107 protein-coding genes and 3 pseudogenes (2 of these 110 cut by a window edge) are annotated in these 114,838 nt (G+C 55.1%); 43 read left to right on the plus strand and 67 right to left on the minus strand.

Annotated features, from left to right (window positions below):
* The 3 genes from KB890_RS14775 to KB890_RS14785 form a co-directional block, all read right to left on the minus strand.
* A protein-coding gene (locus KB890_RS14775) for a PTS transporter subunit EIIC (protein WP_002922953.1) crosses the window boundary here: on the minus strand, positions 1-1,239 show its 5' portion. Its footprint begins 321 nt before the window's first position; only the first 1,239 of its 1,560 coding nucleotides appear in the window; its start codon is at positions 1,237-1,239; the stop codon falls past the left edge of the window.
* A 245-nt stretch (positions 1,240-1,484) separates the two neighbouring features.
* Positions 1,485-3,200, minus strand: a complete 1,716-nt coding sequence (locus tag KB890_RS14780) for an AsmA family protein (protein ID WP_004181545.1) — start codon at positions 3,198-3,200, stop codon at positions 1,485-1,487.
* Positions 3,201-3,340: 140 nt separating this feature from the next.
* A complete protein-coding gene (locus KB890_RS14785; protein WP_002922950.1) occupies positions 3,341-4,732 on the minus strand; it encodes a nucleobase:cation symporter-2 family protein in 1,392 nt (463 codons plus the stop codon).
* Positions 4,733-5,016: 284 nt separating this feature from the next.
* On the opposite strand from KB890_RS14785, the gene gltS reads away from it, so the two are divergent.
* The gene (gltS, locus tag KB890_RS14790) at positions 5,017-6,219 is read left to right on the plus strand and encodes a sodium/glutamate symporter (protein ID WP_004173891.1); all 1,203 of its coding nucleotides are present in this window, start codon (positions 5,017-5,019) and stop codon (positions 6,217-6,219) included.
* A gap of 114 nt (positions 6,220-6,333) precedes the next feature.
* On the opposite strand, the gene glpK is transcribed toward gltS, so the two are convergent.
* Positions 6,334-7,845, minus strand: a complete 1,512-nt coding sequence (gene glpK, locus KB890_RS14795; protein WP_002922944.1) for a glycerol kinase GlpK — start codon at positions 7,843-7,845, stop codon at positions 6,334-6,336.
* Positions 7,846-7,866: 21 nt separating this feature from the next.
* Positions 7,867-8,718, minus strand: coding sequence for an MIP/aquaporin family protein (locus tag KB890_RS14800; RefSeq protein ID WP_002922941.1), 852 nt, complete (start codon positions 8,716-8,718; stop codon positions 7,867-7,869).
* 442 nt (positions 8,719-9,160) lie between these two features.
* Here KB890_RS14800 and zapB point away from each other — a divergent pair, with 442 nt between their 5' ends.
* From zapB to KB890_RS14820, 4 genes are all read left to right on the plus strand, one after another.
* Complete coding sequence (gene zapB / locus KB890_RS14805; protein WP_004150222.1) at positions 9,161-9,406, plus strand: septal ring assembly protein ZapB; 246 nt, start codon at positions 9,161-9,163, stop codon at positions 9,404-9,406.
* A gap of 151 nt (positions 9,407-9,557) precedes the next feature.
* Positions 9,558-10,547 carry a sulfate ABC transporter substrate-binding protein gene (locus KB890_RS14810; protein WP_020324191.1) on the plus strand — a complete coding sequence of 330 codons (990 nt, stop codon included), beginning with the start codon at positions 9,558-9,560 and terminating at the stop codon, positions 10,545-10,547.
* A 162-nt stretch (positions 10,548-10,709) separates the two neighbouring features.
* A complete protein-coding gene (locus KB890_RS14815) occupies positions 10,710-11,480 on the plus strand; it encodes a CDP-diacylglycerol diphosphatase (protein WP_020324206.1) in 771 nt (256 codons plus the stop codon).
* Positions 11,481-11,544: 64 nt separating this feature from the next.
* Positions 11,545-12,849: an SLC13 family permease gene (locus tag KB890_RS14820; protein ID WP_004181541.1), complete on the plus strand. Its 1,305-nt coding sequence runs from the start codon at positions 11,545-11,547 to the stop codon at positions 12,847-12,849.
* Between the two features lie 92 nt (positions 12,850-12,941).
* Here the strand turns inward: KB890_RS14820 and tpiA are convergent, their stop codons facing one another.
* Together tpiA and KB890_RS14830 are read right to left on the minus strand one after the other, a co-directional pair.
* Positions 12,942-13,709: a triose-phosphate isomerase gene (gene tpiA, locus KB890_RS14825; RefSeq protein WP_002922909.1), complete on the minus strand. Its 768-nt coding sequence runs from the start codon at positions 13,707-13,709 to the stop codon at positions 12,942-12,944.
* A gap of 109 nt (positions 13,710-13,818) precedes the next feature.
* The gene (locus KB890_RS14830; protein ID WP_002922908.1) at positions 13,819-14,421 is read right to left on the minus strand and encodes a YiiQ family protein; all 603 of its coding nucleotides are present in this window, start codon (positions 14,419-14,421) and stop codon (positions 13,819-13,821) included.
* A gap of 112 nt (positions 14,422-14,533) precedes the next feature.
* Between KB890_RS14830 and KB890_RS14835 the strand changes: the two genes are divergently transcribed.
* Positions 14,534-14,962, plus strand: a complete 429-nt coding sequence (locus KB890_RS14835) for a DUF805 domain-containing protein (RefSeq protein ID WP_002922907.1) — start codon at positions 14,534-14,536, stop codon at positions 14,960-14,962.
* On the opposite strand, the gene fpr is transcribed toward KB890_RS14835, so the two are convergent.
* The 7 genes from fpr to gmk all read right to left on the minus strand — a co-directional run bounded on the left by fpr (position 14,963) and on the right by gmk (position 22,792).
* Positions 14,963-15,709, minus strand: a complete 747-nt coding sequence (gene fpr / locus KB890_RS14840; RefSeq protein ID WP_004173895.1) for a ferredoxin--NADP(+) reductase — start codon at positions 15,707-15,709, stop codon at positions 14,963-14,965.
* Between the two features lie 150 nt (positions 15,710-15,859).
* Positions 15,860-16,870, minus strand: a complete 1,011-nt coding sequence (glpX, locus tag KB890_RS14845) for a class II fructose-bisphosphatase (protein WP_004181540.1) — start codon at positions 16,868-16,870, stop codon at positions 15,860-15,862.
* Positions 16,871-16,918: 48 nt separating this feature from the next.
* Positions 16,919-19,000 carry an ATP-dependent DNA helicase RecG gene (gene recG / locus KB890_RS14850; RefSeq protein ID WP_004181539.1) on the minus strand — a complete coding sequence of 694 codons (2,082 nt, stop codon included), beginning with the start codon at positions 18,998-19,000 and terminating at the stop codon, positions 16,919-16,921.
* A gap of 5 nt (positions 19,001-19,005) precedes the next feature.
* A complete protein-coding gene (gene trmH, locus KB890_RS14855; RefSeq protein ID WP_004181538.1) occupies positions 19,006-19,695 on the minus strand; it encodes a tRNA (guanosine(18)-2'-O)-methyltransferase TrmH in 690 nt (229 codons plus the stop codon).
* A gap of 4 nt (positions 19,696-19,699) precedes the next feature.
* Entirely contained in the window at positions 19,700-21,820 is a 2,121-nt protein-coding gene (gene spoT / locus KB890_RS14860; protein WP_004150214.1) for a bifunctional GTP diphosphokinase/guanosine-3',5'-bis pyrophosphate 3'-pyrophosphohydrolase, read from the minus strand.
* 18 nt (positions 21,821-21,838) lie between these two features.
* The gene (gene rpoZ / locus KB890_RS14865; protein WP_000135058.1) at positions 21,839-22,114 is read right to left on the minus strand and encodes a DNA-directed RNA polymerase subunit omega; all 276 of its coding nucleotides are present in this window, start codon (positions 22,112-22,114) and stop codon (positions 21,839-21,841) included.
* A gap of 54 nt (positions 22,115-22,168) precedes the next feature.
* The gene (gene gmk, locus KB890_RS14870; RefSeq protein WP_002922664.1) at positions 22,169-22,792 is read right to left on the minus strand and encodes a guanylate kinase; all 624 of its coding nucleotides are present in this window, start codon (positions 22,790-22,792) and stop codon (positions 22,169-22,171) included.
* A gap of 258 nt (positions 22,793-23,050) precedes the next feature.
* On the opposite strand from gmk, the gene ligB reads away from it, so the two are divergent.
* On the plus strand, positions 23,051-24,727 hold the full coding sequence (ligB, locus tag KB890_RS14875) for an NAD-dependent DNA ligase LigB (protein ID WP_004181537.1): 1,677 nt from the start codon (positions 23,051-23,053) through the stop codon (positions 24,725-24,727).
* A 5-nt stretch (positions 24,728-24,732) separates the two neighbouring features.
* Here the strand turns inward: ligB and KB890_RS14880 are convergent, their stop codons facing one another.
* Positions 24,733-25,350 (minus strand): trimeric intracellular cation channel family protein, encoded by a 618-nt coding sequence (locus tag KB890_RS14880; RefSeq protein ID WP_002922654.1) that lies wholly within the window; start codon positions 25,348-25,350, stop codon positions 24,733-24,735.
* A 275-nt stretch (positions 25,351-25,625) separates the two neighbouring features.
* Here KB890_RS14880 and KB890_RS14885 point away from each other — a divergent pair, with 275 nt between their 5' ends.
* Positions 25,626-26,876, plus strand: coding sequence for a chloride channel protein (locus KB890_RS14885; protein ID WP_004151501.1), 1,251 nt, complete (start codon positions 25,626-25,628; stop codon positions 26,874-26,876).
* Positions 26,877-26,931: 55 nt separating this feature from the next.
* On the opposite strand, the gene KB890_RS14890 is transcribed toward KB890_RS14885, so the two are convergent.
* The 13 genes from KB890_RS14890 to KB890_RS14950 all read right to left on the minus strand — a co-directional run bounded on the left by KB890_RS14890 (position 26,932) and on the right by KB890_RS14950 (position 42,063).
* Positions 26,932-27,990 (minus strand): bifunctional transcriptional activator/DNA repair enzyme AdaA, encoded by a 1,059-nt coding sequence (locus tag KB890_RS14890; protein ID WP_004151500.1) that lies wholly within the window; start codon positions 27,988-27,990, stop codon positions 26,932-26,934.
* A gap of 2 nt (positions 27,991-27,992) precedes the next feature.
* Positions 27,993-28,739 (minus strand): isocitrate lyase/PEP mutase family protein, encoded by a 747-nt coding sequence (locus tag KB890_RS14895; RefSeq protein WP_094965557.1) that lies wholly within the window; start codon positions 28,737-28,739, stop codon positions 27,993-27,995.
* Between the two features lie 549 nt (positions 28,740-29,288).
* The gene (locus tag KB890_RS14900; protein ID WP_046127256.1) at positions 29,289-29,990 is read right to left on the minus strand and encodes a hypothetical protein; all 702 of its coding nucleotides are present in this window, start codon (positions 29,988-29,990) and stop codon (positions 29,289-29,291) included.
* Complete coding sequence (locus KB890_RS14905; protein ID WP_046127255.1) at positions 29,991-31,181, minus strand: nucleotidyltransferase domain-containing protein; 1,191 nt, start codon at positions 31,179-31,181, stop codon at positions 29,991-29,993. It lies immediately after the preceding gene.
* Positions 31,174-32,328: an SAVED domain-containing protein gene (locus KB890_RS14910; RefSeq protein ID WP_046127254.1), complete on the minus strand. Its 1,155-nt coding sequence runs from the start codon at positions 32,326-32,328 to the stop codon at positions 31,174-31,176. The genes KB890_RS14905 and KB890_RS14910 overlap by 8 nt, the downstream gene beginning before the upstream one ends.
* A 9-nt stretch (positions 32,329-32,337) precedes the next feature.
* Entirely contained in the window at positions 32,338-32,706 is a 369-nt protein-coding gene (locus KB890_RS14915) for a metal-dependent hydrolase (RefSeq protein ID WP_046127253.1), read from the minus strand.
* A 303-nt stretch (positions 32,707-33,009) separates the two neighbouring features.
* Positions 33,010-33,561, minus strand: coding sequence for a MarR family transcriptional regulator (locus KB890_RS14920; protein ID WP_046127252.1), 552 nt, complete (start codon positions 33,559-33,561; stop codon positions 33,010-33,012).
* A gap of 22 nt (positions 33,562-33,583) precedes the next feature.
* The gene (locus tag KB890_RS14925) at positions 33,584-34,669 is read right to left on the minus strand and encodes an ATP-binding protein (RefSeq protein WP_046127251.1); all 1,086 of its coding nucleotides are present in this window, start codon (positions 34,667-34,669) and stop codon (positions 33,584-33,586) included.
* Between the two features lie 84 nt (positions 34,670-34,753).
* Positions 34,754-37,855: an HsdR family type I site-specific deoxyribonuclease gene (locus tag KB890_RS14930; protein ID WP_063073827.1), complete on the minus strand. Its 3,102-nt coding sequence runs from the start codon at positions 37,853-37,855 to the stop codon at positions 34,754-34,756.
* Positions 37,848-39,005: an ATP-binding protein gene (locus KB890_RS14935; protein WP_063073828.1), complete on the minus strand. Its 1,158-nt coding sequence runs from the start codon at positions 39,003-39,005 to the stop codon at positions 37,848-37,850. The genes KB890_RS14930 and KB890_RS14935 overlap by 8 nt, the downstream gene beginning before the upstream one ends.
* Before the next feature lies 1 nt (position 39,006).
* Complete coding sequence (locus KB890_RS14940; protein WP_046127248.1) at positions 39,007-40,233, minus strand: restriction endonuclease subunit S; 1,227 nt, start codon at positions 40,231-40,233, stop codon at positions 39,007-39,009.
* A complete protein-coding gene (locus KB890_RS14945; protein ID WP_046127247.1) occupies positions 40,230-41,789 on the minus strand; it encodes a type I restriction-modification system subunit M in 1,560 nt (519 codons plus the stop codon). The genes KB890_RS14940 and KB890_RS14945 overlap by 4 nt, the downstream gene beginning before the upstream one ends.
* A gap of 70 nt (positions 41,790-41,859) precedes the next feature.
* A complete protein-coding gene (locus tag KB890_RS14950) occupies positions 41,860-42,063 on the minus strand; it encodes a helix-turn-helix domain-containing protein (protein WP_046127246.1) in 204 nt (67 codons plus the stop codon).
* A gap of 1,104 nt (positions 42,064-43,167) precedes the next feature.
* On the opposite strand from KB890_RS14950, the gene KB890_RS14955 reads away from it, so the two are divergent.
* The gene (locus tag KB890_RS14955; RefSeq protein WP_046127244.1) at positions 43,168-43,515 is read left to right on the plus strand and encodes a hypothetical protein; all 348 of its coding nucleotides are present in this window, start codon (positions 43,168-43,170) and stop codon (positions 43,513-43,515) included.
* Here KB890_RS14955 and KB890_RS14960 read toward each other — a convergent pair.
* A complete protein-coding gene (locus tag KB890_RS14960) occupies positions 43,512-43,661 on the minus strand; it encodes a hypothetical protein (RefSeq protein ID WP_162892195.1) in 150 nt (49 codons plus the stop codon). The two genes, KB890_RS14955 and KB890_RS14960, sit on opposite strands and share 4 nt — an antisense overlap.
* 296 nt (positions 43,662-43,957) lie before the next feature.
* Between KB890_RS14960 and KB890_RS14965 the strand changes: the two genes are divergently transcribed.
* From KB890_RS14965 to KB890_RS14975, 3 genes are read left to right on the plus strand one after another with little or no spacing between them, the layout of a single operon-like run.
* Positions 43,958-44,149, plus strand: a complete 192-nt coding sequence (locus KB890_RS14965) for a helix-turn-helix transcriptional regulator (RefSeq protein ID WP_046127243.1) — start codon at positions 43,958-43,960, stop codon at positions 44,147-44,149.
* Positions 44,150-44,165: 16 nt separating this feature from the next.
* Positions 44,166-45,827: a DUF927 domain-containing protein gene (locus KB890_RS14970; protein WP_046127242.1), complete on the plus strand. Its 1,662-nt coding sequence runs from the start codon at positions 44,166-44,168 to the stop codon at positions 45,825-45,827.
* Between the two features lie 47 nt (positions 45,828-45,874).
* Positions 45,875-46,120, plus strand: a complete 246-nt coding sequence (locus KB890_RS14975; RefSeq protein WP_046127241.1) for a helix-turn-helix transcriptional regulator — start codon at positions 45,875-45,877, stop codon at positions 46,118-46,120.
* A gap of 40 nt (positions 46,121-46,160) precedes the next feature.
* On the opposite strand, the gene KB890_RS14980 is transcribed toward KB890_RS14975, so the two are convergent.
* The 4 genes from KB890_RS14980 to KB890_RS14995 all read right to left on the minus strand — a co-directional run bounded on the left by KB890_RS14980 (position 46,161) and on the right by KB890_RS14995 (position 50,301).
* On the minus strand, positions 46,161-47,075 hold the full coding sequence (locus KB890_RS14980) for a nucleotidyl transferase AbiEii/AbiGii toxin family protein (protein ID WP_046127240.1): 915 nt from the start codon (positions 47,073-47,075) through the stop codon (positions 46,161-46,163).
* Between the two features lie 4 nt (positions 47,076-47,079).
* Positions 47,080-47,853: a type IV toxin-antitoxin system AbiEi family antitoxin gene (locus KB890_RS14985; RefSeq protein ID WP_046127239.1), complete on the minus strand. Its 774-nt coding sequence runs from the start codon at positions 47,851-47,853 to the stop codon at positions 47,080-47,082.
* A gap of 115 nt (positions 47,854-47,968) precedes the next feature.
* Positions 47,969-49,252 carry a tyrosine-type recombinase/integrase gene (locus tag KB890_RS14990; protein ID WP_046127238.1) on the minus strand — a complete coding sequence of 428 codons (1,284 nt, stop codon included), beginning with the start codon at positions 49,250-49,252 and terminating at the stop codon, positions 47,969-47,971.
* 185 nt (positions 49,253-49,437) lie between these two features.
* A complete protein-coding gene (locus tag KB890_RS14995; protein ID WP_002922636.1) occupies positions 49,438-50,301 on the minus strand; it encodes a YicC/YloC family endoribonuclease in 864 nt (287 codons plus the stop codon).
* 499 nt (positions 50,302-50,800) lie between these two features.
* Between KB890_RS14995 and KB890_RS15000 the strand changes: the two genes are divergently transcribed.
* Positions 50,801-52,501: a lysophospholipid acyltransferase family protein gene (locus KB890_RS15000; RefSeq protein WP_004181535.1), complete on the plus strand. Its 1,701-nt coding sequence runs from the start codon at positions 50,801-50,803 to the stop codon at positions 52,499-52,501.
* A 37-nt stretch (positions 52,502-52,538) separates the two neighbouring features.
* Here KB890_RS15000 and KB890_RS15005 read toward each other — a convergent pair whose 3' ends face one another.
* Positions 52,539-52,670, minus strand: a complete 132-nt coding sequence (locus KB890_RS15005; RefSeq protein WP_015959141.1) for a hypothetical protein — start codon at positions 52,668-52,670, stop codon at positions 52,539-52,541.
* Here KB890_RS15005 and KB890_RS15010 point away from each other — a divergent pair.
* The 5 genes from KB890_RS15010 (at position 52,630) to pyrE (ending at position 57,158) form a co-directional block, all read left to right on the plus strand.
* Positions 52,630-53,556 carry an HlyD family secretion protein gene (locus KB890_RS15010; RefSeq protein WP_269468163.1) on the plus strand — a complete coding sequence of 309 codons (927 nt, stop codon included), beginning with the start codon at positions 52,630-52,632 and terminating at the stop codon, positions 53,554-53,556. The genes KB890_RS15005 and KB890_RS15010 overlap by 41 nt on opposite strands.
* Entirely contained in the window at positions 53,549-54,466 is a 918-nt protein-coding gene (locus tag KB890_RS15015; protein WP_004181533.1) for an ABC transporter ATP-binding protein, read from the plus strand. The genes KB890_RS15010 and KB890_RS15015 overlap by 8 nt, the downstream gene beginning before the upstream one ends.
* A complete protein-coding gene (locus tag KB890_RS15020) occupies positions 54,453-55,592 on the plus strand; it encodes an ABC transporter permease (protein WP_002922603.1) in 1,140 nt (379 codons plus the stop codon). Before KB890_RS15015 ends, KB890_RS15020 begins: the two co-directional genes overlap by 14 nt.
* 96 nt (positions 55,593-55,688) lie before the next feature.
* A complete protein-coding gene (gene rph / locus KB890_RS15025; RefSeq protein ID WP_002922602.1) occupies positions 55,689-56,405 on the plus strand; it encodes a ribonuclease PH in 717 nt (238 codons plus the stop codon).
* Positions 56,406-56,516: 111 nt separating this feature from the next.
* Entirely contained in the window at positions 56,517-57,158 is a 642-nt protein-coding gene (pyrE, locus tag KB890_RS15030) for an orotate phosphoribosyltransferase (RefSeq protein ID WP_004173904.1), read from the plus strand.
* A gap of 35 nt (positions 57,159-57,193) precedes the next feature.
* Here the strand turns inward: pyrE and KB890_RS15035 are convergent, their stop codons facing one another.
* The 4 genes from KB890_RS15035 to coaBC form a co-directional block, all read right to left on the minus strand.
* Positions 57,194-58,210 (minus strand): SMP-30/gluconolactonase/LRE family protein, encoded by a 1,017-nt coding sequence (locus tag KB890_RS15035; RefSeq protein WP_004181531.1) that lies wholly within the window; start codon positions 58,208-58,210, stop codon positions 57,194-57,196.
* Between the two features lie 175 nt (positions 58,211-58,385).
* Entirely contained in the window at positions 58,386-58,982 is a 597-nt protein-coding gene (gene slmA / locus KB890_RS15040) for a nucleoid occlusion factor SlmA (protein WP_002922598.1), read from the minus strand.
* A gap of 124 nt (positions 58,983-59,106) precedes the next feature.
* Positions 59,107-59,565 carry a dUTP diphosphatase gene (gene dut / locus KB890_RS15045; RefSeq protein WP_004145270.1) on the minus strand — a complete coding sequence of 153 codons (459 nt, stop codon included), beginning with the start codon at positions 59,563-59,565 and terminating at the stop codon, positions 59,107-59,109.
* Positions 59,543-60,757, minus strand: a complete 1,215-nt coding sequence (gene coaBC / locus KB890_RS15050) for a bifunctional phosphopantothenoylcysteine decarboxylase/phosphopantothenate--cysteine ligase CoaBC (protein WP_004188117.1) — start codon at positions 60,755-60,757, stop codon at positions 59,543-59,545. The genes dut and coaBC overlap by 23 nt, the downstream gene beginning before the upstream one ends.
* A gap of 172 nt (positions 60,758-60,929) precedes the next feature.
* On the opposite strand from coaBC, the gene radC reads away from it, so the two are divergent.
* From radC to mutM, 4 genes are all read left to right on the plus strand, one after another.
* Positions 60,930-61,595, plus strand: coding sequence for a RadC family protein (radC, locus tag KB890_RS15055; protein WP_002922589.1), 666 nt, complete (start codon positions 60,930-60,932; stop codon positions 61,593-61,595).
* 216 nt (positions 61,596-61,811) lie between these two features.
* Entirely contained in the window at positions 61,812-62,048 is a 237-nt protein-coding gene (rpmB, locus tag KB890_RS15060) for a 50S ribosomal protein L28 (protein WP_000091955.1), read from the plus strand.
* A gap of 20 nt (positions 62,049-62,068) precedes the next feature.
* The gene (gene rpmG, locus KB890_RS15065; protein WP_002922510.1) at positions 62,069-62,236 is read left to right on the plus strand and encodes a 50S ribosomal protein L33; all 168 of its coding nucleotides are present in this window, start codon (positions 62,069-62,071) and stop codon (positions 62,234-62,236) included.
* A 135-nt stretch (positions 62,237-62,371) separates the two neighbouring features.
* Positions 62,372-63,181, plus strand: coding sequence for a bifunctional DNA-formamidopyrimidine glycosylase/DNA-(apurinic or apyrimidinic site) lyase (gene mutM, locus KB890_RS15070; protein ID WP_020324213.1), 810 nt, complete (start codon positions 62,372-62,374; stop codon positions 63,179-63,181).
* 188 nt (positions 63,182-63,369) lie between these two features.
* On the opposite strand, the gene coaD is transcribed toward mutM, so the two are convergent.
* The 7 genes from coaD to rfaQ form a co-directional block, all read right to left on the minus strand.
* The gene (coaD, locus tag KB890_RS15075) at positions 63,370-63,849 is read right to left on the minus strand and encodes a pantetheine-phosphate adenylyltransferase (protein WP_002922501.1); all 480 of its coding nucleotides are present in this window, start codon (positions 63,847-63,849) and stop codon (positions 63,370-63,372) included.
* Complete coding sequence (locus tag KB890_RS15080) at positions 63,846-64,622, minus strand: glycosyltransferase family 2 protein (protein ID WP_004181529.1); 777 nt, start codon at positions 64,620-64,622, stop codon at positions 63,846-63,848. The genes coaD and KB890_RS15080 overlap by 4 nt, the downstream gene beginning before the upstream one ends.
* The gene (waaA, locus tag KB890_RS15085; RefSeq protein WP_004145263.1) at positions 64,622-65,896 is read right to left on the minus strand and encodes a lipid IV(A) 3-deoxy-D-manno-octulosonic acid transferase; all 1,275 of its coding nucleotides are present in this window, start codon (positions 65,894-65,896) and stop codon (positions 64,622-64,624) included. Before waaA ends, KB890_RS15080 begins: the two co-directional genes overlap by 1 nt.
* Before the next feature lie 91 nt (positions 65,897-65,987).
* The gene (locus KB890_RS15090; protein WP_004173909.1) at positions 65,988-66,977 is read right to left on the minus strand and encodes a glycosyltransferase; all 990 of its coding nucleotides are present in this window, start codon (positions 66,975-66,977) and stop codon (positions 65,988-65,990) included.
* Between the two features lie 29 nt (positions 66,978-67,006).
* The gene (locus KB890_RS15095) at positions 67,007-68,101 is read right to left on the minus strand and encodes a glycosyltransferase (RefSeq protein WP_004145262.1); all 1,095 of its coding nucleotides are present in this window, start codon (positions 68,099-68,101) and stop codon (positions 67,007-67,009) included.
* Between the two features lie 2 nt (positions 68,102-68,103).
* Complete coding sequence (locus KB890_RS15100; protein WP_020324204.1) at positions 68,104-69,231, minus strand: glycosyltransferase family 4 protein; 1,128 nt, start codon at positions 69,229-69,231, stop codon at positions 68,104-68,106.
* Complete coding sequence (gene rfaQ, locus KB890_RS15105) at positions 69,228-70,304, minus strand: putative lipopolysaccharide heptosyltransferase III (protein ID WP_020324201.1); 1,077 nt, start codon at positions 70,302-70,304, stop codon at positions 69,228-69,230. Before rfaQ ends, KB890_RS15100 begins: the two co-directional genes overlap by 4 nt.
* 111 nt (positions 70,305-70,415) lie before the next feature.
* Between rfaQ and KB890_RS15110 the strand changes: the two genes are divergently transcribed.
* A complete protein-coding gene (locus KB890_RS15110; protein WP_002922494.1) occupies positions 70,416-71,378 on the plus strand; it encodes a polysaccharide deacetylase family protein in 963 nt (320 codons plus the stop codon).
* Between the two features lie 18 nt (positions 71,379-71,396).
* Complete coding sequence (locus tag KB890_RS15115) at positions 71,397-72,476, plus strand: glycosyltransferase family 9 protein (protein WP_002922472.1); 1,080 nt, start codon at positions 71,397-71,399, stop codon at positions 72,474-72,476.
* A 43-nt stretch (positions 72,477-72,519) separates the two neighbouring features.
* Here KB890_RS15115 and KB890_RS15120 read toward each other — a convergent pair whose 3' ends face one another.
* Genes KB890_RS15120 through rfaD form a run of 5 tightly spaced genes read right to left on the minus strand, consistent with a single transcriptional unit; the run spans position 72,520 to position 77,550 of the window.
* Positions 72,520-73,689: an O-antigen ligase family protein gene (locus KB890_RS15120; protein WP_004164973.1), complete on the minus strand. Its 1,170-nt coding sequence runs from the start codon at positions 73,687-73,689 to the stop codon at positions 72,520-72,522.
* Complete coding sequence (locus KB890_RS15125; RefSeq protein WP_002922468.1) at positions 73,667-74,575, minus strand: sugar glycosyltransferase; 909 nt, start codon at positions 74,573-74,575, stop codon at positions 73,667-73,669. The genes KB890_RS15120 and KB890_RS15125 overlap by 23 nt, the downstream gene beginning before the upstream one ends.
* Complete coding sequence (rfaC, locus tag KB890_RS15130; RefSeq protein WP_004152048.1) at positions 74,575-75,546, minus strand: lipopolysaccharide heptosyltransferase RfaC; 972 nt, start codon at positions 75,544-75,546, stop codon at positions 74,575-74,577. Before rfaC ends, KB890_RS15125 begins: the two co-directional genes overlap by 1 nt.
* 3 nt (positions 75,547-75,549) lie before the next feature.
* On the minus strand, positions 75,550-76,608 hold the full coding sequence (gene rfaF, locus KB890_RS15135) for an ADP-heptose--LPS heptosyltransferase RfaF (RefSeq protein ID WP_004145251.1): 1,059 nt from the start codon (positions 76,606-76,608) through the stop codon (positions 75,550-75,552).
* Between the two features lie 9 nt (positions 76,609-76,617).
* Positions 76,618-77,550, minus strand: a complete 933-nt coding sequence (gene rfaD, locus KB890_RS15140; RefSeq protein WP_002922463.1) for an ADP-glyceromanno-heptose 6-epimerase — start codon at positions 77,548-77,550, stop codon at positions 76,618-76,620.
* Between the two features lie 213 nt (positions 77,551-77,763).
* Here rfaD and kbl point away from each other — a divergent pair, with 213 nt between their 5' ends.
* The 3 genes from kbl (at position 77,764) to KB890_RS15155 (ending at position 80,952) form a co-directional block, all read left to right on the plus strand.
* Entirely contained in the window at positions 77,764-78,957 is a 1,194-nt protein-coding gene (kbl, locus tag KB890_RS15145) for a glycine C-acetyltransferase (RefSeq protein WP_002922462.1), read from the plus strand.
* Positions 78,958-78,969: 12 nt separating this feature from the next.
* Positions 78,970-79,995, plus strand: a complete 1,026-nt coding sequence (gene tdh, locus KB890_RS15150; protein ID WP_002922461.1) for an L-threonine 3-dehydrogenase — start codon at positions 78,970-78,972, stop codon at positions 79,993-79,995.
* Positions 79,996-80,163: 168 nt separating this feature from the next.
* Positions 80,164-80,952 (plus strand): glycosyltransferase family 2 protein, encoded by a 789-nt coding sequence (locus KB890_RS15155; protein ID WP_020324196.1) that lies wholly within the window; start codon positions 80,164-80,166, stop codon positions 80,950-80,952.
* 5 nt (positions 80,953-80,957) lie between these two features.
* Here the strand turns inward: KB890_RS15155 and KB890_RS15160 are convergent, their stop codons facing one another.
* The 3 genes from KB890_RS15160 to gpmM are packed head-to-tail and all read right to left on the minus strand — an operon-like array spanning position 80,958 to position 84,734.
* Positions 80,958-81,905 carry a divergent polysaccharide deacetylase family protein gene (locus KB890_RS15160; protein WP_002922459.1) on the minus strand — a complete coding sequence of 316 codons (948 nt, stop codon included), beginning with the start codon at positions 81,903-81,905 and terminating at the stop codon, positions 80,958-80,960.
* Between the two features lie 3 nt (positions 81,906-81,908).
* Positions 81,909-83,180 carry a murein hydrolase activator EnvC gene (envC, locus tag KB890_RS15165; protein ID WP_002922458.1) on the minus strand — a complete coding sequence of 424 codons (1,272 nt, stop codon included), beginning with the start codon at positions 83,178-83,180 and terminating at the stop codon, positions 81,909-81,911.
* A 9-nt stretch (positions 83,181-83,189) separates the two neighbouring features.
* Complete coding sequence (gpmM, locus tag KB890_RS15170; RefSeq protein ID WP_004152046.1) at positions 83,190-84,734, minus strand: 2,3-bisphosphoglycerate-independent phosphoglycerate mutase; 1,545 nt, start codon at positions 84,732-84,734, stop codon at positions 83,190-83,192.
* A gap of 245 nt (positions 84,735-84,979) precedes the next feature.
* On the opposite strand from gpmM, the gene KB890_RS15175 reads away from it, so the two are divergent.
* From KB890_RS15175 to cysE, 5 genes are all read left to right on the plus strand, one after another.
* Positions 84,980-85,411: a rhodanese-like domain-containing protein gene (locus KB890_RS15175; protein ID WP_002922436.1), complete on the plus strand. Its 432-nt coding sequence runs from the start codon at positions 84,980-84,982 to the stop codon at positions 85,409-85,411.
* Between the two features lie 104 nt (positions 85,412-85,515).
* Positions 85,516-85,767 (plus strand): glutaredoxin 3, encoded by a 252-nt coding sequence (gene grxC, locus KB890_RS15180; RefSeq protein ID WP_002922429.1) that lies wholly within the window; start codon positions 85,516-85,518, stop codon positions 85,765-85,767.
* A 60-nt stretch (positions 85,768-85,827) separates the two neighbouring features.
* The gene (gene secB, locus KB890_RS15185) at positions 85,828-86,295 is read left to right on the plus strand and encodes a protein-export chaperone SecB (protein ID WP_002922428.1); all 468 of its coding nucleotides are present in this window, start codon (positions 85,828-85,830) and stop codon (positions 86,293-86,295) included.
* Positions 86,295-87,314: an NAD(P)H-dependent glycerol-3-phosphate dehydrogenase gene (gene gpsA, locus KB890_RS15190; protein WP_002922427.1), complete on the plus strand. Its 1,020-nt coding sequence runs from the start codon at positions 86,295-86,297 to the stop codon at positions 87,312-87,314. The genes secB and gpsA overlap by 1 nt, the downstream gene beginning before the upstream one ends.
* A 73-nt stretch (positions 87,315-87,387) precedes the next feature.
* Positions 87,388-88,209 (plus strand): serine O-acetyltransferase, encoded by an 822-nt coding sequence (gene cysE, locus KB890_RS15195; protein WP_002922426.1) that lies wholly within the window; start codon positions 87,388-87,390, stop codon positions 88,207-88,209.
* Between the two features lie 81 nt (positions 88,210-88,290).
* Here cysE and trmL read toward each other — a convergent pair whose 3' ends face one another.
* The 5 genes from trmL to KB890_RS15220 all read right to left on the minus strand — a co-directional run bounded on the left by trmL (position 88,291) and on the right by KB890_RS15220 (position 93,113).
* A complete protein-coding gene (gene trmL, locus KB890_RS15200; RefSeq protein ID WP_004181521.1) occupies positions 88,291-88,764 on the minus strand; it encodes a tRNA (uridine(34)/cytosine(34)/5-carboxymethylaminomethyluridine(34)-2'-O)-methyltransferase TrmL in 474 nt (157 codons plus the stop codon).
* 91 nt (positions 88,765-88,855) lie between these two features.
* Complete coding sequence (gene lldD, locus KB890_RS15205; protein WP_002922420.1) at positions 88,856-90,040, minus strand: FMN-dependent L-lactate dehydrogenase LldD; 1,185 nt, start codon at positions 90,038-90,040, stop codon at positions 88,856-88,858.
* On the minus strand, positions 90,040-90,813 hold the full coding sequence (lldR, locus tag KB890_RS15210; protein ID WP_002922415.1) for a transcriptional regulator LldR: 774 nt from the start codon (positions 90,811-90,813) through the stop codon (positions 90,040-90,042). Before lldR ends, lldD begins: the two co-directional genes overlap by 1 nt.
* The gene (gene lldP / locus KB890_RS15215) at positions 90,810-92,465 is read right to left on the minus strand and encodes an L-lactate permease (RefSeq protein WP_004181520.1); all 1,656 of its coding nucleotides are present in this window, start codon (positions 92,463-92,465) and stop codon (positions 90,810-90,812) included. Before lldP ends, lldR begins: the two co-directional genes overlap by 4 nt.
* Positions 92,466-92,750: 285 nt before the next feature.
* Entirely contained in the window at positions 92,751-93,113 is a 363-nt protein-coding gene (locus tag KB890_RS15220; protein ID WP_002922410.1) for a YibL family ribosome-associated protein, read from the minus strand.
* Between the two features lie 272 nt (positions 93,114-93,385).
* On the opposite strand from KB890_RS15220, the gene KB890_RS15225 reads away from it, so the two are divergent.
* Entirely contained in the window at positions 93,386-93,610 is a 225-nt protein-coding gene (locus KB890_RS15225) for a hypothetical protein (protein ID WP_002922402.1), read from the plus strand.
* Here KB890_RS15225 and mtlR read toward each other — a convergent pair.
* The 3 genes from mtlR to mtlA all read right to left on the minus strand — a co-directional run bounded on the left by mtlR (position 93,599) and on the right by mtlA (position 97,351).
* Entirely contained in the window at positions 93,599-94,195 is a 597-nt protein-coding gene (gene mtlR / locus KB890_RS15230) for a mannitol operon repressor MtlR (protein ID WP_002922401.1), read from the minus strand. The genes KB890_RS15225 and mtlR overlap by 12 nt on opposite strands.
* The gene (mtlD, locus tag KB890_RS15235; RefSeq protein ID WP_004181519.1) at positions 94,195-95,343 is read right to left on the minus strand and encodes a mannitol-1-phosphate 5-dehydrogenase; all 1,149 of its coding nucleotides are present in this window, start codon (positions 95,341-95,343) and stop codon (positions 94,195-94,197) included. The genes mtlR and mtlD overlap by 1 nt, the downstream gene beginning before the upstream one ends.
* Positions 95,344-95,443: 100 nt before the next feature.
* Positions 95,444-97,351 (minus strand): PTS mannitol transporter subunit IICBA, encoded by a 1,908-nt coding sequence (gene mtlA / locus KB890_RS15240; protein WP_022631263.1) that lies wholly within the window; start codon positions 97,349-97,351, stop codon positions 95,444-95,446.
* Positions 97,352-97,875: 524 nt separating this feature from the next.
* Between mtlA and KB890_RS27585 the strand changes: the two are divergent.
* The 7 genes and pseudogenes from KB890_RS27585 to KB890_RS15270 all read left to right on the plus strand — a co-directional run.
* Positions 97,876-98,093 (plus strand): annotated as a pseudogene (locus tag KB890_RS27585) (biotin/lipoyl-binding protein); the annotation flags it as partial.
* Positions 98,081-98,212, plus strand: a pseudogene (locus KB890_RS27590) (hypothetical protein); the annotation flags it as partial. The pseudogenes KB890_RS27585 and KB890_RS27590, both read left to right, overlap by 13 nt.
* Before the next feature lie 106 nt (positions 98,213-98,318).
* Complete coding sequence (locus tag KB890_RS15250; RefSeq protein WP_004145238.1) at positions 98,319-98,927, plus strand: glutathione S-transferase; 609 nt, start codon at positions 98,319-98,321, stop codon at positions 98,925-98,927.
* Positions 98,928-99,032: 105 nt separating this feature from the next.
* Positions 99,033-100,421: an L-seryl-tRNA(Sec) selenium transferase gene (gene selA, locus KB890_RS15255; protein ID WP_004181518.1), complete on the plus strand. Its 1,389-nt coding sequence runs from the start codon at positions 99,033-99,035 to the stop codon at positions 100,419-100,421.
* Positions 100,418-102,259, plus strand: coding sequence for a selenocysteine-specific translation elongation factor (gene selB, locus KB890_RS15260; RefSeq protein ID WP_004173923.1), 1,842 nt, complete (start codon positions 100,418-100,420; stop codon positions 102,257-102,259). Before selA ends, selB begins: the two co-directional genes overlap by 4 nt.
* 42 nt (positions 102,260-102,301) lie before the next feature.
* A pseudogene (locus KB890_RS15265) lies at positions 102,302-102,394 on the plus strand (IclR family transcriptional regulator); the annotation flags it as partial.
* A 109-nt stretch (positions 102,395-102,503) separates the two neighbouring features.
* Entirely contained in the window at positions 102,504-102,989 is a 486-nt protein-coding gene (locus tag KB890_RS15270) for a 4Fe-4S dicluster domain-containing protein (protein WP_004181517.1), read from the plus strand.
* Between the two features lie 42 nt (positions 102,990-103,031).
* Here KB890_RS15270 and avtA read toward each other — a convergent pair whose 3' ends face one another.
* Positions 103,032-104,288, minus strand: coding sequence for a valine--pyruvate transaminase (avtA, locus tag KB890_RS15275; protein WP_002922359.1), 1,257 nt, complete (start codon positions 104,286-104,288; stop codon positions 103,032-103,034).
* A gap of 170 nt (positions 104,289-104,458) precedes the next feature.
* A complete protein-coding gene (locus tag KB890_RS15280) occupies positions 104,459-106,492 on the minus strand; it encodes an alpha-amylase (RefSeq protein ID WP_004173926.1) in 2,034 nt (677 codons plus the stop codon).
* 314 nt (positions 106,493-106,806) lie between these two features.
* Here KB890_RS15280 and KB890_RS15285 point away from each other — a divergent pair, with 314 nt between their 5' ends.
* On the plus strand, positions 106,807-107,625 hold the full coding sequence (locus KB890_RS15285) for a protein bax (RefSeq protein WP_004188166.1): 819 nt from the start codon (positions 106,807-106,809) through the stop codon (positions 107,623-107,625).
* A gap of 38 nt (positions 107,626-107,663) precedes the next feature.
* On the opposite strand, the gene xylR is transcribed toward KB890_RS15285, so the two are convergent.
* From xylR to xylF, 4 genes are all read right to left on the minus strand, one after another.
* Positions 107,664-108,842: a D-xylose utilization transcriptional activator XylR gene (gene xylR / locus KB890_RS15290; RefSeq protein WP_004145231.1), complete on the minus strand. Its 1,179-nt coding sequence runs from the start codon at positions 108,840-108,842 to the stop codon at positions 107,664-107,666.
* Between the two features lie 232 nt (positions 108,843-109,074).
* Positions 109,075-110,256 carry a xylose ABC transporter permease XylH gene (gene xylH, locus KB890_RS15295; RefSeq protein WP_002922349.1) on the minus strand — a complete coding sequence of 394 codons (1,182 nt, stop codon included), beginning with the start codon at positions 110,254-110,256 and terminating at the stop codon, positions 109,075-109,077.
* Positions 110,234-111,775 carry a xylose ABC transporter ATP-binding protein gene (locus KB890_RS15300; RefSeq protein ID WP_002922346.1) on the minus strand — a complete coding sequence of 514 codons (1,542 nt, stop codon included), beginning with the start codon at positions 111,773-111,775 and terminating at the stop codon, positions 110,234-110,236. Before KB890_RS15300 ends, xylH begins: the two co-directional genes overlap by 23 nt.
* 64 nt (positions 111,776-111,839) lie before the next feature.
* Positions 111,840-112,835, minus strand: a complete 996-nt coding sequence (xylF, locus tag KB890_RS15305; RefSeq protein WP_004152040.1) for a D-xylose ABC transporter substrate-binding protein — start codon at positions 112,833-112,835, stop codon at positions 111,840-111,842.
* A 494-nt stretch (positions 112,836-113,329) separates the two neighbouring features.
* On the opposite strand from xylF, the gene xylA reads away from it, so the two are divergent.
* Positions 113,330-114,652, plus strand: a complete 1,323-nt coding sequence (xylA, locus tag KB890_RS15310; RefSeq protein WP_002922139.1) for a xylose isomerase — start codon at positions 113,330-113,332, stop codon at positions 114,650-114,652.
* 92 nt (positions 114,653-114,744) lie between these two features.
* Positions 114,745-114,838: the 5' end (the start) of a xylulokinase gene (xylB, locus tag KB890_RS15315; protein ID WP_004150156.1), read on the plus strand. The gene runs 1,361 nt beyond the window's last position; only the first 94 of its 1,455 coding nucleotides appear in the window; the start codon lies at positions 114,745-114,747; its stop codon lies off the right edge, out of view.

Genomic DNA, 114,838 nt, shown 5'->3' on the forward strand with positions numbered 1-114,838 from the left:
GTTCAGCTTCACCACCAGGGTGCGGAAAATCACGTAGTAGACGGCGAACTGGCCGATACCGATAAGGACATAGCCCGGCCAGCGCGTTAAGGAGACCGGCAGCGGCAGGTTATAGATCAGAAACTCGATCAGGCCCGATGCTCCCCAGGGACGTACGGTGAAGATGTCGCAAATGGCCTGCGAGGCGGCGGTTAACGTCGCGTGGATCACCCACAGCAGCGGCGAGACAAATAAGAAGGTGAACTCAATCGGTTCGGTGATGCCGGTCAGCATCGAGGTGATAATCGCCGGCAGCAGAATCGCCTTCGCCATCGCTTTCTTCTCCGGTTTCGCGGTGTGGTAGAACGCCAGCGAGGCGCCCGCCAGGCCAAAGATAGTGGTCATCCCTTGCTGCGAAAAACGTAATGCGTCGTTCATGACCGGCGTCAGGTCGGGATGGCGCATATAGGCGAGGAATATGGCCTGGGTGCCGGAGACCACCTGACCATCCACGTTCAGCGTGCCGCCAATCTGGGTGAGCTGGAAGGGGGACCAGACGAAATGGTGCAGGCCGGTGGGGATAAGGAATTTTTCAAAGAAACCATAGACGAAGACCCCGGCGACCCCGGCATTTTTCATAAAACCGGTGAGGGCGGAGATGCCGTGGGTCATAAAGGGCCAAATCCAGGTAAAGGCGATGGCGTAGAAGATAACCACCGGCGTCATCGCCACCAGCGTCAGCTTGGCGCCGCCGTACATCGACAGCGCGCCAGGCAGCTCAATGGCAGAGACTTTATTGTGCACCCACGCAATCGTGCAGCCGAGAATAATGCCCAGGAAAACGCCCATATCCACCACCACAAAGCCCAGCAGCTGGGTTTGCCCGGTGCCATAATATTCACCGTTAATTTTTTCGGCGAGTCCATGGGTGTGTTCCAGCCAGGAGTGGTTGGCGCCAAGAAACATAATAAAGCACATCACTGAAACCAGTGCGACTTCGGTTTTTTTATCCTTTGCCAGGCCATAGCTGATGCCGACGCAAAATAATAAGCCGAGGTTGCCAAATAAAGGCCAAAAGGTGTCGCCGAGCATTTGCCCAAGCTGATGTAAGAAACTGGTTTCAGCAATTAATGTCGGATTAGTTAATACTGAACTGAGGGCCAGAATTAAGCCAATGACCGGCAAGAACAATACGGCGCCGATCATGGCCCGGGAGAATTTTTGCATATTCTCCAGAATACGCTGACGTATTTCAGGCATGATTGATCCTTTTATATTTTTGTAGGTACAGGGAGCGGTTTTTTATCGACTTCCAGTGATTTGGTTATAGCAACTCTGATATTTGAAAGGAACCTGTTGCGCTAAATAGGTACAGATAGCCGCGTATTGCGCACAGGTTTCAGGACTCGCACCCCAACTCTCTCCCTGAAAGGGAGAGAGTAGTCAGAGTGGAGTTTTGCCGGGAAGCAATCCCTCTCCCCATAGAGGAGAGGGAATGGGCATCGCTATGGGGTGACGGGAGCGGGCGCTGGCGCGGCGGGGGCGGGGCTGACCTCGCCGTTGCGCATGATTTGCGCCACCTGCTGTTTCTCCATATTCACGGCGCTGAGCTGCCCGTTGATCGTCGGTTTGAGCGGGGCATCGGCCTGCACGCTGCCGCTGGCGGTCAGCTGGAGATTGCCATCCCCGCTTATAGGTAGCGACGGCCAGCCCCAGGCCTGCAGAATATTCAGCGGCACGCCGCGGCCGCTGAAGCTCAGATTGACCTGGCGCTGCGGCAGCTGGGATACCGCGGCGGTGGCCTGCAAAATGCCGCGCTCGGTGAAGGCGCTAAGCTCAGTGATATTGACCGTCGAGGCTGTGGCGTTCAGTTTGAGTGATGGGCGGCGCACGTCGATCCGGTTGAAAGTCGCCGCCGCGGCGTTCAGCGTCGCGCTGCCGTTCCATACTCCCCAGCTGCCGTTTTTCACCAGCTGTAGCTCGCCGCCATAGCCATCGAGGGCGGTAATTTGCCACGGGAAAGCAGGGTCCACATCGATGATCAGATTGCGGCTGGCGCTGAATTTTTTCAGCGTCAGGCTTTGCAGCCAGGTTGGCAGCGGCGTCATCCACAGCTGTTTCCAGTTCGCCGGCAGCGTGTACTCCAGTCCGGCGAAAGCGGTATCGTCGAGCACCAGGGCGTTCCCGGCGCGCAGCCAGTTGCCGGAGGTGCGCACCATGCCGCCCTCCCAGCGCGAGGAGAACTGGCGCAGCGCAATGCCCTGGGGAGAGAATTCGGCATTGAGGATCGGGTCGAAAAGATGCAGCGAACCGTAGATAAATTCGCTGGCGTTCATCGACAGCGTGCCGTCCTCGCTCTGCCAGCCGCCGTGGCTAAGGGTCAGGTTGCGCAGGCTCAGGTCGAGGTCGGTTACCGCCCAGTCCGGTCCCTGCAGGCGGGCGTCGGTGATGTCCAGGCGGCCAATCTGCAGAGAGGGGACCGTGGTTAACGGCGCGAAAAACTCGGCCAGCGAGGCGGGGCTCTGCAGTCGAATCTCGTTGAGCTGGAGGTTATCCACCCGCCAGCTGCCATCGGCGCTGCGTTTGGCATTGCCGGTTAAGGTGCCGCGGGCGACATCGGCGCCGAGGGTGGAGAGGGTGACCTCGCCCTGATCAATCTTACCCTGAATCAGAACGTTGCTGGCTTCGACGCCATTGAGCGTCATCGAGCCCGCGCTCATCTGGATCTGCGCCGTTTTCCCCAGCACATTGCCCGCCTCCGGCGTCCATGGGCTGACGCCGCCGGTGACGCGCTGCGCGCTGAGCGCCCAGCCGGTTTCCGGGCTGTTGAAAGCCATATTGCGCAACATCAGCCGGTCGGCAGCGAACGGCAGGTCTGCAGAGTGGGGTGACAGATTCAGAGTGCCGTCGTTAAGGACTATCTCATCCGCATGCAGCGGATCGCTAAACTGGCGGGTGCTGAAGCCAATGTCGACCGTTTTTGCCACCAAAGTGGCAGGCTTGCCTTCCCGACCAAAGGTGACGTTTCGCAACTGCACATGAAGGGGGGAGGAGAAATCGTGCTCCATCTCATCGAAGGAGACCTGCCAGCCGGTGCCATTGCTGAGCCAGGCGCTGGCCTGGCGGGCGCCCCAGTGGGTTTGCAGCAGGAACCACGCGCCAATAATGACGAGCAGCAGAGCGACTAGCAGCCAGAGAATCAGCTTTCCAAGAAATTTCATGGTCTTCCATTCTGTGAGATGCACATCACCGTGTTATGCCCGATTTAGGCGCACTTCTCAAGGCAGGCGTGGTTTATTTCCGTGATGGGGCAGGTGGTTGGAGGACGTCCCGGCCGATGCGCGACCGGGAACGCATGAGATCACGCCTTTTCTGGCGGGAAAATTAAATTCAGAACAATCGCCGTGATACCGCCGGCGGCAATCCCGGAGGAAAGCAGGTTTTTCAGCCAGTCCGGGGCGAACTGCAGGATCAGCGGCTGCTGCGACACGCCGAGGCCTACCGCCAGCGACAGAGCGATAATCAGGATCGCCCGACGGTTCAGCGGTTCACGGGAGACGATGCGCACGCCGGACGCAGCGATGGTGCCGAACATCACCAGCGTGGCGCCGCCGAGCACCGGCTCAGGGATATGCTGCACGAAGCCGCTCACCGCCGGGAACAGGCCGAGGACGATCAGCATCAGGGCGACCACAAAGCCGACGTAGCGGCTGGCGACCCCGGTCAGCTGGATCACGCCGTTGTTCTGGCCGAAGCAGGAGTTCGGGAAGGTGTTGAAGACCGCGGAAACGAAGGAGTTCAGGCCGTTAGCCAGCACGCCGCCTTTCAGGCGCTTCATATACAGCGGACCCGAGACCGGCTGTTCGGAGACGTCGGAGGTGGCGGTGATATCGCCGATGGTTTCCAGGGAGGTGATCATAAACACCAGCATCAGGGGCAGCAGCAGACTCCAGTCGATGCCGAGGCCATAATAGAGCGGCGTCGGGACGGTGATGAGGCTGCTGTTGGTCGGGGCGGTGTTGGCTGGCAGCATATCGAGGAACCACGCCGCCAGATAACCGGCAGCCATGGCAATCACTAGCGAGGCGATGCGCAGGTACGGGTTGCGCTGGCGGTTGAGGATAATAATCAGCGCCAGCACGATACCCGCCAGCAGCAGATTTTTCGGCGCACCAAAGGTGTGGTCAGCCATCGCCGCGTAGCCGCCGCCGATGGAGGTCAGTCCGACCTGAATCAGCGACAGGCCGATAATCATCACCACCACGCCGGAAACCAGCGGGGTAATGATACGGCGCGCCAGGTGCAGGATCCGGGAGAGGACCATTTCGGTGCAGCTGGCCAGCATCAGGGTGCCGAAGAGGGCGGCCATCATGGTGGGGACGTCGGCGCCGCCGGTTTTCAAGGCGGTACCGCCCATGATCAGCGGGGCGACAAAGTTGAAGCTGGTGCCCTGGATGGAGAGCAGTCCGGAGCCGACCGGGCCCCAGGCTTTGATCTGAATAATAGAGGCGACGCCGGAGGCGAACAGCGACATGCTGATGATATGTTGGGTATCTTGCGCCGGGAGACCGAGAGCCTGGCAGATTAACAGCGCCGGGGTGATCACCGCGACAAACATCGCCAGCAGGTGCTGGAAGGCGGCGAACAGGGTTTGCGGTAGCGGCGGGCGATCTTCGAGGCGGTAGATTAATTCGCTGGCTGGTTTATGCGCAACCGGTTGCGCATTTTCTGACTCTGCGGTGTTAACGGACATCACAAGCAATCCCAAGGTGGCAAAGCGGGAATTTTATCGGACTGTAGACCAAAAGCAAACGTTTGCCAGCGTTTGCTCATAAAAATTTATACCGTGAATATGCGCAACGAGATAATTAACATTTTGTATGCTAAATCGCATCATTCAGGATACAAAATATCTTTTCCTGTCAATTTTTCCGCCGTTCTGCGTAAAATCCCCCTCTGACTCCTCATGATGAGAAGCTAAAGACACCAGGAATATCGTCGCGTGTGAATGGATCATGCGCCCATAAGGAGCTTTTTATGTTTCATCTCGATACCTTATCGACGCTCGTTGCCGCAACGCTCGTGCTGTTACTCGGCAGAAAACTCGTACAAACCGTTCCCTTCCTTAAGAAATACACTATTCCTGAACCCGTTGCCGGCGGTCTGCTGGTGGCGCTGGCGCTGCTGGCGCTGAAAAAAAGCATGGATATCGAAATTGATTTCGATATGAGTCTGAAAGATCCGCTGATGCTGGCGTTCTTCGCCACCATCGGTCTTAACGCCAACCTCGCCAGCCTGCGGGCCGGCGGCAAGGTGCTGGGCACTTTCCTGATCGTGGTGGTTGGCCTGCTGCTGCTGCAGAACGCCCTCGGTATCGGCATGGCGACGCTGCTGGGGCTGGATCCGCTAATGGGTCTGCTGGCCGGGTCGATTACCTTATCCGGCGGCCACGGCACCGGGGCGGCGTGGAGTAAGCTGTTCGTTGAGCGCTACGGTTTTGCCAACGCCACCGAGGTGGCGATGGCCTGCGCGACTTTCGGCCTGGTGCTGGGCGGCCTGATCGGCGGCCCGGTGGCGCGTTATCTGGTGAAGCACTCTTCCTCACCGGACGGGACACCGGACGATCAGGTGGCGCCAACCGCCTTTGAAAAGCCGGACGTGGGGCGGGTGATCACCTCGCTGGTGCTGATCGAAAGTATCGCCCTGATCGCCATCTGTCTGACGCTGGGCAAGGTGGTTGCGCAACTGCTGGCGGGGAGCGTCTTCGAGCTGCCGACCTTCGTCTGCGTGCTGTTTATCGGCGTGATCCTCAGCAACAGCCTGGCGCTGGCGGGGTTGTATCGGGTGTTCGATCGCGCGGTATCGGTGTTGGGCAACGTCAGCCTGTCGCTGTTCCTCGCCATGGCGCTGATGAGCCTCAAGCTGTGGGAGTTGGCCTCGCTGGCGCTGCCGATGATTATTATCCTGGCGGTGCAGGCGCTGGCGATGGCGCTGTATGCGGTGTTCGTCACCTATCGGATGATGGGCAAAAACTACGATGCCGCGGTGCTGGCAGCCGGGCATTGCGGGTTTGGCCTGGGGGCAACGCCGACGGCGATCGCCAATATGCAGGCGATTACCGACCGTTTCGGGCCATCGCATATGGCCTTCCTGGTAGTGCCGATGGTGGGGGCGTTCTTTATCGATATCGTCAACGCGCTGGTGATTAAGCTGTACCTGCTGCTGCCGATATTTGGCTGATAAAAAACCCGGAGGCGGTGCTGCGCACCTGTCCGGGCTACAAGATCGTGCTGTTTGGGGTTTTGTAGCCCGGCTAAGGCGTTTACGCCGCAAGCCGGGAATAACTTCACAATCTTACGCTTCGTCGTGCTCTTCCCACGCTAACGCGCGTTTCACCGCTTTCTTCCAGCCGCTGTAACGATAGTTACGCTCAGTAGTTTCAATCCCCGGGCGGAATTCGCGCTCAATCACCGCTTTCTCCTGCAGTTCATCCAGATTCTGCCAGAAACCGACCGCCAGACCGGCCAGATAGGCCGCGCCCAGCGCCGTCACTTCGCGTACTTCCGGACGCTCGACACGGGTGCCGAGGATATCGGACTGGAACTGCATCAGGAAGTTGTTAGCCACCGCGCCGCCGTCTACGCGCAGGGCGTGCAGACGAATGCCAGAGTCAGCCTGCATAGCCTCCAGCACGTCGCGGGTCTGAAAGGCGATGGACTCCAGCGTCGCACGGATAATGTGGTTGGAGTTCACGCCGCGGGTGAGGCCGAAAATCGCGCCGCGGGCATACGGGTCCCAGTACGGTGCGCCAAGACCGGTGAACGCGGGTACCACGTATACGCCGTTGGTATCCTTCACTTTGGTGGCGAAGTACTCGGAGTCGAAGGCATCGCTGATGAGCTTCATCTCGTCGCGCAGCCACTGAATAGACGCGCCGGCCATAAACACCGCCCCTTCCAGAGCGTAGTTCACCTCGCCGCGCGGGCCGCAGGCGATGGTGGTCAGCAGACCGTGGGTGGAGGTGACCGCTTTTTCGCCGGTATTCATCAGCATAAAGCAGCCGGTGCCGTAGGTGTTTTTCGCCATCCCTTCTTTGACGCACAGCTGGCCGAACAGGGCCGCCTGCTGGTCACCGGCGATCCCGGCGATAGGAATACGGGTCCCGCCTTTACCACCGATGTTGGTCTGGCCGTACACTTCGGAAGACTTGCGCACTTCCGGCAGCATGGCGCGCGGAATGTCCAGCGCGTCGAGCATCTTGTCGTCCCAGTCGAGGTCGTGGATGTTGAACAGCATGGTACGCGAGGCGTTGGTGTAGTCGGTGACGTGCACGCGGCCCTGGGTCATCTTCCAGATAAGCCAGGTGTCAACGGTGCCGAACAGCAGCTCGCCGCGCTTCGCACGCTCACGGGAACCTTCGACATGGTCGAGGATCCATTTCACCTTGGTGCCGGAGAAGTACGGGTCCACCACCAGGCCTGTGGCCTTACGGATATACTCTTCCATCCCGTCACGCTTGAGCTGCTCGCAGATCTCCGCGGTACGGCGGCACTGCCAGACGATAGCGTTGTAGATGGGTTTACCGGTCTCTCGCTCCCACACCACCACGGTCTCACGCTGATTGGTGATGCCGATGGCCGCGATCTGATCGGAGTTGATATCCGCTTTGGCCAGCGCTTCGACCAGCGTCGAGCTTTGGGAAGCCCAGATTTCCATCGGGTCGTGTTCGACCCAGCCTGGCTTAGGATAAATTTGTTCAAATTCTCGCTGGGAGACGCTGACGATATTGGCATCATGATCCATCACAACGGCCCGGGAGCTGGTAGTGCCCTGGTCAAGCGCAACGATATATTTTTTGTCGGTCATAGTCGGTGTCCCGTAGTCAGATTACAGCGAAGCTTTATGTTGAGCGGTGGAAGAGGAGGGGCTCTGTTGCTCTTCCTCCACGCAGGTGTCGCAAGGCAGGTGACGGCCAATCAGCTTACGATAGCTGAATGCGCCCAGCGCCGCGCCGACCACCGGTGCGCACAGCGGCACCAGGAAATAAGGAATATCTTTGCCGCCGGTGAAGGCGACGTCACCCCACCCCGCCAGCCAGGCGAAGGCTTTCGGGCCGATGTCACGCGCCGGGTTCATGGCGAAGCCGGTCAGCGGTCCCATGGAGGCGCCAATCACCGCAATCAGCAGGCCAATCAGCAGAGGGGCCAGCGGGCCGCGCGGTATGCCGTTGCCATCGTCGGTCAGCGCCAGGATGACGCCCATCAGGATAGCGGTAATCACCATCTCTACCGCGAAGGCCTGCACAAAATTGATGTGCGGGTTCGGGTAAGTGGAGAAAATGCCGGCCAGATCGAGGCTTTCCACGCTGCCGCGAATCATATGGTGGGTGGTTTCATAATCGAGGAAAAGATTGTAGTAAAGCCCGTAAACTAATGCCGCAGCGCAAAAGGCGCCAGCGAATTGCGAAATAATAAAAGGAACCACTTTGCGGCCTTCGAAGCAGGCGAACAGCCACAGCGCGATAGTCACCGCTGGGTTAAGGTGCGCACCGGAGACCCCGGCGGTCAGGTAGATCGCCATGGCGACGCCCAGACCCCAGATGATGCTGATTTCCCATTGTCCGAAGCTGGCTCCCGCGACCTTGAGCGCAGCCACGCACCCAACGCCGAAAAAGATCAACAACCCGGTACCGAGGAACTCTGCGATGCACTGGCCTTTTAAGGTTGATGTTTGGCTCATAATCGAATCCTGAAGCGTGGTGATGATTATTGTATGTAGGGTGGTCACAGACGACCATATTGCCATGTAGGCATAGTGTTAATTTATCGTTAACGAGCAAAAACGAGAAATATCGAACTTCAAATGTGTGTGCCTCGTCAAGAAAATGAGCGTTTTCGCGCCATTTGCGCGCATCGAGAGCGCTGCCGGAGCGTTTCACCACGCATTTTGTTAACCATAAAATTAACATTGACCCATGAACTACGAGCGAACTGCGCTGAAAGCACCAGGTAAAGACTGAAAAGTGTTGCAAACCGCAATCTACGCGGCTTGCCGCTGGACAGGGGCGGCGGGGATTCATACAATCGACGATAACACCGCTATGTGCGCTAATTTTCGTTAAGGCGGGACCGCGTATACGAAACACGAGTTTCTATCAACGCCTTGCAAGTTCAGGAGAGGTATGACGATGTCATTAGAAGTGTTTGAGAAATTAGAATCTAAGGTTCAGCAGGCGATTGATACCATCACTCTGTTGCAGATGGAAATCGAAGAGCTGAAAGAAAAGAACAACACCCTGGTGCAGGAAGTTCAGAGCGCGCAGCATGGTCGTGAAGAGCTGGAGCGCGAAAACAGCCAGCTGAAAGAGCAGCAGCAGGGCTGGCAGGAACGTCTGCAGGCGCTGCTGGGTCGCATGGAAGAAGTCTAATCGCTTCGCGCCCTCTCCCGCCCGGGAGGGGGTCATCCTTACTCGCGTCTTTATATCCGCAAGTTATAGCCAATCTTTTTTTATTCTTTAATCATTGAATCGCTTTCTGGCACGCTTAACCCATCACAACACACATAAAGAGAGCGGTGCGATGAATAAGTGGGGCGTAGGGTTAACTCTGTTGCTGGCATCCGCCAGCGTTCTGGCAAAAGACATTCAGCTATTAAACGTATCTTATGATCCAACGCGCGAGCTGTACGAACAGTACAACAAAGCGTTTAGCGCACACTGGAAGCAGGAGACCGGCGACAACGTGGTGATCCGCCAGTCGCATGGTGGCTCTGGCAAACAGGCGACCTCGGTGATTAACGGTATTGAAGCGGATGTGATCACGCTGGCGCTGGCCTACGATGTCGACGCTATTGCCGAACGCGGCCGCATCGATAAAAACTGGCTGAAACGCCTGCCGGATAACTCCGCGCCGTATACCTCCACCATCGTGTTCCTCGTCCGCAAGGGCAATCCGAAACAGATCCATGACTGGAACGATCTGATCAAACCGGGCGTGTCGGTCATTACCCCGAACCCGAAAAGCTCCGGCGGCGCCCGCTGGAACTACCTGGCGGCCTGGGGCTATGCTCTGCATCAGAATCACGGCGACCAGGCGAAAGCCCAGGAATTCGTCAAGGCGCTGTATAAAAACGTGGAAGTGCTGGACTCCGGCGCGCGCGGTTCGACCAATACCTTCGTAGAACGCGGTATCGGCGACGTACTGATCGCCTGGGAAAACGAAGCGCTGCTGGCGACCAACGAACTGGGCAAAGACAAGTTTGAAATCGTGACCCCGAGTGAGTCGATTCTGGCTGAGCCGACCGTCTCGGTGGTCGACAAAGTGGTGGATAAGAAAGGCACGCGTCAGGTGGCGGAAGCGTACCTGAAGTATCTCTACTCGCCGGAAGGCCAGGAGATTGCGGCGAAGAACTTCTACCGCCCGCGCGATCCGAATGTGGCGAAGAAATATGCTAACGAATTCCCGAAACTGAAGCTGTTTACCATCGATCAGGAGTTCGGCGGCTGGACGAAAGCGCAGAAAGAGCACTTCTCCAACGGCGGCACCTTCGACCAGATTAGCCAGCGTTAATTCTCTTGTCCCTGCTTGCGCTACGCTTAGCAGGGCTATAGTTTTGCGCGGTGCGTAGCCCGGGTAAGGCGTCAGCCGCCACCCGGGACAACGCCCCGTCCACCATCTGTTTTCATTTAGTCATCAAATTACGCTACTCTTCCGCTTCAGGCTTAACAGGGAATGAAAATGAGAAGAGTAAGATACTTTTTGCTGGCGCTGCTGGTGGCGATCCTCGCGGCGCTGGCGGGCGGCTACTACTGGCTGCACTCTGGCAACCCGGACGCATTACGCAAGATTGTCCTGCAGCAGTGCGTACCCCATCAGCAACAGCAGCAAAACCCGTCGCCGTGCGCGGAAGTGAACCTCAAGGGCGGCTATGTGCTGTTTAAAGACCGTAACGGCCCGCTGCAATATTTGCTGATGCCGACCTACCGCATCAACGGCACCGAAAGCCCGCTGCTGCTGGATCCGTTGACGCCGAACTTTTTCTGGCAGGCCTGGCAGGGGCGTGAAATCATGAGCCAGCGCCACGGCGCGCCGGTTCCTGATAACGCGGTATCGCTGGCGATCAACTCGCGCAGTGGACGTACGCAAAACCATTTCCATATTCATATCTCCTGCCTGCGCCCCGATGTGCGCGCGCAGTTAGATAAGGATGCCGCAGCGATCAGCAGCCGCTGGCTGCCGCTACCGGGCGGGCTTCAGGGCCACGAATACCTGGCGCGCCGGGTGACGGAGGCGGAGCTGGCCCAGCGTAGCCCGTTCCTGATGCTGGCGGAAGAGGTGCCGGAGGCGCGCCAGCATATGGGACGCTTCGCGCTGGCAATGGCGCAACAGAGCGACGGCTCGCTGGTGCTGCTGGCGACGGAGCGTAACCTGCTGACCCTGAACCGGGCTTCAGCGGAAGAAATTCAGGATCATCGCTGCGCCATCCTTAACGCAAACCACTAGTTCTGGCGTTTACCTGTCTTACCTGTCGTCGTATTCTTGCTGAAAAAAACGACAGGAGACAGGCATGTCGCTCTGGCTTACCCACCCGCTGTTCCTTCCTTCATTGATTGTCGGCGTCACCATCGTGCTCTGGGCGACGTCGCTGCTGCCGGAATTTATCACCGCGCTGCTGTTCTTCGCAGCGGCGATGATGGCGAAAATCGCTCCGCCGGAGGTGATCTTCGGCGGCTTTGCCTCTTCGGCGTTCTGGCTGGTGTTCAGCGGCTTTGTGCTCGGCATCGCCATCCGTAAAACCGGACTGGCGGACCGGGCGGCGCAGGCGCTGTCGGCCAGGCTCACCGACTCCTGGCCGCGGATGGTCGCCAGCGTGGTACTCCTGAGCTACGCCCTGGCGTTCGTGATGCCCTCCAACATGGGGCGCATCGCGCTGCTGATGCCGATCGTGGCGGCGATGGCCCGCCGCGCGGGCATTGCCGACGGTAGCCGCGGCTGGTTCGGCCTGGCGCTGGCGGTGGGGTTCGGCACCTTTCAGCTGTCGGCGACGATTTTGCCCGCCAACGTGCCGAATCTGGTGATGAGTGGCGCGGCGGAAGGCTCGTACGGTATGCATCTGAATTATGTTCCCTATTTACTGCTGCATACGCCGGTGCTTGGCTGGCTGAAAGGGGCGGTGCTGGTGGCGCTGATTTGCTGGCTGTTTCCCGGCAAGCCGCATCCACCGCGCGACCTGGCGCCGCTGCCGCCGATGAGCCGCGACGAGAAACGTCTGGCGTGGCTGCTGGCGGTGGTCCTCTCGCTATGGGTGACCGAGAGCTGGCACGGCGTCGGCCCGGCGTGGACCGGCCTGGCGGCGGCTGTGATCACGCTGCTGCCGCGGGTGGGCTTTATCAACGGCGAGGAGTTTGCCAGCGGGGTGAATATGCGCACCTGCATTTACGTCGCCGGGATTCTGGGGCTGGCGATCGCCGTCACCCAAACCGGGATTGGCGGCGCAGTGGGCAATGCGCTGCTGCAGGTGATGCCCCTGGATAAAGACAATCCTTTCACCAGCTTTCTCGCCCTGACCGGGATAACCAGCGCGCTGAACTTTATTATGACCGCCAACGGCGTGCCGGCGCTGTATACCACCTTTGCCCAGAGCTTTGCCGACGCCACCGGCTTCCCGCTGCTAAGCGTGATTATGATTCAGGTGCTGGGCTATTCCACGCCGCTGCTGCCCTATCAGGCGTCGCCGATCGTGGTGGCGATGGGGTTAGGCAAGGTCCCGGCGAGGGCGGGGATGCAACTGTGTCTGGCGCTGGCGGCGGTGAGTTATCTGATTTTACTGCCGCTGGACTACGCCTGGTATCAGCTGTTGGGGAAACTGTAACGGCAAAAGAAAGCCCGGCTTGCGCTGTGCTAAGCCGGGCTCCCACGTTTTGTCAGTCAACCCGGTCGCGTGTCGCCACCGGGAAAAGCGAATTACGCTTTTTTCGCTGCTTCTGCTGCTTTAACGATCACCGCGAAAGCGTCAGCTTTCAGGGAGGCGCCGCCAACCAGCGCGCCGTCGATGTCCGGCTGGGTGAACAGCTCTGCGGCGTTGCCAGCGTTAACGGAACCGCCGTACTGGATGATCACTTGCTCAGCGATTTTGGCGTCAGCTTTAGCAATGTGGTCACGGATGAATTTGTGCACCGCCTGCGCCTGAGCCGGGGTCGCTGATTTGCCGGTACCGATAGCCCATACTGGTTCGTAAGCGATAACCACGCCTTCGAAAGCGGCAGCGCCCTGGGTTTTCAGCACGGCGTCGATCTGACGTGCGCAAACTTCTTCCGTTTTGCCCGCTTCGTTTTCGGCTTCGGTTTCACCGATGCACAGAACCGGGGTCAGACCCTGCTCTTTCAGCACCGCGAATTTCTTCGCGATCAGCTCGTCGGATTCTTTGTGGTAGGTACGACGCTCGGAGTGGCCGATGATGATGTACTGCGCGCCGATATCTTTCAGCATTTCGGCGGAGGTTTCACCGGTGAATGCGCCGGACAGGTTCACGTCAACGTTCTGCGCGCCCAGGTGAATGTGGCTGCCTTCTGCCGCGCGCTTAGCCAGGTCCAGATACATTTCCGGCGGGGCGATGGCAACTGCACAGCCGCTTACGCCAGCCAGCTCGGTACGCAGGTTCGCAACCAGTTCGTTTACCATGTGGCGGCTGCCGTTCAGTTTCCAGTTACCCATCACTAAAGGATGTCGCATTTTAATTCTCCACGCTACTTAAGCGAATTAAGGAATATAGCCGCCCCAGAGGGCAGCATGGTCTGTGAAACAGTATAGAGACTCGTCACTGGAAAGGCTTTGCTTTTTGTCATTTATTGTTACCTTCCAGCGTTTCAGATAGCGCCAGCTTAATCGGTTCAATGGCGAAGGTCAGGCCCTTTTCCCCATGATCTGCCACCACATAGCGCACGGCGCCTTCGGTATCGGCGAAGTAGCGCTTGCCCTTGCCGGCGGCCAGCAGTTTCTGCAGTTTTTGCTGGCTTTGCGCCTGGCTAAAAGTCGGCACGAAGGCGCGGATCATGGCGCTCATATACTCCAGCGCTTTGGTCCTGGCCGCCTTTTGCTCCGGCCCCTGGATCGGCAGCCAGGTGATCTGCATGGATTTGATCTTCAGCGTGCCGCGCTCCAGCGCGGTGGAGGCATAGAGATTTTCGTTAATTTTGCTGGCGGCGCGGGTCAGGTTAGCCCGATCGCGACTGGTGGCGATGGAACGGAATTCGTTCAGAGGCAGCTTTGGGTTATCGGCGTTGAATTTCTCGCGGAACTGACTGATCGACTGGTCAAAGCTCGGCGCGCCGGCGAGCAGGTAGGGCGCTGCCGCGGTCGTCGATTCGCTCTCTGCGGACAACGCGTGCGGGCCGACGGCAAGGCCCATCAGCCCACTTAACCACAAAATTGTCCACTTCTTCATGCCCGTCGTTCCTTTTTTTGCCTGCTGACGATTAAATCGGGAAGCGCGGCGCTTGTCAAAAAGTCACGACGCCAGGGTAAACTACGCAGACGATGATGATAAGGAAAAACGCATGACCCTACAGCAGTGGTTATTCTCAATTAAAGGGCGCATTGGCCGCCGCGATTTCTGGATCTGGATTGCCATCTGGCTGGTGACCATGAGCGCCCTGTTTACCCTGGCAGGCAGCAATCTGCTCAACCTGCAGACGGCGGCGTTTATTATCGTCTGCCTGCTGTGGCCGACGGCGGCGGTGGTGGTCAAGCGGCTGCACGATCGCGGCAAATCCGGGCTGTGGGCGCTGCTGATGGTTCTGGCGTGGATGCTGCTGGCGGGGAACTGGGCGATGTTGCCGCAGGTCTGGCAGTGGGGCGTCGGGCGCTTTGTGCCGACGCTGATTATCGTCATGATGTTGATCGACCTGGGGGCGTTTGTCGGCACCCAGGGCGAGAATAAGTTCGGCAAGGAGACCCAGGACGTGCGCTGGAAAGCGGACGCCTGATTACCAGTAGTGCTCCGCCGTCATATGGCCCGGCCGGCGACGCAGATGTTTGGTCATCTGCCGGGTCTCTTTTAACAGCTGTTGGGTATCGCGCACCATTTGCGGGTTGCCGCACAGCATCACATGGCTGGTGTCGGTGGTCATCGGCAGGCCGACGGCCTCTTCCAGCGCGCCGGTTTCAATCAGAAACGGCACCCGGCCGGTCAGCGAGCCTTCCACGGTTTCGCGGCTGACCACCGTCTGAATACGGAGTTTGCCGGCATAGCGCTGCTCCAGTTCGCGCATTAGCGGCAGATAGCTCAGGTCCGCGGCGTAGCGGACGGCGTGGACCAGCACCAGGTTGTTAAAGCGCTCAAGGTCCTTGCCTTCCTGCAAAATTGACAGGTACGGCCCCAGCGCAGTGCCGGTCGCCAGCATCCACAGGGTATCGCAATCCGGTACCTCCTCGAGGACGAAGAAACCTGCCGCTTCACTCACCACCAGGACTTCATCGCCCGGCTTCAGCGCCGCCAGACGCGGGCTCAGCTTGCCTTCCGGGACGGTGACCAAATAGAACTCGAGGTCGGGATTGCCGGGGGCGTTGACGTAGGAGTAGGCGCGCTGCACGCGTTCGCCGTCGATTTCCAGCCCGAGCTTGGTAAATTGCCCGGCGGTAAACGGATGAACAGGCGCCCGCACGTATAAACTGAACAAGGCGTCCGTCCAGTACTCCACTTTTGTCACTTTGCCGCTAACCCAGTCCGCCATCGTCTTCTCCTGTTGCCAAGCGATGCCTTATCTTCGGTCCAGACGAGCCAGATTTCCACCCCGAAGGCGCAAGAAAGCTCTATTGATCAAATATAAACGAAGAACAGGGCAACCGCCTGCGGACGGTTGCCTGGGAGAGAAAAAACGGTATTACAGGATGTGCTGCTGGATGTCCGGATCTTTACGGTCGAGGTAATGAATCGACTGAATACGACGGATAGTGCGCGACTTGCCGCGGATCAGCAGCGTCTCGGTGGTGGCCATGTTGCCCTTGCGGGTGATGCCGTCCAGCAGATCGCCTTTGGTGATCCCGGTGGCGGAGAAGACGACGTTATCGCTGCGCGCCATTTCATCCAGACGCAGCACTTTGCCCGCTTCAATGCCCATGGTTTTGCAGCGCGCCAGCTCATTTTCACCGATGCGGCGGTTCTCTTCGTTATCGCCCTTCACGTGGTGGCGAGCCAGCAGGCGCCCCTGCATATCCCCGTCGAGGGCGCGGATCACCGCGGCGGAAACCACCCCTTCCGGTGCGCCGCCGATGCCGTACAGTACGTCGACTTCGCTATCCGGCATGCAGGTGAGAATAGAGGCCGCGACGTCGCCATCGGGAATAGCGAACACGCGCACGCCCAGCTGCTGCAGCTGGGCAATGACCGCGTCGTGGCGCGGTTTCGCCAGCACGGTGACGGTCAGCTCGCCCAGCGGCTTGTTCAGGGCGCGGGCGATATTGTGCAGGTTCTCTTCCAGCGGCAGATTAAGGTCGATAGCGCCTTTAGCGCCCGGGCCGACGATCAGCTTTTCCATATACATATCCGGCGCGTTGAGGAAGCTGCCCTTATCGCCGACCGCCATCACCGCCAGGGCGTTGGCCTGGCCCATCGCCGTCATGCGGGTGCCTTCGATGGGATCGACGGCGATATCTACCGCATCGCCCTTGCCGGTACCCACTTTTTCGCCGATATAGAGCATCGGCGCTTCATCGATTTCGCCCTCGCCGATGACGATGGTGCCGTCGATATTGACGAGGTTAAGCATAATGCGCATGGCGTTAACCGCTGCGCCGTCGGCGGTATTCTTATCGCCGCGGCCCAGCCATTTATAGCCCGCCAGCGCGGCGGCTTCGGTGACACGCGAAAATTCGATGGCCAGTTCTCGTTTCATAATCCACTCGTTGTGTAGAAAAGTTGCCCGCAGCGCGGCAAAAGCGCGCTACGCGTTGGAATAGCGTTCGGTTTCCGGCATCCAGCGCTCGATAAGCGCCTGGGCCTGCAGCGGATAGCGTTCATGAATGTGGCGAGCAATGCGCTGGACATCGGGGATCATCGCCTGATCGCGCAGTAAGTCCGCCACTTTAAATTCGGCGTTGCCGGTCTGGCGGGTGCCGAGCAGCTCGCCGGGACCGCGAATTTCGAGGTCTTTCTGGGCAATGACGAAACCATCGTTGCTGTCGCGCAGGACCTGCAGACGTTTCTGCGCCGTTTTGGAGAGCGGCGATTTATAGAGTAGCACGCAGTGGGAAGCGACTGCGCCGCGCCCGACGCGCCCTCTGAGCTGATGCAGCTGCGCCAGACCCAGACGTTCCGGGTTTTCGATAATCATCAGGCTTGAGTTAGGCACGTCGACGCCGACTTCAATCACCGTGGTGGCTACCAGCAGATGCATCTCACCCTGCTTGAAGGCCTGCATCACGGCCTGCTTCTCCGCCGGTTTCATCCGCCCGTGGACGAGGCCGATATTGAGCTCCGGCAGCGCCTGTTTGAGCTCTTCCCAGGTGGCTTCCGCCGCCTGGGCTTCCAGCAGATCGGACTCTTCAATCAGCGTACAGACCCAATAGGCCTGGCGACCTTCATGGGTACAGGCGTTGCGCACGCGGTCGATAATATCGCTGCGCCGGGTGTCGGGGATGGCGACGGTGGTCACCGGAGTTCGGCCTGGCGGCAGCTCGTCGATAATCGAGGTGTCCAGATCGGCGTAGGCGGTCATCGCCAGGGTGCGGGGGATCGGCGTGGCGGTCATGATCAGCTGATGCGGGTGGAATCCCTGCTGCTGACCTTTCTCCCACAGCGCCAGCCGCTGATGCACGCCGAAGCGGTGCTGTTCGTCGATAATCACCAACGCCAGGCCGTTAAACTGCACCTGCTCCTGGAAGATGGCGTGAGTGCCGACAATCATCTGCACTTCGCCGCTGGCGATAGCCTCCTGCTGCGCCTGACGGGCTTTGCCTTTCTGTTTGCCCGCCAGCCAGCCGACTTCTATGCCCAGCGGTTCGAACCAGTTGCGGAAGTTATTGGCATGCTGCTCGGCAAGCAGTTCGGTGGGCGCCATCAGCGCCACCTGTTTGCCGTGGACGATAGCGCGCAAGGCGGCCAGGGCAGCGACCAGCGTTTTACCGGAGCCAACGTCGCCCTGCACCAGGCGCATCATCGGCACGTCCAGCGCCATATCGTGTTCAATCTCGGCGGTAACCCGCGCCTGCGCGCCGGTGGGCTTAAAGGGCAGGGAGGCCAGCAGTTGGTTTTTCAGGGTATCGTTGGCGCCGAGCGGCAGGGCGTGATAGCGCTGGGCGCCTGCCCGTAGCGCCAGCATGCTGAGGTTATGCGCCAGCAGCTCTTCCAGAATCAGACGCTGCTGCGCCGGGTGCTTGCCGCTTTCCAGCTCGCTAAGTTGCAAGGAGGGAGGCGGGCGGTGCAGCGTACGCAGCGCCTCCGGCAGGCTCATCATCCCCTGCGCCAGCTCCGGCGGCAGGAGTTCGCTAATCGCGCAGGTTTCCAGGAGCTCAAGCGCCTGATCGGTGAGCTTGCGCAGGGTCGCCTGCTTGATGCCTTCGGTGGTCGGATAGACTGGGGTTAACGTTTCCTGCAGCTCCGGAGTACTCATATCGCCCTGGACGCGATATTCCGGGTGGATCATCTCGGCGCCGTACTTCCCGCGTTTGGCTTCACCGTAGGCCAGTACCCGACGACCGGTCGCGAGGCTGTTTTTCATCGCCGCGTTGAAGTTGAAAAAGCGCATGGTGAGGATGCCGGTGCCGTCGCTGATCTGGCAGGTCATCATCCGCCGGCCGCCGAAGGTGATATTGCTGTTGAGCACTTCACCTTCCACGGTGGCATAAACTCCGGGAAGTAGCTCGGCTATCGGGTAAAGATGGGTGCGATCTTCGTAGCGTAAAGGCAGGTGCAGCAGCAGATCCTGTACCGTATGCAGGCCAATCTTCGCCAGTTTGCTGCTCTGCGCAGCGCCCACACCGGTGAGTGAACTGAGCGGAACGGCATCTAACAGGCGGCCTGACATTGGGTTTACCTCGCAGCCTGCATGGTAGCCCACCACGCGGCATCGGCTTCCACTTCGCCCTGCTCGTTAACGTGGGGGTAAGGCAGACCTTTTTGTCTGGCGACGCGGGCCAGCACCGGATAGCCGCCTTCGAACAGCAGGCGCTGCTGCTCTTGCGGCGGCAGCATGCTGTTGGCGCGTTGGTACATCCCGGCATTCTGCCGCTGGCGCTGCGCCTCGTAGAGGATCAGCGCCGAGGCGACGGAGACGTTCAGCGACTGCACCATGCCGATCATCGGGATAATGATGTCCTGATCGGCCAGCGCCAGCGCTTCCTGGGTGATGCCGGTTTTTTCCTGACCCATCAGGATGCAGGTTGGACGCGTATAGTCGATTTCACGAAAATCGATGGCTTTGTCGGAAAGGTGAGTGGCAAGAATTTGCATGCCCTGGCCTTTCAGGTGGCCGACGGCATCTGCGATAGTGCGGTGGGTTTTAACCTGCACCCAGCTGTTGCTGCCCGCGGCGGCGGAGGCCATGGTACGCATCCGGCTGCTCGGCCAGACGGCATGCACTTCGTGTACGCCAACGGCATCTGCGGTCCGGATGACCGCAGAGACGTTATGAGGCTTATGGACCTGCTCCATGCAGACCGTCAGGTCAGGCTGACGCCTGGCGAGCATCTCGCAGATACGCTCGTAGCGCTTTGAGTTCATAAAGCTAGTTTCGGTTACGGGTGACTTTAATCACGTCCGGCATGACGCGGATTTTGCGCATGATATTCGCCAGATGCACGCGGTCGCGCGCGGTCAGGCGGATAAAGGCGCTGTATACGCGGCCATCTTTCTCTTCCGTATTCAGGCTCTGGATATTGGAAGACGCGGTGTTGATCGCCGCCGTCAGGTTAGCCAGCGCGCCCTGGTGGTTAAACATGTCCACCTTGATTTCGGTGATGAACTCCTGAGCGGTCTCTTTATCCCACTCAACCGCCATAAATTTCTCCGGCTCTTTCTGATAGCCGCGAATGTTACGACAGGATTCATGGTGGATAACCAGCCCTTTACCCGGGCTGACGTGGGCGATAATCGGGTCACCTGGAATTGGACGACAGCACTTGGCGAAGGTGATCAACACGCCATCGGCGCCTTTGATTGGCAGATGACCGTGGTTCGACGCGTTAGCCGGTACCGGCGCCGCAGCGGCTTCGCCCTGTTGCAGGTTTTTTGCCACCACGACGCTCATGGCGTTGCCCAGACCGATTTCCGCCAGCAGATCGTCAAGCGAGGCCAGCTTCATGCGATCGAGTTCGCGCTGGATATTCTCCGGTGGGATCTCGGCGAGTTTGCGGCTTCCGCCCAGCGCGTGATTGAGCAGACGACGGCCAAGGCTGACCGAATCGTCGCGCTTAAGGTTTTTCAGCAGCTGACGGATTTTGGCGCGCGCTTTCGAGCTGACGACAAAGTTCAGCCAGGCGGCGTTCGGGCGAGCGCCCGGCGCGGTGATAATTTCGACAGTCTGACCGCTGGAGAGTGGCTGCGACAGCGGATAGGGCTGACGGTCGACGCGCGCGCCGACGCAGGCATGACCGATATCGGTATGCACCGCGTAGGCGAAGTCCACCGGCGTGGCGCCAGCAGGCAGTTCGACAATGCGCCCTTCCGGGGTGAAAACGTAAATCTCATCGGGGAACAGATCGGATTTTACGCTCTCGATAAATTCAAACGAGCTACCGGCGCTCTGCTGCAGCTCCAGCAGGCTTTGCATCCAGCGCTGAGCGCGGATCTGCGCGGTGGTGCTGCTTTCGCCGCCGTGCTCTTTATAAGCCCAGTGCGCCGCTACCCCCATCTCCGCCATCTGGTCCATGTCTTCGGTACGAATTTGTACCTCGACCGGGACGCCGTGGGGGCCGATCATCGAGGTGTGCAAAGACTGATAGCCGTTAGCTTTCGGAATGGCGATATAGTCTTTAAAACGACCCGGACGCGGTTTGTAGAGGCTGTGCATCTGGCCGAGCACGCGATAGCAGATATCGGCATCATGGACGATAACGCGGAAGGCGTAGATATCCATGATCGAGTGAAAACGTTGCTCTTTGAGCACCATTTTACAGTAGATGGAGTATAGATGCTTCTCGCGACCGCTGACGCGGCAGGGGATCCCCGCTTCCTGCAAACGCCCTTCGATTTCGGAGAGGATCTTTTGAATCATCTCCTTACGGTTGCCGCGCGCCGCTTTGACCACCTCTTTAATGACGCGGTAGCGATTAGGGTACAGTGCTTCAAAGCCCAGCTCTTCGAGCTCGGTTTTGATGTGATGGATACCTAAACGGTGCGCCAGCGGGCTGTAAATTTCCAGCGTTTCGCGGGCGATGCGGCGGCGTTTATCCGGGCGCAGCGAGCCCAGAGTACGCATGTTGTGGGTGCGGTCGGCAAGCTTGATGAGGATGACGCGAATGTCCTGCACCATCGCCATGATCATTTTGCGAAAGTTTTCGGCCTGCGCCTCTTTCTTATCGCGGAACTTGAGCTTATCAAGTTTCGACACCCCCTCTACCAGCTCGGCGACGCTTTTACCAAAAAGCTGTTCCATGTCCTGATAGGTGGCGGGGGTATCTTCAATCACATCATGCAGCAGCGCGGCCATCAGCGTTTCATAGTCGAGCTTCATCTCGGCCAGAATGCAGGCTACCGCGACCGGGTGCGTGATATAGGGTTCACCGCTTGAACGTGTCTGACCCTCGTGAGCGTCACGTGCAACGAGATACGCCTGCCGCAGACGCTTAATCTGGTCTTCCGGCAGGTAGTTTTGAATCAGCTGATTCAGGCTTTCAAACAGATACAAGGGCGACCCGCTGTGTGATTAACGACGACCTTCAGCAATCGCGGTAACGGCTTGTAATTCAGCGGCTTCCTGCTCTTGCTGTTCCTGGCGCTCACGTACGTCGAGGATCTGGTTGTTGATCAGACCTTCTTCGATTTCGCGCAGTGCGATAACGGTGGTTTTATCGTTTTCTTCCGGTACCAGCGGATCCTTTCCGCCAACCTGCATCTGACGAGCGCGACGCGCGGCGACCAGTACCAGGTCAAAACGGTTACCAATTTTCTCTACAGCGTCCTGAACAGTTACGCGTGCCATACTTAAAATGCTCCACAGGTGAAGAAATGACTGGGCATGATACTGAATGTGGGTTCAGTCTGCCAATAGTTTGGTGATTAAAGCGCCATGTCGCTGCTTTTGGCGGCTCATGCGCAGACGTTCAGCGCGGATGATATTTTTCAGGTCGCTCAGGGCGGTGTCAAAATCATCGTTCACAATCAGGTAATCATATTCCGCGTAATGGCTCATTTCCGCAACGGCCTGGGCCATCCGTTTCGCGATCACCTCTTCGCTGTCCTGGCCGCGGCCGCGCAGGCGACGGTCCAGTTCATCTTTTGACGGCGGCAGAATAAAAATACTGCGCGCGCCGGGCATGCTTTTACGGATCTGCTGCGCGCCTTGCCAGTCGATATCGAGGAAGACATCGACGCCGGTCGCCAGCACCTGCTCGATCGCTTTACGCGACGTGCCGTAATAGTTGCCAAAGACCTCTGCATGTTCCAGAAACGCGTTTTCGCCAATCATCGAGCGGAATTCGTCGTGATTCACGAAGAAATAGTGTTCGCCGTGCACTTCACCCGGACGCGGCGCCCGCGTGGTATGGGAGACCGATACCTGGGTGTCATACAACGGTTGGGTTTTTAATAAAGCCTGAATCAGGCTGGATTTACCCGCGCCGCTAGGGGCGGAAACAATATAAAGCGTGCCTTGAGCCATGAGTGTCTTTTGTATGTGGTTATCGAAAGAGGTCCTACATACGAGCCTATTATACACGTCGCCGCGGCGTGACGCAGTCATTGTCACACTTTTTGCCGCTGTTTCTTTCATTTTGCCTGCCGTTTTCCTGAATTCGCCAGCCGTTGCTGCAATGAGGCGTAAATCCTGGAAGGCGCTTCGCAAGGCGAAAAAGCTTCCGTCGCGGCTCGCGGCATTCTGCAGCAGACTCTCCGCCAGGTGATGGAGGAGGGGACTGCAATGCGTAAAGGAGGGTGGTGGCTGGCGTTAGGGATGTTCTCTGCCAGCGCGCTGGCGACGTGTCCGGACTGGCCGCCGGCCAGAGGAAGGCAGGAGACATCACGCCTTCATCAGCAAATTGTCGCCTGGAAAGAGGCTTACTGGCGGCAGGGCGCCAGCGGAGTGAGCGATGACGTTTACGACCAGCTCACCCTGCGCCTGGCGCAGTGGCGACAATGCTTTCCGGGCGCGACGCCTGAGGATGACGATCTGCCTCCGCCCACCGGCGATGCGCGTCATCCGGTGGCCCATACCGGCGTGCGCAAGCTGGCGGATGAGGACAGCGTTGCCCGCTGGATGAAAAATAAATCCGACCTGTGGATACAGCCTAAAGTGGACGGCGTGGCGGTGACTCTCGTTTATCGCCAGGGGCGTCTGGTTCAGGCCATTAGCCGCGGCGATGGTCTACGCGGTGAGGCATGGACCGCCCGAGCCCGGCAGATCCCGGCGCTGGCGAAAGTGATGACCGGTGAACTGGCCGACAGCGTACTGCAGGGGGAACTCTTTCTGCGCCGGGACGGCCATGTCCAGCAGCACGCCGGGGGGATGAATGCGCGGGCGAAAGTCGCCGGGTTGATGATGCGAGCCGACGCGGCGGCGGCGCTCAGCCAACTGGACGTCTTTATCTGGGCCTGGCCAGACGGTCCGTCCGATATGCGCCGTCGTCAGCAGCTGCTGGCGCAGGCGGGGTTTAAGTACAGCGGACAATATACCCATCCGGTGTCGCGCATCGAGCAGGTGGCGCAGTGGCGCCAGCGCTGGTATCGCTCGCCGCTGCCCTTCGTCAGCGACGGTGTGATTGTGCGCGAAGGACGCGAGCCGCCGGGGCGAGTCTGGTCGCCCGGAAAGGGCGAGTGGCTGGCAGCCTGGAAATATCCTCCGGCATCGCGGGTGATGCAGGTACGGGCGATCCGTTTCAGTACCGGCCGCAGCGGCAGACTCAACGTGGTGGCCGAGCTTGAGCCCCAGCGGCTGGATGATAAACGCGTGCAGCGGGTTAACGTTGGCTCTGTGTCCCGCTGGCAGATGCTGGATATTGGGGTTGGCGATCAGCTGCAGATCAGTCTGGCAGGGCAGGGTATTCCTCGGGTCGACGCCGTCGTCTGGCGGACGGCCGAGCGCCATAAACCGACGCCGCCGCCGGCGAAATTTAATGCGCTAACCTGCTATTTCGCCACCCCTGAGTGCAGCGAACAGTTTCTTTCCAGGCTGATCTGGTTGTCATCAAAGTCCGCCCTGAATGTCGATGGCGTGGGGGAAAATTTATGGCGCGTCATTCAGCAGCAAAACCCGATGACGCATATCTTTTCCTGGCTGGCGCTTACCGTTGAGCAGCTGCAGGCGGTGCCAGGGATTTCCGCCGCCCGCGGGCAGCACCTCTGGCATCAGTTTGATCTCGTTCGCAAACGACCTTTTATCCGCTGGGTGCTGGCGATGGGGATCCCGGTGCCGCAGGGGGCGCTGGCGCAGCTCGAAAGCGAGAACTGGCATTTGCTGGCGGCAAAAAGTGAAGCGCAATGGCGCACGCTGCCGGGCGTGGGGGAGATCAGAGCCCGCCAGCTGGTGGCTTTCCTGCACCATCCGGACGTGGTGGCGCTGGCGCAATGGCTTAGCGGGCAGCGCATCCCCGGATTTTAAGGCGGTTAGTGGGCGTCATGGGTGTAGTGGAAGACCGGTAGCCCCAGTTTCCAGCGTAGCGCCAGCATGCGGGCGGTAAAGCCGAACAGCAGTGTAGCCAGCACCACCACATCGTGGCTGCTGACGTAATGTTGCAGAGCAATATAGAGTACGGCTGCGGCAAAGGAGATCCCGGCATACAGCTCTTTCTGGAAGACCAGCGGAATGCGTTTGCAGAACATATCGCGCAGTACGCCGCCGAAGACACCGGTGATCACGGCGGCAATAGAGGCGATAACCGGGCCTTCGCCCATGTCCAGGGCGATCTGCGCGCCGATGATGGAAAACACGATCAGCCCCAGCGCGTCCAGCACCAGAAACAGCCGACGAAGGTGCGGCATCACCGGAGCGGCAATGGTCGTGAGGACAGCGGCGACGGCGACAATGATGACATATTCGGGATGCTTCACCCAACCAAGAGGATAGTGCCCCAGCAGGATATCGCGAACGGAACCCCCGCCCAGCGCGGTCGCAGTGGCGATAATGATGACGCCAAACGTATCCATCCGCCGGCGCCCGGCAGCCAGTGCGCCGGTCATGGCTTCCGCGGTGATACCGATTAAATACAGAACATGAAGCAGCATAGATCCCCCCAGGTAATGGCGGGCAGGTTAACGATTTGTGCGCAGGATCACGATTGAGATTTTCTAAAGCGAATCATTTACGCCAGGAAAAATTAATGGAAATAGTATCTGTGATGGCTTGATTTAAAGGTTTATTGATTTTTTAGGGATTTTTATTGATTAGAAAAAGTAATGCTAAGTGAAGCGATGGGTATCACTATCGAAAACACTATGATTACGCAATGTTTAAGTCTCGCCCTTTATTCTTTTATTTTTCCTTTTCAAGGCCTGAGAAAATGAGCGTCGCCGCCGGGAATAAAAATCATCTGATCCGCCTGATAGCCGTGGTATTAACCGGGATTCTGGCCGGTCTGTCCGGCATGGTTTTGGCACTGATTTTACACGCGATTCAGCACCTGGCTTTTGGTTACAGTTATGGGCAGATCGTCGGTTCGGTGTCATTTTTACAGGGCGTCACGGAGTCGTCCTGGCCACGCCGCATCGTGGCAATCGTGGCCGGCGGCGCCGTCGCCGGATTTGGCTGGTGGCTGCTTGGTCGCTATGGGCAGAGGCGGGTTTCCATTGCGGCGGCGGTGGCCAACCCCTGCGTACCCATGCCCGCGGGCACCACGACGATCCACGCGCTGCTGCAGATCGTCACCGTAGCGCTGGGCTCCCCGCTTGGCCGCGAAGTGGCGCCCCGGGAAATGGGCGCGCTGGGGGCGGGGATGGTGGCGCGTAAGCTGCGCCTGCTGGAAGATGAAACCCGCACGCTGATTGCCTGTGGGGCGGGCGCGGGTCTGGCGGCGGTCTATAACGTCCCGCTGGCCGGGGCGTTGTTCAGCCTTGAGGTCATGCTGCTGTCGTTTAGCTGGGAAAAAACGCTGGCGGCGATGATGACCTCGGCGATTGCCGCCTGGACGGCCACCCTGGGGTTAGGGGATGAATCGCAATACCATTTTGTTTCCAGCGCACTTCCGCACACCTTTCTCTGGTGGGCGATTCTGGCGGGCCCGATTCTTGGCACCGGCGCCTGGCTCTTTCGCAAAGCGACCAGCGCGGCGCGTTCACGCGCGCGAAGTAACTGGCAGATGCCGGTGTTCTGTCTGCTGGGGTTTTCTCTTCTTGCCATCCTGAGTCTTTATTTCCCCGAGCTTCCGGGCAATGGCAAGGGTCCAATGCAGCTGGCGCTCAGCGACGGGCTGCCTCTCTCCATGGTCGCTGTCCTGTTAGTATTGAAGATGGTGGTGATTCTGGCGGTGCTGCGCGGCGGCGCGGAGGGTGGATTGTTAACCCCAGGGCTGGCGGTGGGCGGATTGGTCAGCCTGCTGCTCTGCGCGCTCTGGCAGCTCGGCTTCCCTGGCGGTGATAAAAGCAGCTTCGCTGTGGTGGGGGCGGCCGCGTTTCTCGCCGCCTCCATGCAGATGCCGTTGACCGCAGTGGCGCTGGTGATGGAGTTCACCCACATGGATCACAGCTATCTGGCTCCGGCGCTGCTGTGCGCGGCAGGGGCGTTTTTAACCTGCCGGGTGCTGGATAAAAAATAGGCTTACCGAGCCGCGGTGAAAGTCAGGGAGGGGCCCGTTGATCCTGAAAGTAAAATCAGCCGCGTTTTTCCCTGATGGTTGCCTCATGGTTAATAAGCCATATTTTTCGTGCAATGCCGCCGCCGTAACCGGTCATCGAACCATCTTTGCCGATAATTCGATGGCACGGGATGATAATCGCGACGCGGTTAGCGCCGTTTGCAGCAGCCACCGCGCGCGTGGCCGTTGGTTTACCTATCTCCATCGCAATCGATTGATAATGCGTCGTCTCACCGAAGCTAACGTGCTGTAAACGGCGCCAGACCGCTCGCTGGAATTCGCTGCCTGGGGTATCAAGCGCCACCTCGAACGATTGACGCTGTCCGGCGAAATACTCCGTTATTTCCTGTTGCGCCTGCCTGGTGTGGGCATTTTCACCTGCGATGATGCTGGCGTTGAACCGCCGCTGCAGGTCGCTGAATTCTGACTCCAGCGCTCGTCTGTCGACAAACTCCAGCAGACAAATTCCCCGTTGCGTTGCACAAACAAACATTGGCCCTAACGGGGTGGTAAAACGATGAATTAAAACAACCTGGCGTTGCGCGCTGGGTGCGAAACCGGTCAATTTTTTGCAGGTATAGCCGAAGCCGCTTAAGGACTCGTAACCGCTATCGAAAGCGACATCGGTAGTTGAGCGGCCTGCTTTTAATTCCTGAAGCGCCATATTCAAACGCTGCATCCGTTGAAAAGCCTGAAAGGTGATCCCGTGGTTTTGCAGGAACCAGCGGCGAACGCGTTCCGGGCTAATATCGTGCTGACGTAGCTCGCTATCGCTGAGGCGGACCTTTGGAGCTTCTCGCAGCAGGCGGAGCGCTTGTTCAACAAAGGCGGGGGCCGTCCGGGCATTCTCCGTCGGGCGACAGACTTTGCATGGCCGGAAGCCGGCATCCAGCGCGGATTTAAAGTCATTATAAAATTCGACGTTTTCCCGCCGGGGTTTTCGCGCCCGACAGACCGAGATACAAAATACGCCGGTGGTTTTCACGCCGACGAAAAAAACGCCGGTGAATTCCACCGCGCGTTCAAGCAGCGCCTGATACCAGATATCGCACTGCATGCTGTCGGTAATTTTCATGGTCAAAAAACACCTGAGAAAGAGTGTTGGGTTTGCGCCTGACATAATAAGTCTTTCAGTCTGGCCTGCGTCGCAGCATAAATAAAATTGCCCATCGAAATTCGTTTTACGCCCAGTGTCGATAAGGTGCTGAAGTCAGCCAGCTCAGGCATACACATTACGTTTAAGGGTAAAGGCACGTGGTGAACGATGGCGGTAATATCCTCCGCGCGGGTGACGCAAGGCACAAAAAAACCGCATGCGCCGTGTTTGGCGTAGAGTTGACCGCGATAGAGCGTTTGAACCAGCGCATCTTGTACGTTGAGAAGAAAGGTATCGGTGCGGACATTAACAAACAGACCGGGACAGGCGCGGGTGATTTCCTGCAGTTTGACGGCAAAGCGCTCCGCATCGTCAAGACGACGCGTACTATCCACCACATGACTATCCTCGAGATTTATTCCACTCACGCCGAGATGCGCCAGACGCCGGATATTGTCAATGATGTGGCTGGTTGTCGCGCCGTAGCCCGCCTCTAAATCGACGCTTAACGGCAGTTCGCTAACGGTTTTGATGCGTGAGACGACATAAAACAGCTCGTCAAAACTCATCTCTTCGCCATCTTCATACCCTAACATTGCGGCGATAGCAGCGCTGGAGGATCCCAGCGCCTGATAACCAGCCTGCTGAGCAGCCTGAGCGCTGCTGGCATCCCAGACATTGGCAAGCAACAAAGGTTGGTTTTGCTGGTGAAGCGCATTAAAGTCCATTCTTTTCTCTCGCGGTAGTGTTTTCCTGACTGTGCCGCGTTGTGCTTATTTGCCACAACCGAAAACTGGACGACTATTTTTTATAAGTAGATTCTTATCATTCGCCCGTGAGAGAGATAAATAAAAAGGCCATGATTTATCATGGCCCTGGATACCGAAATACATTAACAAACGAGAAAGCGTTACTCGATATTCTGGATCTGCTTGTAAACTAAAATTTTATTTTTAAATAAAAACAAATAGTTATGAATGTTGCTGGTCTTTTTATTATATTCACTACCCAATTTACTACCCACGAAGACTATCTCATTACTAGGTAGTTATAAGAAAGTACTAGCCATAATAACAAACTGGGAGAAGTGGGAAACTGGGAATTTTATAGCTAGTTTTACTTTTTGTTAGGTAACGTCGATAGTAGTACGTGGAACATTTGGAATCTTAGATATGATACTTTACAGCTCCAACCTTTTAAAGCCAGTCTAAATAATAGGCAGTGGGCTTCCCAAGTATTTGTATCGTAGCCAAGAAATAATATCGGTTGTTAGGATGCTATTTGTTTTTTGAACTTAATTTACGCGACTTTTTCCTAGGTTTTTCAATTGGAGTGAAAGATTCTAACAAATGGAAGCGAAACCATCGGCGACGCTCAACTTGACGAAACTCATTCAAGACAAACCGATAGTCACACGAGCCAAGACGATCACCACAACCACATGGACAAGGTAATTTATTTGCCTCACGCTTGCGCAAACCTAACGCTTTCAGTGCCCGTAGAACTGATGCTTTACCATTGATATTGAACAACTGAGAATAATCATCAATCAGGCCTTTCTCACCATGGTCCAGTTCGCCATAAGGAAAGTTGCCAAATTCAACCCTATGGGACACCGAATAAAGAAACCTGACAACAATCTTTTCGAAAAAGGTTGTCAATGACGAGTCGGTTTTCAAAATTGACTTAATTTTCAGGTCTGAGCCAAGACAAAATGATCCATCAGAGTAAGTATGGAAGTCCTGATTACGAGGAAAGTAACCAGCGGTATCAAACACCACTGGTAAAGCCCTAGGATAATCACTTGGGCATACAATCCTTAGAGAAAATGTTCGCTCTATAAACCGACTTCCAGCTAGCTGTGCTTTTAACAGATACTCTCCCTGCAACTCAACCTTATCTGCATGGACATCTACTAATCTAATGTTCGGATAGGCCGAGAGAAAAGCCTCTAGGCCTACAGCCTTCCAGTGCTTCATCTATTGCTTAAACCATGGCTTTGGATCAGATGATTGAATTGCGAAAGTTGGTTTTGCTGTCACCGCAGGAATCCCCAAGAGACGTGCTACCGAACTTGAATCAAGCTTCAGATCCAAACCATTTTGCGCCGCATTTACTATTCGTTGCGTATCATCACTTGAGCAAAGAGCACTAAAATCAGCTCTAGCTTGATACAGCCATTTATAAAAGTTTTCTTGTAATCGGTATTGAGCAGATTTTTCGTCATACCACTTGTCTGCAAAATCTTCGGCTGGGTTAACTGGGTTCGGAATCATTGGCGCTTGTGCAGAAATATGGTCATCCATCTCGGAGAGCACCGTATTCAACGCTGAAGCCAAATCACTTTCACCTTTATATGATTTAGCTGCCAATGTAGTGATGATTACCGATATTGGCTTACTATCCTCATTGTTTTTGAACATAGTGTCACGATGACGCTTCAATAATTGGATCACCTGTTGTAAGGGTGTCTTCCATTGATAATATGGCAGACTATCTATACTGGCTTTAAATCGCATTTCACGTTCGTTTATTACTAACCGTGCCGTCTTCATGCGCGTTTCAAACCATCGAGCATATCCTTCAGGATTGCTGATACGCCAATTTTCATCCACAACTGCATAAGTGGAATCTGTGTTGTCGGTAATCGAAACTGCAAGCTGAGACACGTTTTGAGCCAAGTTTTCATCAAACTTAGAGTTTTCGACCATCCGCTTTTTCAACAGTCCTCTTCCTGTATCACTCTCTGGCACACACGGAACTATGTCCATGTGAAAGCTAAGCCCATCGGCATACTCTAAGCGCCAACAACGTTTCTTCTCGGCTAGCTCTTCCTTAATGCCTCTGGCGTTTCGATAAAGCTCTAATTCATGACCGATTAGGTGCTTTAGTTGCTTTTGAGTGATAGACGTTTTATCCAGGCCACGCCGAAGATTGCACCCCATGTCTAGGTCATACTGTTCTTCTGAATCGGGCCTAATCGCCGTACCTAGACGAAAGGAACCTTGAGAAAAAACGTGGGGATCAAAATTCACACATGTTGACTCTGGGCGATGTAACCAATCACCTAGATCCTTATAGCGTTTTTCAGCCTTTTCATAAGCACTGTCAGGTAGCTCAATTTTTTCGAGAATTGTGTTTAGAACATCGTTACTTTTGCTATTACTCATATAGATCTCCCCGGAGCTCGATTGCCATTACAAATTGTTGTGTTTTTATGTCGTGGTCATAAATAAGCCATGGCATATCAGCCTTAGGCATTCTGGCCCGTCCTAATTCGACGGCACACGATACTGGCATCACAGGAAAAATTTGCAGTGGCGTCGCATCCCCGTGTGTATTTTTGATTTCAACAATCAGCTTTCTTATGCACTTTCTGAACAAGGAGAGCTGCTGCTTTGACTGCATGAAATCATTATGAGGCTGCTTGATAGTCACTTCCCAAATCGATGTATCTGGCCCTATAACCCCAGTAATTCGCTCATGCGACACATGGTCACTCAAAGAAAGTAGCAGGGCTGGCTTTCCCTCCATATTTTGAGGTCTGTTGATGATGTACTCAAAATCATCTGAACAGTCTTGCCAAAACCAGCCTTTAGGCTCTCGATGCAGCTGATAAGTCTCGACGTCAATTTTGTCGGTGAGCAAAGCGCCAAGTTTTATTAACAATGGTTGAGGAGCTAACGCGAACAATGAAAAATGCTTACAAGAGTCCTCTTCGATGATTGATGAAATTTTACTTTGAAAACGTTTCGTTAGGTGTTGCGACTCTGCTTGCCAATATTGTTCAGAGTGATCTTTCAGCTCTGATACCATGGATAGTGTCACTGGCTTTTCAGTTGCCGGATACCAATTCGGAAACATTGCCTCAACACAACTGTGATAATTTATCGGTGATCTTTCAGTTCCAATATTGGCACCATATAAAACAACATTTGATTTGCGATCAGGAGCAATGCCCGTGAGGATTTCTATACGTTGCTCATGCTGCATTTTCCAACTAATCAAGAGGTCGGCTGGATACCTATCTTCGCTGCCTTTTTGGTCAATTTTTTTGTGACAGTCGTAGCACAGCAACATAAGGTTGCTGACGTCATTCAAACTGGTTGGCTTGGTTTTAAAGAGTCCCCAACCACGAGGCCCATTCTCAGAAAATGCGTAAATATGTGCATTTTGAGAGACATTGACCGATTCCTGGGTCACCGCTGATTTGTATAACAATTTATTGCACCCGCTAAACTGACAACGAGCAGCTGCGCGAGCCCAAAGCTCCCGCTCAACAGGACGCTTAATGTGCCTCGTGACTTCAACGACCATTCAAATCTCCTATAGTTTGCCAATTAAAGGAAGTGAGCGCGGTGTTGTCGCATCACAAAGCAAATGGCTGACATAAGCACATCCGGCAATTAGTCCCAGCCCGCGAAGACACTGATCAATTGCCTCTTCCGGTTGCCACTCATACAAATGTTTAAGACCAACACCTAGTGCAGTTAACACAAATAAACTGTGGCAAAACTGGCGATGATGAGGGTTACCCAAAGAGGGTTCCAAAATATCTGGAAGCTTGCCAAATAGAGAGCCAACCGTAATGGCAGTTACAGGATGGTGACTGACAGCTTGTTTTTTGTTGTCCGCCAGGGCAACGGTTAAACCAACCGCAGCCCCGACGACCAAATGGGTTTTACCATTAGCCAAACTACTTCTCCTTCCTGACACCTTTAAAAGGTGTTTTGTCGGATGTCTTTACATCCATGAATCGACCAGTATCAGCATCTCGCTTTACCCAATGTCCGCTTGGCGTCTGAGTCTGAGATCTACCTTTAACGGCACCGTTTCTGTGTCCGTCACCTGATGGGGGATTTGTAGCCATAAAGCCTCCTATTCTGCTTAACTTAATCACATTTATCAGATATTAATAAAAAAGATCCAAAGGATCTGATCAAATAATAACCTTCAATTCTGATTAACGCAAGCAGATTAACCAGAAAATCAAAAAAACTACAAAATTGATCGGTAGACAAATTCCAGTCCACCTGACTCTGCCACTTCTTTTTGACCTAACACAAGACCTGTAGCATGAAGCTTCTTCAATCGACCACTGGCATTCTGTGCTGAAATGTCAAAGTGCTTAGATACATGTGACGAAGTCACTGTCTTTTTTGCAATAACAAAATCGAGAAGCTCTTTAACAGTCGCACTAAGTTTCACACCGAGCACTTCGTAACCGCTATCGCTCTTGACTAGAAGAGGTTGATCCTTGGCTGTAGCGCCATAAGACCAATTGTCCAGAAGGTCACGACTCGGTACATTAGAAAGGTAAAAACCTTTTTCTCCTTTCAATGCTTTAGCCAACGAGATTACACTTTCACGAGGAAATGAAGCATCAGTGAATCGAATCCCTTCCAAGCTGATAGCAAAAATATCGCATGATGGATGGCCATCAACGATCTTTTTAATCTTCACATAGGCTTCGCTACCTTCGTCGTTACCAAAGGCATGATCAGACCCTACGACTTCTGAAAGAAGAATTTTATGAGTTAACTGTTTCATCTGCTTAAGTTGACACTATTAATCAGAAACTGTCAACATAGAAGTCAAAACAAATATGGGTTCCTGTGATAGGGACTAACCCTCGTTCTTCATAAACATTGATGAGTTGTCCCTTTGAGTATTCCAAAGCCAATGAGAAAGTTAACTGCCTAATAAATATGATAACTTTCTCTTTGCTAGCGTGCTCTCGGCTACTCTTAAACCCGAGTCCCCGACCTTTACCAAAGCGACTAACCTCACCAGATGTAAATGCTTTTTGAACGAGCGCAATATCATTCTCAACAGTTTCCGCAGAAAACTGTGCGTACAATTTCGGATGTTCGCTTTGTAACGTTGTTCTCAAGGTAGTGGCAATACCTAAGCCAGAGTCCGATATGACAGTTTGAATATGCTTTGGTTTATTATACGGTCGATATACTTGCAGACCTGCTAGTCCGGGTATTTTGGATTCACTGTGATCAGTTACGTTGCCTACGAGCTCTGAAAAAACAGTCTTAGCCGCTAAGAAATAGCTAGTTGAAGAATGCTCAACAAACCTGTCGCCCAAACGAATTACAAGCTCTTTGTTTTGGGTTGGCTGTGCAATTTCCCCTAGTTCGACCAAGGTATCGCTATTATCCCGATAAGTTTTAGCTGCTGACAAAACGGGTCTATCAGGAAGGCAAGTAACACTTTGACTAAGATAGTCAAAGAAGCCATTTCTGCTGAAGAAGCTGTGTGTGTTAGGACATGCTGTAGTATCTATCAGCACATCCTTCCCATTAGCGATAAGCTGATTTGCGAGCGCGAGGAAACGTGCTAAGGCTATAAGCAAAAACTTGCATTCAGCGCCAAATCTGAATGTTACCTTGCTTATATCTTTATGATACACAAGTTTACCTATAGCGGCTTCAAAGTCTTTAGCATCAATCCAACCGGTAGCGAAGTCGATTTCCACATGCTGAGTCTGAATTAGATACCATTCATGATCTGAGTTTTTCACAAACGTATCCTGATTTTTGTGAAGAAACGAATTCACTTGAGACTTATCCAGCTTCAATTCCTTTGCAATTTGACGTCCTTTTAATCCAGGTGACTGATGTAACAAATCTGAAATTATCCTCAGCAAACCATCTCCTCCATAGTTCTTATCCTTAAGAAAGTTTGATACTTCCGTTTATTCACTAGCGACGCCCTTGTTGGGTTAAAGCTGCTATATATTCCCACCCACACCTTTGAACTTCTCAACAAATGCAGCGATCTTTTGAAAGACACTCTGTTTCTTGGTGAGATATTGCGGATTTAATGGACTCATCTTGGGCAGAATAGCATTCAACTGGGTTCCTGCATCGCTGGCATACTCCCGCTTTAGTGAAGTAGTGATATAGCGTCTGGCTTCTTCAGCATTCAGTTTTTCTGTATTTATCAGTTCCTCTGCTTCGCGTTGTTGCTCGGCTTGGGCGAAGGAGAAAAAAGCTTCGATTATACTGGCTTTGTCGCCAATCTGATCGAGGTCGGTTTCATTGATGAAATCTACCACTAGGCTTTCTTTGGCACGGTTACCGAGGCTGGCGCGGATCACGCGGCGAACTTCTTCTACTAGGTCCGTTTTACTCTTGTTCTTCTTGTTATGCTCGAAGATCAGCTCCAGAATGTAATCGAGATTGATTTCTTGCGACTTGAGCAGGTCAACCTCAAATATCACGTCATCCCAGTCGATGGTGGATTTCTCTTTTTCTTCGGCTGATTTTTGGCGGCGCTGCCAGTCTCGAATGTCGTTGTAGGTTGAACGATAATCCTGAACCTTACGCTCTGGTGGCAGGCGAATGGTTTGTAGTTCAGCCAGCTTTTTATCATCTAAATAATGTTCAGCTTTAAATACTTCTACGGCCTCCGGATCACTCATATCCAAGGTTTGTAAGGCCTTCAGTCTGGCAAACTCATCGTAGTTTTGCAGGATATTCTCGATGCGCAGGAATTCGCCAAAGAGTTTTGCAAACGCCTTTTTGTCCGATTCTTTTTCAATGTTGGCCGGATCAGGAAAGCGTTGCTCTAGATCGCTTACCACATCCATAAATCCGCGCCGAGCTTCACCGGTAACAATATCGGTAAAGCCTTCCATGTATTCTGTGTAGCTCTTTTCCAACACGACATTTTTGGTATTTTTATCACCAAACAGAGTGATGGCATCGACAGTGGCTTTTTCCAAATCACGGAAGGTGACGATGTTGCCAAAGGTTTTGGTCGCATCATAAATGCGGTTGGTACGCGAATAGGCTTGCATTAATCCGTGGTAACGCAAGTTCTTATCAACGAACAAAGTATTTAGTGTTGGTGCATCGAAACCAGTGAGGAACATGCCAACCACAATCAGCAAATCGATTTCTTTAGTTTTTACCCGCTTTGCCAAGTCACGGTAGTAGTTCTGGAAGCCGTTACTGTCGATACTGAAATTGGTCTTGAAGTATGCGTTATAGTCGGCAATGGCCGCATTTAAGAACTCCTTGGCGCTACTGTTCATCGCCGATACTTCAAAGCTTTCATCCGCTATATCACCAATAGCATCTTGCTCTTCATTAGCGGCAAAGGAAAAAATCGTGGCAATTTTTAGCGGTCTTTCGCTACCAGATTGCAACTTATTGAGCGATTCGTAGTACAGTTTGGCGGCATCCACGCTGCTTACTGCAAACATCGCATTAAACCCTTTCCCGTTCGCTTGCAGACGATGTGTTTTCTGGCGATAGTTGTTCAGAATGTACTGAGATATCTCTCTAATTCGCTCCGGGTGCAGCAGTGCCTGTTTGTTCTCCAATGCACTAAGTTTATTCTCGTCCTGTTCGGTTTCTATATCCTTAAACTGCGGGCGTACATCGTTGTAGTCCACTTTGAATTTGAGCACCTTTTCATCGCGGATGGCATCGGTGATGACATAAGAATGCAATTCCCGGCCAAACACACTGGCAGTGGTTTCTGCGCCTAACGCGTTTTGCGGGAAGATTGGCGTACCAGTAAAACCAAACTGGTAGAAGCGTTTAAACTTTTTCTTCAAGTTCTTCTGGGCTTCACCAAACTGGCTGCGGTGACACTCATCGAAGATAAAAACTACCTGCTTGTTGTAAATAGACAGGTCGCCTTCGCTTTTCATTAGATTATTGAGTTTCTGGATAGTTGTTACGATGATCTTGTTATCATCCTTGTCTAGGTTTCGTTTTAAACCTGCTGTACTATCGGAGCCATTCACACTATCGGGCGAAAAGCGCTGGTACTCTTTCATTGTTTGGTAATCGAGGTCTTTGCGGTCGACTACAAAGAACACCTTGTCGATAAACTCCAATTCAGTGGCCAACCGGGCGGCCTTAAAGCTGGTTAAGGTTTTACCTGAGCCTGTGGTATGCCAGATAAACCCTCCGCTTTCTGGTTTGCACCAATTTTTAGCTTCGAACGAACTTTTAATTTTCCATAAAATGCGTTCAGTAGCTGCAATCTGATAGGGACGCATCACCAGCAAGGTATCGCTGACGTCGAACACCGAATAATGCAATAGGACGTTCAGTAGTGTGTGCTTTTGCAAAAAGGTGGCGGTGAAGTCTTTTAGGTCTTTGATCAGCGTGTTGTCTGACTTCGCCCAGTTCATAGTGAAGTCGTAACTGTGTTTATTACGTTGAGTTGTATTAGCAAAATATCGACTGTCGGTGCCGTTTGAGATAACAAACAACTGCAAATATTTGAACAACGAATGCTCGCTGTTAAAGCTCTCTTTGCTGTAACGGTGTACCTGGTTAAACGCTTCTCGAATGGCTACGCCACGCTTTTTCAGCTCAATTTGCACCAACGGTAAACCATTCACCAATATTGTCACATCGTAGCGGTTGGCATGACTGCCAGTTTGCTCAAACTGCTTAACCACCTGCACTTTATTGCGTGCGATATTCTTTTTATCAACCAGGTAGATGTTTTTGATGCGGCCATCGTCGAAAACAAAGTCGTGGATATAGTCGTCGTGGATCTTGCGGGTTTTATCTACGATGGTATCGCTGGGTTTGTCCAAGTAAGTTTCAACGAAGCGCTTCCACTCCCCCTCTAAAAACTTTACATTGTTGAGGGATTGCAGTTGTTCCCTCACATTTGCCAACATGGCTTCTGGGTTATTCAGAGTAGGAAGGTATTCATAGCCTTGGTTGACCAAATCCTGGATCAGTTCCCGCTCGAGATCGCCTTCACTCTGGTAACTTTCAGCGACTTTCCATTCTTGGCGGTATCTGTCAAGGACGATAAACCGATTAGATTCGGCGATGGGTTTGGTGTAATCAACCATGTTGTTCTTCCTGCTTCCAGAAGCCATATTCATTCTTTAAATGATCCAATAAGAACTTCACTGTTTGTTTTTCGGGTTCTGTTGGTTCGGCTACTTCTTCGTTTGATAATGTTCGATGGCTGTAAAAATTCATAACCAACCTCGAATAAGACTGTTTGTTCTCAGGTAATAAATCTGACCACTGAGGGTAGCCTAAAAAGTTGGCTACTTTTTCGTACAGGTTTCGAAGTAGCGTAAAATGGTAGCGTTGAACTTCATTTTTTTCGATGGCCTGCTCAATTAAGCGTTTGATGTACAAGTGGTAAGAGAAGCTCTTATTCGAGTCGCCTTGCTTGTCTTCCATGTCGAAAGTGCCGTCTTCATAACGCTTGAGAATATACCCATTCTTGGCTTTGATGCCATTGTAAAGTACGTTGTAAAACAATGGATTATGAGTGGATACAATGAATTTAAGCCCTGATTCACTAGACCGTATTAACTCTGCTAAGTCGATAGCCAATTCAATCAAGTGGTTTTCATCAAGAGAGCTAACAGGGTCATCAATAAACACATATTCCAACTGATCAAACTGATTGGATTCACGCTCACCAGGCTCAGCCACATTGAGAATAGTAATTACCTGATCTAATAAAGTGTAAAAAATACTCCAGATAAAGTTACTTTCTTCGCCTTTGGAAATTTTCAGGTTACCGGATTGCTCATCATCGCCACGTTCAAGAGAGAAGGTTACTTCTGAAAATTCTTTTATTGTGACTTCGTTACCATCTTTGTCTTCGGTTTTATATTCTTGATTAAACCGAGGTGTTAGCTTGTCATTCGCATAACGCTGAAAGTTAGCAATGATATTTTGGTCTTGCCCTTGCTCTTTAAGAATCCAGTCAGTAAAGCTGTTTGGCTGAATTTTTAATTTTGGCTCACTGTCGCCTTGTAAATCATTATCCCAATAAAATAAATCCTCAGTGAATGCATTGTAATAAAGGATTTTGTTGCGCGTAGGCTCTGTTTCATCGCCTGCGTTCCTTGGGGAAATAAGCTCTTTAAACTCGCGCGACAAACGTGTTTTACCTGTGCCATTAAATGCATATATCAATTGTGTCTTTTTGTCGCTAGCTTTTAATTCCTCAGCTATTTCGGTTAGTGTTTTGCTCATATCAGGCGGCTACCTCTGTTTTCGGCTTCGGGAAGCTCAGCAATAAATCGCGGTAATACTCGTATTGTTTCTGACGCAATTCAATTTCGCAGGGTAAGCCTTCCGTAATGGAGTTGGTCAGAGCATCGAATTTGTCGAGGATGGCGACGATTCGCTCTTTTTCTGTTGGCGAAGGGTTTGGTATACGGATACTTTCCAAGTTTTTCTTGTTCAGTTTCGGTTGTGCAGCACCAGAAATATATGGCGTCAAATCAATACTATTCAGGTAATACTCAACGTATCTTCTCTCTGCATAAGTGTCGAACTTAAGCACATGAGCATGATTGTTAACCCAGGTTTTGCCGCTGATGCTAAATGCTATTGGTGTATTGCGCGCCAATAGATTTGCACCATCTTCAGAAACGAGCAAAAAGTCGCCATCGAAAATATAGTCTTTAACATAATCGACAATTCCAGACGCACCGTAATACGGAATGTTTCCTGCTTCCCTCAAGCCGCTCGTGATTGGCTTTCTCTTTGAGTCGAGATTCTCTGCTAGTTCCCCTAAGGTCTTCCACTCCACTTCCCCTTCTTCAAAACTCAACAACAGGTCGCGGTAGTAGTTGTATTGTTTTTTGCGCAAGTTAAGCTCGGCGGTCAGCTCGGCGGTCAGCTCGGCGGTCATGGCGGAAAATGCGTCCAGAATGCGGACGATTTCGGCCTGGATTTCCAGTGATTTTTTGGGGTTTTCGGGGCAGGGAATAGGGATTTGAATCTTTGCCAAATCGGTCGCAGAAACATCAATAACCTTTGTTCCTTTTGCCAACTTCCTTTTCTCGCAAAAAAACGCAGATGTTTGCGTGAAATACGCAACGTATTTGCCAATTATAAGGCTATTTGGCTTAAAGATGGTTGCGTGACCACCTGTAACGGCTTGCGGTTTACCCAAATAAACTAGAGCCTTTCCTACATCCTCAAGATTTTCGCTTGTATTCGTGATTACGACATCACCTCTATCTACCTTTTTTAGCTTCTTGGCTGTTTCAGGTGAAACAAAAGATATAGTCGTTTGGGTTGAGAGTCCGTAATAAGTGTAAATCTGCCCGTAGTGAATAGCTGGTACTCCTGACTCAGTAAAATCGGTTTTTGGTAAGCCGTTTCCACGAACTAGTTCACCCAACTCACCCAGAGCTTTCCAGTTCACCTCGACCCCATTCAATAGCTTTTCCATAAGACTCGCGATGCTCATCTTTCTAGCTCCTCGCCCTCGATCTCAGCAACAATTGCGTCAATGTCTTTTCTTAGCTGGTCAATATTGGCCACGGTGGATTTCAGTTCCGCATTCAGTTGGGCGATATCAACGACTTCGCGGGTGTCTTTGGCTTCTACATAGCTACTGACAGACAGGTTGTAATCTTTTTCGCTGGCTACTTCTTCATAGGGCACTGTTCTGGCAAAGTGTTCGATGTTCTCTTTACTATCAAACACCCCAATGATCTGCTTGATGTGATCATCGGTAAGGACGTTGTTATTCGTCTCTTTCTTAAACAACCCACTAGCGTCAATAAATTGGGTATCTGTGGTGGTCTTATTTTTAGCTAGTACCAGGATATTTACCGCGATGGTCGTGCCGTAGAACAGGTTGGGTGCCAGAGAAATCACGGTTTCTACAAAGTTATTATCTACTAGATACTTTCTGATTTTCTGCTCAGCACCACCGCGATAAAAAATACCCGGAAAACAAACAATCGCCGCGCGGCCTTTACTAGAAAGGTAACTGAGCGCATGAAGCACAAAAGCAAAGTCGGCTTTGGATTTAGGCGCAAGCACGCCAGCAGGCGCAAAGCGATCATCGTTGATCAGGGTAGGGTCGTCTGCGCCTACCCATTTTACTGAGTACGGCGGGTTGGAGACGATGGCATCAAAGGGCTTGTCGTCACCAAAGTGTGGGTCTGTCAGCGTGTTGCCGAGTTGGATGTTGAACTTGTCATAGTTGATGTTGTGCAAAAACATGTTCATCCGAGCCAGGTTGTAGGTGGTGTGGTTGATTTCCTGACCGAAGAAGCCCTCTTCAATAACGTAAGGCCCGACATGTTTGGTTGCTTGCAGCAGCAAAGAACCTGAGCCACAGGCTGGATCGTATATTTTATTGACACTGGTTTGCTTGTGCATGGCAAGCTGCGCAATCAGCTTGGAAACATGTTGTGGCGTGAAGAATTCACCACCGGATTTACCAGCGTTCGCGGCGTAGCTCGAGATCAAAAACTCGTAGGCGTCACCAAACATATCAAAGTCACTGTTATGAAGGTCGCCAAGATCCAGTTCCGCTACGCCTTTAAGTACCGCGGCTAATCGACTGTTTTTATCTTTTACCGTATTACCCAAGCGGTTGCTGGTTGTGTCGAAGTCGGCAAACAGGCCTTTGATGTCGTTTTCTGACGGGTAGCCACTAGCAGATGCTTCAATGGCCTTGAAAACGTCAGCAAGTTCGATATTGAGACTTGGATTATTATGAGCGTCTTTGACCAGATTTTCGAACAGTTCACTGGGGTAAAGGAAGTAACCCTTAGTCTTGATGGCATCATCTTTGATTTCAGGTGTAACTACACTATCGGGCAGTTCGGCATAGTTAATACTCTCATCCCCGGCTTCGATGTAGGCACGAAAATTTTCGCTAATAAAGCGGTAGAAAAGCGTGCCCAGTACGTATTGCTTAAAATCCCAGCCGTCTACCGCGCCGCGAACATCGTTAGCAATCGCCCAAATTTGGCGTTGTAGGGCGGCGCGTTGTTGTGCACTTGTCATGATTCTTTTCTCGTTTTCATTCGTTTATGTATGCTATTACAGCTAGTGTATGTGGCTTTGGAGGCTATCCTCATGCTGTTGTCAGCTCAAGCAGGTCACCTACCTGGCATTCAAACAGCAGGCACAGCTTCTCTATGGCTTCCAGATCCACTTTCTGGGCTGTCTCTTTGTAGAGCAAAGTCACCGTTGCGCGACTGAGCCCTGTTTCTCTGGCGACGTCGGCAATACGCATCTTGTGTTCGCCCATCATGCGGGCAAGATGGCAGCGGATCATGGCTAGGCCTCTAGTAAATTGGGGTTAGTAAATATCGCTGAAGCATACCATAAATCTTTATATCAGAATGACATTTTGTGAGTTGAAATTGCATTTTACGGTTCTGAACGGCGATTTTTTAGGCGCTGTCTTGGTCTAAATCATTCCGCCTTTGATGTTCAGAGCGTTAAGCTGGCTTTTAAATGCCGTGCCCACAGTCTACTGACTGAAGTAGTCAAAGGCTTGCACTATCAGATGGCCATGTCGTTATCCAGCAATTGGCCAGCAATTTCCCAAGCTGTGCGTCAGTTCGATATAGCACTCAAATGCTACCAACAGATCGCTTTTTGATGGAAGGTTGGTGTCACTGCCCTGTGTTCGTTAACGCCTATCACTGAGAGATGGCTTTTCGGTGGCTTTTTGATGACCCATATGTAGCTCAAGTCTTGTGATCGGAGTTTTTGGGTTGATGAACGATGAGTGCAGGAATCATCACTTTCTTCCTTGAAATTCCAGATAGATAGGAAGCTTTTCAAGTTCATTCCATAGCAAGAATAAAGTCACTCTACTTTGGAATATTAGTGACAGTAATCCAGATGGAATGTTGGTACTAAGATTCCAGATAGATAGGAAACCCTGCCGATTTATTCCAGCCGATGATTTAGCCGTGATATTCCACTTATGTGGAATTTGATGAGCAACATTCCAGATAGATAGTTATGTGGAAAGTTATTGGCTAGGTATTGGGCGGGAATAATCAGATATTTTTCCAGTGTGGAATATTGTCCTTTGTGTTTTTATAAAATGTTCTGACAGAACAAAGTTATTAATTTTCAATTGCTTGTTGTATTTATTTTGGACTGGGGCCATGATTAATTTTAGAACTGGTCACAGAAGGGGAAATCATGACTGCTTTCGAGTGGGGGATGTTTGGGCTCTGGCTGTTTTTCACGTTGGTGTTCGCATGGAGCCTTTACAGCTATAAAGCGAACCAAACTATGTCTGAAGAAGATCAAAAACCACGTAACTAAGCTGGTTAGAGCTTGCATTTTCCTGTGCCGTGGTAGCCTGTCTTTAAACGTGCTGACTTTCACATGTGAAAGTTTTTCGGGAGAGTCCCCGACGATGAAATTCCTAGGCAATATTCTCTTGATGCTGCTCTTTGTCACAGGATTGGCGGCCTATGGCAACACCAACTTCGTCTGGTTGTTGATCTGTTTGCCTTTGGTGGTGTGGTTGTGGCGTGTGCTTTGCTGGTATATGCGCCTTCCCAGGCTCATGGTGCTCTTTTGGCTCGCTCTACTGTGCTTTAAATGGCCTGCGGCATTGGCCCTGGGTATTTCGGTTATTATCGTGTGGATGTTCAATCAGCGGCATAGTATTGCTCAGGAAAGGCCAGCGAAGCGTCGGCAACAGAGACAATACCTTTTGGGAAGCTATGATTATGACTTCCGGACCTTTAGTGACGATTAACTTTCATCACTTCCAGCCATTTTCCCTGCTTCTTCGGGCTGTTTTCCCTTATCCAGCTCCGCCAGTATCAATGATGCATTTTCTCTTGCTGCCGCAACGATATGCTCAGGCTGTTCTTCCAGCATTTGTTTCAGTGTTTTAGCCATAGCGCTCTCCATGAATATTCTGAACAGTTCTGTGAGTGTTTAGAATAAAAATTCCGGCGTTACATGTCACGAATGAATAGCGTGACATGTAATGGTTTTGGTTTAGTCATTAAAATTCAATTTGTTACATTCTGGTTTGTGAGTCGATAGTTTTAATTCTTTGTTCTCATTCCTGTATTTGCAGCACCGATAAATATCGCTCAATGTGCCCAAAATGGACAACTACAGCGACGAGGATAGCATTAGTTGAACAGTATGATCCCTCATGACAAATCAAAATGTTATGGGAGATAAATATGAACTTTTCTTTTTCTAGCGACAACTTTCTCACCTATGAAGAAGTGTGCTCGTTGACCAAACTTTCTCAGCCAACTTTGCGCCGGTATGTCAAAGCCGGTAAATTTCCGCAGCCCATCAAGCCCAACCCAGCGGGCAAGGCTGTGCGTTTCAGAGCGATGGATGTTCGTCGCTGGATGGCTGAGCTCTAATTGGCGGGAGGTAAGAATGGGATTTCATCTTACAGAGACTCACCTTGAATGTCTTGAAAAAGAAGATCGGCAAGTAGTAGGGGGTTGGATCAAAGTTATAGCCAGGACGCGGAAGAAATCAAAAAAACACGGCTTTGGTGCGCTGATCCAATGGCGCAATATGGATAACCAGCTACTTCAAGATATTGTTTTCAATCGCGTATTGCATGGTGATCAGTCACGCCAGGTACGTGATGCCCTGATTGATTCCGGCTATTGGCTGGAACCTTACCCACAAAGTTGGCCTCGTTTGCAGCGGTATCTGCTGCAAGAGATTGTGAAAGCCCCCGCAGGGATCTGCGTGGATACAACAGGATGGCATGACGGTATATATGTAACCCAGGATTGGTCTGTCGGTACGAATTCAGAGCCGTATTACTACGCCGGTCAACTGAACGACTCGATGCTGAAAAGCGCAGGAACCTCGGCGCAGTGGCAATCACAGGTGGGGGCACTATGCATCGGAAATCCATTGATGGTGTTTGTGGTGGGCGTTGCGTTATCTGCGCCTCTGCTGCATCCAGCCGCCGTGGAGAACGGCATTTTCCATTTGGTCGGGCCTTCTTCCTCTGGCAAAACGTCACTACTCGAATTGGCGGCATCGGTTTACAGCGATAGATCTTTCGTTCGAAGCTGGATTTCCACGGCGAATGGCTTGGCGGCGGTGGCCGCCGAGCAGCATGACATGTTACTCGCACTGGATGAAATTGGCCTGGCACGGCCAGAGGACGTCGATATTGCTGTTTACCATATAGTCGCGGGTACCAGTAAGCTGCGGGCAACGGAAAGCGGAGCACTCGCCAGACCTTCTCACTGGCGGACATTGGCGTTGAGCAGCGGTGAAGTGTGGCTGTCAGAAGTTTTTGAATCGCTTGGGAAGCGGCCTAAGGCCGGTCAACAGATCCGTTTGGTCGAAATACCTGTTTTTGGTCGATTTGGCACTTTTGATGCATTGCATCGCTTTCAGTGTCCGCAACTGTTTGTTGATCATTTGAAGCTGCAGACCAGCCGGTATCACGGGAGCCTGTTCCCCGAATGGATGAACCTGCTGACATCGACGGATGAGCTTGCCCACTACGCCAAGTCTGAGATCCAGCGGTTGGTTGATCAGTGGCGAACTAGCAATATGTCATCGCAGGTAATTCGCGTGCTGCAGCGCTTTGCGTTGGTAGCTACTGCGCTTGCTTTGGCTTCGCGAAATTATTTGGTGCCTTGGGATGAGGAGGAGTCTATCGACTCTGTGAAGCAAGTTTGGGGGCAGTGGTTAGCTGCTCGGGGTCATGTGATGAACTCTGAGGAACACCAAGTTCTGTCCCGCTTAAAAGTTTTGCTGCCGAAATGGGAGAAGGCTCTGCAACCACTCGGTCATCAAAATGCCACTTCTTTGCTGGGCTACATCCGAGAGCTTGATGGTGAGCGGCAATGGCTGATCGATAAGAAACAGTTTCTGCGGCAGCTGGACATGCCTGGCCAGTACATGCGTGAGGTGATGCCGATGCTCCAGCGGGGATGGCTTGCAACCAACGAGCCTGAGCGGGCAACGCTAAAACTCATGATCCAAGGTAAGTCCCATCGTTTTTTCGCACTGTGGCCTGAACGCATCTATGCCGGAATACAGGAGCTGGAACTTGATGACTAATTTCCCAGTTTCCCACTTTTCCCATTCAATCTCCGGAGGAAAACGTAATGAATGAACAAACCTTCGTATTACCCACTGAAGATGTCCGTGCTCAAGTACTCAGTCAGTCAGGCCAGTGTGAAAGACTGGTCAGAGAGCATGATCGCAGGGCGATCACCGGCGTCAGCCGCACTCAGTGGTGGTCTATGGAGAGACAAGGCTTAGTCCCCAAACGAGTCAAACTGAGTGCTCATTGTGTAGCCTGGCGGCTTTCAGATCTGTTGTGGTGGATTGAGCAGCGAAAGGCCGCTTGAGCAAGATCAGATCCCCGGCCCCTTCGAGAGCCGGGGATTTTCACATTCCCAGCAAGTCTTTGAGCCGGGCGTAAGCCTCCGCATGTTTTTCGGGTTTCATCCTGGCCAGATTTTGCAGTTTCCAGCGGACGGCAGGTAACTGGTCTATGCCGGCCAATCCGAGCTGGGTCCAATTCGGTGTGTAGTTCTTGAATGAGAGCAGAAATTCTCGCTCCTGTGGTGTCAGGGATGTATTGATGATCCTGACGAGTTGTTCTCGTGCGGCTTCCAGATCGGCTAGAGGAATGTCCTGTTCGGCCATGTTGCTAAACTCCCCCTCATACAAACCGGTAATGTCCTTGAAATGGGGGTTTAGCAGCTCGGCAATAGGGCGAGGGTGGCTAATAATATATACCAGCAATGCCTTACGTAGTTGCTCGGTTATCCCCTCTCTATCGAGTAACTGTTTGATGTCGAAAAGATCCCTTGGATGTTGGCGGTCTAGCGCTGCGCAGATTTTGCCTGCATACAAATCCGAGAAGCTCACCACGGCCATTTCGGCAAAGCCAAACTCTTCTTCAACGGCTTTACTGACCGGCATGACCCTGGGCTCGTAAACCGTGCCGCGCAGTACGGGTGAGAGTTCAATTTTGATTTGAACGTTATCTCGCTCCACCAATAAACGCAGAGCATCTGATTTATCCAGGAAGGAGCGGACAACACGAGTATTGTCGATGTTAGCCGTTATCTTGGAGGCCAGCGTATCTAGGTTGCTCTTGATGGTCTGCAGGGCTTCATTCCGTTCCATCATGGGCAGAAAAACTAAGTCGATATCAACCGAAAGTCGAGGAAAGTCACGAACGAACAAATTGATAGCGGTTCCACCTTTTAGAGCGAAACAGTCGTGCTGCGCAACAAAAGGAATAATCCTGAGTAGTAGCTGCACTTGTCGGTAGTAGTGGCTTTGTCTATTCATGTTTTCACATATCCTTAGGCACTGTTATTTGCCAGGTTGGCTCTAGTTTGCCGCCTTTAGCGATCAGTCGTTTACCAGTGCCCAGTGCATACTGTTCTGGTGTGAGGTATTTAAGCCAAGCGTGTTGATGTCTTCCTGCCAGCCAGAGAAAGAGTCGCTTTGCTTTGATACTGCTACAGGCTTTCAGCAAGGAATTCAGCTTACGAGGCGATAGGTTGTGTAATCCTTGCATAAGTTGGTCAGCGTGTTCAAAGCTGATGGTATTAGGCACTATAGCTAAAAGCTCCAAAATGGCTTTCTCTGGACAGGAATAATGTAATGAAGGAAGAGATGCTTGCCAGCTATCTTGCCTCAGGTACTGGTTGTCTTGCATTAGCGTCTCTGGCCATAGGCGACGAGTGCCATGCCACTTAAATTGTGCTGGCGCATCGATTCTAGCCAGCCATCTAGGCAGCATCTCAGTAGAATAGAGGTGAATCTTGGGTTTGTTTCCTTTGGACAGGTAATGGCCAAGTCCTTCCAGCTCTAATGCTGTCAGACCTCCAACATGGACAGGGACATCGGCCATGCGTTGCAACGAAGCAACGATTCCTTTCCAGGATAGCTTCGCTTCTTGCCTAGTGTAAACACCGGCTGCGACAGGGATCAGCGTTTGGCTCCGGACTGCATTGTCCAGAAAATGCAGGTTGAGTCCTTGCGTCTCCAGCCATGATTTGGTGGCGATCATATCCAACGGCAGCAGTTTCTGTAGTTGCTGTCTGGCTTCAGTGTTCAGCATAACTGATCCCATTTTGGTTTATAAAAAATAAAATACACGTTGATTATCGACGTGATTTTCAGACTTTTCAAACTAATTTGAATTTTTGGTTTGTAAGTTTGTAATTTCACGTCAATTATTGCCGTGAAAATTGTGATTTAGAAACCGTGTCAAAATTGACAATCTTATTTTCCCCATCGCCATTAACAATTGGAGCCAGCCACTCACCAAGCATGTTGTGAGCCACTTTGCGCTCCTCAAAATAAGCATCTTTGTTATAGATACCATCAGTTCGGTTACCTGGAATTTGGTTAAGGCATCGTTGAGCTATATTGTCAGGAATATTCATCTTACCCATTCGGGTTCTGGCAGTGCCTCTTAGGTCATGCACCCGGCGCTTTTCAAACGAGAAAAAGTTCTGTTCAAACAACTTCTTCAGTGCATGGTTTAAGGTATTCTCGCAGACATGTGGGGTACGTGCCTTTTTGCTTATTCGTCTGGCTGGGAATACCCATTCGCTACCACAACTGCGTATCTTCAGCTCTTCCAACCACAACAGGGCTGCATCACTGAGAGGAATGTCGATTGCGCGACGTTTCTTGGTGCGTTTTTTCGGCAGATGCCACACTCGATTTGGCAAATCAAACTCATGCCATGGTGCGGCCAATAACTCCATTTTCCGAGTACAAGTCGCAATCAACAAAGCACAAGCCAAATAGTTCTCTCGACTGAATTGTGCAGGGATCGCTCTGAGCTTGGTAAAGAACTCAACGACTTCGGTTTCGGTCATAGGGTCGTTTGCAGCTTGTTCCTCCCCACCTGCATCTTTGGGTCGAAAAGGGCTTGCAGGGTTGAACTGAGTAACATCGAGCTTGATGCCATGATCAAAAATGCGCTTGAGCATACGCATTACGTCGTTAGATATGGTTGGTCTTGGTGGTTTATCACCATAACCATTAGCGATATCCCGTAGGATTTCACTGATGTCGAGTGGTCTTATTTTATCTAGCTCGACTTTACCGATACGCCAAGCCACCTCTCGTTCGTAAAGGCTCTTTTCTTTTTCGTGGGTAGCAATTTGTCGCTGGCGGAGCTGATGATAGTCAGCATACAAATCATTCAGTGTTTTAAAGGGATTCTGATTAACTTTCTTGCGTTCTTGGACGGGATCAACTCCTTCACGTTTGATCGCTAACCTCAGCTTGGCGGCCTCATCACGAGCATCGGCCAGTGACCAATCATCAACTTTACCGATAGTGTACTCGCGCCGAAGCTTAGTTGCTGGTGTGGTGTAGCGCAGCATCCAGTAGGCATCCCCGCGTTTGGGAGTCATCAAATACAGTCCATCGCCATCGGAGTGTCGGACGGATGATTTTTCCTTAATCAGTTTTTTAACGGTTTTGTCATGCAAATTGCCCATTTCTCGACCTCAAAAAATTGGGGAGTACAGTCTCGCTTAACTAACTATAGCGAGAAAATACTCCCCAATCTACTACCCATAACTACCCAAACTTAGTAGGTTTGCAATGGATTTTATGAGTGTCATTTTTTCATAATTTAATGATTTACAATGGTTTTAAGTCCGTCTTTGACCACTGGTGAAGATTACTCTATGTTTTGGATTTGCTCGCGCATTTGCTCGATGAGTACCTTCAGCTCAATCGCGGAGTTGGTCACCTCGGCGTTAATCGATTTTGACGCCAGGGTGTTCGATTCACGGTTGAACTCCTGCATCATAAAGTCGAGACGGCGACCCACAGCTTCTTTCTTCTTCAGAATGTTATAGGTCTCTTTAACGTGCGCTTCGAGACGGTCCAGTTCTTCGGCAACGTCGATACGCTGCGCCATCAGCACCAGCTCTTGCTCAAGGCGGTTATTTTCCAGCTGTACTTCCGCATCTTCCAGCTTGGCGACCAGGCGCTCGCGCTGCCACTGGAGAATTTCCGGCATATGAGCGCGAACTTTCGCCACTTCGCCGCTCACGCCTTCAAGCCGCTGCTCGATAAGCGCTTTCAGGGCCTGGCCTTCCGTTTCGCGGGCGACGATGAAGTCGTCCAGCGCGCCGTCAAGAGCGGCCAGAATGTCGGCGGCGATGGCGTCGAGATCCTGCTCTTTGGCGGCCATCACGCCCGGCCAGCGCAGGATATCAACCGGGTTGATTTCCCCTTCATCGCTCTGCATTTTCACCCAGTTGGCAGCGTTTACCAGCTGTTTAGCCAGCTTTTCGTTGAGGATGAGTTCACCCTGAGCGCTGGGATCTTGTTCAAAACGCAAGGTGCATTCGACTTTACCGCGAGTCAGGCGGGCGCGAATGCGCTCGCGTACCACGGGCTCCAGACTACGGAACTGCTCCGGCAGGCGGAAGTACGTTTCCAGATAGCGCTGGTTTACCGAGCGCAGCTCCCATGCGGCGCTACCCCAGTCACCCTTGATTTCACGGCGGGCATAGGCGGTCATACTGCGGATCATAGGCGTTCCTGTTTTCGTAATAATGAATGCAAGGATTATAGCCGTGCGGGCGGTGACTTAACAGGAATAGTGATGAAATACTTCAAGGACGATTGTTTTAAGGGATATCGCCGCAAAGTTATTTTCACCAGGGGCTGTAGGTGGGGTTATATATTATGGGAATCCGTAGTTAATATTTTCTGATATTAGATACGGGCATGGAATTCGGATGCCTTTGTACAAATGCATATACCGCCAGACAAGCTATTCTGTGAGTTTTAGGAAGTATAACCACCAGAAATGAGATAGGGTATTACCTTTAAGCATTATGTATGTTTTTTTTGCATTGATTACTATAAATTTATTAAAACTTTGGTGGTTGTATTTATGGTGAGAATACTGTTGTATTAATTATATCTAATTGTTTTGTTTTGGCCTTTTTAAGTTTTATGCGGTATTGTCCGACTGAAAGAACGCTAGTATAGTCGTTTAAGATGAGTTCTATAAAAAGGATTTTAATATGGACGCTATCTTTGACAGAGTCGTAAGGGAATTTTTTCCAAATACAACCATACCTTTTTGGAAAAAATGGCTGTTCAGGACGGCATTTGGCAATAAGGTATTTTCTCGCTTAATATATAACGAGCGACTCGTTAATAAAAATGGGGTCGAGTGGGTTAATGCAGTTGTTGAACTCCTTGAGTTGAAATGTGAAAGCGAACACCACCAACTTAACAACATACCTGGGCATGGGGCTACGGTTGTTATTTCAAATCATCCGACGGTTATCGATGGACTTAGTTTAATACATATGGTCTCCCGAGTCAGGAGTGATATAAAAATAATAGCCAATCAAGTTTTGCCAATTATATTCCCCCAGGTATCGGAACTTACCATTGGAATTGAGAATATGGCCGGTAAGATGAGCCATAAAAAATTCCGCGAGATGAACGATCACCTGCGAAAAGGAGGCGTATTGATTATATGTCCTGCGGGTAAGCTGGCTAACTGGTCTCTTTCCGGGTTACAGGAGCATAAGTGGAACCCCGGTTTTTTACAGCTTGCTATGAGAAATAATGCAGCATTGGTACCAATTCATATTACGGGAGCAAACAGTAAGATTTATTATCTTACTGCAACATTCTGGCGGCAACTGTCGAATATGATGGTTATTCGTGAAGCTCTCCGCCATCATGGCAAGACCATGAAAATCAATATAGGACAGCAAATAGCCTTATCCTCGTTTAAAGAATACAATAAAGATCTTTCTGCCGCGGCAAATGTATGTTTGACGCACCTCCAGAGTATAGCGAAGAATGGCCCGGCTATGTTAGATACGATTGCGCCGCAAGAATTAGAACCAGGTAAAGAGGAGCTAATTAGCGCAATAGAGGAGTGCGAAATATTAAGGCAGTTTGAAGACGGTAGAAAACTAGTGATATATCGCTGTAATACTAACCGAACCTCACCCATTATTGATGAGTTAGGGCGCTTACGCGAACGCTGTTATCGCGATATTGGTGCCGGAACTGGTAACGACAGAGATAACGATGTTTTTGATGAAAGTTATTATCATATCATTTTGTGGGATCCTTCTGATGTGGAAATCCTGGGAGCATATCGTGTTATGCCCGTTGGCGAGCAACTGGCCCAACATGGTGTAACAGGCCTCTATAGCAACAGCTTGTTTAAATACCATGATAATGCCTATTCCTGTTTAGAGAAGTGTGTGGAAATTGGCCGCGGTTTCATTCAGAAACCTTATCAAAAAAGTAAGGTGCTTGATTATTTATGGCAAGGGATATTTGACTTTATAAAAAGATATCCGGACTATAAATACTTGCTGGGTGTGCTGACCATTCCTGGAACTTTTCCTGAAAAAGTACAGAAACTCATCATCAGTTTCTATAATATATACTTTTCCTCGACAGCTGATTTTTGTACGCCGATAGCATTGTTCACTGCCGAAAATGTACAGGATGATACTCCATTTTGTGGCGAAGATTTTAGAGCAGACTGGAGCATGCTTAATCACCTGCTGAGAGAAGAAGGTTATGAACTTCCCTGGCCTTTTAAACAGAGTGCTAAATGGTTCTCCCCGGGCGGATCGTCGATTCTTGCATTCACAAAAGATTATTCTTTTAATTCGATAGCTGGGTTAAATCTTAGCTCTATAGATAAATTGAATGAAAGCTACGTTAAGCATTATTTAAGAGATTAAACTGACGATGATTGTCCGGTCCTGGAGCGAGCGTGCCTCAATCCAGACCGTAGTGATAAGGGAAATGATATGCGTATGGATGCGTTTTAATGCGAAAGCCAATAAATGTATTTATTATATTGATATCGGTGCTGATACTCACCGGGTGTGATAACAAACCAGATAACATGTTATCCGGTTATTCACATGGAGAATTTGTATACCTTTCATATTCTGGTAATGAAAAAATAGAACGGATCTTGATCAATAAAGGAGATAACGTCGCCGCAGGACAGGAGTTAGTGAAGATTGAGTCCTTCGATGCGCAAAATATTTTCCTGCGCGCTGAGGAAAAGCTATCAGCAGAGAGGGCTCTATTACGAAATCTGGAATCTGGCGAACGGCCTGAAGAGCTGGATATTATACGTTCGCAGATTAAAAAAGCACAATCGGCAGAATCTCAGGTAAAGCGACAGCTTGGGCGATATCGTAATCTTTACGCCAATCATGCCATATCGCTTGCGGAATGGGAGGATATCCGGGATGAATTAACTCAAAAAGGCGCACAGGTTGAAGAGTTAATTAATCAACTCAAAGCACGGCAACTCCCTGCCCGGCAGGATGAGATTAGCAAGCAGCGCTCAATGGTGGCCGCGGCAAAACTCGAACGGGATAAGGCGCTGTGGGATGTCCAGCAAACGACGATTGTTTCTCCGGTCAATGCTAAGGTCTTCGATATTATTTATCGTGCCGGGGAGCGCCCTTCTGCTGGTAAACCAATAATCAGTCTGTTACCTCCTGAGAATATAAAAGTACACTTCTTTATACCCGAAGCGAAGCTCGGTAAATTTAAAATCGGATCTAAGGTAAAACTTATATGCGATGGTTGCGCTGAGCCCATTGCTGGCATTATTAACTATATCAGCCCTGAGGCCGAGTTTACGCCTCCAGTTATTTATAGTACGAAACGTCGTGAGAAGCTCATTTTTATGGCGGAGGCTATCCCTGCGCTGCAGCAGGCAGGGCGGATGAAAATCGGCCAACCGTTTGATGTGGAGATTATTGGCGATGAATAATCTTTGTATTGATGTAAAAAATCTCAATAAACATTTTGGCGAGCATCACGTCGTAAAGGATTTCTCTTTACAGGTGGCAAAAGGCGAGATCTATGGTTTTCTCGGTCCGAACGGTAGCGGAAAAACGACATCGATTCGAATGATGTGTGGTTTGATTACGCCGGATTCCGGTGAAGGTACTTGTCTGGGTATGGATATCTTTACGCAGCGGGAAAAAATAAAAAAAAAGATAGGCTACATGACCCAGTATTTCTCAATGTGGGGAAATTTAACTATTCGGGAAAACTTACTTTTTATTGCGCGGTTATATAGCCTCGATCGGCGTAGAGAGCGGGTTGAACGTGCGCTTTCTGAGTTAGGCCTCACTGCCCGACAGCACCAGCTGGCTAAGGAGCTTTCTGGGGGCTGGAAGCAAAGAATGGCCCTCGCCGCCTGTATGTTGCATGAACCTGTTTTGCTATTTCTGGATGAGCCGACTGCTGGCGTGGATCCCAAGGCGCGGCGAGAGTTCTGGCAAATGCTGCACCAGCTCTCTGACCGGGGGATCTCGATACTGGTGAGCACGCATTATATGGATGAGGCTGAGCGCTGCCATAAGGTTGCCTATCTCTCTTATGGTCGGCTGCTGGCGAATGGCACTATTGCGTCGATTATCGCCTCCCAGAATTTGATCACCATGCGAACCAGCGGCGCCGGTCTGACGCTGCTTGAAAGCCAGCTACAGCGCTTGCCGGATATTGAGCAAACGGTCATTTTTGGCAATCAGCTTTATATTACATCCAGAGATGAAGCGAAGTTAAAATCCGCGCTTTTTGCCTTTACGCAACAGGGTTATGAGTTCTGTAAGGTGGATACCAATCTGGAAGATGCATTTACCTACTTGATGAAAAATAATTGTGAAAAAAATTAATTTTAGCTTCTCCGTTACGCGGTGGATTGGCGTGGTTATTAAGGAAATTCACGAGCTACGCCGTGATAAAGTCAGCATCAGTATGGTGCTCCTGACACCTCTTTTTCAGCTGATCATTCTTGGCTATGCCATCAATATGGATCCGCATAATCTTCCGACCGCCTTACTAAATTATGATACCGAACGCATGAGTCAAATCTTTGTGACGGAAGCGCAAAATACCGGGTATTTTTCGATGATTCCTGTCGATTCAGAAGAGGCGGCGCAGAAAGCCTTTGTGCGGGGGGATGTCACTTTTATCGTGACGATCCCTGAAGGGTTTACGCGCAAGTTACTGCGTGGAGAAAAGCCACAACTATTAATTCAGGGGGATGCCATCGATCCGATCACCACGGGGAATGCGCTCAGCGCCCTTGTGCAGGTGGCGAAGTCGATGTTTCAGCACGATTTGCCGGGCGACATGCGTGTGGTGCAAAAAGAGGATGATTTCGAGCTTATCATTCATCGCATGTTTAACCCTGAGGGGATAACCCAGTTTAATACTATCCCCGGTATTATGGGGTCTATACTCAGTACAACGTTAATCCTGATGACCGCCCTGTCAATTACCCGCGAGCGAGAAAACGGGGCGTTAGAAAATTTACTGGTCTCTCCGTTGTCCGGGCTTGAGGTCATTATTGGGAAAATAACGCCTTTTGTTATCATTGGTCTGTTTCAGGCGACGTTAATCCTGATTGCCGCCGTTTTGTTGTTCGATATCCCCCTTCACGGTAGCGTCTTCCTACTATTTTTTGTGCTGTTAATTTATGTCTTTCTTTGTCTGTCAATTGGTATCGGTATTTCTGGCTTAGCACAAAACCAGCTGCAGGCGCTGCAAATGTCCTCTTTTTACTTTATCCCTTCCATTATGCTGTCCGGCTTTATTAGCCCCTTTATTAGTATGCCTGACTGGGCGAAAGCCATTGGCTCCTGTTTACCGCTGACCTACTTCATCCGCCTGGTTAAGGGCATTATGCTGAAAGGCTATTCAGCAACGGCATTGTTGCCTGACCTCTTGCCGCTGATAGGCCTGGCGGTGATTGTCATTGGTGTGGGGTTGAAATCTTATCGTAAAACGCTGGACTGACATTATCGGCGCGTCCGGCTGGAGTGGGCATAGGCTTTTTGCCATGAAATTCGTATAATGCGCCCTCACATTCGTTTCAAGCCGGAGATTTCTATCATGCGTCCAGCAGGCCGTAGCGCTAATCAGGTGCGTCCCGTCACCCTGACCCGTAATTACACAAAACACGCTGAAGGCTCCGTGCTGGTCGAATTCGGTGATACCAAAGTGCTGTGTACTGCCTCTATTGACGAAGGCGTTCCGCGTTTCCTGAAAGGCCAGGGCCAGGGCTGGATCACCGCTGAATACGGCATGCTGCCGCGTTCTACGCACACGCGTAACGCGCGTGAAGCGGCAAAAGGCAAGCAGGGCGGCCGGACGATGGAAATTCAGCGCCTGATTGCCCGCGCGCTGCGCGCAGCGGTTGACCTGAAAGCGCTGGGCGAATTCACGATTACTCTCGACTGCGATGTACTGCAGGCCGACGGCGGCACCCGCACTGCCTCCATTACCGGTGCCTGCGTGGCGCTGGCCGATGCGCTGAATAAGCTGGTCGCCGCCGGCAAGCTGAAAACCAATCCGATGAAAGGGATGGTGGCCGCGGTCTCCGTCGGTATCGTAAATGGCGAAGCCATCTGCGATCTGGAGTACATCGAAGACTCCGCCGCGGAGACCGACATGAACGTGGTGATGACCGAAGATGGCCGTATTATTGAGGTGCAGGGCACTGCGGAAGGTGAGCCGTTTACCCATGAAGAACTCCTCACTCTCCTGGCGTTAGCCCGAGGGGGGATCGAGTCCATTATCACGACGCAGAAGGCGGCGTTAGAAAATTAATGATTAAGGCGACTGAGAAGTCGCCTTTTTTTTTGCGCTTTATCCTTCATCACACCTGCGAAGGGGAGCGCGCAGTCTGACAATGATGAAAAGTACCAAAGGAGCGAATCCATGAAGCCGTATCAGCGCCAGTTTATTGAGTTTGCGCTTAGCAAGCAGGTTCTTAAGTTTGGCGAATTCACGCTGAAATCCGGGCGCAAGAGCCCCTATTTCTTCAACGCCGGCCTGTTTAACACCGGGCGCGATCTGGCTCTGCTGGGCCGTTTTTATGCCGAGGCGCTGGTGGATTCCGGAATTGAGTTTGACCTGCTGTTTGGCCCGGCCTACAAAGGAATCCCAATCGCCACCACCACCGCGGTGGCGTTAGCCGAGCATCATGACCGCGATCTGCCTTACTGCTTTAACCGCAAAGAGGCAAAAACCCATGGCGAAGGCGGCAATCTGGTCGGTAGCCCGCTGCAGGGCCGGGTAATGCTGGTGGATGACGTGATCACCGCCGGTACGGCGATTCGCGAATCCATGGAGATTATCCAGGCCCAGGGCGCGCAGCTGGCGGGCGTTCTGATCTCCCTGGATCGTCAGGAACGCGGCCGCGGCGAGATCTCCGCCATTCAGGAAGTGGAGCGGGATTACGGCTGCCAGGTTATCTCAATCATCACTCTGAAAGAGCTGATCGCTTACCTGGAAGAAAAGCCGGAGATGGCGGAACACCTGGCGTCAGTTCGCGCCTATCGTGAAGCCTACGGCGTCTGATGATGCGCCCGGCAGCCTCGGCTGCCGGATTTCCGCTATATCAGCTTAGCGCCCTGCGCATTGACGTACAACGAATAGATTGACGTGCTGGACGCCATAAACAGACGATTGCGCTGTTCGCCGCCAAAGCACAAGTTCGCGCAGCGCTCTGGCAGTTTAATGGTGCCGATATGCTTACCCTGTGGGTTGAAGATCCGCACGCCGTCGAGTTCTTCGTTTCCGCTTCCCCATCCGCACCACAGATTGCCGTCTGCGTCGCAGGCGAACCCATCGGCGGTACCGTTCCCACAGTCGAGATACACCCGTTTATTTTTCAGCGTATTGCCTTCCACATCCCACGCCAGAATTAAGCGGTTCGGTGTCGCCCGGCTTTCCACCACGTATAAGGTCTTTTCATCCGGCGAGAAACACAAACCATTTGGCCCTTTTACGTCGCCCAGTACCACGCTCAGTTTGCGGCTTTCCGGCTCCAGACAATAGACGTTTTGCGGCAATTCTGATGTTGCTTTGTGGCCTTCGTAAAAACCACTGATGCCAAATGGCGGATCGGTAAACCAGATGGTGCCGTCTGACTTCACAACGATATCGTTTGGAGAATTGAGGCGATGACCCTGGTAGCTATCGGCCAGTACGGTAACAGACCCATCGTATTCGGTACGCGTAATGCGGCGGGTGTCGTGCTCGCAACTGATTAAGCGCCCCTGTCTGTCGCGGGCGTGACCATTGCTATAATTGGCCGGGTAGCGAAAGACGCTGGTTTCTCCGCTGACTTCATCCCAGCGCATGATGGCGTTATTCGGAATGTCGCTCCACAGCAGCATTCGCATGTCGCCGAACCAGACCGGGCCTTCCGCCCAGCGGAAGCCGCTGGCGATGCGTTCGACCTTTGCGCTGGCAAGCATATAGCGACGAAAGCTATCATCGACGGCCACGATGCGTGGGTCCGGATAGCGTTCAGAGGGGGCCCATGCTGCGAAGCTTTTTTGACTGACCAGTAGCGATGCGGTTGCCAACCCGCCTATCTTCAGTAAATCCCGCCGTGACGTCGCCATCAAATCTCTCCTTGTCGGGTGGTGTTGGGGGAGGGGGAAATGTTCAGCAAGCTGGATAGTAGGAAAGGAAAGCGGAAACGCGCATTGGGCAATTCAACCAATGGCCCTGGAATTTGCGACAAACTTACGCAGATTGCGAGGAGAATCATGCAGCCTGGCGGCTGCATGTGAGGATTTACTGCAGCTGTGCGGCGACCAGCGGCCAGCGGGCGTCGAAATCATCCGTCGGACGATATTTGAACTCGCTGCGCACAAAGCGCGACAGCATGCCCTCGCAGAAAGCCAGCAGCTGGCTGGCCAGCAGGGTTTCGTCGAGGGTGTAGCCTTCGCCTTCGCGCATTTTTTTCTCGCGCATCACCTGGCGTAGCTGCGCTTCGATGCGCTCAAAAAGCTGGTTGATGCGACCCTGAAGCCGGTCCTGTTCGAACATCAGCGCGTGCCCGGTGAGGATACGCGTCAGCCCAGGATTACGCTCGCCAAAGCCAAGAATCAACAGAACGATCAGGCGCAGGCGCGCGGTGGTGTCCTTTTCATCTTTCAAAATCAAATTGATGCGCGTAATCAGACTGTCTTCAATGAACTCGATCAGGCTGTCAAACATGCGGGTTTTGCTGGGAAAATGGCGATACAGCGCGGCTTCAGAGACGCCGACGGAAGCCGCCAGTTTCGCGGTGGTAATACGCTGACTACCATCGCTGGATTCCAGCATCAGCGCCAGAGATTGAAGTATTTCTTCGCGACGATTCCGTTTCGCAGTTTGCTTTTCTGCCATGTTTTAAAATACCCCTGAAAATAAGCACTTGTCAGGCAGACATCCACAACGCGACCGCAAACCAGGGCTTGCGGTAATGTTATTGCGTTATGCGCGTTGGGATGCAGATTCCGTGTTGCTGGGCTTATTTACGCCCTGAGTGACCGAAGCCGCCTTCGCCGCGGTCGGTGGCATCGAAGGATTCCACCAGGTTAAATTCCGCCTGAACGACCGGCACAAAGACCATCTGTGCGATACGTTCGCCCGGCTCGATAATAAAGCTCTGCTGACCGCGGTTCCAGACGGACACCATCAGCTGCCCCTGGTAATCGGAGTCGATAAGGCCCACCAGGTTGCCCAGGACTACGCCATGCTTATGACCCAGGCCGGAGCGCGGCAGGATCACCGCCGCCAGAGAGGGATCGGCGATATGAATCGCAAGGCCGGTCGGCAACAGCGTGGTTGCGCCCGGCGCCAGCTCTACGGCGTCGTCGAGACAGGCTCGCAGGTCAAGTCCGGCGGAGCCGGAGGTGGCATAGGTCGGCAGCGGAAATTGCTGGCCGACACGCGGGTCCAGAATCTTAACGTCGATTTTTTTCATCATAACGGGTCACGATCTCGTCGAGTAATAATTGGCCCAGGAGTTCCTTGCGCTCAAGTGGTAAGCGCTTTTCCCCATCCTGCCAGAAAAGGTGTAGTGCGTTGCTGTCGCTGTTAAAGCCCTGATTAGGCTGGGAAACATCGTTGGCGCAAATCAGGTCGAGGTTCTTGCGGGCACGTTTTTGCCGCGCATATTCTTCCACATTATTCGTTTCGGCGGCAAACCCAACGACGTAGGGGCGATGTGATTTTAGCGCCGCGACCCCGGCCACGATATCCGGGTTTTTAACCATTTTTATTGTTAATTCATCACCTTGTTTTTTTATTTTATCTTCGGCGATGACGGCGGCGCGGTAATCCGCTACTGCGGCGCAGCCAATAAAAATGTGCTGCTGCTGGGCGCCAGCCTGGACGGCCGCTTCCATCTCCAGCGCGGTAGTGACATCAATGCGCTGCACAAACGGCGGGGTCGGTAGCGATACCGGCCCGCTGATCAAGGTCACGTTCGCGCCCCGCTGCGCTGCGGCGGCGGCAATCGCGAAGCCCATCTTGCCAGAGCTGTGGTTGGTGATATAACGCACCGGATCCAATGGCTCACGGGTCGGGCCCGCGGTAATCATGAGGTTGAGATGTTGCAAATCTTTGACAGGGGAGGCGAAATGCTGCGCGGCCATGTCTACGATAGTTAACGGATCGAGCATTCTCCCCGGGCCGACGTCGCCGCAGGCCTGGCTACCGCTGTCTGGTCCCCATAGCAGCAGCCCGCGGGTAGCGAGCGTCTGCAGATTATGCTGGGTGGCCTGCGCGCGATACATCTGCTGGTTCATGGCGGGCACCACGGCAACCGGGGATGGGGTGGCAAGACAGATCGTCGACACCAGATCGTTGGCCATGCCGGCCGCCACGCGAGCGATTAAATCGGCGGTCGCTGGGGCGAGGATCACCAGGTCGGCCCATTTACCGAGCTCAATATGGCCCATTGCCGCTTCCGCCGCCGGATCGAGCAGGCTGTCGGAAACCGGATAGCCGGATACCGCCTGCAGGCTGAGTGGGGTGATGAACGCTTTTGCCGCCTCCGTCATCGCGACACGCACTTCCGCGCCGCGTTCACGCAGCCGGCGCACCAGTTCCGGGGTTTTATACGCCGCGATGCCGCCGCTGACGCCCAGGACGATTTTTTTACCCGCCAGAGTCATCATGATGTCTTCCTGTTGCCGTAGACCAGAATCCGCGCATCTTATCACAATCCTGCCGCCGTCGTGCCTCTGCCGGGCATTCACTTTGCGAGCGGCTACGCAGGGTGAAAATCGGCGGGTCGGCAGCGCCGTCAGGCTGTGCCAGGATAGGCTGATTCATCCAGGAGGGCGCATGGACGGAATGGAAAATCTGATGCCACGGGAGAAGATGCTGCAATACGGCATCGAAACGCTAACGGATGTTGAGCTGCTGGCGCTTTTTCTGCGCGTCGGCACGCGTCGTCAGGATGTGCTCAGCTATGCCCAGGCGTTACTACAGCGTTTTGGCTCACTCTACGCTCTGCTTTCCGCTGATAAAGCGCAACTGATTGCTGTGGACGGACTGGGGCTGGCGAAATATGCGCAACTGAAGGGCATTGCCGAGCTGGCGCGACGCTATTTTAGCTCGCAGCTGGTCGAGGAGGCCGCGCTGGTCACCCCCTCGATGACGCGCGAGTTTTTACAAAGCCAGCTGACGGAAGAGGAGCGCGAGATCTTTATGGTGATCTTTTTAGATAATCAGAACCGGGTGTTGAAACATAGTCGTCTTTTTTCTGGTACTCTTAGCCACGTTGAGGTGCATCCGCGAGAAATTGTACGCGAAGCCATCAAAGTGAACGCCGCCGCCGTGATCCTTGCGCATAATCATCCCTCCGGTAGCCCGGAGCCAAGTCAGGCCGACAGACTGATTACCGAAAGGGTGATAAAATGTTGTAGATTCATGGAGATACGCGTGCTTGATCATCTGGTTATCGGCCGCGGTGCGTATGTATCTTTTGCCGAACGTGGCTGGATTTAGCCCCGAACTGGCGATCCTTCGGGATCTTTGTCTGTTCGGGACTTGAGCACATCGCCGAGTCAGCGTATACTACGCCACCTTTGAGAATCTCGGGTTTGGCATTTGGGCCTGGCAGTCGAGAGTTCACATTGAACTGCGATGACCAGGCTGTAAAGCCTGACGAGGCGCCAATACCCCATACGAAGCTCGAGCTAATTTGATTTTTGGAGAATAGACATGTCCCGAGTCTGCCAAGTTACTGGCAAGCGTCCGGTGACCGGTAACAACCGTTCCCACGCACTGAACGCGACTAAACGCCGTTTCCTGCCGAACCTGCACTCTCACCGTTTCTGGGTTGAGAGCGAGAAGCGTTTTGTCACCCTGCGCGTATCTGCTAAAGGTATGCGTGTAATCGATAAGAAAGGCATCGATACAGTTCTGGCTGAACTGCGTGCCCGTGGCGAAAAGTACTAAGTACTTAGAGGAAATAAATCATGGCTAAAGGTATTCGTGAGAAAATCAAGCTGGTTTCTTCCGCTGGTACTGGTCACTTCTACACCACCACGAAGAACAAACGTACCAAACCGGAAAAAATGGAACTGAAAAAGTACGATCCGGTTGTACGTCAGCACGTTATCTACAAAGAAGCTAAAATTAAATAATTTTAGCCTCCTTGTATAAAAACCCCGCTTCGGCGGGGTTTTTTGTTTTTAAAACTCCCCCATATTGCTTTCACATACTCCCTTTTCAGTCACCTGTCCGTGAAGCACAATACGTCGGGTAAACGGAGGAAAATCATGCCTGAATTACCAGAGGTTGAAACCAGCCGTCGCGGCATCGAGCCGCACCTGGTTGGCGCAACCATTCTGCACGCCGTCGTGCGCAACGGACGGCTGCGCTGGCCGGTTTCCGAAGAGATCTATCGCCTGAGCGACGTTCCGGTTCTCAGCGTGCGTCGCCGCGCCAAATACCTGCTTCTGGAGCTGCCGGACGGCTGGATCATCGTCCATCTTGGGATGTCGGGGAGCCTGCGCATCCTGAGCGAAGAGCTGCCTGCTGAAAAACACGATCACGTTGACCTGGTCATGAGTAACGGCAAGGTGTTGCGCTACACCGATCCACGCCGCTTTGGCGCCTGGTTGTGGACCAGAACGCTGGAAGGCCATCCGGTACTGGCCCATCTTGGCCCGGAGCCGCTCAGCGACGCGTTCAACGCCGACTATCTCCAGCAAAAATGCGCGAAGAAGAAAACCGCGATCAAATCCTGGCTGATGGATAACAAGCTGGTGGTGGGCGTGGGGAATATCTACGCCAGTGAATCGCTGTTCTCCGCCGGGATCCATCCTGACCGGCTGGCGTCCTCGCTGTCGCGGGAAGAGTGTGAGCAGCTGGTGAAGGTGATTAAGCTGGTCCTGCTGCGTTCGATAGAGCAGGGCGGCACCACGTTAAAGGATTTCCTGCAAAGCGATGGCAAGCCGGGCTACTTCGCCCAGGAGCTACAGGTCTATGGCCGCAAGGGCGAACCCTGCCGGATCTGCGGCACGCCGGTCGTCGGGACCAAACATGCCCAGCGGGCGACCTTTTATTGCCGTCAGTGCCAGAAGTAGATCTCAGGAACAGGAATGTTTGTCGGCCAGGTCAGCGGGCCTGCGGGTGCGCATCTGGTGGGCCGGGGGCGTTTGTAGGCCAGGTCAGCGTAGCGCCATCTGGCACAAAGACCGGGACAGAGTCGGTGTGAATGACCCAGCGGCGCAGTACTGCGCCAGCCGACGTGGCTCATGTCCCGGCAGATGCGTTACTTCAGCTTATTCAACAGCGCCTGATGCACATTAGCTGGCAGAAAGTGAGAAACGTCGCCCTGGTGGCGCGCCACTTCCTTCACCAGTGAGGAAGAGATAAACGACCACTCTTTGCACGGCATCAGAAACACGCTCTCAAGGGTGGGCATCAGGTGGCGGTTCATATGAGCCAGCTGCATCTCATACTCGAAATCCGCCACCGCCCGCAGGCCGCGGATCAGGATATTGGCCTGCTGCGCGCGCGCGAAATTGGCCATTAAATCACTGAAGCCGATAACCTCCACGTTCACCAGGTGGGCCGTCGCCTGCTCTGCCAGCGCAATGCGCTCATCAAGGCTGAACATCGGCTTTTTACTCGGGCTGGCGGCGATAGCCAGCACCACTTTATCGAACATACTTGCCGCGCGGGTGACAATATCGATATGACCGTTGGTGATGGGGTCGAAGGTACCCGGATAGATCGCTTTTGTGCTCATGATGACTCTTTCTTCGAGTAGCCGTGGCTCAGCGCCCACAGCTCGGTATATTTCGTAAACGTATACTGCGCGTTGACCATCGCCAGTAACCATCCCTGTTTACCGTCCAGCACCCCACCGCGCAATAGCAACGTCTTGAGGAACGCGCCCAGCGTATGGCTGAAAATCCCTGCCATCGAGGTCTTCTTGCCCTTCTGGTGACGCTCAAGCGCCCACGCGGCGGCATACGCCAGCTGTTTTTGCTGGAAGCCAGCGAAGTCGCGGCAGGTCAGGTGCAGGAGATCGCCGGTCAGCGGAATAACCTCGGCGCCCAGGCTATCCAGCGATTCATGGACCAGATTATCGTTATAGCGGTAACGGGCGCGTTCGTACAGGCGCAGGACGCGATCGGGATACCAACCGCTGTGGCGCATAAAGCGTCCGAGAAAATAGTTACGGCGGGCGATGCTGTAGATGGCGCCGCGCTGGGGGGCGTCCAGTACCTTAAGAATAGCCTGCCTGAGTTCTGGCGTGACGCGCTCATCGGTATCGATCATCAACACCCAGTCGCCGGTGGCGTAATCCTGCGCGCGCTGGCGCTGAATGCCATAGCCTCGCCAGTCGGTATGGGTATAGACCTGGGCGCCGAGGCGGCGGGCCAGCTCAACGGTGTTGTCGGTGCTGCCGGAGTCGAGGACGATAATTTCATCCGCCCAGCTAACGGAGCCCAGACAATCCGGCAGCAGGTCGGCGGCGTTTTTAGCGATCATCACCACGGAAAGCCGGTTCGACATTAATGACTCCGCTGCGGCAGGTAAGGTTGCAGTAACTGTAGCAGACGCGACAGCGCGCCCTGGTTCTGGTGCAGCACTTCCACCGCGTGACGGCCATACCACAGACGGTAATCTTCATCGGTCAGGAGCGTGGACACCTCCCTGACCAGCGAATCGGCATCGGTAACGGTGATCAGGCCATCGTCCTGCTGCAGCTTGGCGCAGATATCTTTGAAGTTGAAGGTATGCGGGCCCATCAGCACCGGAATGGCGTGCGCCGCCGGCTCTAGCGGGTTATGGCCGCCGCGCTCCACCAGGCTGCCGCCGACGAAGGCGAGGTCGGCAATGCCGTAGAGCAGCATCAGCTCGCCCATGGTATCGCCAATGACTACCTGGGTACTGGAGGAGGGGATCTCGCCGGTGCTGCGCAGAGTAAAGCTCATCCCAGCCTTTTGTACCATCTCACGGGCGTCGGGGAAGCGCTCCGGATGGCGGGGAACAAGGATCAGCAGCAGGTTCGGGAAAGTCTCCAGCAGTTTTTTATGCGCCTGGAGGATGATTTGTTCTTCACCGTCGTGGGTGCTGGTGGCAATCCAGACCTTGCGGTGCGGTGCCCATTGCCGACGCAGCGTCACCGCCCGGGCCGCCAGCTCTGGCGTGACGGAGATATCGAATTTCAGGCTGCCGGTGACCGCCAGCTGGTTGCGCTTCAGCCCCAGAGAGAGGAAGCGGTTACCATCTTCTTCATTCTGCGCGGCGATAAGCGTAATGCGGCTCAACAGGCGGCGCATAAAGCCGCCCAGTTTGGCATAGCCTTTGGCGGAACGTTCGGACAGGCGCGCGTTGGCGATCACCAGCGGGATCTTACGCTTATGCAGCGCGGCCACCATATTCGGCCACAGCTCGGTCTCCATAACGATCACCAGCTTCGGCTGAACGGTGTTCAGGAAGCGGTTCATGGCGCCGGGCAGATCGTAGGGCAGATAGACGTGATGAACATCTTTGCCAAACGCCGACATGGCGCGCTCGGAGCCGGTCGGCGTCATGGTGGTGACGGTGATCGGCAGAGAAGGGTAGCGGTGGCGCAGGGCGCGGACCAGCGGAATGGCGGCTAAGGTCTCGCCGACGGAAACGGAGTGCAGCAGAATGCCATCCGGCTCTACCTTGTTCTGACAGAAGCCATAGCGTTCCGCCCAGCGTTTGCGATAGGCAGGAGCCTTACGACTGCGCAGCAGCAGCCGCAGCCACACCAGCGGCTGAATAAGGTAAAGTAGGGTGGTATAAAGCAATTCCAAACTATTTATCCGTTCTCTGTTTTGGCGGGCAAATTCTAAGCATTTAGCCCGCGTAAAGCTATCTCTTTGGCGGAAACAGCGGGTTTTTGGTCTATCCCGCGTGGCGATAACGCTTAATACGCAGATAACGGCGTCCCAGGCGCCAGCGTAAACGGAAAGTACAGGCGTTTTTCCAGATTAACCGCCAGATACCGCGGTCGAAGAATTCGTTAATAATAACATGCTTTTTGGACTCATCTTTCATGCTATCGAAGGTATGGATGATCCCCAGGCCTTCTTTGGCGATCTGCCAGCGACAGGCGGCGATATGGCGTACTTTATCCGGGTAGCGCTGGTTAATCGCCTCCAGCATCTCCAGAATCTTCATATAGTGGCGCGCCGAACGCATCAGCGTGTCGTCGTTGTCCGGCTTATGCGACACCGACTCAGAGTGAATGTAGTAATCATAGAACTGCTGACTGGTGTACTGCACGCGCTCCGCGGCCAGCAGGGCTTCTGTGGTCCATGGGATATCCTGATGGCGCAGGCCAGGCTCGAAATGGAAGTGATGCTGGCGGATAAAGTCGTGACGATAAATATTAAGCCAGGTGACGTGCAGAAACTTCCGCGAGTCCAGGGCCTGCTTAAGCCAGACATGGCCCGGCAGCACATCCGTCGAGGGCAGGCGATCCAGTGGGAAGATCGGGTGGCTCTCGCGGCGCTTTTCGTACACATAGGTGCCGTTGCAGGTAGCGATATCGAGATGTTCTTTCTCGGCCATCTCCAGCAGCGTGCGATACATGCCCGGATAGAGTTTGTCGTCGATATCCGGAAACGCGAGATATTTGCCGCTGGCGGCGGCGAGGCCGGTATTGCGCGCGACCGAGACGCCCTGGTTTTCCTGCTCCAGCACCTGGACGTTCTGCAGCCGCTCCTGCCATTCGGCGATCACCGCCAGGCTGTTGTCTGTCGAACCATCGTTCACCAGGATCAGTTCATAGCTGTCCAGCTGCTGCTGTTCAATGCACTCAAAGAATTGCGCTAGAAATTTCTCACCGTTGTAGACGGCAGCCACGATGCTCAATAAAGGCGTTTGACTCATAAATCTTCGATCCTGGTTAACTAACGGCGTCAGGTGCGCTGCAGCTGACGGTACTGCTGACAAATGGATACGACGCTGAATTTTTCCAGCGCGGCATCGTCGATGGCCGGCGGGTTATGGTAAATGCTTTGCATCGTCTGAGCCAGCGCCGGACTGGTCAGATCCGCCAGACCGCGGGCAAGTTCGCCGGTGAGGATCTCGGTGACGCCGCCGGGGCAGCGGGTGCTGGCGACAGGAGTATGTAACAGCAGCGCCTCCACCACCACATTGCCGAATCCTTCGCTATCGGAGCTCAAAACCAGCATCCGTGCGCCTTTGATCCACGGTAAGGGGTTTTTCTGAAAACCTTTGAACCACACCCGATCGTCAATGTGCAGCGTTTTTGCCAGCTGGCGCAGGCGCTGCTCTTGCTCCGGTTTTCCCTGGCCTAGCAGCACCAGCGGTGCGTCGATGCCGCTCTGCGCATAGGCTTCAAGCAGGCGGTCATGGCGTTTGCCCGGATGGAAGCGACCGACGTGAATCAGGTAGTCACCGTCCGGGCGCTCGCTATCGGCTTCCGCCTCGGCGCGCAGGGCAGTGATATCGAAGGGATTGTAGATGGTTTTCAGCTGTGCCGGGCGCAGGGCAAACTCTTCCACCAGATCTCGCCCCACCGCGTCGGAAACCGTCACCACGTTGCGACCCTGATAAATTCGCTTAATTTTCTGCTGCTTCATCCAGCGGTCAAAGCCGGTGCGGTGCCCGAGATAGGAGGCAGAGAATACGCCGTGCAGACAGAACCAGACGTTACGCTCGCGCAGTGCCCGGCTGCGGGCGACGATGCGGTCGGTTTTGTGCAGGTTGGAGAGCACAAGGTCAAATTGCCCCTGCTGTTCGGCCCGCACGACTGCGGCATCCAGCTGGCGGGCGCGGCGGGACAGCTCGGTCAGCTTGCGCCACGGTTTACGGCAGCGATCGGCAACTACCTGGTAGTCGAGCCCCTCGGGCAATGGGTACTCGCAGACATCGCGCAGCGAAATGAGCGACACCCGATCGCCGTCGCGCAGGAACTGTGCCGCCAGGGTCAGGACCACTTTTTCCGCGCCGCCGCCGGGTAAACCGTCAATCACAAATAAGATGCGCATCGTTATTTCACCAGATCCTGATAAAGAGAAAGCAGCTGGGTTGAGAGTCGCTCGCTGGTGCAGGCCATAATGCGCTCGCGGGCGTGACCGCCTTGCGCGGAGCCCAGCGCGCGCGCGGGCAGGGCCATTACCGCCTGCTGTAGCGCCGGGATATCCAGAGCGTCGCAGACGTAACCATTGTGGCCGTCGACGATAAACTCCGCCCCGCCGCAGCCGGTAGTGGTGATCACCGGCAGACCGCAGGCCATTGCCTCGAGGATGACGTTGGGGAACGGATCGTAGAGGGTCGGCAGCAGCAGACCATCGGCCATTTGATAGAAGGGCAATGTCTCCGACTGCATGCCGAAGAAGCGCACCCGCGCTTCACAGTTCAGGCTCTTCGCCAGCGCCTGATAGCGCGGCTGATCCTTATCTTTGCCGACCACCAGCAGGTAGCGATCGGTGGGAGCGATGGCGCGGATCGCCGCCGCCAGCCCTTTACGCTCAAAGCCGGAGCCGACGTAAATCAGGCAGGTTGCCTGCAGCGGCAACTGCCATTTGGCGCGTAAGGCGGCAAAGGTTTCTTCGCCCGGCGGCAGGAAACGCTGGTTATCAATGGCGTTATAGATAACGTGGATCTTCTCCGCCGGCAGGCCAAAGTCTTCAATGATCTCGCGCTTGATCATCTCGGCGTTGCAGATCACCCCGCGCAGATGTGAGTCTTCATACATCTCGCGCTCCGCCTGCATGACGTAGCGGTGGTAACGGTCGGCGAACAGCAGGCGGCTTTTCCAGGCCGGTAAAATGCGCGAGCGCTGCTGCAGCCAGCGGCGATGAACGCCATCGCCAGCGCGGTAGAGATCGCAGCCGGGAATACGTTCATGGCTCTGCACCAGGTCGAAGGACTCGCGCTGCCAGAGCGCGCGCGCGGCGTTGGCAAAGCCGCGCTCGCGGCTGATGCGCCCCCATTTACGTGGGTTACAGATATGGATCTGCCAGTCCGGTTTCACCGGCCCCTGCCATTCGCGGGTGATGACGTTCAGCTGCAGATGACTGCTGTCGAGGGCTTCCAGCGCGCGGGAGACAAACCGTTCTGCGCCGCCGTCCGGGCGGTACTTCTGCCGCACCAGAGCCAGCCTGAATTTACTCATGCCAGTACCTTTTTCGCCGCCGCGATCACGGCGTCGGTAGGAATTAAATCAAGATAACGTTCGTCGGTGTTGGTGTTGATAGCGTCCGGATCGGGCAGCGGACCGAAGTCGCCGGCCCAGATCACCTCGCCTTTCGCCTGCCACGGACGCCAGAAGGTCAGCTTCGAGGGACCGAACAGGGCGACCAGCGGAGTGCCAAGGGCTGCAGCCATATGCATCGGCACCGAGTCGACGCCGATAAACAACCGGGCATGATCGATCACCGCCGCCAGCTGGCGCAGCGTTAACTGGCCGGCTAAAGAGTGTAGTCGCGCCTGCGGGCAGCCGGCGATGATGGTATCCACCATCTTCTTCTCTCTAGCATCGGGGCCGGAGGTGAGCACCACCGCGTATCCTTCGGCGGACAGCGCGTTGATCAGGGCGCCCATCCGATCTTCGCGCCAGCATTTAAAGAACCAGCGCGACGTCGGCTGGATGACGATGTAGTTTTCCCGGAACTCCTCCGGCAGCAGGGCGCGGCTGGTGGCCCAGTCTGCTTCGCTGTAGCCCATCCGCGCCGGCGCGTCGTTCAACGGGAGACCGAGCGGAGCGAGAATAGAGAGATTCTGCTGTACCGTATGCAACTGGTTGTGCTGTTGGGTGGAGGCCAGCGCGGTGTGGCAATAGCGCCAGACCGGGTGGCGGCGCTTCGGAAAATCAAAACCAATCCGCGTCGCGGCGCCGGTCAGTTTGCTGATAACCGCGCTCGGCCACTGGTCGGCCAGGTTAAGCACCATATCGTACCGCTGCTGGCGCAGCGTCTGAATGAGCTGCCATTGCATCTTCAGCTGATACCTTTTTCCCTGCTTTTTCCAGCGGCGATCGAGACCATAAATATGGTGGATATCGGGGTTGGCTGCGAGCATATCCCGGGTCTCTTCATACAACAGGACATCCACGCTGGCGGCGGGGTACTGCTGTTTCAGCGCGTGAATAAGCGGCGTGATCAGCAGCATGTCGCCATGATGGCGCAGCTTAATGACCAGGATCCGCGCCGGGTTCAACGGGCCGCGGGAGAGGGTTTCAGGCGTCATACTCTGTTCTTCATCCAGGATAAGGGTTCCGATTCTAGGGGATCAGACAGATTGAGAGAAGCGTTGTATTGCTCTACCATGACCCGATACGTATGGCCTGAGGACGTTTTCGTGCACAATCCCGCATTTCTCATTACGATTGATACAGAGGGCGATAACCTCTGGCAAAAACATGACAGCATCACCACCGAGAATGCGCGTTATCTTCCGCGTTTTCAGCAGCTTTGCGAAAAGTATGGCTTTAAACCGGTCTATTTGACCAACTATGAAATGGCCATCGATCCCTTTTATATCGAATTCGCCAGAGACGTGATTGCCCGCGGCACCGCGGAAGTCGGCATGCATCTGCATGCGTGGAACAGCCCGCCGACCGAGCCGCTGACCGCAGATGACTGGCGCCATAAGCCTTATCTTATTGAATACAGCGACGCTATGATGCGTGAGAAGGTCGACTATATGACGCGTCTGCTGGAGGATACCTTCCAGACCAAAATGGTTAGCCATCGCGCCGGGCGCTGGGCTTTTGACGAGCGCTATGCGCGTCTGCTGGTGGAATACGGGTATCAGGTGGATTGCTCGGTGACCCCGCGGGTGAACTGGAAGACCGCCAAGGGGGCGCCGCAGGGCGATGGCGGGACCGATTATCGCCGCTTTCCGCAGCATGCCTATTTCCTCGATGAAAATGACATCAGCCGCGAGGGCCACTCGCCGCTGCTGGAAGTGCCGATGAGCATCCAGTACAAGCACTCAGCGTGGATGAACAGCGTGAAGCAGGGCTACGACCGCCTGCGCGGCAAAGTGCGTTCCCCCTCCGTACACTGGCTGCGACCGATGGGCGGCAATGTGGAGACGATGAAAAAAGTCGTCGAACAAACGTTGACGCAGGGCAATGACTACGTGGAATATATGCTCCACTCTTCAGAGTATATGCCCGGCGGCAGCCCCACGTTCCAGAATGAACGGGATATTGAGCGTTTATACGCTGACCTCGAAGCCTTTTTTAGCTGGCTGGCGCCGCAGGTGAAGGGCATGACGCTGGCAGAATATTACCAGCGGAAAATTACACAGCGCTAACACAGCTCAAGGTACCGTATGCGTATCCTTAAACAATTAACGCGGAAAAAGAATGCTTTTTTCCGCGGCATTAAATTTAATTTAATTAACTATCGATACAGAAATAAGCCGGCGCGTAAAGCCTTCGACCCAGCGGCTGTGCGCCGCGTGCTGCTATTGCGTCTGGATGATAAAGTCGGTGATATGGTGGTCACGACCGGCTGCGCCAGAATACTGGCCGAACGGGGATATCAGGTTTCGGTGTTAACCGGACCAATATGCAGCGAAATATTAGCAGGCTCAGAATTCATTCAGCAAGTATATTTATATCGGCCCCGCATGTCCTTAAATACGTTGCGGGCGGCGGGTTTTGATGCGGTTATCGATTTTGATGACGTGACCAGCTATGAACGCTTTAAATTACTCGCCGATTTACGGGCGACCAGCGTGATTGGTTTTAATAAAGAGCCCTATAAACTTTACGATCACTCAATCGCTTTTTTTGACGGCAACAGCCATATTTCCCTGCGCTATAAGCAGGTGGTGAAGCTGTTTGGCATCGTTGACGACCGCCCGTATCACTATCATCTCCCCGGCTGCCGCCATGAGCGGGAGAAAGTGGCCCGCTTGCTTTCTCAGGCCGGAGAGGTCGAACTGCGTATCGCCATTAACCCTTTTACCGCCTCCGAGGATAAAGACTTCTGTCGTCACCAGGTGGCGACCCTGGTCGAGCGGCTACATGCTCTGCCTTACCGGGTCTGTATCGTGATGGTGGGGCGCAGTGAAAAAATCCGCCAGCTGGGGCTGGATATGGCGCTGTACATCGCCGACAGCACCATCAACTCCGCCGTAGAAGTGATCCGCAGCTGTGATTTAGTCATTACGCCGGACACCTCGATCGTGCATATTGCCCGGGCTTTCGATAAGCCGATGGTGGCGGTCTATAACAAACGCAAACTCAAGAATACCGGGCTGCCCGGCTATCACATCTGGGCGCCGGGCTATGACAAGGCGAAGCAGATAGTCTGTGAAGAAGCGAATGTCGCCGATGTGGCGATTGAGTCGGTGTGGCCCGTGATTAAAGAGCAGGCCGACCGGCTGGTCGCCGCCCGCAGTTAATTTAAAAAGTTAATATAAAAAGGGCCGCTGACGGCCCTTTTTGTTAGCGTTTTTCCGCCAACCCTTTGCTGAGCGCAATGCCCAGCGGCAGCCAGAACAGGACCCAGGTTTCCCGGGGATTGCTGATGATAAACATCCCCTGCGAGGCCATAAACACCAGCGCGTAAAACAGGATCGCCAGACTGTAGCGGCTGTCGGTATGGCGCTTGCGCCACGCCTGCCATAGCCCGCAGGCAATGATCGCCAACAGCAGCAGTAACCCCACGATGCCGCCTTTCAGCAGGGCGCCCATATACACACTGTGGGTGGTGGTGATGTGCTCGCCGCTGTAGTTGATGAAATCCAGTTCATAGCTGAAACCGCGCCCCAGCCACGGCTGGCTGGCCATCTCCGACAGCGTATGGTGCCAGATGCTCAGGCGCAGCCCGCTTTGGGTGCCCAGCTCCTCGAAACGGGCGAGCAGCATGTCGCCCACCGGCGTCATGACCAAAAGCAGCGCTACCAGCACGGCCAGCGCCGCGGCGATCAGCAGGTTGCGGCGGGTGAAGACGTGCAGGTGCAGCGTACAGCCGACCGCCAGCACCAGGGCGATGATCGGCCCGCGGCTTTGGGTGAGCAGCAGCATCACCAGCATGATGACCACCGGCAGATAGAGCCAGTGGCTGGCTTTTTCTTTCAGTAGCATGCCGCAGATTAAAATGCCGATGCCGCAGTAACCGGCAAGGTCGATAACGTTCGTTGGTCCGGGGTTCTCGGGGGAGACCGCTCGTTCGGTGAGAACCAGCGTATGGTCGATAATCAGCGTCCACAGGGAGAGCACGGTGATCCCGCCGACCACCGCCAGCATCGCCAGTCGGCGGGTTCGTCCGTCCCTGAGCAGCATCGTCATCAGCAACAGATACCCGGTCAGATACACGCCGTGGGTGATCGGCGAGTCAATATGCTGCGGCGTATGGCCCCACACATTACTGAGGGCGTAATAGATAAAGAAAGCCGCCAGCAGCGTCCAGGTCTGCCACTGCTCGCGTAACACCCCGGCCAGCGCCTGGCGGTTTTCCTGGCGTACCAGCGACAGCAATAGCAGCAGGATCGATAAATGCAGCAGATTATTGGTCCGGGTGGACATGCAAAAAATCGCGCTGAAAAATAAAAACAAAGGAAAGACAATCGAGTAACCCTGTCTGGCGAAGTTACTCACTTTTAAAGTACTCATTAAACGCAACCTTTTCGAAGATAGTATCCGGCACAGCGCTTTCTGGGGAAAAATTAATCACCCGAATCTGGCGTTGCTGCAGTACCTGCGCGGCATGCGCAAAGGAGGGCATGACGAGGGTATCCACTTTTGTTGCCAGGTAAGAAGGCAATTTTTCTTGTTGTGTTTCGTAGAATCGCGGCTGGTTAAAGTTGGTCATATCCAGGCCGCTCACCAGGATAGTATTGAAGCCCAGCCAGGCGAGAATTTGCAGCGCCCAGTAGACCACCGTGCCGGCATCAAAGATGCCCTGGCGAATATCGGTGCTAAAACAGATATCCGGGCGCTGAGGATGAAAGCACATCGCCGCATTCTGCTGGTAAGTGCGCTTTATCGCTTCGCTGGCGACTTTCGGCTGGTAAATCTTATAGCAACCGTCCTCAATCAACGCCAAACGGCAGCGCAGCGCGTCCCCATAGCGATCGACGATTTTGGCGATCCCGTGCATGGTGGTGAACAGCAAAATATCCGGCTGGCTGACAATGGCGCGGATAATGTCCGGCTTCTTATCGAAAAATTCCATGTCGACGATGGTATAGAGTGAAAAGTGCAGCCGGTCGGCAAGATGCCAGGCGCCATTGACGCCCATCACCGGGATCGTTTTCGACAACAGGGAAAAATCGATATTGCGGGTTGAGGGGCCGGTGGCGGTCAGCAGGACTTCACCCTGCATACTGTTTTTCAGCGCGCTCAGGCTGACCAGCGGCACCGTTTTCCCTTTATAGCGTAACGCGCTGATTTCGCCGCTTGGCGCGCGCGTAATACGGGTAAAAGGCCACAGATTTTCATTGTGGCGATACGCGCGAGGGCGCGTATAGCGGTAGATCTGCTTAAACAGGGATCCCATCAGAGCAGCCCCTGATTTTGCAGGAGAAGATGAATCCGGCTGGCCGCAATATCGCCGGTGCTGGCGCTGTTTTCCGGCCGCACGATATGCTGGTTTTTACCGTATCCGCCAATCAGCCCCGGGTCGGTCGGGCCGTAGAGCGTAAAGTTCGGTTTATCCAGCGCGGCGGTCAGATGGCTCAGCCCGGTATCGACCGAGACGACGGCCCGGGCGCCGGCCAGAACCTGCGCCACCTGCTCAAGGCTCATGCGCGGCAGCACTTCGACATACTCCCGGCCTTCCGCCAGCCGCTTCGCCCGCGCCTCTTCGTGCGGGGCCCCCCACGGCAGCTTAATGTGGACGCCGCTGTCGGCCAGCAGATCGAGAAGCTCTTGCCAGCGGGTTTCCGGCCAGTGCTTATCGTCGCGGGTGGTGGCGTGCAGAAACACCAGATAGGGCGCGGCAGCGCTAGCCTCGTGCTGCAGGAAATGGCGCGCAATGGCGTAATCCCCCTGGGTCTGGGGTTTCGCGTAGCCAAGGCTTTTGGCGAACAGCTCACGGGTACGCTCCACCGCGTGCTGCTGTTTCGCGATATGGTGGCGGCGGTTGTAAAACAGGCTCGCCAGCGGCTCGCGGGCCGTTTGCCAGTCCATACCGTGCTTGACGCCGTGCGCCAGGCGAGTAACCAGCGCGGCGCTTTTTACCAGCCCCTGGGCATCGATGATGGCGTCATACTTTACCGCCTGAACGGCCTCGCGAAAGGCTTGACGCTCGGCTTTGATCGGCGCGGAAAACCAGGCTTTGCGCCAGCGGCGGATCGCCACCGGGATCACCCGCTCGACGCTTTCATGCCAGGAGGGGATCTGCGCGAAACCCTCTTCAACCACCCAGTCGAAGCGGATGCCGGGGATAGCCTGCGCGGCGTCGGTTAGCGCGGGCAGCGTGTGCAGCACGTCGCCCATGGAGGAGGTTTTAACGATCAATACCCGCATCCGTTACGCTTCCTCGTGCTCGGTTTTTTCCGCTAATAGTTCGTTCAGCTCTTGCAGGACGCGTTCTGGGGTGATGTCGATCAGGCTCTGATGATAGCCTTCGGCGGCATCGCCTTTGCGCACCTTGTGGTAGCCGGTAATCAGACGGATAACCCGCGCTTTATGCGACAGCGGCGGGGTAAAGTCCGGACTGCTCGGGCCATACAGCGCCACCAGCGGGCGGTCCAGCGCTGCGGCGACGTGCATCAGCCCCGAATCGTTAGTCACTACAGCTTTACAGGCGGCGATCAGAATGACCGCCTGCTCCAGCTGGGTTTCACCCGCCAGATTACGGCACCAGGCCTGCTGCTCGCTGCTGAGGGCGGCGATGATCTCTTTGCCGGCCTCGTTATCTTTCGCCGAGCCGAAAAGCGCAATCTGATAGCCATCGTCGATAAGCTTTTTCGCCAGCGCAGCATAGTGATAGTGCGGCCAGCGTTTGGCCGGGCCGAACTCCGCGCCGGGGCAGAAGCCGATGATAGGCCGATCGTTGGACAGGTTAAAGGCGCTGCAGGCCTGCGACTTTTCCCCTTCGTTGACCTGCAGCTGCGGCCACAGCAGCGGCTGCGGCAGATCTTTGGCGCAGCGCATCACGCCGTTGTCGTAGGCCAGCGCCACGTAGCGTTCCACCATCAGCGGCCAGGCGTCTTTGTCCAGCACCCGGGCGTCGTTGAGCAGTCCGTAGCGCATCTCGCCGCGCCAGCCGGTGCGCAGCGGGATATTGGCAAAGAAAGGGACTAATGCCGATTTAAACGAGTTCGGCAGCACGTAAGCGCGATCGTAGCGACGTTCGCGCAGGCTGTGGCCGAGCTTACGGCGTTCGCCGATAGCCAGCGCGCCGTGACCCAGCGGCATCGGGATCGCTTCGTTCACTTCCGGCATGCGCGAAAGCAACGGACGGCACCAGGCTGGCGCCATCACGTCGATAATCGCCTGGGGATAGCGCGCCCTGAGCGTACGATAAAGACTTTGCGACATCATCATGTCGCCCACCCAAGACGGGCCTACCACCAATATTTTCATGCTTGTTTCTTACGCGTCGCGGTTTAGCCAGGCCATATATTCCGTTACGCCTTCGGCAACGGTTTTGAACGGTTTGTCATAGCCCGCTTTGCGCAGGTTAGTCAGATCCGCCTGAGTGAACGCCTGGTAGCGGCCTTTCAGTTTGTCCGGGAACGGGATGTACTCGATGCTGCCTTTTTTGTGGTATGCCAGGGTCGCATCGGCGACGGCCTGGAAGGATTCCGCACGGCCGGTGCCGAGGTTAAAGATGCCGGAAACGCCGTTTTCCCAGAACCACAGGTTGACGTCAGCCACGTCGCCCACGTAGACGAAGTCGCGCTTGAAGCCGTCGCTGCCTTCAAACAGTTTCGGGCTTTCGCCATTATTCAGCTGGGTATTGAGGTGGAAAGCGACGCTCGCCATGCTGCCTTTGTGGCCTTCGCGCGGCCCGTAGACGTTAAAGTAGCGGAAGCCGACGATCTGCGAATTGGCTTCCGGCAGGATCTGGCGGACGTATTCGTCGAACAGGAATTTGGAGTAGCCGTAAACGTTCAGCGGCTGTTCGTACTCGCGGGACTCGATGAAGTCGCTGGTGCGTCCGCCATAGGTGGCCGCGGAGGAGGCGTACAGGAACGGGATTTCGCGCTCCAGGCAGTAGTGCAGCAGCTCTTTGGAGTACTGATAGTTGTTGTCCATCATGTACTTGCCATCCCACTCGGTAGTGGAAGAGCACGCGCCTTCGTGGAAGATTGCTTCGATTTCACCGAACTCTTCACCCGCCATAATCTGGATCAGAAAGTCTTCTTTATCCATGTAGTCAGCGATGTTCAGGTCAACCAGGTTTACAAACTTGGTGCCGTCTTTCAGATTGTCGACAACCAGAATGTCGGTGATGCCTTTGTCATTCAGCGCTTTAACGATGTTGCTGCCGATAAAGCCTGCGCCGCCGGTAACGATGATCATAACTGTACCTTTGAAGTTGAGAGCCCGGAGACAATCCGGACATGAATGCTCTTATCATATCACCACATGAGCAAGCCTACAGCCATTCGCAGAATAAGGTGCTGGGCTGACGTGATTTATGCTGCAAATAATTCATTCAAGCCTGCATCATCTCGTATCAGCGTATAGCTTTGGGTAATATGTGCCAAATTTTGCCGAATCTGGAGAGTTGCAATGCGTGGTGATTTCTACAAACAGTTAACTAGCAATTTGGAGACCGCTCGGGCCGAAGGGTTGTTCAAAGAAGAGCGCATCATCACCTCGGCGCAGCAGGCGGACATTACCGTCGGCGACAGCCACGTGATTAACTTCTGCGCCAATAACTATCTGGGTCTGGCGAACCACCCGGAACTGATTGCCGCGGCGAAATCCGGCATGGACAGCCACGGTTTCGGGATGGCCTCGGTACGCTTCATCTGCGGCACCCAGGATACGCATAAGCAGCTGGAGAAGAAGCTGGCCGATTTCCTCGGTATGGAAGACGCGATCCTCTACTCCTCCTGTTTCGACGCCAACGGCGGCCTGTTTGAAACGCTGCTCGGCCCGGAAGACGCCATTATCTCCGACGCCCTGAACCATGCCTCGATCATCGACGGCGTGCGTCTGTGTAAAGCGAAGCGCTTCCGCTATGCCAACAACGATATGCAAGAGCTGGAGGCGCGTCTGAAAGAAGCTCGCGAGGCCGGCGCGCGTCACGTGCTGATCGCCACCGACGGCGTGTTCTCGATGGATGGCGTGATCGCCAACCTGCAAGGCGTTTGCGACCTGGCGGATAAATACGATGCGCTGGTGATGGTCGATGACTCCCACGCCGTCGGCTTCGTCGGCGAAAACGGCCGCGGCTCCCACGAATACTGCGATGTGATGGGGCGCGTCGATATCATCACCGGCACGTTGGGTAAAGCGCTGGGCGGCGCCTCCGGCGGCTACACCGCCGCGCGCAAAGAGGTGGTTGAGTGGCTGCGCCAGCGCTCCCGTCCGTATCTGTTCTCCAACTCTCTGGCGCCGGCCATCGTGGCCGCCTCCATCAAAGTGCTGGAGATGGTTGAAGAGGGGGCAGACCTGCGCGATCGCCTGTGGGCTAACGCGCGTCTGTTCCGCGAAAAAATGACCGCGGCAGGCTTCACGCTGGCCGGCGCCGACCACGCCATCATTCCGGTGATGCTGGGTGAGGCGGTGGTGGCGCAGAACTTTGCCCGCGAGCTGCAGAAAGAAGGGATCTATGTCACCGGCTTCTTCTATCCGGTGGTACCGAAAGGCCAGGCGCGTATTCGCACCCAGATGTCGGCGGCGCATACCCCTGAACAAATTGAGCGTGCGGTGGAAGCCTTTACCCGCATCGGCAAACAACTGGGCGTCATCGCCTAATAAGGGTATGAGATGAAAGCGTTATCCAAACTGAAAGCGGAAGAAGGCATCTGGATGACCGACGTACCGGAACCGGAAGTCGGCCATAACGATCTGCTGATTAAAATCCGCAAGACCGCCATTTGCGGGACCGACGTGCACATCTACAACTGGGATGAGTGGTCGCAGAAGACCATTCCGGTGCCGATGGTGGTCGGTCACGAATATGTCGGCGAAGTGGTGGGGATTGGTCAGGAAGTGCGCGGCTTTAAGATTGGCGACCGCGTCTCCGGCGAGGGGCATATCACCTGCGGCCACTGCCGTAACTGCCGCGCGGGCCGTACCCATCTGTGCCGCAACACCATAGGCGTGGGCGTCAACCGCCCGGGCTGCTTTGCTGAGTATCTGGTGATCCCGGCCTTTAACGCCTTTAAAATCCCCGACAATATCTCTGATGACCTGGCGTCTATCTTCGACCCGTTCGGCAACGCGGTGCACACCGCGCTCTCCTTCGATCTGGTCGGGGAAGACGTGCTGGTTTCCGGCGCCGGTCCGATCGGCGTGATGGCGGCGGCGGTAGCGAAACACGTCGGCGCGCGTAACGTGGTGATCACCGACGTCAACGAGTACCGTCTTGAGCTGGCGCGCAAAATGGGCGTTACCCGCGCGGTGAACGTGGCCAAAGAGAACCTTAATGACGTGATGGCCGAGCTGGGGATGACCGAAGGTTTCGATGTGGGTCTGGAGATGTCCGGCGCGCCGCCGGCTTTTCGCAGCATGCTGGATACCATGAACCACGGCGGCCGTATCGCGATGCTGGGTATCCCGCCGTCGGATATGTCCATCGACTGGACCAAGGTCATCTTCAAAGGGCTGTTTATCAAAGGTATCTATGGTCGCGAAATGTTCGAAACCTGGTACAAGATGGCGGCGCTGATCCAGTCTGGTCTGGATCTCTCACCGATCATCACCCACCGCTTCGGCATTGATGACTTCCAGAAAGGTTTTGACGCGATGCGCTCCGGCCAGTCCGGTAAAGTGGTTTTGAGCTGGGACTAATCCCCCATGCTGGCGTAAAAATCAGCAAAAAAGGCGCCTGCGGGCGCCTTAATTTAGATTTGGATAACATTTTTAGCCTGCTTAATATTAAGCGCACAATTTCTACATCGATTTTACGGTTATTCGCTTATACAGTGTGTTTAGTCGCAGTTTAACTTTGTAACTATCATGCTTAAACTCTCCGTATGCTTACTGACCTGTAACTCTGCGCGCCTGCTGATGGAGGTGCTGCCGCCTCTGCTGAAGGTGGCCGATGAATGTATCGTCGTCGACTCCGGCAGTACCGACGAAACCGTCGCTATTTGCCAGCAGTTTGGTCTCACCGTCCATCACCATGCCTATAAAGCCCACGGCGCGCAAATGAACTATGCCATCGGGCTGGCCAGCCATGACTGGGTGCTGTGCATGGACAGCGACGAAATTCTTGATAATGACGTGGTGACGGCCATTCAGGCGCTAAAAGCGGGGGAGGAGCCTGACCCGACCTGCGCCTGGCGTCTGCCGCGCTACTGGTTTGTGCTAGGCAAACAGGTACGGACTATCTACCCCATTTCCTCACCAGATTATCCGGTGCGCCTCTTTAACCGCCAGCAGGCGCGGTTTAACGATCGGCCGGTGGATGACCAGGTGGTCGGACACGCGAGCTCCGTCAGGCTGCCGGGCTTCGTTCGCCACGATACCTTTTATTCGCTGCATGAAGTGTTTAATAAGCTGAACAGCTATACCACCCGGGTGGTGAAGTACCAGCAGATCAAACCTTCGCTGACGCGGGGGATCGTCAGCGCCATTGGCGCTTTCTTTAAGTGGTATCTGTTTAGCGGGGCGTGGCGCTATGGCAAGGTCGGCGTGGTGACCGGCCTGTACGCGACGTTTTACAGCTTTCTGAAATATTTTAAGGCGTGGTACGCCCACGAAGATAACCAGGCGCCCGTCGCGCAAAAGCGAACGGACCCCTGAGTGGTCTAGTTGCCGGGGTTGTCCCAGCCCTGCCATTTGAGGCGATAGTACTGGATCAGCGCGCTCTGGCTGATGCTATCGCTGAGGATAGTGAAGAAGCGGCTGGCGTTCACAGGCTCCAGTGGGCGCTTCGGTTTGCAAGACTTCACGCCATGGAACGGATTACGCGGCTTCTGCTGCGTTTGTTGCGCAGGCGGCTGGGCGTAGTTTGGCGTCGAGTTGTCGACCTGCGGCTCGTTCAGCAGGCTGCTCGGGCGCACCAGCGTGATATCCGGCGGCAGGTTATAGACCATCTGCTGCAGCACCCGCACCGTCGTCGGATGCGGATGTCCAATGGCTATCGCCGAACCGTTGCGCCGCGCCAGGGCGATGGCGCGATTGAACTGGTTGCGGATATCGGCTTCATTCTGCGTATCGTCGAGAAACACCTTGCGCTTAATCACCTTCACGCCGGTACCCTGCGCGGCGCGCATGGCCTGGGTGTTGCCGATGGTGACGCTGTCGAGAAAATAGAGATTGTAGCGCTCCAGGGCCTGCATCACCTTCTGCATGCCAAACAGGTTGGAGGTCATCGCGCTGCCCATATGGTTATTCAGCCCGACGGCGTAAGGGACTTTGCCGTAAGCCTCGCGAATAATGCGCTCGATCTCCTCGCTGCTCATTTCGGGACGCAGGGTGTCTTTTTCCAGCGGCTGTTTGCTGAGCGGCGCCATTGGCAGGTGGATGAGCACTTCATGGCCCTGATTATGCGCTTTTGTGGCCATTTCCCGGGCGTGCGGCGCGTTCGGCAGCACGGCGACGGAGATAGTTGCCGGCAGCGCCAGCACCTGATTCTCGGTCTGCGGGCGGTAGCCAAAATCGTCAATAACGATGGAGAGTTTGCCAGCGAACGCTGGCGCCGCCAGAGCCAGCGAACCGGCTACGGCAAGAGCAATTGCGCGAAATTGAAGCAAAACTTATCTTCCCAACCACGGCTGTGGATTGACCGCCTGACCCTGGCGGCGAATTTCGAAATAGAGCGACGGACGGCCCTGACCGCCGCTGCTGCCTACGAGCGCGATAGGCTGGCCGGCACGCACCTGGGTACCAACGCTGACCAGCGCGCTTTGGTTATAGCCATACAGGCTCATGTCGCCTTTGCCATGTTCGACCACCACCACCAGACCATAGCCCTGCAGCCAGTCGGCCAGAATGACCCGACCATCGGCAATGGCTCTGACTTCGGTGCCTTCAGACGCGGCGATAACCATCCCTTTCCAACGTAGTTCACCTTGCAGCTGTTCGCCATATCGATGAAGGAGCGGACCGCGAACCGGCCAGAACGCCTGACCGCGCGGCGAGCCCAGCCCGCCGGTGCGTGACATCAGCGAACGCTCACTTTCCGTTGGTTTATAGGTAGTGCCTTTGCGCGATGCTTCCTGCTGGCGGTCGCGCACCGCCTGCGCGTCGCGTGCTTCCCGATCGGCGCGGGCTTTGGCGGCAGCCTCCGCCTGGGCGATACGACCGCGTAGGCGCGATTCGTTAGCCCGTAATTCACTTAATTGTTGCTGACCCTGCTGAATGGAAGACTCCAGGCCGGAAAGGGTCTTTTTCCGTTCGTTACGCGCCTGCTCCAGCTTCGCCTGCTGGGCCTTTTGCTCGTAGACCAGCGTTTGCTGCTGGCTCTGTTTTTCTTCGAGCATCGACTTTTGCACCGCCATCTCTTCGCGCGTTTTCTTCAACTCCGCGATAGTCTCCTGGCGGGCCTGGTTGAAATAGCTGAAATAGACCTGCATCCGCTGATTGCGCTGGCCCTCTTCACCGCTGAGCACCATCTGGATGCCGGTATGCGGCCCCTGGCGGAAAGCGGCATCGAGCTGCGCGGCGAGGTTCCGCTCCTGAGACGCGCGCTGGCGCTCCAGCTTCGCGAGAGCGGCGTTCATCTCGTCAATCTGCTTATTGAGCTGGTTCAGGCTATCCTGGGTTTCGCGCAGTTTGCGGGCCGCGGCGGCGATCGCCTCTTCCTGCGCTTTGAGCTGGGCGAGCAGGCTTGCGCGCTGCTGCTGCTGTTGCTTAATCGCCCGCTGCCTGGCGGCGATGTCGGCCTGGATGGACTTTAGCTGATCGCGATCGTCGGCATGCGCAGATGACGCGCACAGCAATACGCCAGCGCTGAGCGCGCTGGCGTAAAGGACGGATCGAACTGCCGCTGCGATCCATGTAGTTGAATACATCGCCTTTCCCCTCATGGGGAAGGATTATTCCACGATGAACAGCGGCTTGCCAGTCATCTCTTGCGGGATTTCCATTCCCATCAGCGACAGCATGGTCGGGGCGATGTCGGAAAGTTTGCCGCCGTTGACCGCTTTGACCGCTTTATTACCGACGTAGATCAGCGGAACCGGCAGATTGGTATGGGCGGTGTGCGCCTGGCCGGTGGCCGGGTCGCGCATCTGCTCGGCGTTGCCGTGGTCGGCGGTGATCAGCAGCTGGCCGCCAACGGATTCCACCGCCTGAGCCACCTGGTCGATGCAGCGATCCAGCGCTTCAACCGCTTTTACGGCTGCTTCCATCACCCCGGTATGGCCAACCATATCGCCGTTCGGGTAGTTACAGATGATGGTGTCGTATTTTCCGCCTTTGATGGCGGCGACCAGTTTCTCGGTCAGCTCGGCGGAGCTCATTTCCGGCTGCAGATCGTAGGTCGCCACTTTCGGCGAGTTAATCAGGATCCGCTCTTCGCCTTTAAACGGCTCTTCTACGCCGCCGTTGAAGAAGAAGGTGACGTGAGCGTATTTTTCAGTTTCGGAGATGCGCAGCTGGGTTTTATCGTGCTTCGCCATCCACTCGCCGAAGGTATTGGCCAGCGAGGCGGGCGGATAGGCGCAGGCGACTTTGATGTCGGCGGCGTATTCGGTGAGCATCACGAAATCGAGATTAACCACTTTCTTACGCGCAAAGCCGTCGAAGTCGGCGTTGACGAAGGCGCGGGTGATTTCACGCGCGCGGTCGGCACGGAAGTTCATGAAGATCAGCGCGTCGCCGTCTTCCATCGCGGCATCGGCCTGGCCGGCGGCGCGGATAACGGTGGCTTTCACGAATTCGTCGTTTTCGTCACGGGCGTAGGCGGCCTGCAGACCCGCGACGGCGGTATCGGCCTGGAATTCGCCTTTGGCCAGGGTCAGCAGATCATAAGCTTGTTCTACGCGATCCCAGCGGTTGTCGCGGTCCATGGCGTAATAGCGGCCGATGAGCGACGCGATGCGACCTTTGCCCAGCGCGGCAAATTTGGCTTCGAATGTCGCCAGCGTTTTTTCCGCACTGCGCGGCGGCGTATCACGGCCGTCGAGGAAGGCGTGCAGGTAGATCTTCTCAGCGCCGCGCTCTGCCGCCAGCTCCACCATCGCCATGATGTGATCTTCGTGGCTGTGGACGCCGCCTGGCGACATCAGGCCCATGATATGTACTGCTTTGCCGGCGGCAACCGCTTTATCGACCGCGGCGGTCAGTACCGGGTTGGCGAAGAAGGTGCGTTCTTTAATTTCCACATCGAGACGGGTCAGGTCCTGATAGACGATACGACCGGCGCCCAGGTTGACGTGGCCTACTTCGGAGTTCCCCATCTGACGGTCCGGCAGGCCGACTTCGAGACCGGATGCATCGATCAGGGTATGTGGACGTTTGGCCCACAGCGCGTCCATTACCGGCGTTTTAGCGCTATAAATGGCGTTATCCTGTTGGTCTTCGCGATAGCCGTAGCCATCCAGAATCACCAGTACCATAGGTTTTTTAGAAACCGACATTGCGACAACCTCATGCTCAAAGACAGAAATTTTGCGTAATTTTACTACAGCTGAATCGTTTAAATCCCCGTGAAAGATCAAAGAAAGGGAGCGGCCGGGCCGCGCCGGGTCAGCGAGAGCGGCTTTTTTTCGCCACCGCCCGCAGAAAATACATTACATCGCGCTCACTGGCTGTAATTGCCGCAAGGCACAGGTATACTCCTTTCCTGGTTTTTTTCTCACTTAGTCGGGAGTTGTAACCCCCCATGCAAGAAATTATGCAATTCATCGGCCGTCACCCGGTCCTGAGCATCGCGTGGATCGCGCTGCTGGGTGCGGTAGTGTTCACCACCTTCAAGGGGCTGATGTCGAAAGTTAAAGTCATCACCCGTGGTGAAGCGACGCGTCTTATCAATAAAGAAGATGCGGTGGTGGTCGACCTGCGTCAGCGTGACGATTTCCGTAAAGGCCATATTGCCGGCGCTATTAACCTGCTGCCCAGCGATATCAAAGCCAATAACGTCGGCGAGTTGGAAAAACACAAATCGCAACCCATTATTGTGGTAGACGGTTCCGGCATGCAGGCGCAAGAGCCCGCCAGCGCGCTGAACAAAGCCGGGTTTGAAAAAGTCTTTGTACTGAAAGAGGGCATTGCTGGCTGGAGCGGCGAAAACCTCCCTCTGGTACGCGGCAAATAACTTACCTCGCGTGGTGATGCCGCCGCGTTTTCTCCTTCACGCCTGACGTGAAGGGAACACAGGCTGCGGCGTAAAACCCTCAGGGTAACAACAGGAGTGAAGTCATGGCCAATATTGAGATCTACACCAAAGCGACCTGCCCGTTCTGCATCCGCGCGAAAGCGCTGCTGAACAGCAAAGGCGTAACGTTCCATGAGTTGCCGATCGATGGCGATGCCGCGAAGCGTGAGGAGATGATCCAGCGCAGCGGACGGACGACGGTTCCGCAGATTTTTATTGATGCGCAGCACATTGGCGGCTGTGACGACTTGTATGCGCTTGATTCACGTGGTGGACTTGATCCCCTCTTGCGCTAATTTTTGCGCGCTTTCCCTGGCGGAAGCGCGTATTTAAGGACAACACGAAAGGGTTTTACTATGTCAGAACAAAACAGCACCGAAATGACCTTCCAGATCCAGCGTATCTATACCAAAGATATCTCTTTTGAAGCGCCGAACGCGCCGCAAGTTTTCCAGAAAGACTGGCAGCCGGAAGTTAAACTTGATCTGGATACCGCCTCCACCCAGCTGGCTGAAGGCGTTTATGAAGTGGTGCTGCGTGTGACCGTGACCGCTGCGCTGGGCGAAGAAACCGCGTTCCTCTGTGAAGTACAGCAGGGCGGTATTTTCTCCATCGACGGCATCGAAGGCACCCAGATGGCGCACTGCCTCGGCGCATACTGCCCGAACATTCTGTTCCCGTACGCGCGCGAGTGCATCACCAGCCTGGTTTCCCGCGGTACCTTCCCGCAACTTAACCTTGCGCCAGTGAACTTCGACGCGCTGTTCATGAACTATCTGCAGCAGCAGGCTGGCGAAGGTGCTGAACAACATCAGGATGCCTGATGAACGCACTTAATGCTGCAATGACTGTGATCGGTGCCGGCTCTTACGGCACCGCTCTTGCCATCACCCTGGCAAGAAATGGCCACCACGTTGTGCTGTGGGGCCATGACCCGAAACATATCGCGACGCTGCAACACGATCGCTGCAACGCCGCGTTCCTTCCCGATGTGCCTTTCCCGGATACGCTGCATCTTGAGAGCGACCTGGCCACCGCGCTGGCCGCCAGCCGCGACATCCTTGTCGTGGTGCCGAGCCATGTATTCGGTCAGGTGTTACGCCAGATTAAACCGTTGATGCGTTCCGACGCGCGGCTGGTGTGGGCCACCAAAGGCCTGGAGGCCGAAACTGGCCGTCTGCTGCAGGACGTGGCGCGTGAAGCGCTGGGCGATGATATTCCGCTGGCGGTGATCTCGGGGCCAACCTTCGCCAAAGAGCTGGCCGCCGGCCTGCCGACGGCGATTTCGCTGGCGGCCACGGATCCGCAGTTTGCGGAAGACCTTCAGCGCCTACTGCACTGCGGCAAAAGCTTCCGCGTCTACATCAACCCGGACTTTATCGGCGTGCAGCTCGGCGGCGCGGTGAAAAACGTCATTGCCATCGGGGCAGGTATGTCGGATGGCATCGGCTTCGGCGCCAATGCGCGTACGGCGCTGATTACCCGTGGGCTGGTGGAAATGTCCCGCCTCGGCGCGGCGCTGGGCGCCGATCCGGAAACCTTTATGGGCATGGCCGGCCTCGGTGACCTGGTGCTCACCTGCACCGACAACCAGTCCCGTAACCGTCGCTTCGGCATGATGCTCGGCCAGGGTATGGACGTGCAGAGCGCCCAGGACAAGATTGGCCAGGTGGTTGAAGGCTACCGCAATACCAAGGAAGTTCGCGTTCTGGCACAGCGTTTAGGTGTCGAAATGCCAATAACCGAGGAAATTTATCAGGTATTGTATTGCGGAAAAATTGCGCGCGAGGCAGCATTGACCTTATTGGGTCGCGCCCGCAAGGACGAGCGCAGCAGCAATTAGCTTTCCTTTGTCACCTGAATGACCCTGCCAGCGCAGAACTGGCAGGTCATTACTATATCGCCTGGAGTATGCAATGCCGTGTGAAGAACTGGATATCGTCTGGAATAATATTAAAGCCGAAGCCCGGGCTTTGGCTGACTGTGAGCCGATGCTCGCCAGTTTTTACCACGCAACGCTACTCAAGCATGAAAATCTCGGCAGCGCGCTGAGCTATATGCTGGCCAACAAGCTGGCTTCCCCGATTATGCCGGCGATCGCCATTCGCGAAGTGGTGGAAGAGGCCTACGCCGCCGATCCGGAAATGATCGCCTCCGCCGCCTGCGATATTCAGGCGGTGCGCACGCGCGACCCGGCGGTGGATAAATACTCCACGCCGTTGCTCTATCTGAAGGGTTTCCATGCCCTGCAGGCCTATCGTATCGGCCACTGGCTGTGGACTCAGGGGCGACGCGCGCTGGCGATTTTCCTGCAAAATCAGGTCTCCGTCTCTTTCCAGGTGGATATCCACCCGGCGGCGAAAATCGGCCGCGGGATCATGCTCGACCATGCCACCGGCATTGTGGTCGGCGAAACGGCGGTGATTGAAGATGACGTCTCTATTCTGCAGTCGGTCACCCTCGGCGGGACCGGTAAAACCAGCGGCGACCGTCATCCGAAAATTCGCGAAGGCGTAATGATTGGCGCCGGGGCGAAGATCCTCGGCAATATTGAAGTCGGGCGTGGCGCGAAGATTGGCGCCGGTTCGGTGGTATTGCAGCCGGTTCCGCCGCACACCACCGCGGCGGGCGTACCGGCGCGTATCGTCGGCAAGCCGGAGAGCGACAAGCCGGCGATGGATATGGATCAGCATTTCAACGGCATCCACCACACCTTCGAGTACGGCGACGGGATTTGATGTATTGCCATTTGCCGCTGCTAAGCACAGAAATGTAGCCCGGATAAGGCGCAACGCGCCGTAATCCGGGAACCGCTCAGGTTAGCTGCGCAAGACCGCGCCAGGATACCCCAGCTGGCGCCAGGCTTCATACACCACCACCGACACCGCGTTTGACAGGTTCATGCTGCGGCTGTCCGGCATCATCGGAATACGGATTTTTTGCTCCGGCGGCAGGGCATCGAGGATGCTGGCCGGCAGGCCGCGCGTTTCCGGACCAAACATCAAGAAATCACCGTCCTGATAGCTTACCGCGCTGTGGGCGGGCGTGCCTTTAGTTGTGAGGGCGAACAACCGTTGCGGCTGCGCGCTGGCGACAAACGCCGCGTAATCCGCATAGCGCTGCACGGCAGTGAACTCGTGATAGTCCAGTCCGGCGCGTCTCAGGCGTTTATCGTCCCAGGTGAAGCCCATCGGCTCAATGATATGCAGACTGAAGCCCGTGTTGGCGCACAGGCGGATAATATTCCCGGTGTTCGGCGGGATCTCTGGTTCGAATAACACGATGTTCAGCATACTGCCCCCTTAATTGCGGGGGCAGAATAGCAGATATTTGGCGAACCCTCACCCTGAGGGAGAGGGGCGGCGTAAGGGAAAACGTGGAGAATTACGCGGCGTTATTCTGCTTCAGCGCATCGAAGGTCTGCAGCGCTTCCGCGTTCTGCACCAGCGAATCACGGCTGATTTCACGGATGCTTTTCGCCCCGGTGAGGGTCATCGCCACTTTCATCTCTTTCTCGATGAGGTTCAGCAGATTCGCCACGCCCTGCTTACCGTGGGTCGCCAGGGCGTACAGGTAAGCGCGGCCCAGTAGCACGCTGTCGGCGCCCAGGGCGATCATCCGCACCACGTCGAGCCCGTTACGGATGCCGCTGTCGGCGAGAATAGTGATGTCGCCTTTCACCGCGTCGGCAATTGCCGGCAGGGCGCGGGCCGAGGAGAGCACGCCATCGAGCTGGCGGCCGCCGTGGTTGGAGACGACAATGCCGTCAGCGCCGAAGCGCACCGCATCGCGGGCGTCCTCCGGATCGAGGATCCCTTTGATCACCATCGGACCGTCCCAGAAATCGCGGATCCACTCCAGGTCTTTCCATGAAATCGACGGATCGAAGTTATTCGCCAGCCAGCCAATGTAATCCTCAAGCCCGGTCGGTTTGCCGAGATAGGCGGAGATATTGCCCAGATCGTGCGGGCGACCGTTAAGGCCGACGTCCCACGCCCACTGCGGATGGGTGACGGCCTGCCAGTAGCGGCGCAGGGCGGCGTTCGGGCCGCTCATGCCTGAATGGGCGTCGCGGTAGCGGGCGCCGGGAGTCGGCATATCGACGGTAAAGACCAGCGTCGAGCAGCCGGCGGCTTTGGCGCGCTCCAGCGCATTGCGCATAAAGCCGCGGTCGCGCAGGACATACAGCTGGAACCACATCGGGCGCTTGATGGTCGGGGCGACCTCTTCGATCGGGCAGACGGAAACGGTAGAGAGGGTGAACGGAATGCCTTTGTCGTCCGCCGCGCCGGCGGCCTGCACTTCGCCGCGGCGGGCGTACATCCCGCACAGCCCGACCGGCGCCAACGCCGTCGGCATCGCCAGCTTCTCGTTGAATAATGTCGTTTCCAGACTCAGGTCCGACATATTGCGCAAAATACGCTGGCGCAAGGCTACATCGGAAAGGTCCTCGACGTTGCGGCGCAGGGTATGTTCGGCGTAGGCGCCGCCGTCAATATAGTGGAACAGAAACGGCGGCAGGATACGCTGTGCGGCGGCGCGATAGTCGCTGGCGGCGGAAATAATCATCACGAGTTCTCCCTGGAATTTTCATTGTGGTCACCGGGCAGGCGGGTAATTCGCGCCTGGCGGGCCTGGTCTTCATCAAAACGTTTGATGGTGGCGTGGACAAAGCCTAAGTGGCCCATCATCGCCTGGCGCGCCGCCTCGGCGTCGCCGGCGACAATCGCCTCCATGACGGCCTGGTGCTGTTCGGTCAGGCGGGCAAACACCGGCGGCACCTGATACATGCGCTGGCGGCTCTGCTTAACGGAGGAGTGCAGCAGGTCGAAAAAGCCGCGCATGGTTTGCAGGAGCACCACGTTATGCGAGGCTTCGGCGATCGCCAGGTGAAAGCGGACATCCGCCTGCGAGGCGATATCCGGGTCTTCACTCTGGGTCGCTTCAAAGCACAGACGAATTTTTTCTTTATCGGCGTCGGTGGCGCGCATCGCCGCGTGCCACGCGGTGCTGGCTTCGATGGCGTGGCGAGCTTCGAGGATATCGAAGCTGTAGTCCGGGTCATCGGCCAGCAGCGTCTTCAGCGGCTGGACGATGTTTTGCTCTGACCACGGCTCATGCTGAAAGCGGACGAAGGTGCCGCCGCCGCGACGGCTCAACAGCACCCCTTCATTGACCAGCATCGCCAGCGCTTCGCGCAGGGAATTGCGTGAGACGCCGAGCTGGGCGGCGAGCTGGCGCTCGGCGGGCAGTCGCATGCCCGCCTCCAGCTGTTGTTCTTCAATCAGCGCCCGGACGCGACGCGCCACGTCGTCGGCCAGGCGTTTAGGCATCACTATCACGGGATCATCCAGGTTAAAACGTAGGCCTGCAGCGTGGTGATCAGCCCCACCATGCAGGTGAAGATCAGGCTGTGTTTGACGGTAAAGCGGAACAGATCCGACTCTTTACCCACCAGGCCTACCGCGGCGCAGGCGATGGCGATCGACTGCGGGGAAATCATCTTGCCGGTAACGCCGCCGGTGGTATTAGCCGCGACCAGCAGAATATCGGAGACGCCAATCTGCTGCGCCGCCGTTGCCTGCAGCGCGGCGAACAGGGCGTTAGACGAGGTGTCCGAACCGGTCAGGAATACCCCCAGCCAGCCAAGGAACGGCGAGAAGAAGGTAAACGCGTGGCCGGTATGGGCCAGCGCCAGGGCCAGGGTCGACGACAGCCCGGAATAGTTAGAGATAAAGGCGAACGCCAGCACCATGCCGATAGAGTAGATCGGCAGCGCCAGATCCTTCAGCGTCCCGGCGAAGGTGGTCAGCGCATCTTTCGGCTTCATGCGCAGCCAGACGATGGACAGCAGGGCGGCGAACAGAATGGCGGTGCCGGTTGCCGACAGCCAGTCGAATTTATATACCGCGGCGTAGGGCGTTGCGGCGCTAACCACCGGCGGCATACGGGTAACCATTTTGTCGAGGAATGGTACCGAAATATTGATAACGAAGTCATACATCGCGCCGCCAGGAGCGAACAGCGCTTTGAATGGCGGCACGCTCCACAGGGTCACGGTGGCGGTCAGGAACAGGAACGGCGACCAGGCGCGGATCACTTGTCCCGCCGTGTAGCGTGTGCGGGCCAGCGTCATATCCACCTGCGAGGCGCCGAGATCGCCGAAGCGGAAGATGCGTACCGGCTGCCAGCGTTTGAGGAACAGGGTCAGACAGACCAGGGAGACCAGCGACGAGATGATATCCGGCAGCTCCGGGCCAAGGAAGTTAGAGCTGAGGTACTGGGCAATAGCGAACGAACCGCCTGCGACTATCACCGCCGGCCAGGTCTCTTTAATGCCGCGCCAGCCGTCCATAATCGCCATGATCCAGAACAGCACGATAATGGTCAGGAACGGCAGCTGGCGGCCCACCATCTGGCCGATGGCGAAGCTATCGATACCGGTCACCTGGCCGGCGACCAGAATCGGGATGCCCATCGCGCCGAAGGCCACCGGCGCGGTGTTGACGATCAGGCACAGGCCAGCCGCATACAGCGGGTTAAACCCGAGACCAACCAGCAGCGCGGCGGTAATCGCCACCGGTGCGCCGAAACCCGCCGCCCCTTCGAGAAAGGCGCCGAACGAGAAGCCGACGATCAGCATCTGCAGGCGCTGGTCCGGCGTAATCGACAGAATCGATGAGCGGATGATGTCGAACTGTCCGGTCTTCACCGAGATTTTATAGACGAAGACCGCGGCGATAATAATCCACGCGATAGGCCACAGGCCGTAGAAGAAGCCGTAGACCACCGAGGCTAAGGCGCGGTCCACCGGCATTTTATAGAACAGTAATGCAACGACCAGCGCGATTGCGACGGTCCAGGTGGCAGCGATGTAGCCTTTCAGTTTGAGCTTAATCAGCGCAAAAAAGAAAAACAGAATCGGTAGCGATGCGATAAGACTGGATAGCCAGATATTACCGGCGGGATCGTAGTTTTGTTGCCAGAGATTCATGCAGGGTCTCCATCGGGCCGCCAGGAGAGGAGGGCTGAGTCTGCGCTCATTGCCGATCCCACCGAAGGTAAAATTGGCCCGGCCAATTAAGGGTATCAGGGTTGATGACAATGAATGGTTAATCAGATGTTACTCTTAAGCAACGTGTTTGTGATGGGTTTTGACGGATTTGTGAACTGCCAGGGGGTGGATGAAATTATTGGTTGGACCAATCGACCCGGCTGAAGGTAAAAATGTGGGGGAGTGAAGACAGAATAGCCCTCTCCGTACGGAGAGGGCTGGGTATCAAAATTCGCTGCGGGCGAAACCGGTCATCTCTTTCAGACCCATTTCCCGGCCCAGGGCGGTCATCGGATGGACAACCACCAGGCCGCGAACGCTTTTCTTCAGCTTGCCCATATCGGCCTGCTCTTTTTTGGTAATCGCGCGGCGGAACGGCAGGCTCATCAGCTTCTGCGCCTCTTTGCTCAGCTTCTGGCTCTGGACGGAACGCAGACGTTCAATCTCCGTTTCCAGAGTGGCTTTTTCTTTTTCCAGTTCAGCATATTTATCGGCGGCTTCCACCAGCGACAGCTCGGCCTGCTGGTGGCGGATGGCGTCGAGACGATCGCTCAGACGCTTGATTTCATTCTTTTCGACTTCTTTCATGGTGGTTTGATCTGTTAATAAAGGGGCTTCATTCGCCTATAGTATGTGCCGTGACCACTATTGTTGATAGCTATTTATCAAAAATTCGCCGTTTGTCGCCCGCGGAATGCAATATCATTTATCGCTAATAATTTGAATTTTATTAATATTCCGCCTAATACCCGTTCTAATTTCATTTTTGTGAAGCCTGTCGGCAGATAAGCACGTTTTCCTTAACCCACGCTGGTGAATTGGCTAATGCTTAATCAGATTATTCCCAAAAGGAGGACGTGATGGCAAAGATCGGCGACGGCGTACCACGTTTAATCGACAAAGCGGTTGATTTTATGGCTTCCAGTCAGGCGTTTATGGAGTATTTGAAAAAGTCTCCGCGTCTGCAGCATGTACCGCGAGACATTCCTCAGGATAAGGAAGCGTTGTTCCTGCAGCGTCTGGAATATTATCGTCAGCTTTACCGGCCGACCTGCGACCAGACGGAACCGGAATCAGAGCGTTGATTTCTGAAAGGCTTTTTTTAAGCTGATTCGTGAAATCAGCTCAGTCAGGGACAGCACCATCGTTGAGCGCACCATCTGCTGGTAACGCAGTTTCTGCATTGCCAGCAGTTCGGCATCGCTGTCATCAAATTGCGGCGTTGGCGGCAGGGCGGCGACGCAGTGCAGCTCGCCGAACGGACCGATAATTTCGTCGTCGGTAAAGCTGTACTCATTGCCGTCGTGGTTAAGCTCTTCGCGCAGGGCCATCAGCAGCTCAGCGTCTTCATATTCGGCACGACTTATCACCCCAAGGCCATAAATCAGCTTCAGGCGTACAGAGAGATCGCCGAGCGGCCCGCTGCCCTCCAGCAAGGGCTCGACGGCGTATTTCACCGCGTAGTCGTCTTTACGGAACACCTGAAGCACCAGAATATTGACCGCTTCCGTTAACAGCTCGACGGTGGCGATCAGGAAGCTTCGTACGGTTTTGCCAGCATTCAGACGCTCAAGCACACGGTTTTCAAATGCTTGTGTTTCTTCCATCATTGCCTGCATATCTGACAGGAGTCGTAATGGGCGCGACGTTGGTCGCGCCAGGTTGTGCATCATTTTTCCGCGTTGTAGTCGTTAACGGCCTCCGCGACGACATCACTTGCGGCATCCAGGCCGGAAATCTGCGCCAGCGCGGCCTGCGGCCCCTTGTCGGCGATCAGTGCCGCCAGCTCCTGCGCCTGCGGATCGTCTTCGCTACGGAAATGCATCGCCGCCGCAATCCCTTTCACCAGGTTGCGGTGCGGCAGCCCGTATTCCAGTGTACCCAGCAGCGGCTTAATTAAACGGTCGCCAGCGCTCAGTTTGCGCAGCGGCTGACGGCCAACGCGCTCAACATCGTCTTTCAGGTACGGGTTCTCGAAACGGCCAAGTATTTTCTGGATATAAGCCGCGTGCTTCTGCGGGTCAAAGGCGTAACGTTTGATCAGCACCGCGCCGCTCTCTTCCATCGCGCCCTGCACGACGGCACGAATTTTCTTGTCGAGGATCGCGTCGCGAATCGTCTGATGGCCCGCCAGTTTTCCGAGGTAGGCGGTTATAGCATGCCCGGTGTTCAAGGTGAAGAGCTTGCGTTCGACAAATGCCATCAGGTTATCAGTTAATTCCATCCCCGGGATAGTCGGCAGCGCGCCCTTGAACTGAGTCTTATCGACAATCCATTCGCTAAAGGTTTCCACGGTGACTTCCAGCGGGTCATGAGTGGCGGAAGCCGATGGCGGCACAATACGGTCAACGGCAGAGTCGACAAAGCCGATATGCGCTTCCACCCACGCTTTATCTTCTTCCGCCAGTGCGTTAAACACGTGGCCTTTTAACTGCGTGGTGCCGCGCACCATATTTTCGCAGGCGATGATGTTCAGCGGGCGTTCGCTGCCCTGCGCTTTGCGCTGTGCCAGCCCTTTGGCGATCGCTGGCGCGATGCGCTCGAGCACGACGGGACCGACGGCGGTGGTGACCAGATCCACCTCAGCGATCAGGTCCACAACCTCATCGCCGATGCTGCTGACGGCATTGACGCCGGAGACGGTGTCCACCTGCTCATTCTCACCGACGACGTGAACCTGATAGCTATGACGGGCATTCAGGGCATCAAGTACGGTCTGATTGACATCGGCAAACGTCAGTTCGATGCCCGCGTCGGCCAGCAATTTACCGATAAAGCCACGTCCGATATTACCTGCGCCAAAATGTAATGCTTTCATAGTATTAACCTTCAATTAATGTTTTCACCTGAGAGGGCTGGGGTGAGGCCTTTCCCCTCACCCCAACCCTCTCCCAAAGGAGAGGGTTGGATAGCGCTGATTATTTATTTAACAGTGCCAGAACTTCGTCGACGCTGGTGGTTTTCGCCAGGCGCTCAATCACGGTTTCGTCATCCAGCGCGTTAGTCAGACTGGTGATAACCTGAATGTGCTCGTTATTACGAGCGGCGATGCCGATGACCAGACGCGCGACTTCATCTTCTTCTTCACCGAAGCGCACGCCTTCCGGGTACTGGCAGAAGACGACGCTAGTTTTCAGCACGCGGTCCTTCGCTTCGATGGTGCCGTGCGGTACCGCGATGGACTCGCCGAGATAGGTCGAGGTCAGTTTTTCGCGATCCAGCATCGCCTGCACATATTCCGGCTCGACGTAGCCGCCTTTCACCAGCTGCTCACCGGCGAAGCGAATGGCTTCTTCTTTGGTGGCTGCTTTGCGACCGAGGAAGATGTTATCCGCGCCCAGCTGGAACAGGTTGTTGTTAGTATCGTCAAAGCTGTCTTTCAGGCTATCGGTGACTTTGACTTCGTTGTCGATGTGGCGCTGGGCCGCGACCAGGCGCTCGGTCAGGCTGGTGTACAGACCGCTGTCGAGGAAGTTGGTCAGCGAAATATGCTGCGCCTGCGGTACCTGGCGCATGGCGCGCTCGGTAAGGTCGCGGTGGGTGATGACCAGGTCAACATCCGGCGGCAGGTTATTGATTGCGCTGTTGGTGACCGAGATGTTGCTCAGCCCGGCATCCTGCACTTTCTTGCGCAGTACCCCGGCGCCCATGGCGCTGGAACCCATCCCGGCGTCGCAGGCGACGATGATTTTACGCACATGGCTCAGGTCGTTGGTGACATTACCGGCCGCCAGCGGGCTGGCGCCTTTGGATTCCGCTTTCATGTCATGCATACGACGCGTTGCGGCTTCGATATCGTCTTCTTCTTTGACTTTGCTGGTCTTGAGCAGAACCGCAGAGACCACGAAGGAGACCGCCATCGCTGCGATAATCGCGGCGATGTTAGCGAAGTAGGCGCCTTTCGGCGTCATCGCCAGTACCGCCAGAATGGAACCCGGGGAAGCCGGGGAAACCAGACCGCCATTGAGGATAGTCAGGGTGAAGACACCGGTCATCCCGCCGAGGATAACGGCCAGGATCAGGCGCGGGTTCATCAGCACGTACGGGAAGTAGATTTCATGGATACCACCCAGGAAGTGGATGATAGCCGCCCCGCCTGCAGACTGTTTTGCGCTGCCGCGGCCAAAGAACATGTACGCCAGCAGAACGCCCATCCCTGGACCCGGGTTAGCTTCAATCAGGAAGAAGATGGATTTACCCAGCTCGTGGGACTGCTGAATACCCAGCGGCGAGAAGATACCGTGGTTGATGGCGTTGTTAAGGAACAGGATTTTTGCCGGTTCGACGAAGATAGACGCCAGCGGCAGCATGTCGTGCGCCACCATAAAGTTAACGCCAGCCGCCAGAATTTTCGACAGAACTTCGACCGCCGGGCCGATGCCGAGGAAGGCCAGAATGGCGAGGATCATCCCGATGATGCCGGCGGAGAAGTTATTCACCAGCATTTCAAAACCGGATTTGATCTTACCGTCTACCCAGTTATCGAATTTCTTGATGCAGTAGCCGCCCAGCGGGCCGGCAATCATGGAGCCGAGGAACATCGGCATATCCGCGCCGACGATAACGCCCATGGTGGTGATCGCCCCGACCACGCCGCCACGTTCGCCGCCGACTAATTTACCGCCGGTGTAACCGATCAGCAGCGGCAGCAGGTAGGTGATCATCGGACCGACCAGCTTCGCCAGCGTTTCGTTTGGCAACCACCCTGTCGGAATGAAAAGCGCGGTGATGATACCCCACGCGATAAACGCGCCGATATTCGGCATCACCATATTGCTGAGGAAACGACCAAAGCTTTGCACTTTGATCTTGATATCGGATGACATAAAACACCCCTTCTTCTGTTTTGCGTAGCGCGCAGGCTTAAAGCCCGAGGTTTGTTGTTAATGTGGCGGCAGAGGTAGCCGGGCCCTGATTGATAGTGCGAAATCTGGCACTGAATCGTTTAGCTGTCCAGCCAGCGCCCTTTTATGTGATTTGGATCACATGAATATAGGGGGCTAAGAGGGTTTTGTAGTGATGATGATCACAAAATTACTGTGTAAAAAAACAACACAGCGCCTTTTTAGCCGCTGATCTGCCTTTTTGTGTGATATTTGTCACATTTTTGTTTCGTGTTTTTGTTGTTTGTTTGTGATTTTGATCACAAAGAATTTCGCGAGGGGTTTACGCCGCTGTGATCTCGGCCCGGTTTTGCTTCCACGCCGGGATGACCCTGTAACTAAGCAACCTTAATTGCCGAATAACTTTTTTACGCCGGATGGCATAAATGAAAGGCGTGAATTATCCTCAAAATAGCGGGGCGAATATCAGTATATTCTGAATAAAATCAGATAAATAATTCCCGTAAAGCCGAACCGATAGAGCCACTCAGCGCGTCGAGAAAGGCGAGGCGCTATTTACGATTGACCCGGCGCCCTATCAGGCGCGAGTCGACCGCCTGCAGGCCAACCTGGTAACGACGCTGTACTGTATTAACGTCCCCAAGCCGCAGCTCTCTGAGGCCAGGCCAATACCACCCGCGTGTCGACGGAACGCGATCGCTTGAACAAGGGCTATCAGCATTACCCGATGGTATCTACGCGCAGGTGGCGGTCTACTCCGACCATTTCGCCCACGTCTCGGTGATGCGTAAAGTGCTGCTGCGGATGACCAGCTGGATGCACTACCTCTATCTCGATCATTAATGCGATCGGCGGCAGGTTGAGCCGGACGCTCACCTGCCTTTTGTCCTGCCCTGAGCCATACTCATATCTTTGTTGGCGATAATTTGTTGGCGATAAGGAGCAGGCTATGAAACTGATCGGCAGCTACACCAGTCCCTTCGTGCGCAAAATATCGGTGATCCTGCTGGAAAAGCGCATCCCATTTGAGTTTGTCAACGAATCCCCCTACAGCGAAAGCAACGGTGTGGCGCGCTATAACCCGCTGGGCAAGGTACCGGCGCTGGTGACGGACGACGGTGAGTGCTGGTTTGACTCCCCGGTCATCGCCCAGTATCTGGAGCTGCTGGGCGTGGCGCCGCCGATGATCCCCGCCGACCCCAGAGCCGCTCTCAGGATGCGCCAGCTAGAGGCGCTGGCGGATGGCGTGATGGAGGCCGCCCAGGCGCTGGTGCGTGAAAAGGCTCGCCCGGGTGCGCAACAGTCAGAGCAAGAGCTGCTCCGCCAGCGGGAGAAAGTGGCTCGCGGTCTCGACAGGCTGGAAGCCTGCGCGGCAGACGGAACGCTGCGCGGCGACGAGGTTAATCTGGCGACCATTTCCACGGCCTGCGCCATTGCTTATCTGAACTTTCGCCGGGTCGCGCCCGGCTGGTGCGCCACCCGGCCGCAGCTGGTGAAGCTGGTGGATGCGTTGTTCCAGCGCGCCAGCTTTGCGCGCACTGAACCGCCGCGGACTTGACCCAGGCAGGTAACAGTTTGCGCAAGGAGGCGTTACAATCGCCGCTGATTGTTGACTCCCTCTCCCGTCGGGAGGGGGGAAAATAACTTACCGCCAGGCCCATTCATGACTACCGAAATTCGTGCGCTTTATACCCGGCTTCCGGCCATTGACCGCTTACTACGCGACCCCGCTTTTTCTCCCCTGCTGGCGCAGCACGGCCATTCGCAGGTGGTGGCGCAGCTGCGCCAGATGCTCGATGAGGCGCGGGAGCAAATCCGCCAGTATCAGACACTGCCGGACTGGAGCCATGACTGGCCGAGCGCCTGCGCGCAGCGGCTCACCGCCGGCCAGCGGAGCGCCCTGCGTCCGGTGTTTAATCTCACCGGTACGGTATTGCATACCAATCTGGGGCGCGCCATCCAGGCGGAGTCGGCCGTGGAGGCGGTCGCCAGCGCGATGCGCGCGCCGGTGACGCTCGAATATGATCTCGACGACGCCGGGCGCGGCCATCGCGATCGCGCCATTGCCGATCTGCTGTGCCAGATCACCGGCGCGGAAGATGCCTGTATCGTGAACAACAACGCGGCGGCCGTTCTGCTGATGCTGGCGGCCACCGCCAGCGGTCGCGAAGTGGTGGTCTCTCGCGGCGAACTGGTGGAGATCGGCGGGGCATTTCGCATCCCCGACGTGATGCGCCAGGCGGGTTGCCAGCTGCAAGAAGTGGGTACCACCAACCGCACCCATGCCAAAGATTATCGCCAGGCGGTGAATGACAATACCGCGCTGCTGATGAAGGTCCACACCAGCAACTACAGTATTGAGGGCTTTACCAAAGCCGTCGACGAAGCGGAGTTGGCGGCCATTGGTCGCGAACTGGATGTTCCGGTGGTAGCCGACCTGGGCAGCGGGTCGCTGGTGGATCTCAGTCAGTATGGCCTGCCAAAGGAGCCGATGCCGCAGGAGATGATCGCCGCCGGGGTGAGCCTGGTCAGTTTCTCCGGCGACAAGCTGCTCGGTGGCCCGCAGGCCGGGATTATCGTCGGCAAACGCGCGCTGATTGCCCAGCTGCAAAGCCATCCGCTGAAGCGGGCCCTGCGCGCCGATAAAATGACCCTCGCGGCGCTGGAGGCTACGCTGCGCCTCTATCAGCACCCGGAGGCGCTGAGGGAGAAATTGCCGACGCTGCGCCTGCTCACCCGTCCGGCGGAGGAGATCCGCCGGCTGGCTGAACGCCTGCAGCCTGACCTGGCGGCACACTATGCTGATTTTGCCGTCAGCGTGGCAGCCTGCCAGTCGCAGATTGGCAGCGGCTCGTTACCCGTCGACCGCCTGCCCAGCGCGGCGTTGACCTTTACCCCGCATGACGGCCGCGGTAGCCGGCTGGAGGCGCTGGCGGCCCGCTGGCGCGCGCTGCCGTGTCCGGTGATTGGCCGCATTTATGACGGTCGGCTCTGGCTGGACCTGCGCTGTCTGGAAGATGAAACCCGCTTTATGGAGATGTTGTTACGATGATTATTGCCACCGCTGGACATGTTGACCACGGCAAAACGACGCTGCTGCAGGCGATAACCGGCGTGAATGCCGATCGTTTGCCGGAAGAGAAAGCGCGGGGAATGACGATCGATCTCGGCTATGCCTACTGGCCGCAGCCGGACGGGCGGGTGCTGGGATTTATTGACGTTCCCGGGCACGAAAAGTTTTTGTCCAACATGCTGGCGGGGGTGGGGGGTATTGACCATGCGCTGCTGGTGGTGGCCTGCGATGACGGGGTGATGGCGCAAACCCGCGAACACCTGGCGATCCTGCAGTTGACCGGAAAGCCGACGCTGACCGTGGCGCTGACCAAAACGGACCGCGTGGCGGCCGCCAGGGTGGCGGAGGTTCAGGCTGAGGTCGAGCAGACCCTGGGCGAGCTGGGCTTTGACGCCGTCGCTTTCTTTCCCACCGCGGCGGCGGAAAACATCGGTATTGCGGAACTGCGCAGCCATCTGCTGCAGCTTGCGGAGCGCCCCCGCCCGCAGCAGCAGCGGTTTCGCCTGGCGCTGGATCGCGCTTTTACCGTCAAAGGCGCGGGGCTGGTGGTCACCGGGACGGCGCTCTCCGGCGAAGTACGGGTCGGGGATACCCTGTGGCTTACCGGCGTCAACACGCCGATGCGCGTCCGCGGCCTGCATGCCCAGAATCAAGCGGTTGAGCAGGCGCACGCCGGGCAGCGCATTGCGCTGAATATTGTCGGCGATGCGCAAAAAGAGGCAGTGCACCGCGGCGACTGGCTGCTCTCCTCACCACCGCCGGAGCCAGCAGAACGGGTGATTGTCGAGCTGCAGTGCCATACGCCGCTCAGCCAGTGGCAGCCGCTGCATATTCACCATGCTGCCAGCCACATTACCGGCCGGGTGTCGCTCCTTGAGGGCAACCTGGCGGAGCTGGTGCTGGATACTCCGCTGTGGCTGGCGGATAACGACCGGCTGGTGCTCCGCGATATCTCTGCTCGCTTGACGCTGGCGGGCGCACGGGTGGTGACGCTGGATCCTCCGCGTCGCGGCAAACGTAAACCGGAATATCTGCAGTGGCTGCACGCCCTGGCAGCGGTCGGCGCTGACGATGCGCAGGCGCTGGAGCTGCATCTGCAGCGGGATGCCGTCCGGCTTGAGCACTTCGCCTGGGCGCGGCAGCTCAGCGAAGCCGGAATGGCGGCCCTGATCCAGCGACCGGACTATCTGCAGGCCGGACAGCGCCTGCTTAGCGCGCCGCTTGCCGCCCGCTGGCAGCGAAAATTGCTGGATGCCCTTGCGCGCTACCATGAGCAGCATCGAGACGAGCCGGGCCCTGGCCGGGAGCGCCTGCGCCGCATCGCGCTGCCGATGGAAGATGAAGCGCTGGTGCTGCTGCTGATTGAGCAGATGCGCGAGAGCGGCTTAGTCCACAGTCATCACGGCTGGCTGCATTTGCCGGAGCATAAAGCCGGGTTTACCGACGAGCAGCAGGCGGTCTGGCAGAAGGTGGAGACTCTGTTCGGCGACGATCCGTGGTGGGTGCGCGATCTTGCGCGCGAAGTCCATGTTGAAGAGTCCCTGATGCGCGCGGTGCTGCGCCAGGCGGCGCAGCAGGGGATGATTACCGCGATCGTCAAGGATCGTTACTACCGCAACGATCGCATTGTGCAGTTCGCCCAGCGGGTGCGCGAGCTGGATCGGCTGCGCGGTTCAACCTGCGCGGCGGATTTCCGCGATACCTTAAACGTAGGGCGGAAGCTGGCGATCCAGATCCTGGAGTATTTCGATCGGATTGGCTTCACCCGCCGTCGCGGTAACGATCATATCCTGCGCGATAAGGCATTGTTCCGGTAATCATTAACGTCGGCTCCCCGGCGGACTTCGTGCCGGGGAGCTGGCGAAAAGAACTTGTTAAAACCACTACGTGAGACCGCCGAAGCAATTTCGCGTGAGCTGGGTTTCACGGTGCGTGAAGCGTCAGGCAAATGACCACATCCTGCCGGCCATCTGACAAAAAACAGCGCTGATTCCATTCAGGATCAAAGCGCGGGCAGGGACTATTCTGGCACCCTGCGGTTTTATCCCCAGGGAGCAGAGGATGAACCAGTTTCTTATTGCCAATGCCCAGCGGTGCATCGGCTGTCGTACCTGCGAAGTGGCCTGCGCGGTGGCGCACCAGCAGGCGCAGGATGTCGCCGCCCTGTCGACGAACCATTTCGCGCCGCGTATCCGGGTGGTGAAAAGCGGTGACATATCGACGGCGATGGCCTGTCGGCAGTGCGAGGATGCGCCCTGCGCCAGCGTTTGCCCACAGGGGGCGATTCAGCGCGACAATGACGTCTGGTGGGTCGACCAGCGGCGCTGCATCGGCTGCAAAAGCTGCATGGTGGCCTGCCCGTACGGCGCGATGACCGTTATGGTAATGAACCAGCAGGCGCAGGCGCTGAAATGCGATCTATGCGCTCACCGCGCCGAAGGACCGGCCTGCGTGGCCGCCTGCCCGACGCAGGCGCTGCGGGTGATGGTTCCCGCGGAGCTGGAAGCGCTATGCGCGCAAAAACGCCAGCGGCTGGCGCTGGCGTGAATGGGGTCGCTGACGAACGTTACCCGCCCGCGGCGTCCGAGACTATGCTTCCTGTTCGCGCCAGGCAAATTCAACCTCTTCGGCGAGGATTTTCACTCCGGCTTCGATTTTTTGCGGGTCCGGTACATAGTTCATGCGCATACACTGGTGGGTGTGCGGCCACGGTTTATCCAGACCAGGGAAGAAGTAATCCCCCGGCACCATCAGCACGCCGCGCTTTTTCAGCCGCTGATACAGCAGCTCGGTGGAGATCGGCAGATCCTTAAACCACAGCCAGAGGAAGATTGCCCCCTCCGGTTTGTGAATAAGGCAGCGCTCCTCCGGCAGATAGCGGCGAATAATGGCGATGGTTTCCTGCACCCGCTGGTAATAGAAGGGCTTGATCACCGTCTCTGACAGGCGCAGCAGATCCTGTCGTTTAATCATTTCGCACATCATTGCCGGCCCGATGCCGCCAGGGGCGAGGCTGATAATACCGTTCATGTTGCTGATGGCGGTGATGATTTTTTCGTTGGCGATGATAATCCCGCAGCGGCTGCCCGGCAGGCCCAGCTTGGACAGGCTCATACACAGCACGATGTTCGGATTCCACAGCGGTCGGGCGTCGCTAAAGATAATGCCCGGGAACGGCACGCCGTAGGCGTTATCAATCACCAGCGGGACCCCGTGCTGATTCGCCAGCGCATCCAGTTTGATCAGCTCTTCATCAGTGATGACGTTGCCGGTCGGGTTGGTGGGGCGCGAGACGCAGATCATCCCGGTCTCTTCCGTCACCTGCAGATGCTCAAAATCAACATGGTACTTAAACTGGCCTTCCGGCAGCAGTTCGATGTTCGGCCGGGTGGCAACGAACAGATCCTCTTCCAGACCGGCATCGGCGTAGCCGATATATTCCGGCGTCAGTGGGAACAGTACCTTACGGGTGGTGCCATCTGCCCGACGGCCTGCAAACAGATTAAATAAGTAGAAAAATGCGCTCTGACTGCCGTTTGTTAGCGCAATATTCTGTGGTTCGATCTCCCAGCCCAGCTCGTCGCGCAGCATATTCGCCAGCAGAGCCAGCAGCTCGCTTTTGCCCTGTGGACCATCATAATTACAAAGCGCATCAAGGGCTTTGCCATTATCCAGCATGTCGGCCAGCAGCTGCTGGAAGTAGTCATTCATTTCCGGGATCTGAGCGGGGTTGCCGCCGCCCAGCATAATAGCGCCCGGCGTGCGCAGACCGTCATTAAGGTCTTCCATCAAGCGGGTGATGCCTGAATGACGGGTGAATTTGTCGCCGAAAAGGGAAAATGTCATCGCGAATAGTCTATCGGTGGTTCTGGAAAGTGGCTAACCATAACGCCAGCGCTGGCGTGGTGCAAATCGGCGGGAGGAGGCGGCTTTTTATCTTTATCCTGTAAATTGCTATTTTGTTAGCATTTCGTGCTGAATGGAGGCTCCCCGCAGGGCGGAGAGCCACATGTGGATTACTGCTGCTGCCCGGCCCAGATGACCATCACTTTGTCTTCACCGCTCTCACGCACGAACCCGTAACCACGCGACATCGACAGCGTTGTCTGTTTGCCCATGCCGATTGCCGGATGGCGAGCGCGGAACTGGCCGATCTTCTGCCAGTGGGTAACGCTGCGGGCCGCCTTGCCGTTGACATCCTGCCAGTTCATCTCCGAGCGGGTACCCTGCAGCGGGTCCGAGCCGGTGGGGCCGAACGGGCGCGATGATTCGTCGCCATAGAAAATCTGCACGGCGCCAGGGGCCAGCAGCAGTAGCTCCGCCGCGGTGGTGCCGCCTTCGCGGAACAGCCGCGTATCGTGCGAGGAGAGGTAGCTCAGGACGTTAAAGCTCTGCAGCTTGTCCGCCATTTGCTGCCAGGTGAGGTCAATATTGGCCATACAGGTCGCCGCTTTCGCCGCCTGGTCCTGGTAGTCGAAATTGATCATCGCATCAAAACCGTGGCGATAATAATCGCTCTGCATCACTCCATGTCCCCAGGCTTCGCCGGTCATCCAGAACGGCGCCGCATCCAGCGCTTTATCCGGATTGGCTTTCTTCCACTCCGCCAGCGCGGCGGTGGCCTGGGTTTTTAACTGCTGCCAGGCGTCCATCTCCACATGTTTGGCGGTATCGACGCGGAAGCCATCGATGCCGTAGTCACGTACCCACTGGCTCAGCCAGTGTGTCAGATAGTCGCGCGGCGTATAGCCCGGGATCGCTTTCGCTGCGGTGTCTGGTTTATGGTTATAGAAGTTCGGCAGGCCTGAGACCTCCTTCGATTCGGTTTTCAGGTCCGGCAGGAAGGCCAGCGACATGGTGAGATCGTCATAGCCCGGATTGTCGTAATCGCCGATATCGGTGCGGATCCACTTCTTACCCCACCATTTCTCCCACCCGGCTTTGTCGCTGAAGTTGATATAGTCGTTAAAGCTGTGCCAGGTCTGTCCCGCGCCCGGCTTCCAGTCCGTCCAGCGCTCGCCGAGAGTTTTTTTCAGCTCATCTCCTTGCAGATACAGGGAGCCGAACTGGAACTCCTGCATGTCGGCCAGGGTGGCGTAGCCGGCATGGTTCATCACCACGTCGAACAGAATACGTATTCCGCGCTTATGCGCTTCATCCACCAGTCGGCGGAGATCCGCTTCGGTCCCCATGTTGGCGTCCAGTTTCGACCAGTCCTGGGTGTAATAGCCGTGGTAGGCGTAGTGAGGGAAATCGCCCTTCGTGCCGCCGCCGACCCAGCCGTGGATCTGCTCGAGCGGGGAGCTGATCCACAGGGCGTTAACTCCCATCTGCTGCAGATAATCCAGCTTGCTGGTTAATCCCTGCAGGTCGCCGCCGTGGAAGGTTCCGATCTCCTGCATGCCGTCTTTATGGCGACCATAGCTGTTGTCGTTGGCCGGGTTACCGTTTACGAAGCGATCGGTCAGGACGAAGTAGACGGTGGCATTGTGCCAGTCAAACGGCGCCGGGGCGGCCGTCTCGGCGCGCTCAAGCAGCAGCAGGCCATTGCTGCCGAAGGCGGGCTGCAGGGTGATTTTGCCGCCGCTGACGGTCGCGACATTACCGCTGTAGAAATCGCGGACCTTGCTGCCCTCGGCGAAGGTTTTGCTGACGTCGATGGTCAGAGGTTTTCCGTCCCACTTCGGACACTGGCGGATCTGCGGCGCCGCGGCGCTGGTCTCTTTTTCCTCCAGCGAAATCATCATCGTTGGCGTGCCGGAACGGGTATCCACCTCCAGGGTATACAGACCCTGGCGGAAGATGCGCCATTGCGGCGGTGTGCCGCGACAGGGCTCCATGGACAGCATCTGGTTGAGCTTAATGCCGCCGGAAGGCTGCCAGCACTGCTGGTCAAAATTTAGCTGCAGGGGACGTGTACCCTTCTCAACCACTTTCTGGCTGATGAATCGGCCGGTCCCTTCTTCGGTAAAAGCAGGAAAGTCGGTGGTAGTCCAGGCGGCAAAGGCCATCCCAGGCACGAATAACGTGGCAAGCGCAGCGAGTTTCATTGCGAGATCCTGTGAGCGGTTTTTATCTAGTGTGCCTTGTCGCCGCGCGGGTGAACTCCTCCTGACGCGCGTTTTACCAGGAGGATGAAAAGGGGTGAGTGACGCCGCTCAAAAAATAGGCTAAAAATGAGACGAAGCTAGCAATTTAGCGCTGGCAATGCGCCGCAGAAACCGATTTCAGATGACAGCAATTCGGAATTGGACTATTTCTGTTGATGCCCTCAGTGCGTATTTTTGATACTATTAGCGATTCAGCTATCGTTTTTTTGTGAAAAACAAGGTGTTGGAATGCATATATCCGACCAGGAGACCTGATGATATCGAATCCCATACGACGATATGGGGCCGCCATACTTATGTTACTAACCTGCATCTTTTCAGGTAGTGTGTTGGCGACAACGCACACAGCGACAAAGAGTCATAAAGCCCCAACGGTAAAGAAGATAAGTAGTACTAAGGTAAGCAGTAAACAAGAGTATTCTCGCAATAGTGTAAAGAGCAGTTCACTTCCTGACTTGCGAAAATACCCTTCCGGAACACCAAGGAAAAAAGCGTTTCTCCGGACGGTCATGCCTTATATTACCAAGCAGAATCAGGCGATTACTGCGGATCGTAACTGGCTTATTTCCAAGCAGTACGATGCTCGCTGGTCGCCGACTGAGAAGGCGCGCCTGAAGGATATCGCTTCCCGCTATAAGGTGAAGTGGTCAGGCAATACGCGTCATGTGCCCTGGAACGCGCTGCTTGAGCGTGTCGACATTATTCCGAACAGCATGGTGGCGACCATGGCGGCGGCGGAAAGTGGCTGGGGTACCTCCAGGCTGGCGCGCGAGAATAACAACCTGTTCGGCATGAAGTGCGGCGCCGGTCGCTGCCGCGGCGCGATGAAAGGTTACTCGCAGTTTGAGTCGGTAGAGCAGTCGGTGCAGGCTTACGTAACAAACCTGAACACCCACCCGGCCTATTCTTCTTTCCGCAAGTCGCGCCTGCAGCTGCGCAAGGCGGATCAGGAAGTAACTGCCAGCACCATGATTCATAAGCTGAAGGGATATTCGACCAAAGGGTCGAGCTACAACAACTATCTCTTCGCGATGTATCAGGACAATCAGCGGCTCATCGCCGCCCATCTGTAATCCGGATGCCCGGCCTTGTCGCCGGGCATTTTTTTACCCTACAGCATCACCTCGCTGTGCCGATCGCGGTACTCCTTCGGCGTCACGTCGTACTCCTTCTTAAACACCGAATAGAAATATTGCAGCGACGGATAGCCGCACATCTGCGAAATCTCATTGATCGACAGACTAGTGGACACCAGCAGGCTGCGCGCCTTTTCCAGTTTTTCGCTGTGGATCACCGTGTGGATGGTCTCCCCGACCTCCTCTTTGAAGCGTTTTTCCAGATTAGAGCGAGAGATGCCCACGGCGTCGAGCACCTGTTCCACCTTGATGCCTTTGCAGGCATTGTTGCGAATGTAATGCATCGCCTGTATCACGGAGGGATCGTTTAACGACCGGTAGTCGGTGGAGCGTCGCTCAACGACGCGCATCGGCGGGATCAGCTGGCGTTGCAGCGGGAGGGCCTCGTTATTCAACAGCCGGTGGAGTAATTTTGCCGCCTGATAACCCATCTGGCGGGTGCCCTGGGCGACAGAGGAGAGGGCGACGCGAGAGAGATAGCGGGTTAGCTCCTCGTTATCGATGCCGATAACGCACAGTTTCTCTGGCACCGGGATATGCAGCAGCTCGCAGGCCTGCAGGACGTGGCGGGCGCGGGCGTCGGTGACGGCGATGATGCCGGTTTGCGGCGGCAGGGTTTGCAGCCAGTCGGCGAGCCGGTTTTGCGCGTGCTGCCAGTTCTCCGGCGCTGTCTCCAGCCCCTGGTAGACCACGCCGCGATACTTCTCCTTCGCGACCAGCTGGCAGAAGGCATACTCGCGCTCTACCGCCCAGCGTTTACCGCTGGAGGTGGGGAGTCCGTAAAACGCGAAGCGGTGCACCCCTTTTTCCTTTAAATGGAGAAAAGCGCTTTCCACCAGCGCGGCGTTGTCGGTGGCGATATAGTGGACCGGCGGGTACTGCTCTGGCTGATGATAAGATCCGCCGACGCCGACGATGGGCACGTGGACATCGGCCAGCAGCTTTTCGATTTCGGGATCGTCATAGTCGGCGATAACGCCATCGCCCAACCACTCTTTGATGTTTTCGATGCGTGCCCGAAAGTCCTCTTCAATAAAGATATCCCACTCCAACTGGGAGGCCTGCAGATACTCGCCGACACCTTCAACTACCTGGCGGTCATAAGCTTTGTTGGCGTTAAATAACAGCGTAATACGGTGACGCTTTTCAAACATAGATAATGTTCCTGCTCTAACCCCGGTCATACCCCTTCATTCAAGATGTTGCCGATGGCCTGACTTACCACTCATCCCGGCCACGTACGCCGGTACGCGGCCGGGGGCGCCGTCTGCAACCCGAATGATGTTGGGTATACACTACCGGCTAATGCCCGAGATATTTCAAGCGCCTTATGGCGAAGTTTGGCGGTAGCGCAAAGAATTCAGACATTCTTCAGAGAGTCTCTCCTTATGCGCGCCGCTTGGTGGCAGAGTCCATCCACACCGCCAGCAGCAAAATGGCGCCTTTAACGATATATTGCCAGAAGGTGGCGACGTCCATCATGCTCATGCCGTTATCCAGGGCCGACATAATAAACGCCCCCATTACCGCCCCGGCGACGCTGCCGATGCCGCCCGCCAGGCTGGTGCCGCCGATGACGCAGGCGGCGATGGCGTCCAGTTCGGCGATATTGCCCGCCGAAGGCGACCCCGCGCCGAGCCGTGAGCTGAGGATTAGCCCGGCAATGGCGACCATCAGGCCGTTAATGGCAAACACCGCCAGCTTGGTACGCTCGACGTTAATCCCGGACAGACGGGCCGCCTCCAGGTTGCCGCCGATGGCGTAGATGCGGCGACCAAAGGCGGTGCGGGTGGCCATAAACAGGCCCGCCAGCAGCAGGGCGGCGAGGATCAGCACCGGGGTCGGTACGCCGCGATAGTCATTGAGCAGCCAGATTGCGCCCAGCACAATCACCGCGGTAATGGCCTGGCGGCCGACGGCGGCGGTGGAGGACGAGGTCGCCAGACCTAACGCCTGCCGGCGCATCCGCCCGCGCCACTGCCAGACGATAAACACCGCCATGCCGACAACGCCGATGCCGAAGCCGATGCCGTCTGGCAGGTAGCTTTGGCCGATCTGCGACATCGCCGGGCTGGTGGGCGAGACGGTGGTCCCGTTGGTGATGCCGATCAGAATGCCGCGAAACGCCAGCATCCCGGCGAGGGTGACGATAAACGAGGGCACCTTGCGATAGGCTACCCACCATCCGTTCCACGCGCCGAGCAGCAGGCCCATCACCAGCGTCACCAGAATGGTGAGCGGCAGCGGCCAGCCGAGCCAGACGTCAAAGATCGCCGCAGCGCCGCCCAGCAGCCCCATCATCGAGCCAACGGAGAGGTCGATTTCTGCCGAAATAATCACAAACACCATGCCGACGGCGAGGATGCCGGTGATGGCCGTCTGCCGCAGCAGGTTGGAGATATTGCGTGCGCTCAGGTAGGCGCCATCGGTAACCCAGGTGAAAAACAGCATAATGACGACGATGGCGGCGATCATCACGAAGACCTGGAGATTCAGCCCTTTTAGCGCCGGCAGGGCCGCGGGGGCGGTTGGGGTGAGTTTGATTTCAGACGACGTGTTCTTCGACATGGCGTTCGCTCCTCAGCGCGGCTTCCATCACCTGTTCCTGGGTCAGATGTTGATTAACCAAATTGGCTTTTAGTCTGCCTTCGTGCATGACCAGCACCCGATCGCTGAGACCGAGCACCTCGGGCAGTTCGGATGAAATGACAATGACCGCGATGCCCTGCTGCACCAGCTGGTTAATCAGTTTATAAATTTCATACTTCGCCCCGATATCGATGCCACGGGTGGGTTCGTCGAGGATCAGAATGCGCGGATTGAGCAGCAGACAGCGCGCCAGAATCGCCTTTTGCTGGTTGCCGCCGCTCAGACGGCCAATCGCCAGCTCCGGCGAGGAGGTTTTAATTTTCAAACGCTGAATGGACTGCTGAATGCAGTGCTGCTCGGCGGCGTCGTCCAGGCTGCTCATTGCGCCGGTGAACTGGTTGAGCGCCGCGAGGGTAATGTTTTTGCCCACCGCCATCACCGGCACGATGCCGTCTTTTTTGCGGTCTTCCGGCACCATGGCGATGCCGTGGGCAATGGCCTGCTGGCAGTTAGAGATGCTCACCGGCTGGCCATCAATAAAGATCTCCCCTTGCCAGCGCCCCGGCCAGACGCCGAACAGGCACTGTACCGCCTCGGTACGTCCGGCGCCGACCAGCCCGGCGATGCCGAGGATTTCTCCGCGACGCAGGGAAAATGAGACGTCATTGACCCGTTTAATATGGCGGTTTACCGGGTGCCAGGCGGTTAAATGTTCAACCCGCAGGATCTCCTCGCCGTGGGCGTGCGGCTCGCTGGGATAGAGCGCGGTGAGCTCGCGGCCGACCATCATGGTGATGATATCGTCTTCGCTCATGCCGCTGGCATCGCGGGTGCCGATGTGCTGGCCGTCGCGGATCACGCAGATCGTATCGGAGATCGCTTTGACCTCATTGAGCTTATGCGAGATATAGATGCAGGCGATATCGTGGTTTTGCAGATCGCGAACGATCGCCAGCAGCGTCGCGGTTTCTTGTTCGGTTAAGGAGGCGGTCGGTTCGTCGAGGATCAGCAGGCGAACCTGTTTATTCAGCGCCTTGGCGATCTCCACCAACTGCTGCTGACCAAGGCCGAGGTCGCCGACGCGGGTATCGGGGGAAATGGGCAGATTGACCTGCGCCAACAGCTTCTGACAGCGCAGCGTCATGGTTTCATAATCCAGCAGACCATGGCGGGATATCTCGGCGCCGAGGAAAATATTCTCCAGCACGGTGAGATGTTTCACCAGCGCCAGCTCCTGATGAATAATGGCGATGCCTTTGCGTTCGGTATCGCGAATATGGTTTGCCTGCAGCGTTTCGCCGGCAAAAATAATCTCGCCCTCATAGCTTCCGTGCGGATAGATACCGCACAGCACCTTCATCAGCGTCGATTTCCCCGACCCATTTTCACCGCATAACGAGACCACCTCGCCTGCGTTCAGGCGCAGGCTGACGTTATCCACGGCTTTAACAGCGCCGAAGGTTTTGGTGATGTTCTTCATTTCGAGTAGCCAGGTCATAAAGACTCCGCAACAGTGATATCCGGCGGGATGAAAATGACGCCCCGCAGCGGGGCGTCAGCCATTACAGTTCACTCTTTTTATGGAAACCGTCTTTAATCACCGTGGCGTCGATATTTTCTTTATTCACCTCAATTGGCGTTAACAGGCGCGAAGGGACGTCTTTTAAGCCGTTATTCAGCGTAGTATCGGCCTTCGGCTGCTTATCGTTACCCAGCTCAACGGCGATTTCAGCGGCGTTGGTGGCCAGGGTGGTAATCGGTTTATAGACGGTCATCGTCTGGGTACCGGAAATAATGCGCTTCACGCCCGCCAGGTCAGCATCCTGACCGGAGATCGCCACTTTGCCGGCCAGCCCCTGGGCGGTTAAGGCCTGGATGGCGCCGCCGGCGGTGGCGTCATTGGAGGCGACCACGGCATCGATCTTGTTATTATTCGCCGTTAGCGCGTTTTCCATTATTTTCAGCGCGTTCTCCGGCAGCCAGCCGTCAACCCACTGATCGCCGACAATCTTAATTTTGCCATCATCGACATACGGCTTGAGAACCTTCATCTGTCCGGCGCGGAACAGTTTAGCGTTATTATCCACCGGCGAGCCGCCCATCAGGAAATAATTACCCTGCGGCACTTTGTCGACCAGACTTTGCGCCTGCATTTCACCAACTTTTTCATTATCGAAAGATATATAGAAATCAATGTCGGCATTATTAATCATACGGTCATAGGCCAGGACTTTAATACCTTCCTGCTTGGCTTCTTTAATAACGTTACTGAGTACCTGGCCGTTATAAGGAATAATGACTAACACATCGACGCCGCGGTTGATCATGTTTTCAATTTGCGACATCTGCGTTTCTTCATTGCCATTAGCGGACTGGACAAAAACTTTGGCGCCTAAGGATTCCGCTTTATTGACGAAAATATCACGGTCTTTCTGCCAGCGCTCCAGACGCAGATCGTCGATGGCCATGCCAATCTTCACTTCTTTCGCCATCCCCGCCATGCTGGCGAGCAGGAGGGAGCTGGCGCAAAGCGTAAGGCAAAGGTTCTTTATCTTCATAATAACGATACCTTTTTTGTAAGGGTAGGTAAGACGAACGGAAAATAATGTTTGATACATGAGGTTGCGGATACGTTACAGATTCTTAACGCGGAAAGCAGGGCTGGCAATTACCGGTTCTTATTTTGCCGTTATGAAATTTCGTTTAATGTGCAAATTATGACGGCGATCGTATTTTATTCATGCACGCTCTTATTATTGCACTGGACTGTCTCTGACAGAGCGGCGCAACGGCGACTGGATATTATTTTTGCGAGCTGGCGCACGTTTGTGGATTCTCTCAATGGCGGTGTGAAATAACGTAATTGAGGAAAATGAAAGCGAAATTCTATATTGGCTTAAACCCGTCATACTTCAAGTTGTAGGTGGGTTGGTGACATTCGTTGCTCCGCCCCCGGTTACCGGGGACTCGCGCTCCTGCCGCCTTCCTGCAACTCGAATTATTTAGGGTATCTGATTGGTTATTCGCCGCATCTCTGAATATGGAGTTCTCTATGCAGACCTATTTCGATCAACTCGATCGCGTTCGTTACGAAGGCCCGAAATCCACTAACCCGCTGGCTTTCCGTCATTACAACCCGGATGAACTGGTGCTGGGCAAACGGATGGAAGATCATCTGCGTTTTGCGGCCTGTTACTGGCACACCTTCTGCTGGAATGGCGCCGATATGTTTGGCGTGGGCTCCTTTGATCGTCCCTGGCAGCAGCCTGGCGACGCCCTGGAGATGGCCAAACGCAAAGCCGATGTGGCGTTCGAATTCTTCCATAAACTCAACGTGCCTTACTACTGCTTCCACGACGTTGACGTCTCGCCGGAAGGCGCTTCGCTCAAGGAGTACAGCAATAACTTCGCCCGGATGGTCGAGGTGCTGGCTGAGAAACAGCAGCAGAGCGGCGTGAAGCTTCTGTGGGGGACCGCAAACTGCTTTACCAACCCGCGCTACGGCGCCGGCGCGGCCACCAACCCGGATCCGGAAGTATTTAGCTGGGCGGCCACCCAGGTGGTCACCGCCATGAATGCCACCCATCAACTGGGCGGTGAAAACTATGTGCTGTGGGGCGGTCGCGAGGGCTATGAAACCCTGCTGAATACCGACCTGCGCCAGGAGCGTGAGCAGATTGGCCGCTTTATGCAGCTGGTGGTGGAGCATAAGCATAAAATCGGCTTTAAAGGCACGCTGCTGATTGAGCCCAAACCGCAGGAGCCGACCAAGCATCAGTATGACTATGATGCCTCTACCGTTTACGGCTTCCTCAAACAGTTTGGTCTGGAAAAAGAGATTAAACTGAATATTGAAGCTAACCATGCCACGCTCGCCGGCCATTCGTTCCATCATGAAATTGCGACGGCCATCGCGCTGGGGCTGTTCGGCTCCGTCGACGCCAACCGCGGCGATCCGCAGCTGGGCTGGGATACCGACCAGTTCCCGAACAGCGTCGAAGAGAATGCGCTGGTGATGTATGAAATTCTTAAAGCGGGCGGCTTCACTACCGGCGGCCTCAACTTTGATGCGAAAGTGCGCCGGCAGAGCACCGACAAATACGATCTGTTCTATGGTCATATTGGCGCGATGGATACCATGGCGCTATCGCTGAAGGTCGCGGCGCGGATGATCGAGGACGGCGAACTGGATAAGCGCGTGGCCAGACGCTACGCCGGCTGGAACGGTGAGCTGGGGCAGCAGATCCTTAACGGGCAGATGACCCTGAGCGATATTGCCCAGTATGCCGCTCAGCATCAGCTGGCGCCGCAGCATCGCAGCGGCCAGCAGGAACAACTGGAAAACCTGGTCAACCATTATCTGTTTGACAAGTAATCATGCGGCGGCGCCCGGCGTGACCGGCGCCGCAACCAGGATGCTCTGTTCGCGCCACGCTCAGCCGTGGCGCGCGTTTAAGGAGAGGGAGTATGTATATCGGCATCGATCTGGGGACGTCGGGCGTCAAAGCCATCCTGCTCAATGAGCAGGGTGAGGTAGTGGCATCGCATACCGAAAAACTCA

It is taken from the genome of Klebsiella sp. P1954, assembly GCF_018199955.1.
GTDB lineage: Bacteria > Pseudomonadota > Gammaproteobacteria > Enterobacterales > Enterobacteriaceae > Klebsiella > Klebsiella pneumoniae.

Bases quoted from the DNA above. Each gene is read 5' to 3' on its own strand.
- KB890_RS14780 (WP_004181545.1), bottom strand. From the start codon at position 3,200: ATGAAATTTCTTGGAAAGCTGATTCTCTGGCTGCTAGTCGCTCTGCTG.
- KB890_RS14785 (WP_002922950.1), bottom strand. From the start codon at position 4,732: ATGTCCGTTAACACCGCAGAGTCAGAAAATGCGCAACCGGTTGCGCAT.
- gltS (WP_004173891.1), top strand. From the start codon at position 5,017: ATGTTTCATCTCGATACCTTATCGACGCTCGTTGCCGCAACGCTCGTG.
- glpK (WP_002922944.1), bottom strand. From the start codon at position 7,845: ATGACCGACAAAAAATATATCGTTGCGCTTGACCAGGGCACTACCAGC.
- KB890_RS14800 (WP_002922941.1), bottom strand. From the start codon at position 8,718: ATGAGCCAAACATCAACCTTAAAAGGCCAGTGCATCGCAGAGTTCCTC.
- zapB (WP_004150222.1), top strand. From the start codon at position 9,161: ATGACGATGTCATTAGAAGTGTTTGAGAAATTAGAATCTAAGGTTCAG.
- KB890_RS14810 (WP_020324191.1), top strand. From the start codon at position 9,558: ATGAATAAGTGGGGCGTAGGGTTAACTCTGTTGCTGGCATCCGCCAGC.
- KB890_RS14815 (WP_020324206.1), top strand. From the start codon at position 10,710: ATGAAAATGAGAAGAGTAAGATACTTTTTGCTGGCGCTGCTGGTGGCG.
- KB890_RS14820 (WP_004181541.1), top strand. From the start codon at position 11,545: ATGTCGCTCTGGCTTACCCACCCGCTGTTCCTTCCTTCATTGATTGTC.
- tpiA (WP_002922909.1), bottom strand. From the start codon at position 13,709: ATGCGACATCCTTTAGTGATGGGTAACTGGAAACTGAACGGCAGCCGC.
- KB890_RS14830 (WP_002922908.1), bottom strand. From the start codon at position 14,421: ATGAAGAAGTGGACAATTTTGTGGTTAAGTGGGCTGATGGGCCTTGCC.
- KB890_RS14835 (WP_002922907.1), top strand. From the start codon at position 14,534: ATGACCCTACAGCAGTGGTTATTCTCAATTAAAGGGCGCATTGGCCGC.
- fpr (WP_004173895.1), bottom strand. From the start codon at position 15,709: ATGGCGGACTGGGTTAGCGGCAAAGTGACAAAAGTGGAGTACTGGACG.
- glpX (WP_004181540.1), bottom strand. From the start codon at position 16,870: ATGAAACGAGAACTGGCCATCGAATTTTCGCGTGTCACCGAAGCCGCC.
- recG (WP_004181539.1), bottom strand. From the start codon at position 19,000: ATGTCAGGCCGCCTGTTAGATGCCGTTCCGCTCAGTTCACTCACCGGT.
- trmH (WP_004181538.1), bottom strand. From the start codon at position 19,695: ATGAACTCAAAGCGCTACGAGCGTATCTGCGAGATGCTCGCCAGGCGT.
- rpoZ (WP_000135058.1), bottom strand. From the start codon at position 22,114: ATGGCACGCGTAACTGTTCAGGACGCTGTAGAGAAAATTGGTAACCGT.
- gmk (WP_002922664.1), bottom strand. From the start codon at position 22,792: ATGGCTCAAGGCACGCTTTATATTGTTTCCGCCCCTAGCGGCGCGGGT.
- ligB (WP_004181537.1), top strand. From the start codon at position 23,051: ATGCGTAAAGGAGGGTGGTGGCTGGCGTTAGGGATGTTCTCTGCCAGC.
- KB890_RS14880 (WP_002922654.1), bottom strand. From the start codon at position 25,350: ATGCTGCTTCATGTTCTGTATTTAATCGGTATCACCGCGGAAGCCATG.
- KB890_RS14885 (WP_004151501.1), top strand. From the start codon at position 25,626: ATGAGCGTCGCCGCCGGGAATAAAAATCATCTGATCCGCCTGATAGCC.
- KB890_RS14890 (WP_004151500.1), bottom strand. From the start codon at position 27,990: ATGAAAATTACCGACAGCATGCAGTGCGATATCTGGTATCAGGCGCTG.
- KB890_RS14895 (WP_094965557.1), bottom strand. From the start codon at position 28,739: ATGGACTTTAATGCGCTTCACCAGCAAAACCAACCTTTGTTGCTTGCC.
- KB890_RS14900 (WP_046127256.1), bottom strand. From the start codon at position 29,990: ATGAAGCACTGGAAGGCTGTAGGCCTAGAGGCTTTTCTCTCGGCCTAT.
- KB890_RS14905 (WP_046127255.1), bottom strand. From the start codon at position 31,181: ATGAGTAATAGCAAAAGTAACGATGTTCTAAACACAATTCTCGAAAAA.
- KB890_RS14910 (WP_046127254.1), bottom strand. From the start codon at position 32,328: ATGGTCGTTGAAGTCACGAGGCACATTAAGCGTCCTGTTGAGCGGGAG.
- KB890_RS14920 (WP_046127252.1), bottom strand. From the start codon at position 33,561: ATGAAACAGTTAACTCATAAAATTCTTCTTTCAGAAGTCGTAGGGTCT.
- KB890_RS14930 (WP_063073827.1), bottom strand. From the start codon at position 37,855: ATGGTTGATTACACCAAACCCATCGCCGAATCTAATCGGTTTATCGTC.
- KB890_RS14935 (WP_063073828.1), bottom strand. From the start codon at position 39,005: ATGAGCAAAACACTAACCGAAATAGCTGAGGAATTAAAAGCTAGCGAC.
- KB890_RS14940 (WP_046127248.1), bottom strand. From the start codon at position 40,233: ATGAGCATCGCGAGTCTTATGGAAAAGCTATTGAATGGGGTCGAGGTG.
- KB890_RS14945 (WP_046127247.1), bottom strand. From the start codon at position 41,789: ATGACAAGTGCACAACAACGCGCCGCCCTACAACGCCAAATTTGGGCG.
- KB890_RS14950 (WP_046127246.1), bottom strand. From the start codon at position 42,063: ATGATCCGCTGCCATCTTGCCCGCATGATGGGCGAACACAAGATGCGT.
- KB890_RS14955 (WP_046127244.1), top strand. From the start codon at position 43,168: ATGAAATTCCTAGGCAATATTCTCTTGATGCTGCTCTTTGTCACAGGA.
- KB890_RS14960 (WP_162892195.1), bottom strand. From the start codon at position 43,661: ATGGCTAAAACACTGAAACAAATGCTGGAAGAACAGCCTGAGCATATC.
- KB890_RS14965 (WP_046127243.1), top strand. From the start codon at position 43,958: ATGAACTTTTCTTTTTCTAGCGACAACTTTCTCACCTATGAAGAAGTG.
- KB890_RS14970 (WP_046127242.1), top strand. From the start codon at position 44,166: ATGGGATTTCATCTTACAGAGACTCACCTTGAATGTCTTGAAAAAGAA.
- KB890_RS14975 (WP_046127241.1), top strand. From the start codon at position 45,875: ATGAATGAACAAACCTTCGTATTACCCACTGAAGATGTCCGTGCTCAA.
- KB890_RS14980 (WP_046127240.1), bottom strand. From the start codon at position 47,075: ATGAATAGACAAAGCCACTACTACCGACAAGTGCAGCTACTACTCAGG.
- KB890_RS14985 (WP_046127239.1), bottom strand. From the start codon at position 47,853: ATGCTGAACACTGAAGCCAGACAGCAACTACAGAAACTGCTGCCGTTG.
- KB890_RS14990 (WP_046127238.1), bottom strand. From the start codon at position 49,252: ATGGGCAATTTGCATGACAAAACCGTTAAAAAACTGATTAAGGAAAAA.
- KB890_RS14995 (WP_002922636.1), bottom strand. From the start codon at position 50,301: ATGATCCGCAGTATGACCGCCTATGCCCGCCGTGAAATCAAGGGTGAC.
- KB890_RS15000 (WP_004181535.1), top strand. From the start codon at position 50,801: ATGGACGCTATCTTTGACAGAGTCGTAAGGGAATTTTTTCCAAATACA.
- KB890_RS15005 (WP_015959141.1), bottom strand. From the start codon at position 52,670: ATGTTATCTGGTTTGTTATCACACCCGGTGAGTATCAGCACCGATATC.
- KB890_RS15015 (WP_004181533.1), top strand. From the start codon at position 53,549: ATGAATAATCTTTGTATTGATGTAAAAAATCTCAATAAACATTTTGGC.
- rph (WP_002922602.1), top strand. From the start codon at position 55,689: ATGCGTCCAGCAGGCCGTAGCGCTAATCAGGTGCGTCCCGTCACCCTG.
- pyrE (WP_004173904.1), top strand. From the start codon at position 56,517: ATGAAGCCGTATCAGCGCCAGTTTATTGAGTTTGCGCTTAGCAAGCAG.
- KB890_RS15035 (WP_004181531.1), bottom strand. From the start codon at position 58,210: ATGGCGACGTCACGGCGGGATTTACTGAAGATAGGCGGGTTGGCAACC.
- slmA (WP_002922598.1), bottom strand. From the start codon at position 58,982: ATGGCAGAAAAGCAAACTGCGAAACGGAATCGTCGCGAAGAAATACTT.
- dut (WP_004145270.1), bottom strand. From the start codon at position 59,565: ATGATGAAAAAAATCGACGTTAAGATTCTGGACCCGCGTGTCGGCCAG.
- coaBC (WP_004188117.1), bottom strand. From the start codon at position 60,757: ATGACTCTGGCGGGTAAAAAAATCGTCCTGGGCGTCAGCGGCGGCATC.
- radC (WP_002922589.1), top strand. From the start codon at position 60,930: ATGGACGGAATGGAAAATCTGATGCCACGGGAGAAGATGCTGCAATAC.
- rpmB (WP_000091955.1), top strand. From the start codon at position 61,812: ATGTCCCGAGTCTGCCAAGTTACTGGCAAGCGTCCGGTGACCGGTAAC.
- rpmG (WP_002922510.1), top strand. From the start codon at position 62,069: ATGGCTAAAGGTATTCGTGAGAAAATCAAGCTGGTTTCTTCCGCTGGT.
- mutM (WP_020324213.1), top strand. From the start codon at position 62,372: ATGCCTGAATTACCAGAGGTTGAAACCAGCCGTCGCGGCATCGAGCCG.
- coaD (WP_002922501.1), bottom strand. From the start codon at position 63,849: ATGAGCACAAAAGCGATCTATCCGGGTACCTTCGACCCCATCACCAAC.
- KB890_RS15080 (WP_004181529.1), bottom strand. From the start codon at position 64,622: ATGTCGAACCGGCTTTCCGTGGTGATGATCGCTAAAAACGCCGCCGAC.
- KB890_RS15090 (WP_004173909.1), bottom strand. From the start codon at position 66,977: ATGAGTCAAACGCCTTTATTGAGCATCGTGGCTGCCGTCTACAACGGT.
- KB890_RS15095 (WP_004145262.1), bottom strand. From the start codon at position 68,101: ATGCGCATCTTATTTGTGATTGACGGTTTACCCGGCGGCGGCGCGGAA.
- KB890_RS15100 (WP_020324204.1), bottom strand. From the start codon at position 69,231: ATGAGTAAATTCAGGCTGGCTCTGGTGCGGCAGAAGTACCGCCCGGAC.
- rfaQ (WP_020324201.1), bottom strand. From the start codon at position 70,304: ATGACGCCTGAAACCCTCTCCCGCGGCCCGTTGAACCCGGCGCGGATC.
- KB890_RS15115 (WP_002922472.1), top strand. From the start codon at position 71,397: ATGCGTATCCTTAAACAATTAACGCGGAAAAAGAATGCTTTTTTCCGC.
- KB890_RS15120 (WP_004164973.1), bottom strand. From the start codon at position 73,689: ATGAGTACTTTAAAAGTGAGTAACTTCGCCAGACAGGGTTACTCGATT.
- KB890_RS15125 (WP_002922468.1), bottom strand. From the start codon at position 74,575: ATGGGATCCCTGTTTAAGCAGATCTACCGCTATACGCGCCCTCGCGCG.
- rfaC (WP_004152048.1), bottom strand. From the start codon at position 75,546: ATGCGGGTATTGATCGTTAAAACCTCCTCCATGGGCGACGTGCTGCAC.
- rfaF (WP_004145251.1), bottom strand. From the start codon at position 76,608: ATGAAAATATTGGTGGTAGGCCCGTCTTGGGTGGGCGACATGATGATG.
- rfaD (WP_002922463.1), bottom strand. From the start codon at position 77,550: ATGATCATCGTTACCGGCGGCGCAGGCTTTATCGGCAGCAACATCGTT.
- kbl (WP_002922462.1), top strand. From the start codon at position 77,764: ATGCGTGGTGATTTCTACAAACAGTTAACTAGCAATTTGGAGACCGCT.
- tdh (WP_002922461.1), top strand. From the start codon at position 78,970: ATGAAAGCGTTATCCAAACTGAAAGCGGAAGAAGGCATCTGGATGACC.
- KB890_RS15155 (WP_020324196.1), top strand. From the start codon at position 80,164: ATGCTTAAACTCTCCGTATGCTTACTGACCTGTAACTCTGCGCGCCTG.
- envC (WP_002922458.1), bottom strand. From the start codon at position 83,180: ATGAGGGGAAAGGCGATGTATTCAACTACATGGATCGCAGCGGCAGTT.
- gpmM (WP_004152046.1), bottom strand. From the start codon at position 84,734: ATGTCGGTTTCTAAAAAACCTATGGTACTGGTGATTCTGGATGGCTAC.
- KB890_RS15175 (WP_002922436.1), top strand. From the start codon at position 84,980: ATGCAAGAAATTATGCAATTCATCGGCCGTCACCCGGTCCTGAGCATC.
- grxC (WP_002922429.1), top strand. From the start codon at position 85,516: ATGGCCAATATTGAGATCTACACCAAAGCGACCTGCCCGTTCTGCATC.
- secB (WP_002922428.1), top strand. From the start codon at position 85,828: ATGTCAGAACAAAACAGCACCGAAATGACCTTCCAGATCCAGCGTATC.
- gpsA (WP_002922427.1), top strand. From the start codon at position 86,295: ATGAACGCACTTAATGCTGCAATGACTGTGATCGGTGCCGGCTCTTAC.
- cysE (WP_002922426.1), top strand. From the start codon at position 87,388: ATGCCGTGTGAAGAACTGGATATCGTCTGGAATAATATTAAAGCCGAA.
- trmL (WP_004181521.1), bottom strand. From the start codon at position 88,764: ATGCTGAACATCGTGTTATTCGAACCAGAGATCCCGCCGAACACCGGG.
- lldD (WP_002922420.1), bottom strand. From the start codon at position 90,040: ATGATTATTTCCGCCGCCAGCGACTATCGCGCCGCCGCACAGCGTATC.
- lldP (WP_004181520.1), bottom strand. From the start codon at position 92,465: ATGAATCTCTGGCAACAAAACTACGATCCCGCCGGTAATATCTGGCTA.
- KB890_RS15220 (WP_002922410.1), bottom strand. From the start codon at position 93,113: ATGAAAGAAGTCGAAAAGAATGAAATCAAGCGTCTGAGCGATCGTCTC.
- KB890_RS15225 (WP_002922402.1), top strand. From the start codon at position 93,386: ATGGCAAAGATCGGCGACGGCGTACCACGTTTAATCGACAAAGCGGTT.
- mtlR (WP_002922401.1), bottom strand. From the start codon at position 94,195: ATGCACAACCTGGCGCGACCAACGTCGCGCCCATTACGACTCCTGTCA.
- mtlD (WP_004181519.1), bottom strand. From the start codon at position 95,343: ATGAAAGCATTACATTTTGGCGCAGGTAATATCGGACGTGGCTTTATC.
- mtlA (WP_022631263.1), bottom strand. From the start codon at position 97,351: ATGTCATCCGATATCAAGATCAAAGTGCAAAGCTTTGGTCGTTTCCTC.
- KB890_RS15250 (WP_004145238.1), top strand. From the start codon at position 98,319: ATGAAACTGATCGGCAGCTACACCAGTCCCTTCGTGCGCAAAATATCG.
- selA (WP_004181518.1), top strand. From the start codon at position 99,033: ATGACTACCGAAATTCGTGCGCTTTATACCCGGCTTCCGGCCATTGAC.
- selB (WP_004173923.1), top strand. From the start codon at position 100,418: ATGATTATTGCCACCGCTGGACATGTTGACCACGGCAAAACGACGCTG.
- KB890_RS15270 (WP_004181517.1), top strand. From the start codon at position 102,504: ATGAACCAGTTTCTTATTGCCAATGCCCAGCGGTGCATCGGCTGTCGT.
- avtA (WP_002922359.1), bottom strand. From the start codon at position 104,288: ATGACATTTTCCCTTTTCGGCGACAAATTCACCCGTCATTCAGGCATC.
- KB890_RS15280 (WP_004173926.1), bottom strand. From the start codon at position 106,492: ATGAAACTCGCTGCGCTTGCCACGTTATTCGTGCCTGGGATGGCCTTT.
- KB890_RS15285 (WP_004188166.1), top strand. From the start codon at position 106,807: ATGATATCGAATCCCATACGACGATATGGGGCCGCCATACTTATGTTA.
- xylR (WP_004145231.1), bottom strand. From the start codon at position 108,842: ATGTTTGAAAAGCGTCACCGTATTACGCTGTTATTTAACGCCAACAAA.
- xylH (WP_002922349.1), bottom strand. From the start codon at position 110,256: ATGTCGAAGAACACGTCGTCTGAAATCAAACTCACCCCAACCGCCCCC.
- KB890_RS15300 (WP_002922346.1), bottom strand. From the start codon at position 111,775: ATGACCTGGCTACTCGAAATGAAGAACATCACCAAAACCTTCGGCGCT.
- xylF (WP_004152040.1), bottom strand. From the start codon at position 112,835: ATGAAGATAAAGAACCTTTGCCTTACGCTTTGCGCCAGCTCCCTCCTG.
- xylA (WP_002922139.1), top strand. From the start codon at position 113,330: ATGCAGACCTATTTCGATCAACTCGATCGCGTTCGTTACGAAGGCCCG.